The organism is Paractinoplanes ferrugineus (assembly GCF_016862195.1).
Taxonomy (GTDB): Bacteria; Actinomycetota; Actinomycetes; order Mycobacteriales; family Micromonosporaceae; genus Actinoplanes; species Actinoplanes ferrugineus.
In genome coordinates this window covers 113,129-228,471 of sequence record NZ_BOMM01000050.1, presented here as the reverse complement: position 1 = coordinate 228,471, position 115,343 = coordinate 113,129, and the positions used below count along the sequence as shown (strand labels likewise).

At 69.8% G+C, this 115,343-nt stretch carries 94 protein-coding genes and 3 pseudogenes (2 of these 97 running past the window's edge); 52 read left to right on the top strand and 45 right to left on the bottom strand.

Annotated elements, in window-relative coordinates:
- Together Afe05nite_RS44670 and Afe05nite_RS28210 are read left to right on the top strand one after the other, a co-directional pair.
- A protein-coding gene (locus Afe05nite_RS44670; protein ID WP_203820250.1) for an RHS repeat domain-containing protein crosses the window boundary here: on the top strand, nucleotides 1–3,298 show its 3' portion. 2,987 nt of this gene lie to the left of the window's left edge; only the last 3,298 of its 6,285 coding nucleotides appear in the window; its start codon lies off the left edge, out of view; the stop codon is at nucleotides 3,296–3,298.
- On the top strand, nucleotides 3,298–3,705 hold the full coding sequence (locus tag Afe05nite_RS28210) for a hypothetical protein (RefSeq protein WP_203820249.1): 408 nt from the start codon (nucleotides 3,298–3,300) through the stop codon (nucleotides 3,703–3,705). The genes Afe05nite_RS44670 and Afe05nite_RS28210 overlap by 1 nt, the downstream gene beginning before the upstream one ends.
- A gap of 221 nt (nucleotides 3,706–3,926) precedes the next feature.
- Here Afe05nite_RS28210 and Afe05nite_RS44855 read toward each other — a convergent pair.
- Together Afe05nite_RS44855 and Afe05nite_RS28200 are read right to left on the bottom strand one after the other, a co-directional pair.
- Nucleotides 3,927–4,812, bottom strand: a pseudogene (locus Afe05nite_RS44855) (transposase); the annotation flags it as partial.
- Nucleotides 4,813–4,857: 45 nt separating this feature from the next.
- A pseudogene (locus Afe05nite_RS28200) lies at nucleotides 4,858–5,681 on the bottom strand (IS5 family transposase).
- A 379-nt stretch (nucleotides 5,682–6,060) separates the two neighbouring features.
- On the opposite strand from Afe05nite_RS28200, the gene Afe05nite_RS28195 reads away from it, so the two are divergent.
- From Afe05nite_RS28195 to Afe05nite_RS28185, 3 genes and pseudogenes are all read left to right on the top strand, one after another.
- Nucleotides 6,061–6,489, top strand: coding sequence for a hypothetical protein (locus Afe05nite_RS28195; protein ID WP_203820248.1), 429 nt, complete (start codon nucleotides 6,061–6,063; stop codon nucleotides 6,487–6,489).
- A gap of 134 nt (nucleotides 6,490–6,623) precedes the next feature.
- The gene (locus Afe05nite_RS28190; protein ID WP_239118241.1) at nucleotides 6,624–6,992 is read left to right on the top strand and encodes a hypothetical protein; all 369 of its coding nucleotides are present in this window, start codon (nucleotides 6,624–6,626) and stop codon (nucleotides 6,990–6,992) included.
- Nucleotides 6,985–10,553, top strand: a pseudogene (locus Afe05nite_RS28185) (AAA domain-containing protein). The gene Afe05nite_RS28190 and the pseudogene Afe05nite_RS28185 overlap by 8 nt, the downstream one beginning before the upstream one ends.
- Before the next feature lie 525 nt (nucleotides 10,554–11,078).
- Here Afe05nite_RS28185 and Afe05nite_RS45150 read toward each other — a convergent pair.
- The 4 genes from Afe05nite_RS45150 to Afe05nite_RS28165 all read right to left on the bottom strand — a co-directional run bounded on the left by Afe05nite_RS45150 (nucleotide 11,079) and on the right by Afe05nite_RS28165 (nucleotide 13,986).
- A complete protein-coding gene (locus tag Afe05nite_RS45150) occupies nucleotides 11,079–11,495 on the bottom strand; it encodes a hypothetical protein (RefSeq protein WP_203820246.1) in 417 nt (138 codons plus the stop codon).
- Nucleotides 11,438–12,796 (bottom strand): sensor histidine kinase, encoded by a 1,359-nt coding sequence (locus tag Afe05nite_RS28175; RefSeq protein ID WP_203820245.1) that lies wholly within the window; start codon nucleotides 12,794–12,796, stop codon nucleotides 11,438–11,440. The genes Afe05nite_RS45150 and Afe05nite_RS28175 overlap by 58 nt, the downstream gene beginning before the upstream one ends.
- 10 nt (nucleotides 12,797–12,806) lie before the next feature.
- The gene (locus tag Afe05nite_RS28170; protein ID WP_203820244.1) at nucleotides 12,807–13,460 is read right to left on the bottom strand and encodes a response regulator transcription factor; all 654 of its coding nucleotides are present in this window, start codon (nucleotides 13,458–13,460) and stop codon (nucleotides 12,807–12,809) included.
- Between the two features lie 85 nt (nucleotides 13,461–13,545).
- The gene (locus tag Afe05nite_RS28165) at nucleotides 13,546–13,986 is read right to left on the bottom strand and encodes a cytochrome P450 (protein ID WP_203820243.1); all 441 of its coding nucleotides are present in this window, start codon (nucleotides 13,984–13,986) and stop codon (nucleotides 13,546–13,548) included.
- Between the two features lie 419 nt (nucleotides 13,987–14,405).
- Between Afe05nite_RS28165 and Afe05nite_RS28160 the strand changes: the two genes are divergently transcribed.
- From Afe05nite_RS28160 to Afe05nite_RS28135, 6 genes are all read left to right on the top strand, one after another.
- On the top strand, nucleotides 14,406–15,008 hold the full coding sequence (locus Afe05nite_RS28160) for a hypothetical protein (protein WP_203820242.1): 603 nt from the start codon (nucleotides 14,406–14,408) through the stop codon (nucleotides 15,006–15,008).
- A gap of 194 nt (nucleotides 15,009–15,202) precedes the next feature.
- Complete coding sequence (locus Afe05nite_RS28155) at nucleotides 15,203–16,342, top strand: peptidoglycan-binding protein (protein WP_203820241.1); 1,140 nt, start codon at nucleotides 15,203–15,205, stop codon at nucleotides 16,340–16,342.
- Nucleotides 16,339–17,154: an ABC transporter ATP-binding protein gene (locus Afe05nite_RS28150; RefSeq protein ID WP_203820240.1), complete on the top strand. Its 816-nt coding sequence runs from the start codon at nucleotides 16,339–16,341 to the stop codon at nucleotides 17,152–17,154. The genes Afe05nite_RS28155 and Afe05nite_RS28150 overlap by 4 nt, the downstream gene beginning before the upstream one ends.
- Nucleotides 17,148–18,353, top strand: a complete 1,206-nt coding sequence (locus Afe05nite_RS28145; RefSeq protein WP_438869014.1) for an ABC transporter permease — start codon at nucleotides 17,148–17,150, stop codon at nucleotides 18,351–18,353. Before Afe05nite_RS28150 ends, Afe05nite_RS28145 begins: the two co-directional genes overlap by 7 nt.
- 710 nt (nucleotides 18,354–19,063) lie before the next feature.
- Nucleotides 19,064–19,690, top strand: coding sequence for a hypothetical protein (locus tag Afe05nite_RS28140; protein WP_203820239.1), 627 nt, complete (start codon nucleotides 19,064–19,066; stop codon nucleotides 19,688–19,690).
- 423 nt (nucleotides 19,691–20,113) lie between these two features.
- Entirely contained in the window at nucleotides 20,114–20,929 is an 816-nt protein-coding gene (locus tag Afe05nite_RS28135; protein ID WP_203820238.1) for a hypothetical protein, read from the top strand.
- Here the strand turns inward: Afe05nite_RS28135 and Afe05nite_RS28130 are convergent.
- The 7 genes from Afe05nite_RS28130 to Afe05nite_RS28100 all read right to left on the bottom strand — a co-directional run bounded on the left by Afe05nite_RS28130 (nucleotide 20,849) and on the right by Afe05nite_RS28100 (nucleotide 28,909).
- On the bottom strand, nucleotides 20,849–22,486 hold the full coding sequence (locus Afe05nite_RS28130) for an ABC transporter permease (protein WP_203820237.1): 1,638 nt from the start codon (nucleotides 22,484–22,486) through the stop codon (nucleotides 20,849–20,851). The two genes, Afe05nite_RS28135 and Afe05nite_RS28130, sit on opposite strands and share 81 nt — an antisense overlap.
- Nucleotides 22,483–23,376 carry an ABC transporter ATP-binding protein gene (locus Afe05nite_RS28125; protein ID WP_203820236.1) on the bottom strand — a complete coding sequence of 298 codons (894 nt, stop codon included), beginning with the start codon at nucleotides 23,374–23,376 and terminating at the stop codon, nucleotides 22,483–22,485. The genes Afe05nite_RS28130 and Afe05nite_RS28125 overlap by 4 nt, the downstream gene beginning before the upstream one ends.
- Before the next feature lie 113 nt (nucleotides 23,377–23,489).
- Nucleotides 23,490–24,800, bottom strand: a complete 1,311-nt coding sequence (gene nhaA / locus Afe05nite_RS28120; RefSeq protein WP_203820235.1) for a Na+/H+ antiporter NhaA — start codon at nucleotides 24,798–24,800, stop codon at nucleotides 23,490–23,492.
- Nucleotides 24,801–24,923: 123 nt separating this feature from the next.
- Nucleotides 24,924–26,204 (bottom strand): glycosyltransferase, encoded by a 1,281-nt coding sequence (locus Afe05nite_RS28115; protein ID WP_203820234.1) that lies wholly within the window; start codon nucleotides 26,202–26,204, stop codon nucleotides 24,924–24,926.
- A gap of 361 nt (nucleotides 26,205–26,565) precedes the next feature.
- Nucleotides 26,566–27,228 (bottom strand): DUF998 domain-containing protein, encoded by a 663-nt coding sequence (locus tag Afe05nite_RS28110; protein ID WP_203820233.1) that lies wholly within the window; start codon nucleotides 27,226–27,228, stop codon nucleotides 26,566–26,568.
- A gap of 250 nt (nucleotides 27,229–27,478) precedes the next feature.
- Nucleotides 27,479–28,297: a polysaccharide deacetylase family protein gene (locus Afe05nite_RS28105; RefSeq protein ID WP_239118239.1), complete on the bottom strand. Its 819-nt coding sequence runs from the start codon at nucleotides 28,295–28,297 to the stop codon at nucleotides 27,479–27,481.
- 231 nt (nucleotides 28,298–28,528) lie between these two features.
- Nucleotides 28,529–28,909: a winged helix-turn-helix transcriptional regulator gene (locus Afe05nite_RS28100; RefSeq protein ID WP_438868996.1), complete on the bottom strand. Its 381-nt coding sequence runs from the start codon at nucleotides 28,907–28,909 to the stop codon at nucleotides 28,529–28,531.
- 145 nt (nucleotides 28,910–29,054) lie between these two features.
- On the opposite strand from Afe05nite_RS28100, the gene Afe05nite_RS28095 reads away from it, so the two are divergent.
- The 6 genes from Afe05nite_RS28095 (at nucleotide 29,055) to Afe05nite_RS28070 (ending at nucleotide 33,341) form a co-directional block, all read left to right on the top strand.
- On the top strand, nucleotides 29,055–29,909 hold the full coding sequence (locus Afe05nite_RS28095) for an SDR family oxidoreductase (RefSeq protein WP_203820231.1): 855 nt from the start codon (nucleotides 29,055–29,057) through the stop codon (nucleotides 29,907–29,909).
- A 249-nt stretch (nucleotides 29,910–30,158) separates the two neighbouring features.
- Complete coding sequence (locus Afe05nite_RS28090; RefSeq protein WP_203820230.1) at nucleotides 30,159–30,749, top strand: DinB family protein; 591 nt, start codon at nucleotides 30,159–30,161, stop codon at nucleotides 30,747–30,749.
- Nucleotides 30,750–30,854: 105 nt separating this feature from the next.
- Nucleotides 30,855–31,520 (top strand): ATP-binding protein, encoded by a 666-nt coding sequence (locus Afe05nite_RS44665; RefSeq protein ID WP_275407516.1) that lies wholly within the window; start codon nucleotides 30,855–30,857, stop codon nucleotides 31,518–31,520.
- Between the two features lie 102 nt (nucleotides 31,521–31,622).
- Nucleotides 31,623–31,757, top strand: coding sequence for a DUF302 domain-containing protein (locus Afe05nite_RS44660; protein ID WP_275407515.1), 135 nt, complete (start codon nucleotides 31,623–31,625; stop codon nucleotides 31,755–31,757).
- A 141-nt stretch (nucleotides 31,758–31,898) separates the two neighbouring features.
- Complete coding sequence (locus Afe05nite_RS44980; protein ID WP_203820280.1) at nucleotides 31,899–31,982, top strand: hypothetical protein; 84 nt, start codon at nucleotides 31,899–31,901, stop codon at nucleotides 31,980–31,982.
- A 264-nt stretch (nucleotides 31,983–32,246) separates the two neighbouring features.
- The gene (locus tag Afe05nite_RS28070) at nucleotides 32,247–33,341 is read left to right on the top strand and encodes an AAA family ATPase (RefSeq protein WP_203820228.1); all 1,095 of its coding nucleotides are present in this window, start codon (nucleotides 32,247–32,249) and stop codon (nucleotides 33,339–33,341) included.
- 64 nt (nucleotides 33,342–33,405) lie between these two features.
- Here the strand turns inward: Afe05nite_RS28070 and Afe05nite_RS28065 are convergent, their stop codons facing one another.
- The 8 genes from Afe05nite_RS28065 to Afe05nite_RS28030 form a co-directional block, all read right to left on the bottom strand.
- The gene (locus tag Afe05nite_RS28065; protein WP_203820227.1) at nucleotides 33,406–36,957 is read right to left on the bottom strand and encodes a glycoside hydrolase family 32 protein; all 3,552 of its coding nucleotides are present in this window, start codon (nucleotides 36,955–36,957) and stop codon (nucleotides 33,406–33,408) included.
- Nucleotides 36,958–37,015: 58 nt separating this feature from the next.
- Nucleotides 37,016–38,554, bottom strand: coding sequence for a glycoside hydrolase family 32 protein (locus Afe05nite_RS28060; RefSeq protein WP_203820226.1), 1,539 nt, complete (start codon nucleotides 38,552–38,554; stop codon nucleotides 37,016–37,018).
- Nucleotides 38,551–39,570: an ATP-binding cassette domain-containing protein gene (locus Afe05nite_RS28055; RefSeq protein WP_203820225.1), complete on the bottom strand. Its 1,020-nt coding sequence runs from the start codon at nucleotides 39,568–39,570 to the stop codon at nucleotides 38,551–38,553. Before Afe05nite_RS28055 ends, Afe05nite_RS28060 begins: the two co-directional genes overlap by 4 nt.
- Complete coding sequence (locus Afe05nite_RS28050) at nucleotides 39,567–40,520, bottom strand: ABC transporter ATP-binding protein (protein WP_203820224.1); 954 nt, start codon at nucleotides 40,518–40,520, stop codon at nucleotides 39,567–39,569. The genes Afe05nite_RS28055 and Afe05nite_RS28050 overlap by 4 nt, the downstream gene beginning before the upstream one ends.
- A gap of 5 nt (nucleotides 40,521–40,525) precedes the next feature.
- Nucleotides 40,526–41,449: an ABC transporter permease gene (locus Afe05nite_RS28045; protein WP_203820223.1), complete on the bottom strand. Its 924-nt coding sequence runs from the start codon at nucleotides 41,447–41,449 to the stop codon at nucleotides 40,526–40,528.
- 13 nt (nucleotides 41,450–41,462) lie between these two features.
- The gene (locus Afe05nite_RS28040; RefSeq protein ID WP_203820222.1) at nucleotides 41,463–42,440 is read right to left on the bottom strand and encodes an ABC transporter permease; all 978 of its coding nucleotides are present in this window, start codon (nucleotides 42,438–42,440) and stop codon (nucleotides 41,463–41,465) included.
- A 94-nt stretch (nucleotides 42,441–42,534) separates the two neighbouring features.
- Complete coding sequence (locus Afe05nite_RS28035) at nucleotides 42,535–44,172, bottom strand: ABC transporter substrate-binding protein (RefSeq protein WP_203820221.1); 1,638 nt, start codon at nucleotides 44,170–44,172, stop codon at nucleotides 42,535–42,537.
- A gap of 122 nt (nucleotides 44,173–44,294) precedes the next feature.
- Nucleotides 44,295–45,311, bottom strand: a complete 1,017-nt coding sequence (locus Afe05nite_RS28030; protein ID WP_203820220.1) for a LacI family DNA-binding transcriptional regulator — start codon at nucleotides 45,309–45,311, stop codon at nucleotides 44,295–44,297.
- A gap of 243 nt (nucleotides 45,312–45,554) precedes the next feature.
- On the opposite strand from Afe05nite_RS28030, the gene Afe05nite_RS28025 reads away from it, so the two are divergent.
- The 3 genes from Afe05nite_RS28025 to Afe05nite_RS28015 all read left to right on the top strand — a co-directional run bounded on the left by Afe05nite_RS28025 (nucleotide 45,555) and on the right by Afe05nite_RS28015 (nucleotide 49,855).
- Complete coding sequence (locus Afe05nite_RS28025; protein ID WP_203820219.1) at nucleotides 45,555–46,547, top strand: carbohydrate kinase family protein; 993 nt, start codon at nucleotides 45,555–45,557, stop codon at nucleotides 46,545–46,547.
- Between the two features lie 114 nt (nucleotides 46,548–46,661).
- Nucleotides 46,662–47,657, top strand: coding sequence for a LacI family DNA-binding transcriptional regulator (locus Afe05nite_RS28020; RefSeq protein ID WP_239118238.1), 996 nt, complete (start codon nucleotides 46,662–46,664; stop codon nucleotides 47,655–47,657).
- A 518-nt stretch (nucleotides 47,658–48,175) separates the two neighbouring features.
- Nucleotides 48,176–49,855 carry a glycoside hydrolase family 32 protein gene (locus Afe05nite_RS28015; RefSeq protein WP_203820217.1) on the top strand — a complete coding sequence of 560 codons (1,680 nt, stop codon included), beginning with the start codon at nucleotides 48,176–48,178 and terminating at the stop codon, nucleotides 49,853–49,855.
- 337 nt (nucleotides 49,856–50,192) lie between these two features.
- On the opposite strand, the gene Afe05nite_RS28010 is transcribed toward Afe05nite_RS28015, so the two are convergent.
- Nucleotides 50,193–50,336, bottom strand: coding sequence for a hypothetical protein (locus tag Afe05nite_RS28010; protein ID WP_203820216.1), 144 nt, complete (start codon nucleotides 50,334–50,336; stop codon nucleotides 50,193–50,195).
- A 368-nt stretch (nucleotides 50,337–50,704) separates the two neighbouring features.
- On the opposite strand from Afe05nite_RS28010, the gene Afe05nite_RS28005 reads away from it, so the two are divergent.
- Both Afe05nite_RS28005 and Afe05nite_RS28000 read left to right on the top strand, forming a co-directional pair.
- A complete protein-coding gene (locus Afe05nite_RS28005; protein WP_203820215.1) occupies nucleotides 50,705–51,985 on the top strand; it encodes an alpha/beta hydrolase in 1,281 nt (426 codons plus the stop codon).
- 60 nt (nucleotides 51,986–52,045) lie between these two features.
- Complete coding sequence (locus Afe05nite_RS28000; protein ID WP_203820214.1) at nucleotides 52,046–52,948, top strand: hypothetical protein; 903 nt, start codon at nucleotides 52,046–52,048, stop codon at nucleotides 52,946–52,948.
- A 73-nt stretch (nucleotides 52,949–53,021) separates the two neighbouring features.
- Here the strand turns inward: Afe05nite_RS28000 and Afe05nite_RS27995 are convergent, their stop codons facing one another.
- The 3 genes from Afe05nite_RS27995 to Afe05nite_RS27985 all read right to left on the bottom strand — a co-directional run bounded on the left by Afe05nite_RS27995 (nucleotide 53,022) and on the right by Afe05nite_RS27985 (nucleotide 57,644).
- Nucleotides 53,022–54,032, bottom strand: a complete 1,011-nt coding sequence (locus Afe05nite_RS27995; RefSeq protein WP_203820213.1) for an NADP-dependent oxidoreductase — start codon at nucleotides 54,030–54,032, stop codon at nucleotides 53,022–53,024.
- A gap of 227 nt (nucleotides 54,033–54,259) precedes the next feature.
- Nucleotides 54,260–56,314, bottom strand: a complete 2,055-nt coding sequence (locus Afe05nite_RS27990) for a M4 family metallopeptidase (protein ID WP_203820212.1) — start codon at nucleotides 56,312–56,314, stop codon at nucleotides 54,260–54,262.
- A 601-nt stretch (nucleotides 56,315–56,915) separates the two neighbouring features.
- Entirely contained in the window at nucleotides 56,916–57,644 is a 729-nt protein-coding gene (locus Afe05nite_RS27985; RefSeq protein ID WP_203820211.1) for a rhomboid-like protein, read from the bottom strand.
- A gap of 362 nt (nucleotides 57,645–58,006) precedes the next feature.
- On the opposite strand from Afe05nite_RS27985, the gene Afe05nite_RS27980 reads away from it, so the two are divergent.
- Nucleotides 58,007–59,932, top strand: coding sequence for an NACHT domain-containing protein (locus Afe05nite_RS27980; RefSeq protein ID WP_203820210.1), 1,926 nt, complete (start codon nucleotides 58,007–58,009; stop codon nucleotides 59,930–59,932).
- Between the two features lie 407 nt (nucleotides 59,933–60,339).
- Here the strand turns inward: Afe05nite_RS27980 and Afe05nite_RS27975 are convergent, their stop codons facing one another.
- Nucleotides 60,340–61,149: an IclR family transcriptional regulator gene (locus Afe05nite_RS27975; RefSeq protein WP_203820209.1), complete on the bottom strand. Its 810-nt coding sequence runs from the start codon at nucleotides 61,147–61,149 to the stop codon at nucleotides 60,340–60,342.
- 179 nt (nucleotides 61,150–61,328) lie between these two features.
- Here Afe05nite_RS27975 and Afe05nite_RS27970 point away from each other — a divergent pair, with 179 nt between their 5' ends.
- The 7 genes from Afe05nite_RS27970 to Afe05nite_RS27940 all read left to right on the top strand — a co-directional run bounded on the left by Afe05nite_RS27970 (nucleotide 61,329) and on the right by Afe05nite_RS27940 (nucleotide 70,156).
- Nucleotides 61,329–61,916, top strand: a complete 588-nt coding sequence (locus Afe05nite_RS27970) for a TetR/AcrR family transcriptional regulator (RefSeq protein WP_203820208.1) — start codon at nucleotides 61,329–61,331, stop codon at nucleotides 61,914–61,916.
- Between the two features lie 82 nt (nucleotides 61,917–61,998).
- Nucleotides 61,999–63,885, top strand: a complete 1,887-nt coding sequence (locus tag Afe05nite_RS27965) for a primary-amine oxidase (RefSeq protein WP_203820207.1) — start codon at nucleotides 61,999–62,001, stop codon at nucleotides 63,883–63,885.
- On the top strand, nucleotides 63,876–64,271 hold the full coding sequence (locus Afe05nite_RS27960; protein WP_203820206.1) for a hypothetical protein: 396 nt from the start codon (nucleotides 63,876–63,878) through the stop codon (nucleotides 64,269–64,271). The genes Afe05nite_RS27965 and Afe05nite_RS27960 overlap by 10 nt, the downstream gene beginning before the upstream one ends.
- Nucleotides 64,268–65,722: an aldehyde dehydrogenase family protein gene (locus Afe05nite_RS27955; RefSeq protein WP_203820205.1), complete on the top strand. Its 1,455-nt coding sequence runs from the start codon at nucleotides 64,268–64,270 to the stop codon at nucleotides 65,720–65,722. Before Afe05nite_RS27960 ends, Afe05nite_RS27955 begins: the two co-directional genes overlap by 4 nt.
- Nucleotides 65,722–67,218, top strand: a complete 1,497-nt coding sequence (locus Afe05nite_RS27950; RefSeq protein ID WP_203820204.1) for a class I adenylate-forming enzyme family protein — start codon at nucleotides 65,722–65,724, stop codon at nucleotides 67,216–67,218. Before Afe05nite_RS27955 ends, Afe05nite_RS27950 begins: the two co-directional genes overlap by 1 nt.
- Nucleotides 67,200–69,389: a CaiB/BaiF CoA-transferase family protein gene (locus Afe05nite_RS27945; RefSeq protein WP_203820203.1), complete on the top strand. Its 2,190-nt coding sequence runs from the start codon at nucleotides 67,200–67,202 to the stop codon at nucleotides 69,387–69,389. The genes Afe05nite_RS27950 and Afe05nite_RS27945 overlap by 19 nt, the downstream gene beginning before the upstream one ends.
- Nucleotides 69,390–69,394: 5 nt before the next feature.
- On the top strand, nucleotides 69,395–70,156 hold the full coding sequence (locus Afe05nite_RS27940; protein ID WP_239118250.1) for an enoyl-CoA hydratase/isomerase family protein: 762 nt from the start codon (nucleotides 69,395–69,397) through the stop codon (nucleotides 70,154–70,156).
- On the opposite strand, the gene Afe05nite_RS27935 is transcribed toward Afe05nite_RS27940, so the two are convergent.
- Together Afe05nite_RS27935 and Afe05nite_RS27930 are read right to left on the bottom strand one after the other, a co-directional pair.
- Complete coding sequence (locus Afe05nite_RS27935; protein ID WP_203820201.1) at nucleotides 70,143–70,478, bottom strand: ferredoxin family protein; 336 nt, start codon at nucleotides 70,476–70,478, stop codon at nucleotides 70,143–70,145. The two genes, Afe05nite_RS27940 and Afe05nite_RS27935, sit on opposite strands and share 14 nt — an antisense overlap.
- Before the next feature lie 12 nt (nucleotides 70,479–70,490).
- Entirely contained in the window at nucleotides 70,491–71,456 is a 966-nt protein-coding gene (locus Afe05nite_RS27930; protein ID WP_239118237.1) for an NAD(P)/FAD-dependent oxidoreductase, read from the bottom strand.
- Nucleotides 71,457–71,634: 178 nt separating this feature from the next.
- On the opposite strand from Afe05nite_RS27930, the gene Afe05nite_RS27925 reads away from it, so the two are divergent.
- The 7 genes from Afe05nite_RS27925 (at nucleotide 71,635) to Afe05nite_RS27895 (ending at nucleotide 78,695) form a co-directional block, all read left to right on the top strand.
- Nucleotides 71,635–72,858, top strand: a complete 1,224-nt coding sequence (locus tag Afe05nite_RS27925; protein WP_203820200.1) for a Rieske 2Fe-2S domain-containing protein — start codon at nucleotides 71,635–71,637, stop codon at nucleotides 72,856–72,858.
- Nucleotides 72,858–73,790: a DODA-type extradiol aromatic ring-opening family dioxygenase gene (locus Afe05nite_RS27920; RefSeq protein WP_203820199.1), complete on the top strand. Its 933-nt coding sequence runs from the start codon at nucleotides 72,858–72,860 to the stop codon at nucleotides 73,788–73,790. Before Afe05nite_RS27925 ends, Afe05nite_RS27920 begins: the two co-directional genes overlap by 1 nt.
- On the top strand, nucleotides 73,787–75,064 hold the full coding sequence (locus Afe05nite_RS27915) for a M20 family metallopeptidase (protein WP_203820198.1): 1,278 nt from the start codon (nucleotides 73,787–73,789) through the stop codon (nucleotides 75,062–75,064). Before Afe05nite_RS27920 ends, Afe05nite_RS27915 begins: the two co-directional genes overlap by 4 nt.
- Complete coding sequence (locus Afe05nite_RS27910) at nucleotides 75,061–75,921, top strand: alpha/beta fold hydrolase (RefSeq protein ID WP_203820197.1); 861 nt, start codon at nucleotides 75,061–75,063, stop codon at nucleotides 75,919–75,921. The genes Afe05nite_RS27915 and Afe05nite_RS27910 overlap by 4 nt, the downstream gene beginning before the upstream one ends.
- A 108-nt stretch (nucleotides 75,922–76,029) precedes the next feature.
- Nucleotides 76,030–76,881, top strand: a complete 852-nt coding sequence (locus Afe05nite_RS27905) for an alpha/beta fold hydrolase (RefSeq protein WP_203820196.1) — start codon at nucleotides 76,030–76,032, stop codon at nucleotides 76,879–76,881.
- Nucleotides 76,881–77,819: a quinone oxidoreductase family protein gene (locus Afe05nite_RS27900; RefSeq protein ID WP_203820195.1), complete on the top strand. Its 939-nt coding sequence runs from the start codon at nucleotides 76,881–76,883 to the stop codon at nucleotides 77,817–77,819. The genes Afe05nite_RS27905 and Afe05nite_RS27900 overlap by 1 nt, the downstream gene beginning before the upstream one ends.
- Before the next feature lie 69 nt (nucleotides 77,820–77,888).
- Nucleotides 77,889–78,695, top strand: a complete 807-nt coding sequence (locus Afe05nite_RS27895) for an IclR family transcriptional regulator (protein WP_203820194.1) — start codon at nucleotides 77,889–77,891, stop codon at nucleotides 78,693–78,695.
- Here Afe05nite_RS27895 and Afe05nite_RS27890 read toward each other — a convergent pair.
- Together Afe05nite_RS27890 and Afe05nite_RS27885 are read right to left on the bottom strand one after the other, a co-directional pair.
- Nucleotides 78,676–80,586: a GMC family oxidoreductase N-terminal domain-containing protein gene (locus Afe05nite_RS27890; RefSeq protein ID WP_203820193.1), complete on the bottom strand. Its 1,911-nt coding sequence runs from the start codon at nucleotides 80,584–80,586 to the stop codon at nucleotides 78,676–78,678. The two genes, Afe05nite_RS27895 and Afe05nite_RS27890, sit on opposite strands and share 20 nt — an antisense overlap.
- Nucleotides 80,583–81,395, bottom strand: coding sequence for an alpha/beta fold hydrolase (locus Afe05nite_RS27885; RefSeq protein WP_203820192.1), 813 nt, complete (start codon nucleotides 81,393–81,395; stop codon nucleotides 80,583–80,585). The genes Afe05nite_RS27890 and Afe05nite_RS27885 overlap by 4 nt, the downstream gene beginning before the upstream one ends.
- Nucleotides 81,396–81,607: 212 nt before the next feature.
- Here Afe05nite_RS27885 and Afe05nite_RS27880 point away from each other — a divergent pair, with 212 nt between their 5' ends.
- The 4 genes from Afe05nite_RS27880 (at nucleotide 81,608) to Afe05nite_RS27865 (ending at nucleotide 87,209) form a co-directional block, all read left to right on the top strand.
- Nucleotides 81,608–83,134 carry a sugar ABC transporter ATP-binding protein gene (locus Afe05nite_RS27880; RefSeq protein ID WP_203820191.1) on the top strand — a complete coding sequence of 509 codons (1,527 nt, stop codon included), beginning with the start codon at nucleotides 81,608–81,610 and terminating at the stop codon, nucleotides 83,132–83,134.
- Nucleotides 83,131–84,204 carry an ABC transporter permease gene (locus Afe05nite_RS27875; RefSeq protein WP_203820190.1) on the top strand — a complete coding sequence of 358 codons (1,074 nt, stop codon included), beginning with the start codon at nucleotides 83,131–83,133 and terminating at the stop codon, nucleotides 84,202–84,204. Before Afe05nite_RS27880 ends, Afe05nite_RS27875 begins: the two co-directional genes overlap by 4 nt.
- The gene (locus Afe05nite_RS27870; protein ID WP_203820189.1) at nucleotides 84,197–86,113 is read left to right on the top strand and encodes a GMC family oxidoreductase; all 1,917 of its coding nucleotides are present in this window, start codon (nucleotides 84,197–84,199) and stop codon (nucleotides 86,111–86,113) included. Before Afe05nite_RS27875 ends, Afe05nite_RS27870 begins: the two co-directional genes overlap by 8 nt.
- A 67-nt stretch (nucleotides 86,114–86,180) precedes the next feature.
- A complete protein-coding gene (locus Afe05nite_RS27865) occupies nucleotides 86,181–87,209 on the top strand; it encodes a sugar ABC transporter substrate-binding protein (protein ID WP_203820188.1) in 1,029 nt (342 codons plus the stop codon).
- Nucleotides 87,210–87,259: 50 nt separating this feature from the next.
- On the opposite strand, the gene Afe05nite_RS27860 is transcribed toward Afe05nite_RS27865, so the two are convergent.
- On the bottom strand, nucleotides 87,260–88,747 hold the full coding sequence (locus Afe05nite_RS27860) for an aldehyde dehydrogenase family protein (protein ID WP_203820187.1): 1,488 nt from the start codon (nucleotides 88,745–88,747) through the stop codon (nucleotides 87,260–87,262).
- Nucleotides 88,748–88,922: 175 nt separating this feature from the next.
- On the opposite strand from Afe05nite_RS27860, the gene Afe05nite_RS27855 reads away from it, so the two are divergent.
- Nucleotides 88,923–89,738, top strand: coding sequence for an IclR family transcriptional regulator (locus tag Afe05nite_RS27855; protein ID WP_203820186.1), 816 nt, complete (start codon nucleotides 88,923–88,925; stop codon nucleotides 89,736–89,738).
- Here the strand turns inward: Afe05nite_RS27855 and Afe05nite_RS27850 are convergent.
- On the bottom strand, nucleotides 89,719–91,887 hold the full coding sequence (locus Afe05nite_RS27850) for a N,N-dimethylformamidase beta subunit family domain-containing protein (RefSeq protein WP_203820185.1): 2,169 nt from the start codon (nucleotides 91,885–91,887) through the stop codon (nucleotides 89,719–89,721). The genes Afe05nite_RS27855 and Afe05nite_RS27850 overlap by 20 nt on opposite strands.
- Before the next feature lie 121 nt (nucleotides 91,888–92,008).
- Here Afe05nite_RS27850 and Afe05nite_RS27845 point away from each other — a divergent pair, with 121 nt between their 5' ends.
- From Afe05nite_RS27845 to Afe05nite_RS27805, 9 genes are all read left to right on the top strand, one after another.
- The gene (locus tag Afe05nite_RS27845; protein WP_203820184.1) at nucleotides 92,009–92,797 is read left to right on the top strand and encodes a 2-keto-4-pentenoate hydratase; all 789 of its coding nucleotides are present in this window, start codon (nucleotides 92,009–92,011) and stop codon (nucleotides 92,795–92,797) included.
- On the top strand, nucleotides 92,794–93,717 hold the full coding sequence (locus tag Afe05nite_RS27840) for an acetaldehyde dehydrogenase (acetylating) (protein WP_203820183.1): 924 nt from the start codon (nucleotides 92,794–92,796) through the stop codon (nucleotides 93,715–93,717). The genes Afe05nite_RS27845 and Afe05nite_RS27840 overlap by 4 nt, the downstream gene beginning before the upstream one ends.
- The gene (gene dmpG, locus Afe05nite_RS27835; protein WP_203820182.1) at nucleotides 93,714–94,739 is read left to right on the top strand and encodes a 4-hydroxy-2-oxovalerate aldolase; all 1,026 of its coding nucleotides are present in this window, start codon (nucleotides 93,714–93,716) and stop codon (nucleotides 94,737–94,739) included. Before Afe05nite_RS27840 ends, dmpG begins: the two co-directional genes overlap by 4 nt.
- A gap of 60 nt (nucleotides 94,740–94,799) precedes the next feature.
- Nucleotides 94,800–96,284 carry an APC family permease gene (locus Afe05nite_RS27830; protein ID WP_203820181.1) on the top strand — a complete coding sequence of 495 codons (1,485 nt, stop codon included), beginning with the start codon at nucleotides 94,800–94,802 and terminating at the stop codon, nucleotides 96,282–96,284.
- Between the two features lie 34 nt (nucleotides 96,285–96,318).
- Entirely contained in the window at nucleotides 96,319–96,708 is a 390-nt protein-coding gene (locus tag Afe05nite_RS27825) for a hypothetical protein (protein ID WP_203820180.1), read from the top strand.
- A gap of 154 nt (nucleotides 96,709–96,862) precedes the next feature.
- Nucleotides 96,863–97,312, top strand: coding sequence for a hypothetical protein (locus Afe05nite_RS27820; RefSeq protein WP_203820179.1), 450 nt, complete (start codon nucleotides 96,863–96,865; stop codon nucleotides 97,310–97,312).
- 191 nt (nucleotides 97,313–97,503) lie between these two features.
- Complete coding sequence (locus tag Afe05nite_RS27815; protein WP_203820178.1) at nucleotides 97,504–98,718, top strand: hypothetical protein; 1,215 nt, start codon at nucleotides 97,504–97,506, stop codon at nucleotides 98,716–98,718.
- A 14-nt stretch (nucleotides 98,719–98,732) separates the two neighbouring features.
- Nucleotides 98,733–100,844, top strand: coding sequence for a tetratricopeptide repeat protein (locus Afe05nite_RS27810; RefSeq protein ID WP_203820177.1), 2,112 nt, complete (start codon nucleotides 98,733–98,735; stop codon nucleotides 100,842–100,844).
- Nucleotides 100,845–100,848: 4 nt separating this feature from the next.
- The gene (locus tag Afe05nite_RS27805; RefSeq protein WP_203820176.1) at nucleotides 100,849–101,394 is read left to right on the top strand and encodes a flavin reductase family protein; all 546 of its coding nucleotides are present in this window, start codon (nucleotides 100,849–100,851) and stop codon (nucleotides 101,392–101,394) included.
- Nucleotides 101,395–101,398: 4 nt separating this feature from the next.
- On the opposite strand, the gene Afe05nite_RS27800 is transcribed toward Afe05nite_RS27805, so the two are convergent.
- From Afe05nite_RS27800 to Afe05nite_RS27740, 12 genes are all read right to left on the bottom strand, one after another.
- Nucleotides 101,399–102,226: an AfsR/SARP family transcriptional regulator gene (locus Afe05nite_RS27800; protein WP_203820175.1), complete on the bottom strand. Its 828-nt coding sequence runs from the start codon at nucleotides 102,224–102,226 to the stop codon at nucleotides 101,399–101,401.
- A 365-nt stretch (nucleotides 102,227–102,591) separates the two neighbouring features.
- Nucleotides 102,592–103,695 carry an alpha/beta fold hydrolase gene (locus tag Afe05nite_RS27795; protein WP_203820174.1) on the bottom strand — a complete coding sequence of 368 codons (1,104 nt, stop codon included), beginning with the start codon at nucleotides 103,693–103,695 and terminating at the stop codon, nucleotides 102,592–102,594.
- Nucleotides 103,692–104,045 carry a hypothetical protein gene (locus Afe05nite_RS27790; RefSeq protein ID WP_203820173.1) on the bottom strand — a complete coding sequence of 118 codons (354 nt, stop codon included), beginning with the start codon at nucleotides 104,043–104,045 and terminating at the stop codon, nucleotides 103,692–103,694. The genes Afe05nite_RS27795 and Afe05nite_RS27790 overlap by 4 nt, the downstream gene beginning before the upstream one ends.
- A gap of 96 nt (nucleotides 104,046–104,141) precedes the next feature.
- A complete protein-coding gene (locus Afe05nite_RS27785) occupies nucleotides 104,142–104,600 on the bottom strand; it encodes a TetR/AcrR family transcriptional regulator (RefSeq protein WP_203820172.1) in 459 nt (152 codons plus the stop codon).
- Between the two features lie 74 nt (nucleotides 104,601–104,674).
- On the bottom strand, nucleotides 104,675–106,213 hold the full coding sequence (locus Afe05nite_RS27780) for a multicopper oxidase family protein (RefSeq protein ID WP_203820171.1): 1,539 nt from the start codon (nucleotides 106,211–106,213) through the stop codon (nucleotides 104,675–104,677).
- Nucleotides 106,214–106,440: 227 nt separating this feature from the next.
- Nucleotides 106,441–106,875, bottom strand: coding sequence for a nitroreductase family deazaflavin-dependent oxidoreductase (locus Afe05nite_RS27775; protein WP_203820170.1), 435 nt, complete (start codon nucleotides 106,873–106,875; stop codon nucleotides 106,441–106,443).
- Entirely contained in the window at nucleotides 106,875–107,462 is a 588-nt protein-coding gene (locus tag Afe05nite_RS27770) for a PadR family transcriptional regulator (protein WP_203820169.1), read from the bottom strand. Before Afe05nite_RS27770 ends, Afe05nite_RS27775 begins: the two co-directional genes overlap by 1 nt.
- A gap of 100 nt (nucleotides 107,463–107,562) precedes the next feature.
- Nucleotides 107,563–109,455, bottom strand: a complete 1,893-nt coding sequence (locus tag Afe05nite_RS27765) for an AfsR/SARP family transcriptional regulator (protein WP_203820168.1) — start codon at nucleotides 109,453–109,455, stop codon at nucleotides 107,563–107,565.
- A gap of 464 nt (nucleotides 109,456–109,919) precedes the next feature.
- Complete coding sequence (locus Afe05nite_RS27760) at nucleotides 109,920–110,780, bottom strand: LLM class flavin-dependent oxidoreductase (RefSeq protein WP_203820167.1); 861 nt, start codon at nucleotides 110,778–110,780, stop codon at nucleotides 109,920–109,922.
- Between the two features lie 12 nt (nucleotides 110,781–110,792).
- Nucleotides 110,793–112,715 carry an NAD(P)-binding domain-containing protein gene (locus Afe05nite_RS44060; RefSeq protein WP_239118236.1) on the bottom strand — a complete coding sequence of 641 codons (1,923 nt, stop codon included), beginning with the start codon at nucleotides 112,713–112,715 and terminating at the stop codon, nucleotides 110,793–110,795.
- A 5-nt stretch (nucleotides 112,716–112,720) separates the two neighbouring features.
- Nucleotides 112,721–113,101, bottom strand: a complete 381-nt coding sequence (locus Afe05nite_RS27745) for a SchA/CurD-like domain-containing protein (protein ID WP_203820166.1) — start codon at nucleotides 113,099–113,101, stop codon at nucleotides 112,721–112,723.
- Nucleotides 113,101–113,832, bottom strand: a complete 732-nt coding sequence (locus Afe05nite_RS27740) for an SDR family NAD(P)-dependent oxidoreductase (RefSeq protein ID WP_203820165.1) — start codon at nucleotides 113,830–113,832, stop codon at nucleotides 113,101–113,103. Before Afe05nite_RS27740 ends, Afe05nite_RS27745 begins: the two co-directional genes overlap by 1 nt.
- Before the next feature lie 192 nt (nucleotides 113,833–114,024).
- Between Afe05nite_RS27740 and Afe05nite_RS27735 the strand changes: the two genes are divergently transcribed.
- On the top strand, nucleotides 114,025–115,221 hold the full coding sequence (locus Afe05nite_RS27735) for a cytochrome P450 (protein ID WP_203820164.1): 1,197 nt from the start codon (nucleotides 114,025–114,027) through the stop codon (nucleotides 115,219–115,221).
- 32 nt (nucleotides 115,222–115,253) lie between these two features.
- Here Afe05nite_RS27735 and Afe05nite_RS27730 read toward each other — a convergent pair whose 3' ends face one another.
- Nucleotides 115,254–115,343, bottom strand: partial view of an antibiotic biosynthesis monooxygenase family protein gene (locus Afe05nite_RS27730; protein ID WP_203820163.1) — the 3' end only. The gene runs 219 nt beyond the window's last position; only the last 90 of its 309 coding nucleotides appear in the window; its start codon lies beyond the right edge, outside the window; the stop codon is at nucleotides 115,254–115,256.

The following is a 115,343-nucleotide window of genomic DNA, read 5'->3' as shown; positions in this document are numbered from 1 at the left end:
CACCACGACCACCCAGTACAGCCCGGCCACCGGCGCCGCGCCCACCTCGGTGACCGTCACCGACCCGCTGAACCACGCGACCACGACCACCTACGACGCCCTGCGCGGGCTGGCGAAATCCACGACCGACCCGGCCGGATACGTCACCACCAGCCAGTACGACGCGCTCGGTCGGGTCGTCGCAGTGTTCAAGCCGGGCCGCTCCACGAGCAGCACACCCAACCTCAAATACACCTACTCGGTCTCCAACACCGGGCCGTCATTGGTCAGCACGTACACGCTCAACCACGACGCATCCGGCTACTGGCAGACCGAGACGCTGTACGACTCGCTGCTGCGCGTCCGCGAGACCCAGGCCCAGACCTCCGGGACCGGGCGCGTGCAGACCGACGTCTTCTACAACACGACTGGGCTCAAGTCCGGGGAGACCGCCGCCTACTACAACGGCGCCGCGATCAGCGCGGCCATCGAACCGGCCCAGGCCGGCGACATCGACGCCGAAACCGCCTACACGTACGACGGGGCCGGTCGCAAAACCGCGGACATCGCCTACCACCGCGGCGACGAGACCTGGCGCACCACCTACACGTACGGTGGCAACTTCGTCACCGTCGTCCCGCCGGCCGGCTCCACCCCGTCGACAGCCGTGTCCGACGCCCGCAACAACACCGTCCTACTACGCCAGTACCACGCCGGCGTCACACCCGACTACCTGCACGCGGCGAGCGGCACCTACGACGACACCCGCTACGGCTACACCGCCGACGGCAAACCATCGGCCGAGACCGACGCCGCCGGTAATTCGTGGGGATGGAAGTACGACCTGCTCGGCAACCAGATCGAGCTGGACGACCCGGACACCGGCAACTCCACCACGACGTACGACAACAACGGCGCGGTCGCCACGGTGACCAACGCCGAAGGCAAGCAGGTCACCTACGCGTATGACGACGGCGGCCGCAAGACCGGGCTGTACGACACCACCGGGGGACAGGCGCCGGCCGCGGGCAACGCCCTGGCCACCTGGACGTACGACACGGTCAAGAAAGGCATGCTGACGGCGACCACGTCGTACTCGGCCGGTGACACCTACACCGACACGGTGCTGGCCTACAACCTGTACGGCTTCGTCACCGCCCACCGGATGACCCTGACCGGCACCGACGCCGGTGTCCTGCCGGCGGCCGGCTACACGGTCTCACCCGGCTACGAGTCCAACGGACTGCCGGACGGACAGAACGACGCCGCGATCGCGGGCCTGCCTCAAGAGACGACCGGGTACGACTACGACGCCACCGACCAGCCGACCGCGCTGACCGGCAAGTCCGCGTACGTCACCGCGGTCGGCTACACCGGGCTCGGGCAGGTTGCCCAGTACACCTTCGGGGCGGGCGCGGTCGCCGGCTACGAGAACTTCACGTACGACGAGCAGACCGGGACTCCGGCAACCACGATCGTGAAGGGGTTCGGCCAGTCCGGCGACATCGACAACGTCGCGTACACCTTCGGCTCCGCGACGGTCTCGAAGGGCTCGGGCCTGCTCACCAAGATCGTCGATAAGCGGTCGGCCGCCACCGTCACCGATACCCAGTGCTTCGGCTACGACTACGCTCAGCGGCTGCAGCAGGCCTGGACGGGGACCGACAACTGCGCGGCCGCCCCGACTGCCGCCACTGTGGGTGGATCGGTCGCGCCGTACTGGCAGTCCTGGACCTACAACGCCGACGGCGGCCGGGACACCGCGACCGACCACGGCATCGCCGGCGCCGCCGACACCACCACCAGCTACCACTATCCGGCCGCCGGCAGCGCCACCGACCAGCCGCACACCCTGAGCGGCATGACGTCGACCGGGCCGAACGGCGCGACCTTCACCTACGACAAGTCCGGCAACACCACCGCGATCACCGGTGGCGCGAGCGGCGACGAGAAACTGACCTGGACCTCGACCGGCAAGGTGGCCACCGCCACCACCGCCCGGGGCACCACGACCTTCGGGTACGCCGCCGACGGCAGCCAGCTCATCCAGCGCGATCCGGCCACCACCACGCTCTACCTCGGTGACCAGCAGATCGTCATGAACAAAAACACCAAAGCGCTGACCGGTACGCGCTACTACACGGTCAACGGCACAGTCGTCGCGGCCCGGGCCGGAGCCACGGCGGTCAGCTACCTCATCGCCGACCGCCAGGGCACCGCCGACCTGACGATCGCGGCCGCCAACGGCGCGGTCACCCGCCGGCAGTACCTGCCCTTCGGCGAGATCCGCGGCGCGGCCGCCGGCGCGTGGCCCGGCAACAAGGACTACGTCGGCGGCGCCGATGACGCGAACACCGGAATGGAAACCCTCGGCGCTCGCCAGTACGACCCGGCGATCGGCCGGTTCCTGTCGGCCGACCCGGTGTTCGAGGGCAACGACCCCGCGCAGATGGGCGGATACGCATACGCCGGAAACAACCCGGTGGTGCACTCCGACCCGAGCGGCCTGCGGATCGACGCCGATGGCAAGGCGTCCGACGTGGCGGCGGTCGGCGACATCGACTTCGCCCGCAAGCGCTCCGCCCAAGCCGCCGGCTCCGGCAACGGCGGCGCAACGCACAAGCCGCACGTGGTCGCCCTGACGCCACATGTGCTGATCCGCGACGACGACCCGTACTACCCGAAGATGTACACCGCCCTTCATGGCAGCCAGATCGGCGACAAGCCCCTGGTCAAGCTCAAAAATGAGGAACAGATCTGGCGCTGGGCGTGCTCGTCGAAGGGCGCCTGCCCGAAGGCGTTCAACGATCTCCTGGGCGGCGGCAACGGAAGCTTCCTGTTCCCGACGAACTACCACAGGGCAACGCACGTCAACGGCCGGGTCATGGGCATCATGATCGGCTCCGGCACCCGCAAGGACGGCTTCGTCCGGCGGCTCAACGACCCCGACTCGATGCGTGGCGCGACCGAGGAAGAAGTCGACGCGCTGGCCCGGTCATCGGGCTTGAAATCGGCGCCGATGAAGCCGACCTCGGCAACGGGCGGCCGTGGCACCCGCTACTTCGATCCCGCGGACGATACGGTCCAGGTCATGTTCGAAGCGGGCGACCCGGCCCAGGCCGACCCCGTACACCAGGGCCCGTATTTGAAATACCAAGTGAAGGGGGCCGGCAAGGCCGGTGCGGTGCGGGTGCCACTGGACGGCAACCCGAACCCGGGCGAGGGTTTCACCGGCGCTGCGCCCAAGCCCATCGCCGAGTGGGGCAACGAGTCGTTGATCGAGGTCATCGAGGAAGCAGTGGAAGAGGGCGGCGAGTAATGAACGTTCCGGACTTCGCGCAGGGCCTGGACGCCCCAGGCTGGGAGAAGCTGCTGTTCAACGGCGCCGACGCCCAATTCACCATCGAGGCCCCGGCCCGCCTGATCGCACGGCACGGCTACTGGCTCCAGGTCCCCGAGTTCATGGAGTTCGTCGAGTTCTACCCGCCGGACGCCGCCGGCATCCGCTTCCCGGAGGCGGCGGCAGCGCTGGACGCCGGCCGCTTGCCGACGCGCGACCAGGAGGACGAGAACGTGCTGCGCTTCGCGGCCGGCCTAGCCGGCGAATACCGGTTTTTGCTGACCTACGCGGCCGAGAACAACAGCGCCGAGGCCATCGCTCTGATGGCCGAGGCACTGATGTACAGGGACGGTTTCACCACTTCCACCGCGACGCCCCGCCCCTGAGCCCGCGCATCACGAACCTGTTGGAGAGGCCGGCCGCCACCGCCCGCAACACCCCGACGTTTCGTCTCGGCGATGGGCCCGTTCGTCATTGTCGGGATGCCCCTGGGCCCGAGGAGCAGGCCGGGACGGGACCCCGTCAGCGTGATGATTCCAGGTTCGGCCACGCCGAGCGGCCCGCCTGCCTAGTGCGTTGACTACGAACGTTCACCGGGTCTGATTCGTCAGGCGGCTTTGGTCCGGGGTCGGCCCCAACGTTGCTGACGTTCGCTGCGTATGCGGGCTCGTTCGCGGCGTTGGGCGGCCAGGACGTCGGGGTGGCGGGCGTTGGCGTTGCGCCAGCGCAGGTATTTCTGCAGCTTGCGGGCCAGGACGGTGTGGTTCGGGTGGTTCGAGTTCGCCATGGTGAACATGCGTAGCGGCCCGAACTGCGCATCGATCGGGTTGGCCCAGGACGCGCTGGTCGGTGTCAGGCACAGCTCGACTTTGTTGTGGGCGGCCCAGGCCCGGATCATCGGTGTCTTGTTCGCCGACAGGTCGTCCATGACGACGTAGATCGGCGCGCCGTCCGGCCGCGTCTTGCGGATCGATTCAGCGCGGACAGGGTGTGATCAGCGCCTTTGCGCGCCCGGTTGCCCCCCCCAGAGCTGGTCGTCGCCGAGGCTGTAACAGCCGTGGAAGTAACGGATGCCGTGCGTGCGATGGTAGGTCGCCGGCAGCCGGTCCGGATGCGACTGCACGGCCCAGCCACGGCCGTGGTGCGGGCGGATCGACAGCGGCCCGAACTGGTCAAACTCGAAACACCGGCTCAGGAACTTACTGGTCACCTCCTCGATCCGGTCGAGCTTCGTCTCGAACTCCGGGTTCTTCGACTCCTTCCACGTCCGGGTCCGCTGCCAGCCGACCTCGTTCCGGCGCAGCATCTGGCGAAGCCGTTCCCGGCCGATCACGACCGTGCGGGAGGCGTCGGTGGCGAGGTAGTCGGCGAGTTTGCGCAGGCTCCAGCAGGTGAAAGGCCGCCCGAGCGTGCCCGGGCGGACCGTGGCCGTCGCGACGATGAACGCTTCATCGTCGTCACTGATCCGGCGGGGGACGGCCTCCCGCCCACTTAGAGGGCATCTGATCCCTACTTGCCCGTTTAGAGACGAGATGCAGTCATAGCCCCTGCCAGGTTCGGGTGGATTCGCCGGTCAGTCTGAGCATGATTGTGTTAGCCATCGCCCAATGGACCATCGCGGCCGATCGCTGCGGCAGCGCCTCGTAGTCGCGGGCCAGGCGCCGGTGCTGCATCAGCCACCCGAACGTCCGCTCGACCACCCACCGGCGCGGGAGGACGTGAAATCCCTTCTCCGCACGGCGTGGCACCCTCTCGACGTCGATGCCGAGTCCCGCGCCGTGACGCAACACGGTGTTCTGGTAGCCGCCGGCGACCCAGACCTTGCTCACCGTCGGATGCTCGGTCGCCAGTGTGTTGAGTAGGCCCTTGCCGGCGGCAGAATCGGACACCGACGCCGCCGTCACTACGACCGCCAGCAGCAGTCCGAGAGTGTCGGTGGCGATATGCCGTTTCCGTCCTTTGATCTTCTTAGCTGCGCCGATGCCCTGCTCGGATTCCTTTACATTGCAAGACGTTTGACACTTTGGGCATCCAGCACCGCGGCGCTCGGCTGCGCATCGCGGCCGAGGGCCTCACGTACCCGCGACCGCAGAAGATCGTGGATGCGCGCGGTGGTGCCGTCCTTCTCCCACTTGGCGTAGTAGTCATAGACCGTCTTCGCCGGAGGGAAGTCGTGCGGCAGGTACTCCCACGCCATACCGGTCCGCGCCACATACAAGATTGCATTGACGATCTCCCGGAGATCGTGGACTGGCGGGCGGATCCCCAGACCCCCTCGCGCCTGGCGCCACTGCACCAGAACCGGCTCGATCAACGCCCACCGGGCATCCGAGAGATCAGTTCGATATGGAAGTCGCTCCATTCCCATGCCTGACCAACGAACGATCACGGCCGATGACCTGCGAAACGTGAACTATCCCCTTAGAGGATCAGATGCCCTCTAAGCGGACATAGCGGTTCTCGGTCGTGACCTGCATGTCCGTTAGTTTGCTTTTGCGCTTCCCGCACTTGACCGCTTTGCAGATGCAATACAGGACGACTGCCGCCAGGGCATGTCGATAGATCCGCTCGTGCGAAGGGGTCCCGGGGCCATGCCTTGCCGTGAGTGGTCCATTCTGATGGCTTCGGTCTACGGTGAGTCTCGACATTGGACTCGGCTGTCGTCTGTTTCGGCGACGTCCTTGGAGGAAGAGTGCTTAACGCTCGATCCGCGTCAGTACTCCTGCGGGGGTAACGACGCAGTGCTTCTCACCTACGTCGATGAGTCCTTTACTGACGACTGGTACACGATGGCGGCTCTTTTGCTCGACGGGCCGGCCGCGGCGGCCCTGACCGCGCAGCTTGATCAAGTTGCGGCGGACGCTGCCCGCGCCTATGGCCTGCCCGCGGGTCCCGAAGTCGAATTGCATGGGCATGAGATCTTCCACGCAGCGAAATCATGGAAGGGCGTGCCACCTCGGGCGCGGATCGGCGTCTTCGACGACGTGGTGGAGGCGGTGGCGGCGCAGCCGGTTCGTATTATCGCCCGCGGCATGGACGTGATCGGCCAGAAAGCTCGCTACGCAGTCCCTGAAGCTCCGCACTCCGAGGTGTTGAAGCACCTGGATAGCCACGGTGTAACGGCACTCTTGGATACGTCACGTCACGTCGTCCATTGTGTCAACGAGTAAGGCACGTCTTCCGAAGACGTACGCGACCCCCAGCAACAAGAACGCAGATATCCGACAGTCGCACCGATCGATGATGAGCTCTTTGTAACTTCGATTGACAGACGACGGAGGAGAGCTGCATGCAGCAGGCCCGCATGGTGGTCGGCGTCGGGTCACTGCCGGACGACGACGACTTCATTCTCGACCAGGTGACCGAGGAACTGGCGGACGACCTTCGCGAGGTCGGTGAGGTGGAGCGGATCCCTCAAGCCGGTCGTGGGGCGGGTGACAAAGGTGTCGCCGAACTGGTTGCCGGGGCCGTTGCCGTCCTGGCGACCGCGGATCCCGGATATCTGCAGGCTCTTGCCGACGTCATCGTGGGGTTTCTGCAGCGCAACACCGGGCGGCGCGCCCATCTGCGGGTGGGTGACATCGAGTTCACGATCGACCGGCCCTCGCGCAAGGAGACAGCGGAATTGATCAAGGCCGTTCAGACCGCTATCGAGCGGCACGGCGATGGCTAGGCATGCGCTGTTGCTCGGCACGGTCACCTGCCATCTCGACCCCGAGTTGGCGCCGCTGCCGTCGGTGCGTCAGGACGTGTTGCAGCTGAAGGCAGTGCTTGACGACGCTGGGGAGTTCGACACCGTCCGGCCTGAATTCGATCTGCCCTTGAGTCACATGGTGCAAATTCTCGAGGAGTTCTACGGCAGTCGGCGGAAAGACGACACCGCGCTGCTCTACTACTCAGGCCACGGTGTGCTGCACCAAGATGGGCAGTCCCTTTTCTGGCGACGGCCGACACCGTTTCCGGGCGGCTCCATGCGACCGCGCTGGATACCGATGGAACGCTGCGGCATCTGCTCAGCAGCACTGCCGCCTCGAAAAAGGTGATTTTGCTCGACTGCTGCTTTTCCGGCGCCTTCACCGCACGCCATCGTTTCCAAGGCGGCGTCCGGCAGGAGCCGCGCCGAGGGAAACGAGAACGCGGGACTTTCTATCTGACCTCCAGCACCCATATGAAGGCCTCCAAGGCCGAGGATCCGGAGCGTCCGTCACTCTTCACACAGGTACTGCTCGACGGACTGCGCGGTGCGGCGGCCAGCACCTCCGAGGATGGCTGGATCACGACCAGCGAGCTGTCGCGCTATGCGTTCACCGAGATGGCGCGACTTCGGCAGCACACGCCCGTGGAGTCCAGCGAGGGAGTGACCGAGCCGATCAGGCTCGTCGCGGCGCCCGGATCGGAGGCAGCCGTCCGTCAGGGGCCGGCGGTCGTAACCACTCCTGCTGACGACGCGCCCTTCGACGCGGACCAGTGGCGCAGATTGATCAGCTACTACACGTCTTGCATGCAACGGTCGACCGCTCTGCAAGCCTTCGTCGACCCGAAGGACACGCGGCGGTACGTGGCCGTGCCGCCCGGTCCGGAGGTTGTCTATTCCGGCGAGGGCCCGGTGTCGCTGTCGGGTTCGGCCGCCGCCCTCGCCGACCGAGCACGCGATGAAGGCCGAGGATTGCTGTACGGCTATCCCGTCGTCCCTCTCCGTCCCGGCCGAGGCAAGCCGGTCCACCTGGGTCCGCTGCTTATCTGCGACGTGAACGTCAGCCCGGACCACGTGCTGCATGCTTCTTTCCCGCCCCGCCCGAGCCCAGCATTGATCGATCTCCTCCAGCTGTCGGAGGTCGAAGCAGATGAGCTCGTCCAGCGGGTCGAGCAAGTCTTCGTGCCGGGACAACCGGCGTCTCTCGCCGCTGTTGTCAGCCTGCTCATGGCCACCTTCGATCTGGAGCCCCTGGCCGACCTCGAGCCGGCGGCGTTGGTCGGCCGGATACTTCCCGCGCCGATCGATCGGGTGCAGAACGCGGGCATGTTGTACAGCGTCGACGTAGCTGACGCCCCGGAGCGTCAGCTCATTGAAGACGTACAAGCCATGGTCAAGAACCCCGGTGCGATAGCTGCCACGGCCCTCGGCAGGCTTGCGGCCATGCCGGCGGAGGCGGAGGAAGACCCCCCGCCCGTGTTGACCGTCGCGATGAGCCCGGTGAACGAAGCGCAGGAGGAGGTCATCCGGTCGGCGATGTCGCGGCCGATGACGGTGGCACAGGGACCTCCTGGCACCGGCAAGAGTCAGTTGGTCACCGCGCTCCTCACCACGGCGACGGCCTCAGGTCAAAGCGTTCTCATCGGCTCGACCAGCAATCAGGCAGTGAACTCCGTCGTGGAGCGCGTCGCCGAGCTGATCGGTCCAGGTCTAGTGCTGCGTACAGGAAACAAGGAGCACCGTCAGCAGGAACCGGAGCACCTCGCCGTCATCCTCCGGGCGTACCCACAGGATCTTCGCCGCGTGGTGCCTGACGACCGTACGCCGCAATCGGAGCTGCGATTGGTTGCAAACGAGGCGGAAGGGCTGCGGCGCGCCTTGAACGATCACCGTCTGCTGGAGCGGGATCTGGCCGACTTGGCGATTGCGCGTCAGCCGGAGACGGCAGACGTGGTACCCCTGCCTGAAGAGAACGCTGCACTCGAGCAGCTGGTGCAGTTGACCGACCGCGCGTTGGCCAGCCGGTGGTTCGGATGGTGGTACCGGTGGCGCCTGCGGGCATTCGGCATCACGGACCGGAAAGACGTCGAATTGCTCTCCGAACGGGCAGTCTTCGAGTTGCGCTGGCGTGAACGACACAAATCCCTCAGCACGTTGCCAGAGGTGCAGAAATCCTGGCGGCGCTTGAACGACTTGGTCGCCGTCGAACGCCCTAACCTCAGCCTGGACCTGCTCAAGGCACAAATCGCGCGACGGGTGGCTGCGCAGGCGCGGCTGCTCCAAGATCGCGCCGACGAAATGGCGAAACCCAATCCGCGTAGCTGGGCCGGCTTCCCGCAGCTCCTGTCGGCCCTGCCGGGCTGGGCGGTGACCGCATTGTCCGCGCGCTCGCTGCAACCGCGTGCCGGTATGTACGACCTCGTGATCATCGACGAAGCAGCGCAGTGCACTGTTCCGGCAATCCTGCCCATGCTTTATCGGGCCAAGCGCGCACTGATCATCGGTGACCCGCGGCAGTTGCCTCCGGTTGTCGACCTCAACGATCAGGATGATGCGGTGGAGCAAGCCAAAGCTGGATTGGGTGCAGGCTGGCTGGGGGACCGGCGACTAATCTTCGGACGGCATTCGGCGTACGACGCTTTCGCCGCCGCGGTAGGCACCACCTATCTTCTCGATGAGCATTACAGGTGCCATCCCGAAATCGTCGACGTTCCGAACCGGGAGGTGTACCAAGGGCGTTTGACAGTGCTGACCGACCCGGCAAGGCTCGCCGTGCAGGCTGATCCGGCGGTGCGGTGGCATCACGTGACCGGCAGATTCGACTACGGCCCGAGAGGCTCTGGCCGTAACGACCTGGAGATTGCCGAAGTCATAGCGGAGGTGCGACGTTTGCGCAGCGTCTACCCAGATGCGTCGATCGGTGTAGTCACACCATTGACCGCACAACAGCGGAATTTGGCTGCCGCTCTGCGTAGAGCAGGCCTCGAGGAGAATCTGCTGTGCGCGACGATCCACAAGTTCCAAGGCAGTGAGCGGGACATCATGGTCATCTCTCCCGTCGGTGCGCACGGAATCCACGAGCGCACCAAGGGCTGGCTCGTACACCAAACGAACCTCTGGAACGTCGCGATCACCCGCGCGAGATCGGAACTGGTCGTGGTCGGTGACCGCTCGTGGTGGTCCGCACAAAGGGGATTGCTGACCGCGCTGGCAAACCACGACGGCCTCACAGCGGTGGCTGCTGACGCCGATCCCGAAGCAGCCGATCGGCTTCATGCTGCATTAAGGACTGCTGGATTGTCCGTACGGCGAGATGTCGCTGTTTCCGGACGGGTCGTGGACCTAATGGTGAGCGGACAAAACGGCGGGATCGCCGTAGTCGTCGACGATCCCCTCGGCGACCCGGATGGGCGCAAGTTGCGCAAGGTTCTCGCGCTCATCGACATCCTGGGCGCGCATACACAAGTGGCGCGGATCCCAGCGTGGCGCTGCTACGCGGAACCGGAAGCCGTTGCCGGCGAGCTCGCGCTGATGATCTGAATTTTTACCCAAGGGCTAGAGACGCGGCTGGCGAGGATTTTAAAGTCGGAACAGTCTATCGCTGACGAGGCGCCACGGGTTCATTTCGCTAAGCTGCCTTCGTGCTGTGCATGCCGATTGGCGAAGACCGTTCAACGCATCTCCGATATCGCCGCCCATCGGCACTATGGCGCGATATCAAAAGAATTTCGAGAGTACAACGAGAAGCAAACAACACGTGCCGCACTTGATCGGTCGTGGCCACGCGCGTGGTCACAAACTTGATCAACTTCTGCTGGATGTGTGAAATCGGACGGCACGTCGGTGCCGTTACGTCCGCTCTCGTGTACATTTAGAAACAGGCTGACAGTGCTTAACCAAATTGTAATGCGACCTGGGGGTCAAGGGGTCGCAGGTTCAAATCCTGTCAGCCCGACCAGCAATCCGAAGCCGTTGGCGAGGACGAAAGTCCTGGTCAGCGGCTTTTTGATGGACGAACGTCGCTTTCCAAGATCGCTTTAGTGGATCTTGTGGGCACGGACCGGCCTACCGTGGATGAGGGCAGCTCAACTCGGTACCACGGGGGTGCTCAGTGACCATCGGCTCGTACCAGACTCCGACCAAGACACTGTGGTACTTCGTCATCGACCTGCCGCCCGGCGACGACGGGAAACGGCGCCAGCACAAACGGCGAGGATTTCCCGACCAGAAGGCGGCGGAGAAGCCGAAGGCGACGCGCGTAAGGCGTTCGGTGAGGCCGCGATCGGCGCGGACGGCAGCATTGCGGCCAAACTTTCCGGCTGGCTGTCGGAACGCGAACTCGACATCGAAGAAGATGAACAGACCAAAACGGTCGAGCACTGCGTCGACGCCGTGACGTAAGAGATGAGCGAGCCGTTCTGGTGTCATGACCTCGATGTCGGCGGGTTCGTCGGTGTCGACCGCGTCGAACAGCGTCCACACGGTGGGGAAATTGGGCTGTTCGGCACCGGTTTCCTTCGGCAGGACCCGCACTGGGCCCGACATCGCCCGCCGGCTGGCAGGGCGACCGTGATCCTGAGGCCGCCGCGGGGCCGGGGAACGGCGACCAGGTCGGCGTCGTGCGCATCGGCGATGGCCCGCACGATGGACAGTCCCAGGCCGAGCCCTTCGCCGCGGCCGACGCGGTCGGCGCCGCCCCGCTCGAACGGCTCGAAGAGCTGCTCGACCCGGGATCCCGGGATCGGGCGGCCGGTGTTGGACACGGTCAGGACGGCCTGGTCGTCTCGGCCGTGGGTGCTGATCTCGACGTGGCCGCCTTCGACGTTGTGTCGCAGGGCATTGTCCACCAGGTTGCCGATCATGCCTTCGGTGAGACGCACGTCGCCGCTGGCCCAGGCCGGGCCGTACGAGGCCTGGACCTCAAGGCCCCGCCGTTTCGCCTCGTCAGCGCGGCTGAGCACGACCTCCTCGGTCAGCCGGGCCAGATCGAACGGTGTGCGTGCACCGAGGCCGGCCTGTCCTCGCGCGAGCCTGAGCAGGGCCATGAGAAGCTGCTCCTGCTCCAGTCCGGCGGCGAGGACTCGCTCGTGCGCCGCGCGCAGCGACTCCACGGTGGCGTCGGGATCGGAGAGCGCGACCTGGGCGACGGTCCGCTGACGGGTGAGCGGGGTACGTAGCTCGTGCGAGACGTTGGCGATGAACCGGCGCTGGGCGACGAAGGAATCCTCGAGCCGCGCGAGCAGTCCGTCGAAGGTGTCCCCGAGGTCTTTCAGTTCGTCGTGGGGGCCGTCGAGTGCGAGCCGCTCGTGCAGGTTGCTGGCCGAGATGGTGCGGGCCGCGCCGGTGACCTGCTGGAGGCGGCTGAGCTGACGGCCGGCCATCAGCCAGCCGGCGCCAAGAGCGATCACCGTCGTGATCCCCAGCGCGATCAGCGACTGCACCAGCAGCGCGTCCAGCTGATCGGTGCGCTGGGCGCGGGACAGCTCCTGGGCGCGTCGGGCGAACTCGGCCGCCTGAGCGGAGGTGCCATCCTCGCTGTGGGTGGCGCTGTCGGCCTGATCCTGCGAGCTGAACTGCGGTGAGCCATTGGAATCGGGCTTGGTGGGACTGACCACCAGGGCGTTCGTCTCGCCGTTGGGCCCGCGGCTGGTGTAGGCGTCGGGGGTGAACTGGCTGGCCAGGATGTAGGTGATGGCGACGAGCATGGTGCCACAGACCAGGAAGAGCGCGCCGTAGAGCACAGTGAGGCGGAAGCGGACGGTGCGGTGTCCGAGGAATCGCATCGTGTCCCCTTCAGATCCGGTAGCCGGACTTGGCGACGGTTCTGATCACTGGCGGATCGCCCAGCTTTGCCCGCAGCCGACTGATGGTGATCTTGACGGCCGTGGTGAACGGATCGGCGTTCTCGTCCCAGACCCGTTCCAGCAGTTCCTCTGCCGACACCGTGCGGCCCTTCGCGGCGAGCAGCAGCTCAAGCACGCCGAACTCCTTCGGCGCCAGATCGAGCAGGCGCTGACCACGCTGCGCGGTGCGCCGGGCCACGTTCACCTCGATGTCGTCATGTCGCAGCACCGGCGGAGCCAGCGGGTGCGCGCGGCGGGCAAGCGCGCCGATCCGGGCAACGAGGACCGGGAAATCGAACGGCTTGGACAGGTAGTCGTCCGCGCCGATGCCGAGGCCGTCTATGAGGTCGTCGGTGGTGGAGGCGGCGGTGAGCATGAGCACCCGGCTGCGGCTCTCCGCCGCGATCAGCCTGGCGCACACCTCATCGCCGTGCATCCCCGGCAAATCGCGGTCGAGAACGATCACGTCGTAGTCGTTGACCAGCGCGCGGTCCAGGCCGGAGGCTCCATCGAAGGCGACGTCGACGGCCATGGTGGCCCGACGCAGGCCGACGGCGACCGTCTGCGCCAGTTCCTCGTCGTCGTCGATCACCAGAACCCGCACTGTTCCTCCTGAGGTGAGACGGCCCTGCCGCGGGCACAGTTGGACATGCCTACATGGTGCCTCCGCGGCTGGTTTCGTCCCGGTCTCATCGTTTGAGCGCTACCGGCAAACTGCTCATGCCGGACAGGAAGTTGGAGTAGATCGGCTTCCCGGCCGCGGTCAGGTTGATCCCACGGACCCGGTCACGCAGGCCTTCCAGCATTGAGTTGATCTCTACCCGGCCCAGGGAGGCGCCGAGACAGAAGTGGCGCCCGTACCCGAGGGGCAGGTGTTTGTTCGGTGTGCGGGCCAGGTCGAAACGATCCGGTTCGGCGAACACCGTCTCGTCGAAGTTGGGTGAGCTGAACCACGGCGTCACCAGGTCACCCTCGTCGAGCAGCCGACCGATCAGCTCCCGGACGCGGTCGACCACGCCGGCGAGCGCGCGGGGCGCGAACGCCTGCAAGAGCAGCCGTCGCAGGTCGGTGTAGCGCGGTCCGTCGGTGACGGCGAGCATGCGCCCGGCGCCGGGTCGCCACCCGATCACCCGGAAGCCGGGTCCGGAATCAGACGCCGGCTGCCGATGGACGGGTTCGTCGGCGCGAAGCCCGACGCCGGATACCGAGCATGTCATGGTCGGTATAAGTCTTCGGATCAATGAGGCTCGGGACCATTTATTTATCGCACTCAACTCCTCGATAAGGCGGTGGCAAAGTACCCGGCGCGTCCAGGTGTTATCAAGGCGGTGCGGATTGCCGGTTGGACAATGCCGGCTCCCTGGCGTGTCCAACTGAAGATTGGCCGCGAATTCCCGCGAGGTATTTGGATATGGGCCGTGATCCGCGTCACCGGTCCGTTCAACGACGGTCGGCGGCGGGCGCACCCGACGGTGATACCTCACCGAAACCCCGCATCGCGTAGATGTATCGCTACCAGGTGCGTAACGACAAAATAGGGAGCCCCACGATGGAAGCGAAAACCTGCCGGTTGCGACCGGCGGCCGTCCTCCTGGCCACCTGCCTCGCGGTGACCGCCCTGCTGGCCGGCGGCTGTGGTTCGTCCGACGACGACGCGCCCCCGGGCGTCGCCCAGGTCACCACCGGCGCTTCGCAGCCCGCCGGCGGCGCCGAGATTCCGAGCGGTGGTGGTGGCGCCGAGCTCAGCCAGCGGCAGATCTACGACGGCCTGCTCAAGTACTCCAAATGCATGCGCGAGCACGGGGTGAGCAGTTTCCCCGACCCGGTGATCGGAAAGGGCCTTCAGGTCAACGGCAACGAGGTCGGGCAGGGTACCGCCGCCTACAAGTCCGCGGACGACGTCTGCAAGTCGCTCATGCCCGGCGGCGCCGGCGCGGATGACGCCCCGGCCGACCGGACGGCGGCGCTGAAGTATTCCAAGTGCATGCGTGACCAGGGCGTGACGAAATTTCCGGACCCGGCCGCCAATGGCTCGGTCGACCTCGACATCGACAAGATCGGCATGGCGCCGGACAATCCGGTCTTCCAGGCCGCTCTGAAGGCCTGTCAGCAGTACCTGGGCAGCACCAACACCAATGGTAACGGCGGCTGATCCAACCCCTGCCGGCATACCGGCGACGCCGCGTCCCAGAAGGTCAAATTCTTTTCCGAGAAGCGGTGCCGCCGCCTTTCCGGCCCGGAGTCGGCTTTACGAAGCCGCTCATGAGACCGTACCGAAACCGCGGACCCGATAGAAAAAACAAACGTCGAAAAAGTCCGAGGTGAATGAGTGAAGGGCTCCGAATCATGAATGCCGCTCCTACTTTGCCGCAAGAACAGCTCGATGGTGAGGCGATCTCCGCGGTCCTGGACCGCCGGCGCCGCCGCCGCATCGTCATCGGTGTGGTCGCGGTGATGGCAGTCGCGGCCGGCGGAGCTGTGGTGGTCACCTACGACCGCAACTCCGGCCAGACGGACCCCATCGTCACGGTCCCGACCGGGACGGTCGAGGTCACCGAGGGCACCCTCGTCGCCCGTACCTCGGTAAGCGGGACGCTGGGCTATGCGGGCAGCTACACCGCGGTGAACCAGGCCTCCGGCTCGTACACCTACCTGCCTCCGGTCGGCCGGACCGTCAGCCAGGGCGACGTGCTCTACCGGGTCGACGAGAAGCCGGTCGTGTTCTTCATGGGCACGGTGCCGATGTACCGCGATCTCGACCGGGACCTGAAGGGCCGCGACGTCCAACAGCTCAACGCGGCGCTGGTCGCCGCGGGCTACGACGCCGACGGTCGTCTCGAGGCGGGCTCGAGCCGCTACACCTGGGCCACCGCCTCCGCCGTACGCGATTTGCAGAAGCATCTACACGTCGAGCGGACCGGCCGGGTGTCGAAGAGCGACGTGGTGTTCGCCGGCACGAGCAAGCTGCGGGTCGCCAGCCTCGCGGGCCAGGTCGGTGGATCGGCCGCGACGGGCTCGGCCGTGCTCACCGGCAGCTCGACCGACCGGCACGTGACCGTCGGGGTCGACGCCTCCCTGCAGAGCAGGCTCAAGGCGGGCGAGAAGGTGACACTTACGCTGCCGACCGGCAAGACCGTCGACGGCGCGGTGTCCTCGGTGGGGACGGTCGTCACGAAGACGAGCAGCGGCGGCTCCCAGATCACCGTCATCATCAAGCCCTCGAAGACCTCCGACACCGGTCGCCTCGACCAGGCGCCGGTCGGCGTCTCGATCATCACCGAGAGCGTGGACAACGTCCTGATGGTCCCGGTGAACGCGCTGCTGGCCCTGCTCGGTGGTGGCTACGGCATCGAGGTGGTCGAGCCGAGCGGTGTGCGCAAGCTGGCACCGGTCGAGCTCGGTCTCTTCGACGACACGGCCGGCACCGTGCAGATCACCGGCAACGCCGTCGCGGCCGGTCAGAAAGTCGTGGTGCCGACGACATGATCGACCACACCGAACACCGGACGGCCGTGACGGACGGCGCCCGCCCGGACACCGGCCGGGGGAGCGGGGAGGGGGCCGAGCCGGTCCTGCAACTCGAATCGGTCAGCAAGCTGTACCCGGGCGACTCCCCGGTGGCGGCGCTGCGCGGCGTCAGTTTCACGATCAACCGAGGTGAGCTGGTCGCAATCGTGGGGCCGTCCGGCTCCGGCAAGTCCACTCTGCTCAACGTCATCGGCACCCTCGACCGTCCGACCAGTGGCATCGTCCGCATCACCGGCGAGGACGTCGCCGAGATGAGCGACCGCAACCTCTCCCGGCTGCGGGCCACCACAATCGGTTTCGTCTTCCAGCAGTTCTCCCTGGCCGAGCACACCACAGCTCTGGAGAACGTCGCCGACGGGCTGCTCTATGCCGGGGTCCCGCGCGCGCTGCGCCGCCGCGCGGCCGCCGAAGCGCTGCGACGGGTGGGCCTGGCCGACCGTGCCGGGCACATCCCCGCCAAGCTCTCCGGTGGCGAGCGCCAGCGGGTGGCCATCGCCCGTGCGTTGGTCGGGCGCCCGGCGATCGTGCTGGCCGACGAACCGACCGGCAATCTCGACAGCAGGAACAGCGCGGCCATCTTCGCGCTGATCAGGGACCTCAACGCCGAGGGCGCCACGATCCTGGTCATCACCCACGATCGCGAGCTGGCAGCCCGGCTTCCCCGGCGCATCGAGGTGCTGGACGGCCGGGTCGTATCCGACGTCAGCCAGGCCCCCGACGCGAGCGGCTCGACCACCTGGTCTCCACTCAGTGAAAGGGCGCAATCGTGACCACTACCCTCGCCCCCGGGCGGCTGCGGCCCTCCGACCTGGCGCGGATTTCCAGCGTCGGCCTGCGTACCCGCCGGTTGCGGGCGGCGCTGTCGGCGCTCGGGATCGCGATCGGCGTGGCGTCCATCGTGGCGGTGCTCGGTCTCTCGGCCTCCTCCCAGGCCGGACTGCTGGCCCAGATCGACAAGCTCGGTACGAACATGCTGACCGTCACCACCGGCAAGGACATCTCCGGCGCCGAGGTCGCCCTTCCCAAGACAGCACCCTCGATGATCAGCCGGATCGGTCCGGTGGAGGAGGTGGAGAGCACCGGCGAGGTGACCACGGCCGACGCCTACCGCAGTCCGCTCATCCCGGACGTGAACACCAACGCCCTCACCGTCCAGGCGACCAGTCTGAAACTGCCCCAGACACTGCGTACCGAAGTCGTGAAGGGCAAGTTCCTCGATCAGGCCACGGCTCAGGAGCCGACCGTCGTGCTTGGCTGGATCGCGGCGCAGCGCCTCGGCATGAACCGCGTCTACACCGGGCAGCGGATCTGGGTCACCGACCAGTGGTTCTACGTCGTGGGCATCCTCGGCCCGGCGACGTTGGCGCCCGAGATCGACGACTCCGTCCTGATCGGGTACCCGGCCGCCGAGAAGTACCTCGGCTTCGCCGGGCATCCCTCGACGATCTACGTCCGGTCGGCCACCGATCAGGTGCAGGACGTGCACTCGGTGCTCGCCGCCACGGCCAATCCGCAGAACCCGAGCCAGGTCACCGTCGGAAATCCGTCCGACGCCCTGGTCGTACGGGCCGCGGCCCAGTCCGCGCTCAACGGGCTGTTCCTCGGGCTGGGGGCGGTGGCGTTGCTCGTCGGTGGCGTCGGCGTGGCGAACACCATGGTCATCTCCGTGCTCGAACGCCGGGGCGAGATCGGGTTGCGCCGGGCGCTCGGTGCGACCCGGGGCCACATCCGCATCCAGTTCTTGATGGAGGCGATTCTTCTGGCGGTGCTGGGCGGCGCGGCGGGGGTCGGTTGCGGCGCGCTGGCCACCGTTGTCTACGCGCTCAGCAAGAACTGGGCGGTGGTCATCCCGCCTGAGGCCTGGATCGGCGGGGTGCTTGCGGCGGTGGCCATCGGTGTCATCGCGGGCCTGATCCCGGCGCTGCGGGCGGCCCGGATGCCGCCCACCGAGGCTCTGCGAACTGTCTGAAACCGGGCGCCGCCCGATCGGTGAACCGACCGGGATCTGCGAACCGTCCGAGAACCGAGGGAGAGGCCGTGCCGATCGAGCGGATCAACGGCATCAGCCTGTACCGTGCCAATGCCCTGGGCATGGCTGTGAGCTGGCGTTTTGACGATCGTTTCAGGATGCCCGGTGGTACTCGTTGAGCACGCCGCCGAGGCCTTTCGGCGTCGTACCGGGGCGTCCATCGCAATGACGACCCGAGAGCACCGACCAGCCTGATCATCATCAAGTAGACCAGTCGAACCAGCATACTGATGATCTCGACGTGAAACGGGAAATCCCAGCTCACCGGATGTGCGACGACTTCTGGCGCGGTACAGGCCGGCGCTCTCGTCCCTCGGCCGTCTGCCATGGAACCGGCATCCACCGCGAGCTCCGCCCGGATCCTCGCCATGAAACAAACGGGCGTGCTTCTCGACATAGTGTTTCGCAGGTGAGAAGGCTGGTCCGGATCTTGAGCCAGCCTTCTGCGCGTTCCTGGGGGCCACAAGAGTCAAGCAGCGCCCGCGGTGGCTCGCCTTGACCGCTGGTCAAGCCACGTGCGTTGGTCGGTTGCTGAAGGCGCCGCGCAAGCGCGGTCGTAGAACCGCTCGGTACCGACCGGCATCGGACCTTCGGGCCGGCCAAGTCGGATATCACTCGGCATGATGTTCGGAAACTGCGATCATCCAGCGATGGAGATCTGGTCCCATGACGGCAAGTTGTACGAGGTCTCCTCGGGATACAGACTGCCCGACGATGCCTGGCAGTACGAGCTGATGGGTCTTACGGGACCTCCCGGCACCGGCCCCTACCTCTCTATCTCAATTCCAGACGCGACACCCATCGGTCCCTTCACGCCGAGGCGGGCAGAGCACGTCGTCATTCATTCAGGCGGCGGCACTCTGCCATGGCCGATCCTGGAGAAGCTGATGCGCGTGCTCGACTCCAGTGGTGACCTGGTCGACGAGGCACGTGACCTGTCGGCCGAGGCCATGACACTTCCGCTGACACTCAATGCCTGGACCTATGGAACCCATCAGTTCGAGGTCAATCACTTCCACCACGATGATTCGTGGTGCTACGAACTGTATGAAGTGGAAGCGGGCGTGGCCGAGAACTACATCGCCGTCCGCATCCCTGACGCGTCCCCGGACAGCCGCCCCTTCATCCCGCTGCCCAGCGACCACGTGACGCTGACCATGCATGGCCAATGGACACTTCCGTGGCCGGTGTTCCGGCGTTTCCTCGACGTCATCCGTGCCGCCGGCGACATCGTCGAATCCGTCAGCGACAACCCCGCGCGTGTGGATCAACCTTGACGATCGCTGCGGTGATCACGCGACGCCGTGCGTCCGGCAACAGCTCTCGAACCGCTTCGCGGTCGAGATAGTCGTCAAGGTTCGAGCCGCGCAAGCCGCCGCTGACGAGCCCGCGGCAGACCGAATCCGATCTGACCCGTGTAATAGGATCAAGCGCCGTATGCAGAGAGGATTGCGGGAAGGATTTGACGGAATTCATCGGCGAGCCGCACGTCTCCGTACACGCCGGTGACTGGGGCTACGAAGAACGCGAAGCTATCACCGGCGAAAAGACTGAAATCCGTAAGGAATTTACGGCAAAAAGGGCTCAACTGAGTTTGATGTCACGAGCTTCGGCTAATGGTGATGCAGAAGGATTAAGTAGATCGCGAATCAGCTCAGGACGAGGCGCACGGGGCGCCGGAGGTCGGGGTTCCCTTACTGATGCAACTCTTGCAACTGCAACTCGCGGTGATCGAAAAGCTCAAAAACCTTCCTTACGAAACCTACCGCAAAGTGATGTATGCGTTGATGGCCCGCTGTCGTGGCATCTACGACAAGCAGCTGTCGCCGGAAATGCGTAGCCTCCTGACAGCCACCGCAACGGCCGTACGCAACGATGACAAGGAGACGGGCCCGCTCTACCGTCAGCTGCAGAACACGATTTCAAACGACACACCGGGCATCGACGGTGGAGCTCTCAACCTTCTTCAGCTTGCCTGGCTACTGACCGGCGAGACCGCGGGCGAATACCCACAGTATGAGGCCGCAGAGATGGCAGAAGCACCGATCTCGAACCACCTCGACGTGCACGCGTTCAACAACTTGGACTCCGCAGACTGGCCCGGCCATCACGGCTCTGATCTTCTCCAAGTCCTCCAGGACATTGTTGCGCTCAACGAGGACCAACTGCGGCGACTGGCTAGAAGTTCTTTCGACGAGGCGGGCCGCATAATTTTCGATCAACCTCGGCAATGCCAGGAATGGCCCGGCCGGCCTGGTTCGGGCTGGTGTTCTTTCTCGCTGTGGCAACCGGTACTGCGAACGCGGCAGCACCGCCTCCAGGCGAGGGGTCCGCCGGTCGACGAGGCGGTCGGGCTTTGGCGGCGCTCGGGGTATCGCCGTAGGTGCGGCGTCGTCAGCGTCTACGGCCCCGGTACACCGACGAACGTGCTGCAGCTAGGACAGCAGATCGCGGCGGTGATAGGCGCCGATGCCGAGCCCGGTCAGGAGCGCGGCGAGCGCCAGCATGACGGCTGAATCCGTCAGGCTGGCCTCAGTGAGTGGTACGGGCGCCAGGTGAGCGAACGGTGAGATGTCGTGAAGCCAGTCCGGTGCTGCGATGCTCTCGGCGATGACCAGCAGCAGGAACCCGCCGACGGTAGGAAGCCCACCGAGAAGCCCGGTCCAGCGCGGCGCCCAGCCGATCGCGAACGCCGCCGCGCCGAGGCTGAGCAGCACCATCGGCAACACGTTCCACGTACCGCGCAGGGCATCGGTCACGGCCAGCTCACCACCGATGGCGGTGACGCCGAGCCAGGTCGCCAGGCCCGCGCCGGTGACCAGGACCGCCGCGGCAGCGGCGGTGACGGCGATCTCGGCGCCGATCAGTCGGAGCCGGGTGATCGGCTGACTCGCCAGCAAGGTGAGCCGCCGGTCGGACTCGGCCGCCACGAACGCGGTCATCCGGACGGTGACGAAGCCTCCGACGGGTATGGCGAGGATCGCGAACAGCGTCGCGGCGAACCCGGCGATGCTGCCCAATCCTTGGAAGCCGGCCTGTGACGCCTTGCCGGCCATGGCCGGGTTGTCGCGCAGGAAGTCGGTGACCGACACAGCGGTCAGGCCGATCAGCAGGTAGTAGGCACCGATCCCGAGCATCCACCCGGTCAGCGGCCGCAGCACCCGGCCCACCGCGAACGTCGTCACACCCGCCAGCAGCAGGGTTCGTGGACGCCGCCCGGCCGCTGCGGGCAGAAGTCCGTCGCGAACGTCGCGACGGCGGGCGATAGCCAGGGCCAGCACCGTGAGGAGCGCGGTCGCGGCGGCCAGCACCAGCAGCGGGGAGACACGGTTGTGGACGTAGGGCCCGGTGAGCGACAGCAGCCCGAACGGCGACAGCCAGTGCAGCCAGCCCAGTGCGGTGACCCCGTCACCGATCATGCGGGCCAGCAGACCGGCACCCAGCACCGCCACCGCCGTCCCGGTCGCGGGCGAGCGGGCCGGAAAGACTTGGGCTGTCAGCGCGGCCACCGCGGCAAAGAACATCCCGAGCAGCCCGGTCCCGGTGCCGTGCAGCACCGCGCCGGCCGGTGCGGTGCCCGACAACAGCAGAACGGCCGTGATGGCGGCCGCGGTGGCGGCCACAACCGCCATCACGGCGATCAGATGCCGCAGCAGCACGGCCGGGGCGGGTACACGGCCGGACAGCAGCAGGTCCCAGCGGCCGGCGTCCTCCTCACCGCGGGTGATCCGGGTGGTCGCCAGGATCGCCCAGGCGCCCAGCAGGACCGCGATGACAGTGCCGACCCGCCACACGGTGAAGCCGCCGGCGGTGTCCAGACCGATCGGGGCACCGAACAGCGTCCGGATCGCCGGGTTGCCGGCCAGAGCCTGCAGACTTCCGGCCGCCGCTGGGTCGGCCATCACCTGTGCGTAGGTAGCGACGACCAGCGCGGTCATCCCTGCTGCCAGTCCAACGACGATGAGTGCACCGCGCCGGATCTGGCGCACGGCCAGCCACGTGACGGCCCGGCCCGGCGACGGCTGCGATGCCACCCGGGAGCCCGCAGGGGTGGCGAGGGTGCCGAGGCTCATCGGGCCGTCTCCGTCCCGTAGTAGTCCAGGAAGATTTCCTCCAGGCTGGGTTCGCGCATGCTCAGGCCGGTGACCTCCGCGGCGGCAAGCGCCTGCAATACGGGGCCTGGATCGCCGGCCAAGGTGAACCGTAGGCGGTGTTCGCCGGCCGGCTCGATCGCCTCGACCCCGGGGATCACGTTCAGATCAGGTGCGGTGCCGGTGTAGCTGATCGTCACTTCGGCCCGGTGCAGGCCGCGCAGTTCGCTGATCGTGGAGACGTCGACGAGCCGGCCGGCGCGCAGGATGGCGACCCGGCCGCAGACGGCTTCCACCTCGGCGAGTTGGTGGGAACTCAGGAAGATGGTCTGCCCGCGGTCGCGGGCCTGGCGGACCGCGGTGCGGAATTCGCGTTCCATCAGCGGGTCCAGGCCGCTGGTCGGCTCGTCGAGCACCAGCAGCGGGGCGCGGGTGGCGAACGCGGCGATCAAGGCGATCTTCTGCCGGTTGCCCGTGGAGTAGGTGCGTGCCGGTTTCGACGGATCGAGGGCGAAGCGTTCGACGAGCTCGTCGCGGTAGGCCACGTCGGTGCCCGGACCGGTGCGGGCCTGCAGGTGCAGGATTTCGGCGCCGGTCAGTTGCGGCCACAGCGCCACGTCGGCCGGTACGTAGGCGAGGTGGCGGTGGGCGCGGGCCACATCGGCGGCGTCGACGCCGAACACCTCGGCCCGCCCGGCAGTCGGGCGGGCCAGGCCGAGCAGCAGGCGGATGGTAGTGGATTTACCGGCGCCGTTGGGGCCGAGGAACCCGAACACCTCACCCTGGACGACGTCCAGGTTCAGGGTGTCGAGGGCGGTCAGGCGACCGTACCGTTTCGTGAGGTCGACAGCGCGCAGCGCGGGATCGGTCATCGCGGGAAGCCTTCCGGGTCGGGCGTGGATCTATGACCGCCGACCAGACTTCCCGGCACACCTGTCGCTCACCGTACGCCTGTCCCGCACCGGTCGGGAAGACCCGCCGTCGGTCAGGGCCGCACGGGGTCGTCGTCCCAGACGTCGGGGATGCCGTCGGCGTCGGCGTCGACCGCCTCGGCCGCGCACAGTTGCCGGTAGTGCCGGTTGCGGGCCCGGAGTACCACCGTGGCCAGCAGGGCCGAGATCAGCGATCCGGCCAGGATGCCGATCCGGGCGTGCTCGTCCTTGGCGCTGCCGACGCCGAACGCGAGTTCGCCGATCAGCAGCGACACGGTGAACCCGATCCCCGCCAGCAGCGCCACACCGAGCACGTCCCACCAGCTCACCCCATCGCCGAGGGCGGCACGGGTAAACCGTTGCACGAGCCAGGTCGAGCCGAGCACGCCGACGCATTTACCGACCACCAGACCCAGCACGATGCCGATGGTGACCGGATCGCGCAGCGTCTCGCCGAGCCCACCGGCGCCAGCGACCGACACCCCGGCCGCGAAGAACGCGAAGACCGGCACCGCGAACCCTGCCGACACCGGACGCCACCGGTGTTCGAAGTGCTCGGCCAGGCCGGGACCCTCGCCAGGGCTGCGACGGATCACCGGGACCATGAAGCCGAGCAACACTCCGGCGACAGTGGCGTGCACCCCGGAGGCATGCACCAGCGTCCAGACGGCCGCGGCCAGGGGCAGCAGCAGCCACCAGGAGCGGACCCGCCGCTGCACCAGCACCGCAAACAGCCCTAGCGGCACCAGGGCGGCGGCCAGCGGCAGCAGGCTCAACGAGCTGGTATAGAACACCGCGATGATCAGGATGGCGAGCAGGTCGTCGACCACCGCGAGGGTGAGCAGGAAGGTCCGCAGGGCGGCCGGCAGGTGTGTGGAGATGACCGCCAGCACGGCGAGGGCGAACGCGATGTCGGTGGCGGTCGGCACCGCCCACCCGCGCAACGACCCACCGGCGATGCCGGTGTTGACTGCCATGTAGATCAACGCAGGTACGGCCATGCCACCCACCGCGGCAGCAACCGGCAGCACCGCACGCCGCGGATCCCGCAGGTCCCCGGCGACGAACTCGCGTTTCAGCTCAAGTCCGGCGACGAAGAAGAAGATCGCCAGCAGCCCGTCGGCCGCCCACTGCGCCAGCGTCAGATCGAGATGTAGCGCGTGCGGGCCGACCGTGAGCACGATCAGGTCCTGGTATCGCGCTGACCACGGCGAGTTCGCCCAGACCAGGGCCAGGATCGCGGCGCCGAGCAGCAGCGCGCCCCCGACGGTCTCGGTTCGCAGGATGTCGCCGATGCGGCTGACCTCCGGCCAGCTGCCGCGGCCGAACAGGTGACGGGGCTGATGAGGTGGTGTGGCTGTCACGAAACTCCCTGCGGAAAACGGGCACGGCAAAAGATCGCCGACCAGACTTCCCGGCACACCTGCCAGTGAACCTACCGCGCCGCAGCACCGGGGGCAGCGATTCACCTCACCCTGCACCCCGGTTTATCGGTCTCCGTCGATCTGCTGCTCCAGCAGGTCGACCGCCGTCGCGACACCGTTCTCCGCCCGCACCCGCTCCCCGAGCCGACGGGCCGCATCGGAGATCACCGGATCGCTGACCGCCTGCCGGATCGCCGCCGCCAACGCCGACACGGTCAGCTCGCGCTGCGCGACGGCGGCCGGCGCGACACCGAGCTGCTGCATCCGGGCACCCCAGAACGGCTGATCACCAACGAACGGGCATACCACCTGCGGTACTCCCGCCCGGACCGCTGCCGCAGTGGTGCCTGCCCCACCGTGATGAACCACCGCCGCCACCCGAGGGAACACCGTCTCGTGGGCGACCTCGCCGGACACGAACACATCTGGCAACGACGGGACCTCCTGCAGTCCGCCCCAGCCGGTGGCAAGCACACCCCGTACACCCGCCACCCGCAATGCCTCGACGACCACCCGCGTCGTGGCCACCGGATCCGTGCCGGCCATACTCCCGAACCCCACGAACACCGGTGGCTCGGAGCCGCCGGTCCACACCGCCTCATCCAGGCCAGCACCATTGCCGGCATCCGGGCGGTCCGCGAACCAATAGCCGGTCACGGTCGCCGACGACGGCCAGTCAGCGGGACGAGGCACCACCGCAGAGCTCACCGCATGCAGCACCGGTGCGACTCCGCCGTCCGAGCGGCGTAGCGGATCATGCCGGCCACGCCGCCGCGGCAGATCCAGTCCGGCACGCCACCGGTCCACCGTGCGGCCGAACATCATTGCCGGCGCCCGCATACCCGCATAGGTCATCCGGTTCATCGACGCCGGCAGCCACGACGGGAACTGCTGGCCCGGCCACGGGAACTGCCTGGTCGGCACATACATCGGCATCGGCAGAGCCAGCACCGCCGGGACATCCAACTTCTCTGCGACATGCTGCCCGGCCAGCACCTGCCCGTTGTGCACGATCACGTCAGCGCCCCGACCAGGCCCTGTCGAAGCCAATCGCCAACAGTCGTCGAGCACCCGCGTGAACATCGCAGGCATCTGGCGCATCAGCGCCAGCTTCGCGCCCATCCCACCAGACGCCACATCGCCGACCGCGGAGCCACCGTCCAGCACCCGCAACGGGCCGTCATCCACTTCCGCGAACACCACGCCCTGACCCGCGACCAGCTCCGCGAACCGCTTCGGCGCCCCTAACACCGCCGCATGACCGCGCCTCTGCAGCTCCTGCGTCAACGCCACGAACGGCTGCACATCACCGCGGGTACCCAGCGTGAGAATAAGGACCTTCATCGCAAGCCTCCACCAGCCGACACGTCGTCACCGTGCCGACCAGGCTTCCCGGCTCACCGTCGACGAGCGTACTGCCAGCCATCACCTCCGGTACAGGCCCACACCGGAGGCCGGCGTCCGCGTCGCCGACGAAGCCTCTGGACCTGGGTTACCTGAGGCCGCCATTGCCGGTTCCCGGTGTACTGCGGTCGGCCCCCATTTGGTCGGGCCGGGTCGGCACTAGCTTGCGGGACGCCTCAGCCGCGCAACTGCCCGAGTCCAGTTGACGGCTTCGAGATCGCGCGAGTCTCGATCACCGTCCGCGGATCCGCGGCGAAGGCCGGCCGTCACAATGTCAGACGCTGCCCCGCCGAGCACGCCTTCAGCCGTTGCTGCCTGCGGTGATCGACGGTGCTTTCTGGCCGGCGCGGCCTGGGGGCAGCCGAGCGCACCAGAGGGCGAGGGCAGCCAGCCACGTTGACTGGGTCAGATCGAGTGCGCGTTGGGGTAGTCCGCCGCCCTGGCCGGCGAGGCTCAGCCCACCGACGGTGATCGTCAGTGCCGCTGTCAGCGCGAACCACGCCCGGCTGCCGCGGGCGGCGAATGCCTGATCCGGTAGGGCGCCGAAGGCTCGTGCGCTGAACAAAATGCTCAGTGGGAGGGCTATGTCGGCGAGCACGCTGGAGGCGCTTTCCGCCAGATCCTGCCAGCCGGCATGCCCGGTGATGCCGCCCGCCGTGCAACCCGGCTCGATCGATGGGGCGCAGGTCATCGGCTGTACAGCGCTCAGCGTGGTGGTGACACCGAATATCGCGAGCGCGGCAAGGGCCTGCTGCCAGCGCGACATCCGCGGCAGCAGGCGCCACAGTTGCACGGTGAGCAGCAGGCAGCAGATGCCCGAGCAGGCGCCGAAGGCATTGACGAGAGTGTGATGAGGTCTGGTCAACGCGCCGAGTTCGCTGATGTAGGAACCGGCCACCGGCAGATCCCGGCCGACGAGCGGCCCGAGATAACACCAGTTGCTGTAGAGAGCCGCGGTGACCACACCGAGCACAATGAGTGCGCGGTTCCGGACGGCCGTGCGGGCGGGGAGGCGGGACACCGACGTCGAATACCTCTTTGGTACGCATTCACTACAGCCGTCTGTTACAACGTAGGCCGCTTTACCGCCCGGTGCTTGCGAACCCATAGCGTTCGCCGGCCGGAGCAGTCGACCCGGCGCGGTGGGGGAGAGGGCTGCCTCGGTCGGGCGTCCGGGCGGATGCTCCTATGGTTGTCAAGCGGCCAGGTCAAGATCAGTGCAGTCCGCCGGCTGGCATGGCGGCGAGGCCGTAGCGGGTGCGCAGCCAGGGCAGTAGCTGCCGATACGTGTTCAGGGTCTGCGGCTTACCGAGGTCGTGGCTGAGGATGATCGAGCCGGGGCGGGTGTCGCGGCGTACGCGTGCGCTCATGTGCCGCACCATCGCCGGGCCGGTGCCGTAGCGGTCGATCAGGTAGCACTGGTCGTCGACGCTCCAGCCCAGCGAGGTCAGGTCGAGGCGGGCGGCCAGGCCGGTCAGTCGGGGTGTGAAGTTGCCGTAGGGCGCCCGAAAGTAGTGGATCGGCGCTCCGGGCGCTGCCTTGCGGATCTCGGCGTTCGTCCGCTGCAGGTCATGCAGGATCTGCGCGTCGGTGCGCTGGTACAGGTGCTCAGCATGACTCCAGCTGTGGTTGCACAGCGTGTGCCCTTCGGCGGCGATACGCGCTGTCAGCCGCGGGTAGCTATGCACCCGGCTGCCGACCAGGCAGAACGTCGCGGTCACGTGGTTGGCCTTCAACATGTCGAGCAGGCGGGGCGTGATCGCCGGGTCCGGGCCGTCGTCGAAGGTCAAGGCGACCGCGGCTGATCCGGTGGTTCGGCGGCTCGCGGTGAGGCCAGGCGTGACCGGCTGAGGCAGTGTGAGCGACGGTGACGGACTCGACGAGGTCGGGCTCACCGGCGAAACCGGTGATGACGTCGCGGCGGCCGGCGCCGTGGTGGGACCATCATGTGCTGAACCGGGGCCGCTTTCGCAGGAGGCCAGCGTCAGCAGGGCCGCGGCCCACATCATCGCCCGGATGAAGTCTCGGCGCACGACCACGTCATTCGGCTTTCTTATGTCACGTGTGGTGGTTCGCCGGCCCGGCCGGGCCCGGTGGAGGTGATGCACCGCGAGCAACAACACCGGCGCGAAAGCCAACAGCAGCACAGCTACGGCTTCCTCCGTACGGCAGTCATCACCATGCGCACGGACTTCCCGGCGCATCCGGATCTCAGCCCGATCGTAGAGTCCTCCGGCAAGGAGAGCCGGTCCGTCCCGCGCCCGCTACTTTCCGGGGCGTTCGTCGTACTTCTTGCGGGCGTCGACAACTTCCTCGATGTGCTGCGTCGACCACTCGGTGAGCGCCTTCAGGGGACCGCGCAGGGTCTGGCCGAGCGGCGTCAGCTCGTACTCCACCCGGATCGGCGCCTCCGGATACACCGTCCGCAGGATCAGCCCGTCGCGTTCGAGCGTGCGCAGCGTCTGGGTGAGCATCTTCTCGCTGATCCCCCCGAGCTGCTGCCGCAGCTGCGTGAACCGACGTGCCCCGTGCCTGCCGAGCTCGCCCATCACCAGGACAGCCCATTTGCTGCCGATCTGGTCGAGCACGTCACGCGACGGGCAGCCCCGCGTGTACGGGTCCCACGATGATGTGGGCTCGCTCACTTCCCGGACCGTCGCCACAAACCTCACCTGGATCCTTTCGCCCGGGTGGGCACCTTACCCGAAAGTTCGCCCTTACCAAAGGAGAGTGACCAGTTCATCGTGGGTTCACGTCGCGGAAGGCCTGCGGCCGAAAGGTGTAACCGCCATGTCGATCGTTGTCACTGCAGCCTCCGGAAATCTGGGCCGGCTCACCGTCGAAGCGCTGCTCACCCGTGGGATGCCGGCCTCCGAGATCGTCGCGACCAGCCGGGACATCAGCAGGATCAAGGACTTCGCCGACCGCGGTGTCGAGGTCCGTCGGGCCGACTTCGCGGAGTCCGGCAGCCTCCCCGCAGCCTTCGAGGGCGTGGACAAGCTTTTGCTGATCTCCACCACGACCCCGAGCGAGCGCGTCGCCAACCACCGCCGCGCCATCGACGCCGCGGTGGTGGCGGGCGCGTCGCTGGTCGCGTTCACCAGCATGCTGCACGCGGACACGTCCACCACAAGTCTCTCTCCCACCCACCGGGCCACGGAGGAGTACTTGCGCGAGCGCCTCCCCAGCGTGATGCTGCGCAACGGCTGGTACCTGGAGAACTACACCGACCAGCTCCCTCAGATACTGCTGGGCGGAGCGCTCTTCGGGGCTGTCGGCCAGGGCAGGATCAGCGCTGCGACCCGAGCTGACTACGCCGACGCCGCCGCGGTCGTGCTGACCACCGAAGGTCACGACGGCAAGGCGTACGAGCTGGGCGGCGATGAGGCAGTCACCCTGACGCAGCTGGCCGCGGCAATCTCGGCCGCGACCGGCAAGCGGATCGGCTACACCGATCTGCCGGCCGACGAGTTCGCTCAGGTGCTGGTCGACGCGGGCGTGCCCGCCGAACTGGCGCAGGTCCTCGCGGACGCCGACCGCGCTATGAGCCACGGCGAAATGTTCACCGACTCCGGCGACCTGCGGCGCCTGATCGGACGGCCGCCGACGACCCCGGCGGAAGCGATCGCCGCCGCCCTCCGCTGACCGGGCGGCGCTGCGCAAGGCGGTCCAGGGCGCACGGACCCGCCCTGGTCGCACGCTATCCCGGAAATCTATGCCCGTTGATCGAAGATCGATCACTCTTCACGGGACAGAACCGGGTCCGGACACCGGATGAACACCAGTTTCGGCACCGCGAGATCCGCGCTGGATTTCATGTTCACAAGTTCGACACCACAGATTGGTGAGGTTCGGGGCGGATCATCGTGGTGCCGCGTGGCAAGCTCGTGTCCCGTGATCGATGACTTCGCGAAGGACTACCTGCACCGCCAGCTCAAGGTGACTCGTGAGGCACTGGTGTGGAAGCTCGACGGCCTGTCCGAGTACGACATCCGACGTCCCCTGACGGTGACCGGGACCAACCTTCTCGGGCTGGTCAAACACATGGCGACCTGGGAGGCCAGGTACCTCGGTGAGATCTTCGCCCGCCCGTTCCCGGAGCCGCTACCGCGCTGGCAGGACGCGGACGGCAGCGATCTGTGGGTAGCACCGGATGAGACGCGCGAGCAGGTTATCGGTTTCTACCGACGCGCTTGGGACCATGCAGACGCGACGATCGAAGAGCTCCCCATCGACGCCTTGGGCCACGTGCCGTGGTGGCCGAGCCCCGAGGTGAAGCTGTTCAACATGATGGTCCACGTCTTGCAGGACACCACCCGGCATGCCGGCCACGCCGACATCCTGCGTGAGCAGCTCGACGGACGGACCGGGGTGATGGCTGAGTACGAGGAGCCGATCGACACGGCGGCCCGCGCGACACACTGGGCGACGATCGAGCGGGCCGCCCAGACAGCCGTCGGCGGCACGGACCCATCCGGTTCTTGAGCGCTCTCTCGTTCGCCCGGGATCTTGAGTCGGACGTGCTCTGACATGGCGTTTGTCCCTCAGTTTCGACACCGCGAGAGGTGGACGCTCGATCGGCTGGATTCGATGTCCGAAGCAGCGATGGCCGGCCACCGCGTCCGCTACGTCCTGGCCACCAAACTCGTCAACGAGCTTGTCGAAGCCGCCGACGAGAAGATGCTCGCTAAAACAATCGCCGACCAACTCGGCTACATGGAACTTGATCGGCGCGGCGCTGAACTGCTCTTCCAGGTTCTCCCCGAGCGGGAAGAGAAGGCCTCCGTCGCCATCGCTTCCAACGAAGCCCTCTCCGGCTGGACCAAGACCTTCACCCGACCCGCGGCTCTGCGCCGCGATCGTCGACCGGCTCACCTTCGGCGGCAACATGATAGAGGCCGGAACCGACTCCTACCGACTCGCCCAGACGCGCGCACGCACCGATCAGTCCGCCCACGCACGGGTCTGAGCCCGCCTGCACCGCTCAATGTCGCCGGCGACGTATTCATGGATTCAGGCGAACCCCAGGAAGATCTGCTGCCAACGATCCTCGGAATCTGCGAGGAGTTCTTCGCCAGCACCAGCCCAGCCGTCCGCCACGAGCTCGACACTCTCATGCGCGCCCGCGACATCACCGGAGGCCCCGGCTGGCTGATCGACATGCTCGCCCTCACGCGCAGCCGCATGGAACACGCAGTCGACCGCAGCCAACCTCAAGCAGCCGACGAAAGTACGGTCAAAACTCGCGGAGATTGATCATCGGGTGAACTGATCAATGGAAGCAAAACTCACGAGCCGCTGGTTTCACAACTCGCGAGCGGAGCCACGCCATGAACGCGGCGGTGAAGGAGGGGTCCGATGTCCGACGCGTTGATCACCGCCGCAGGGCGGCACGACGTGGCGACGACCGTGGAACTACTGACCGCTGCGATACGGCGACGGGCACTGACCCTGTTCGCGACGATCGATCATATTGCGGGGCTAACCGGATGAGCACGCGCCTGGGCTTGCCCTTCTCGAGCTACCGCACGGCTGCGCGCCAACGGATGACAACGCGGATGGCCCGAGGTGTATGGCGTCCTGGCGGGCCCGGCACCAGCGAGGTGACGTGCTGGATGTCCACCAGGTTGGACCGTGAAGGTCGGCGACCGGATCGAGGCAGTCGAGCCGCTGGTGGAAATCTCGACCGACAAGGTCGACACCGCGTCATCGCCCTGAGCGGGCAACAGGACACCCGCCTCGATCTCGGGTCGCCGGGCCGGACGCCCTGACCTCGGCACGCGCCTGCGCCGGCCGACTCGACCTCCGTCACCGGGTGCGGTGTTTCGCCACCGAAGGCCACGCGCGATCTGCGGCACGAGAGTAAGTTGATCTTCAGGGCAATCGTCTGCGCTCGGCACTGTCATCGCAGCTCGTCTGGGCCGTTCCCACCCATGTGAGAAATGCGTTGTGGGCGGACGCGGCGTGCGTGATGCTTCGACCGTGCGTGATCTTCTCCCGGTGCTGTGGTTATGCGGCCCTTCGGGTGTCGGTAAGTCGACCGTTGCCTGGGAGCTGTTCACAGGGCTGCCCGGATCGGGTCACGTCGACATCGACCAGTTGGGTATGTGCTTCCCAGAGATCCCGTCCGACCCGGGCCGGACCGTGCTCGAGGCGCGCATCCTGGGCGACGCGGTCGCGAATTTCGCGGCGGCGGGCGCCAACTGCCTCATCGTTTCGGGATACATCGACTCTCGGCGAGGCATCCACACCGAGCATCTGAGGCAGGCCGAGCTGACGGTGTTGCGAATGCGTTGCGACCAACCGGAACTGCGACGGCGTCTGGAAGTCCGCGCCCGCCCCGGTGAACAGGTGGACCTCGCGCTGCGTGAGGCGGAGGTTCTCGACCACAGCGGGCTTACCTATTCGGTCCTGGACACCACCGGTCGTACCGCCGCGGAGGTGCTCGAAGCCGTTCGTGACCGGTGGCCATCCCCTCCGGCGCGGCAGCCTCGAGGCTGGCCACATCCACCGCGGACGCCCGGCGAAGTCCTCTGGCTGTGCGGCGCGACGGCGGTCGGCAAGTCGACGATCGGGTGGGAGGTGGCCGAACGGTCGCGGCGGGCCGGACACCCCACCGGCTTCGTTGACCTGCAGCAGATCGGGTTCCTCAACGCAGCCGATGCGCGGGACACCGGTAGCCATCGACTCAAGGCCGCGAACCTCGCCGCGGCTTGGGCCGCCTTCCACCAGCAGGGAGCGCGGCGGCTCGTAGTGGTCGGCCCGGTCGAACATTCGGGTCAGATTCGTCTTTACACCGAGGCGCTGTCTGCCGCTACCGTGATGCTTTACCGGCTGCATGCCGGCCGAGACCAGTTGGCCGAGCGGATCCGGTGCCGAGGGCTGGGCGGTGGCCCGCCCATCGCCGGTGACGAGCTACGCGGCCAACCCGCTGCTGTGTTGGTGCAGGCGCATGAGGCTGCGGCCGTACAAGCAGCCGCGCTGGAACACGCCTCCATCGGCGATGTGCGAATCGGCACCGACGGCCGTTCAGTCGTGGACGTTGTCAACGAGATCACCAGACGGGTTGGCTGGTGAGCCAGGTCCTTGCCGAAGAGACGAGCTCGGTGCACCGCGGGCCGTAAGGCGGTGCCGGCCGTGCCTACCGGGTTGTGAGGTACGTGTCCTGGTAAGCGGCCCGGCCGCCGAAGACGTTGAGGCCGACGTGGCCGTTGGTGTACGTCGTGTCGGTCACGTCGATGATCCGGGCGCCGTCGACCCATACCTGGATGCGGTCGCCCCGGGTGAGGATCCGGACCGGGTACGTCGTGCCGCGGCGGACCAGGGTCGGGACGCGGGCGAGGGCCTTGGCGTCGTCGAAGGAGCCGTCTGCCTTGACAACGAGACGGATGACGCGCAGGTCCGGGTCGATGTTGAGGCAGTAGGCGGCGGAGCCGTCGGCCGTGGCGCGCCAGAGGAGTGAGAGGGCACCGCCGGTTTCCGGGTCGGGGCCGCCCAGGCGTACCAGGGTGGTGAGGTCCATGTCGCCTGCCGTGCGGGCCGCGATGGCGTTGGAGTCCTTGTCGAAGGTCCCGCAACGGCCCGCGCTGTCGGTGGACCAGTGTCCGGCGGGGACGATCATCAGCTCGCCGAGGTTCGAGCGGAACCGGCCGCCGGCCGGGGCGGCCGGCGGTGCCTTCACCCGGTGAGCCAGTCGGGTGGTGCTGGCGAGCCGGTGCACCTTGAGCGACTCGATGTGGGCGCTGCCGCCCTTGGTGTAGAAGGCCATCCCGGCGGCGTGCGGGTCGGGGAAGATCAGGCTTGTCACGGCGGCCCGGCCGTCCGCTGCGAAGGCCTCGACCGATGACGAGTCGACGTACAGGCGCAGGGTCACCCGGCCGCCTTCAGCGGTCATCGGTGCGGTCGTGCGGCCGGCGAAGTACTCGGTGAAGTCGCTGCGGCCCGCCGCCGATCGGTCCACGAACAGCTGGTTCGCCGTGGCGTCGTATCCGATCGTGGTGTGCTGGGTGTCGTCGGCCCGGATTCGGAAGCCGACCTCGGTGGCGGTGCCGAGGGTGATCTCGGCCTCGATCTCGTAGGCGGTGCCGGTGAGGCCTGCGAGCGGGTTCGCGGAGGTGGGGCGGACGGTGAGGTTCTTACGGGTCGTCGTCGAAGCGCGCAGGGCGGCGAGTTCGGCGACGGGGCGCTGCGCCAGGCGTACGCCGGCGGCGGTGTCGGTGAGTGTCAGTTCGCGGGGGATGCTCAGCTGGCCTTTCCAGGCGCCGGTGGGGGCGCTGAACGGGTAGTCCCAGTTGCTCATCCAGCCGAGCCAGACACGGCGGCGGTCGGGCAGGCCGTCGAAGGACATGGCGGCGTAGTAGTCGCGGCCGGAGTCGACGCGCAGGGTGGTGCCGGCGCTCTGGTCGGGGGCGAAGCTGGTGCCGTTCCAGTCGCCGGTGAAGTACTGGGCGGCCGAGCCGTCGGTGGCGCGCACGGCGCCGGTACTGAGGGTGAGGACCCACTTCACCGTGTCGTTGTGGCCGTTGACCGGCAGTGCGAAGAAGTCGGGACATTCCCAGACGCCCGCGGTGGCCCAGTCGCCGTAGCCGAAGGAACTGGTCTGGGTCCAGGTGAGCAGGTCGGTGGAGGTGAAGAAGCGGACGTGGTCGCCGCCGGAGACCACCATCAGCCACTGGTGGTGGGTTTCGTCGCGGATCACCTTGGGGTCGCGGAAGGTCCAGCCGGCGTCGGGACCGCCGGGGTTCGGCACGACCGGCGCCGGGCTGCTGGACAACTGCCACGAGCGGCCGTTGTCCTTGCTGTACGCGATCCGCACGCTGGCGTTTCCGCCCGGCTTGTCGGGGTGGTAGCTCGTGTAGTACGCGATCAGTCCGGAGCCGCCGTCGAACAGACCGGAGGCGTCGTCGGCGTCGACGACCGCACAGCCTGTCCAGCAGTGGCCGTAGGCGTTCCAGGGCAGGGCGATCGGCAATGCTTGCCAGTGCACGAGGTCGGTGCTGACCGCGTGTGCCCAGCGTCCCTGGTCCTGGTGGAACAGGTGGTATTCGCCGTCGTAGCGGACCAGGCCGCAGGGGTCGCTGGTGGAGCCGGTGAGCTGGGAGTAGTGGTACGCGGGGCGGTAGGGCTCGGTGAAGTAGTCGGCGGTGCCGTGGACTTCGACGTTCTGGAAGTACGACGTCCCCCCTCCGGCCACCACGGCGACGGCGGCTCCGGCGGTTCGCGACACGCGGGCGGTAAGCGTCAGGACGCCGTCGACGTACACCTGCATGCTCGTGCCGGTCACCCGGGCTTCGACGCGGTAGGAGCCGCCGGGCGCGATGGGCCGGACGGGACCGGTGGCGGAGGCGAGGTGGGCGCCGGTGGAGCCGTCCAACAGGATGACGGCGTTGCGGCCGGCGTCCAGGCGGGCTTCGTAGCCGCCGGCGCCGTTGGCGGCGGCGCGCACGATGAGACCGGCGCAGGACGAGGCGCCGGCGGGTGTGAGGTCGGCTCTCGCCACGAGGTCGCTGCCGGCGAAGGGGGCCGTGCGAAGGCCGTTCTCGCCGCGGATGCCTCGCACGTCAGGGGTCCAGTTGCCGGTGCGGGTCGTCCAGCCCTGGACACCGGTGACGAGGTCGGTGATGGTGATGTTCTCGAACGACACCGGGCCGGCTGATGCCATGACCGCGAATCGGCCTGTTTGGTGAGCAGGGTCCTGGGCCGTGATGACGGGACTGTAGCCGTCGGGGGTCAGGAAGTTGGTCTGCCAGTGCACGCGCAGTTCGCCTTGGGTGGCTTCGACGCGCAGACGGTAGACCGTGTCGGCCTTGATGGCGGTCGGGTACGTGCCGAGGGTGCGGTTCCCGTCGATCCGGTACAGCCGCAGCCTGCCCTGGCTCGCGTCGACCTCGACGCCGTAACCGCGCGTGGCCCGGGCATCGGTGCGCAGGAGTAGCGCGGCGACCGCGGCATCGTCGTGCAGGAGCAGATCGGCCTGCAGCGTGGTGTCGTACGCCCGAGTGGTGCTCACGGCGCGGGCGCTGTCCGCCGGGAACGGGTCGGCGCGCCAGCCGAGCGGTGTGGCCGTCCAGGTGCCGCCGCTGGTGGCCCAACCGGTGAGGTTGGTGGTGATCGCGGCGAGGCGCGGTGGGCCGAAGGTGACCGTGTCGCCTTGGGCGAGCAGGCCTACAGATCCGCTGTCGCGGCTGTGGTCCTCGGTGCGCAGCAACTGTTCGCCGTCGAGGTACACGGTCAGCTCCGGTCCGTCCACGGCCACTTCGAGGTCGTAGGGTCTTCCGGTTCGCGTTCGCGGTAGTGGTGCGGCAGCGATGGTGTCGCCGCTCGCCAGGTCGTGGAGCCGGAGACGGGCACGGCCGAACTCGAGCGCGGCAACGTATCCGGCCGACCCGTCCGGGGCGGCGCGGAAGACCAAGGCACCCACATCGGAAGCGGATCGAGCAGTGATGCGGGCTCCGTAGGTGCCGTTGGCCGCGAGTTGCTGCTCGGACAGGGCGAGAGCCTGCCCCCGCCGGCCGGCGGTCGCCTTCTGGCCGCCGTCGACGGTGCGGGTCCAGGCTCCGGTGAGGGGGAGCGGGTCGGGTATCGGGGTGGGAGTTGGCCGGGCGGCCTGTGCGGGGGACCGCAGGCCGCCGAAGGGCAGCAGGGTGGCGGCGGTGCTTCCGGCGAGCAGGAGGGTACGACGGGACACGCTCATGGGCGCTCCTGAGGGAAGTGGGCTGTGGCCGACGGGCCGGAGCCGGGGTGTCAGACGGTTACGGCCACAGCGGCCGGGGTCCTGCGGTGAACGCCGACGCCATCTGCCAGGCGTCGAAACGGTCCAGGGCGACGTCGCCGTCGGCGCCGACGCCGACGCCGACGGCCTGGTCGGGGCGGGTGGGATAGACGCGGGCGGAGAGGGGATGCCCGTTGGCGAAGATCTCCAGTGCGGAGTGGTCGACGAGGACGCGGAGCTCGACCCGGCCGTCGGGACCCATCGGCAGTGCGCCGTACCGGGGTTCGGTGTCGACCGTCGGGTCGAGGCTGCTGGTCTCGCGGTGCAGGCGCAGGGTGCCGCCTGCTCCGTCGTGCGTCCGGTTCACTTCGACGACGGTGCGCTCCGCGCCGTCGGGTGTCTCGCGCAGGACGAGGCGGGCGGTCGCTGCGGGGGCCAGGCGCAGGCTGATCTCGAGGTCCAGCTGGTCTCCGCGTACGTCGTACAGCCGGGTGTACGACGCGTTCAGCCGGCGCGCCGGCACGGCGACGTGGTCGCGCCGCAGCCGGGTCAGCTCCGGGGCCGGGGCCTGGTGCAGTCCGCCGTCCGAGCCGAGCGTGACGATCCGCGGCAGGGACATCACCCCGCACCAGCCGGCCCGCGCGTTCGCGTCGTCGGTCCGGCCCTCCTGCAGCCAGCCGAACATGATGCGGCGGCCGTGCTCGTCGCGGGTGGACTGGGGGGCGTAGAAGTAGCGTCCGCCGTAGTCGAGGCGGTGCACGGCGGTGGGGGTGAAGGCATCACCCTGATAGCGGCCGGTCCAGTAGAGAGAATGGTGGGTGGTGCCCTCGTCCCAGGCGGAGAAGACGAGGACGTCGGTGGCGTCCGCATTCCCGCTCTCGCTGTCGCCGAGGCGGAAGAGGTCGACGCATTCCCAGGTCGTGCCGGTCCAGTCGGGTTCGCCCGGGTTCTGTGCGGCGGTGCCGGTCAGCAGCGGGCCGACGTACCGCCAGGTGCGCAGGTCATCGGATTCGTACAGGAACGCGGTTCCGCCGACACCGCGGATGCCCGAGCCGATGAGCTGGCGCCACACCGCGCCCTCCCGCCACACGCAGTGGTCTCGGAAGGCGGTGACGTCGACGCCCTCGGGCGCAGCGGCGATGACCGGGTTGGCCTCGTCCTTGGTCCAGGACCGCAGGTCTGCCGATCCTCTGGCGACGCAGGGCAGCTCGTGGCCGGCGTGCCGGCCCGAGTAGACGATCGTGGGTACCCCACCGTCGTCGACGAGGACACCTGACCAGCAGCCGTCGCGGTCGGGGCCGTCGAGGCCGGGGGCGAGGGCGATCGGTTCGTCGGTCCAGCGGACGAGGTCGGTGCTCGTGGCGTGCCCCCAGTGGATGTTTCCGTGGGCGGGGGCGAAGGGGTTGTACTGGTAGAAGAGGTGATAGACGCCCCGCCAGTGGGTCAGCCCGTTGGGGTCGTTGAGCCAGCCGCCGGGCGCGGTGAAGTGGAAGCGGGGGCGGTGCGGGTCGCGGTGGGCGCGCTCGGCCAGGCCCTCGGCAACGGAGGTGCCGGGAGTGAGGGTGAGGTCGTGGGTCATGCTGCGGTGGTCTCAGCCTTCTTGAGGTCGTCGGTGGCCTTGAGCAACCGATTGGCGATGCCGGTGGCCGGTGCGCGCAGGTGGCAGCGCACCCAGTGGGGGTGTCCCTGGTCCTCGCCGACGATGTGGCGGACGGGCTCGGTGCGGCTGCACGTGCCGTCGCTGCCGTACGGGCACGCCGTGGGGTTGAGGATCGCGTCGCGTAGCCGGGCTCGTTCGATCGGGTCGTAGCCACTGGAACGGCGGGGGTCGGGGACGGCGGACAGCAGCAGGCGGGTGTAGGGGTGTGCGGGGGCGTCCATGACGGCCAGCGCGTCGCCGCCCTCGACGATCTCACCGGCGAACATGACCATCGTGGTATCCGCGAGGTAGCGCGCGGAGCCCAGATCATGGGTGATGTAGAGCATGGCGATGTCCCGGTCGGTGCGCAGGCGCCGCATCAGGTTGAGGACGCCGACGCGCACGGAGACGTCCAGCATCGAGGTCGGCTCGTCGGCGAGGATCAGTTTGGGCTCCACGGCGAGGGCGCGGGCGATCGCCACGCGCTGACGCTGGCCGCCGGAGAGTTCGTGCGGATAGGAGTGCAGCATGTCCTCGGTCAGGCCGACCGACGTCAACAGCTCGCGGAGCGCCTCAGGCGCGGCTGAGCGGCCGTGCAGGACCAGCGCCCGGGTGAGGAAATGCTCGATGCGGTGGACGGGGTTGAGCGAGCCGAAGGGGTCTTGGAACACCATCTGGACGGTGCGGCGGTAGGCCCGTGACGCCCCGCGCCGCTCGGTGCGCAGGACGTCCTTGCCGTTGAGCAGCACCTGCCCGGCGGTGGGCGCTTCGAGGCGGGCGAGGCAGCGGGCGATGGTCGATTTGCCGCTGCCGGACTCGCCGACCAGGGCGGTGATCAGCCCGGCCGGCAGGTCGAAGGACACGTCGTTGACGGCCCGGACACGGCGCCGGGAGAAGACGGTGCCGACCTGGAAGTCCTTGGTCAGGCCACGTACGGACAGCAGCGGTGCGGTCATCGGAGGTCTCCTTCGGTGCTGCGGGCCACCCAGCGGCCGGGCGCGACCTCGCGCAGGTCGGGGATGTTCATGGAGCAATCCGATCGATCCGGGGGACAACGGATGTGGAAGCCGCAACTGTCGGTGGTGCGGGGGGCGTCGAACAGGCCGGTGAGTTCGCGGCGCGGGCCGGTCAACGGCGGGAAGGCGTTCATCAGCGCCTCGCTGTACGGATGCAGCGGCTTGGCGAACAGGTCGTCGGCCGCGGCGAGCTCGACGATCCGTCCGCCGTACATCACGCCTATGCGCTGGGACAGCTCGACCATCAGGGACATGTCGTGGGTGATGAACAGGATGGAGAAGCCCAGCTCCCGCTGCAGGTCGCGGATCTGCGCCATGATCTCCTGCTGCACGACCACGTCGAGCGCGGTGGTCGGCTCGTCCATGATGAGCAGCCGGGGGTGCAGGGCGACGGCCATGGCGATGACCACGCGCTGGCGCATACCGCCGGAGAGCTGATGCGGGTACGCCTTCAGCCGTTCAGGATCGATGCCCACCAACTCCAGCAGCTCGCCCGCCCGGTCCCGCGCGGCCCGCCGCGACAGCTTCTCGTGCGTGGTGAAGATGTCGCCGATCTGCTCGCCGATGGTCAGGACGGGGTTGAGCGAGTTCATCGCCGACTGGAAGACCATGGCGATCTGCCGCCAGCGGAACGCCCGCAGCTCGCCGCCGGCCAGGGCGAGTACATCGCGGCCCTGGAAACGGATGTCGCCCGCGGTGATCTGCGCCGGGGGCTTGAGCAGCCGCATCACCGCGTTGGCAATGGTCGACTTGCCGCACCCCGACTCGCCGGCCAGCCCGAAGATCTCCCCCGGGCCGATCGCGAACGACACCCGGTCCGCGCCGACGACCGTACGGCCGTCGCTACGGTATTCGACCCGCAGGTTACGCACCTCGAGTACCGGATCCATGAGAATCAGCCCTTCCTCTGCGCGGAGCGGAGCCTCGGATTGGTGATTTCGTCGACCGCGTAGTTGACCAGCGCCAGCGCGAAGGCGACGAGCGCGATGCACAGTCCGGAGGGGACGAAGATCCACCAGGCGCCGGTCATCAACGCGCCGTCGCTGCTGGCCCAGTACAGATTGGTGCCCCAGCTGACGACGCTCGTGTCGCCGAGACCGAGGAATTCCAGCGCCGCCTGCGAGGTGATGCCGAAGACCACGCACCCCAGCAGCGTGGTCATCACCACCGAGGCCATGTTGGGGAGGATTTCCCGGAACATGATCCCCAGGGGGCGCTCGCCGGTGACCGCGGCGGCGGCCACGAAGTCCTTGCCGCGGATCGATCTGGCCTGCGCTCGCAGCACCCGCGCCGAACCGGCCCAGCCGGTGATCACCAGCACCAGGACCACCGTGGCGGTCCCCGGGGGCAGGAACGCCGCGAGGATGACCAGCAGCGGCAGGCCGGGCAGCAGCAGGAAGATGTTGGTGACCAGCGTCAGCGCGTCGTCCATCAGACGCCCGAAGTAGGCGGCCGCGAGACCCACGAACAGGGCGACGCCGGTCGCGACGATCCCGACGGTGAACCCGACGAGCATCGAGGAACGCGCGCCCCACAGGGTGAGCGCGAGGACGTCCTGGCCTTTGGTGGTCGACCCCAGCCAGTGCGCACCCGAGGGACCCTGGCTACCGCTGGAATTGATCAGGGACGGGTCGCCGGGGGCGAGTACCGGCGCCAGCAGCGCCAGCAGCGCGAAGACGGCGAGCAGGCACAGCCCCGACAACGCCTTGCGGCTGCTCAGAAGTTGGCGCGCCAGCCCGTGTCGCCGCGTCTGCCCCCGTACGCCCGGGGCCGGAGCGGCCACGGTTGAAGTCGTGCCCGTGGTGTCTACTGCGGTCATCTCTAGACGCTCCTTAGCGGACGCGAACGCGCGGGTCGAGACGGACGTAGACGATGTCGATCAGGAAGTTCGCCAGGAGCACGGCCGCCGTGATGGTGAGGAAGATGCCCTGCATCAGCGGGTAGTCGAGGCGCTGCACGGCGGCGAGCAGTTGGAAGCCGATGCCGGGGTAGGCGAACACGACCTCGGTCAGCAGAGCGCCGCCGACCACAAAGCCCAGGCCCATGCCGATGTTGGTGACCGATGGCAGCAGCGCGTTACGCGCCGCGTAGCGGAACATGATCCGCGAAGGGCTGAGGCCCTTCGCCTCGGCCATGGTGATGTAGTCCTCGGCCGCTGTGGCGATCATGCTGTTGCGCATACCGAGCATCCAGCTGCCGACGGTGACGGCGACGATGGTGAGCGCGGGGAGCACCAGATGGGTGCCGGCGTTGGCCAGGAACTCGGCGTTGAGGCCGGGAGTCAGCCCCGCGTCGTACGCGTGCCGCAACGGGAACCAGCCCAAGCTCACACCGAACAGGTACAGCGCACCCATCGCCAGCCAGAAGTACGGAAACGAGCCGACGAAGATGAGCAACGGTGGGAAGGCGGAGTCGAGCAGCCCCCCACGCCGCGAGGCGGCGACGATGCCCAGGAGATTGCCGAGGAGAGCCGCGATGATCAGGGCGGTGGTGCCGAGCAGCAGCGTCCAGCCGATCTGGGCCCCGATCACCTCGGTGACCGGGGTCGGGAAGCGGGAGATGGAGATGCCGAGGTCGCCGGTGAAGACGCTCTTGACGTAGGTGACGTACTGCTCCCACAGGGGACGGTCGTCGAGGCCGAACAATTTGCTCATCTGAGCGATCTGTTCGGGCTGCATCGCGCCCTGCGACTGCGCGAACATCCGGGAGACCGGGTCGCCCGGCATGAAGCGCGGAAGCAAGAAATTCAGGGTGATGGAGGCCCAGAAGGCAACCAGGTAGAACCCTAGATTGCGCAGGATGAGACGCACGGCTCGTGCTCCCTGTCGACGAGGGTGAATGGAATGCGGTACGCAGGGGCGGCCGGCCGGGAAGGTGGCCGGCCGCCGGCCGCGCGAACCTGCCTCAGCCCTTGACGGGCGTCAGCGACGTGAGCACCAGGACGGTGCTGGTGTTGCGGTTGCCGAGAGTGGCGTACGGGTTGTCCTGTGACGGCCAGCCGGTGAATCGGGCGTCGGTGTACGCGCCGAACTCAGGCCCGGTGAACAGGGGCACCACGGGGGCGTCGGCGTCGTACAGCTTCTGCAGACCGTTGATCTGCTCGCGCTGCTTCTGCTCGTCGGTGGCGGCGGCGAAGGCGTCGATGAGTTCGTCGGCCTTCGGGTCGCCGAAGCGGTGGTAGTTCTCGCCGGCCTTCTCGCCGACGGGCTTGAGCAGCGCCTTCGACATCACGCCGCGGAAGTACTCGTACGGGGTGGCGCCGTTGTTGCTCCACACGATGCCGGTGTCGAAGGTGCCCTGCTCGTAGGAGCTCACCACGGCCGCCCAGTCGGGCGTCTTGACGGTGGCGGTGATGCCGACCTTGGCGAGATCCTGCTTGATGATGTTGGCGGCCGAGATCCAGTCGGAGGAGGCGGAGCCGACGGAGATGTCTAGCCGGAAGTCCTTGCCGTCCTTCAGCTTCCGCTTGCCGCCACTGTCCCGGTAGCCGGCCGCGTCGAGGGCCGCGGCCGCCGCGGCCGGGTCGAGCTTCGTCCAGGTGCAGGCCGCCGCGAGCTGCGGATCGCGCCACTTGTCGTACGTGTGAGCCAGGCCGGTGCAGTCCGCGGGCTGGGCGTAGCCGTTCATCGCGACCTTGGCGATCTGGTCGCGGTCGACGGCCAGGCTGAGCGCCTTGCGCACGGCCGGGTCGTCGAAGGGCGCCTTCGTGGTGTTCAGCTGCCAGTTGATCATGGCGCCGGCGGGCGGGAACCAGTAGTGGTTGTGCTTCTTGTCCTTGGCGACGAAGGTCTTCTCGATGTCGGGGATGAACGACTGCGTCCAGTCCACTTCACCGTTGGTGAAGGCGAGGTTGGCGCTGTCGTTGCCGGAGAAGGCGAGCAGCCGGATACCGGCGATCTTCTGCTTTTCGGGCTGCCAGTAGTTGGGGTTCTTGCGCAGCTCGTACGCCTGTGTCTGGAACTTCTCCACCTTGGTGTACGGGCCGGTGCCGACCGGGTCCGCGTTGGTGAACTTCGCCGGGTCGTCGATGGTGGACCAGACGTGTTTCGGCATGATCGGTTGGTTGCTGATCTCGAAGAAGCCGGGTGAGAAGGGCTTGGTCAACGAGAACGTCACGGTGTGGGGGTCCCCGGCGGTGACTGTCCCGAGGTAGTCAAGGCCGCCGAGCACCTTCTTGCGGAGCTCGAAGGTGTAGACGACGTCGTCGGCGGTGAAGGCCTGACCGTCCGACCACTTGACGCCGTCGCGCAGCGTGAAGGTGAGCGATTTGCCGTCCTTGGCCTGTTCCCACTTGGTCGCCAGCCACGGCGTGTCCTTGGCGTCGGCCATGCTGTGCACCACCAGCGGCTCGTAGACGGCCTCCTTCGTCATGGGGGCGGCCTGCGGGGACAACGGGTTGAAGTTGCGCGTGAACGTCGCCAGGTCCTCGCGGGGGATGGTGAGCAGCTGGTCGCCGGAGGTGTCTCCGGCGCCGGAAGCCCCCGAGCCACCGGTACAGGCGGACAGGAGCAGGGCTGCTGCTGCAGCGGTCGCGGCGAGCACCGTCAGAACGGGTCGCGGCCGTCGTGAAGGTATGCGGGAGGGTGCCATAATGGGAACTCTCTTTCCTCTCTTCAAAAGGCAGACGAAGGCGGAACGGGAATCCTCGGCGGGCTGATTCGCAGTCAGACCGACGAGCGTTCGAGCAGCGGGCAGTCGATCGTCACCCGGTGGGTGTCGAGCGGCTGACCCGCTGCCAGAGCGGCGAGCATGTCGATGCCCTTGGTGCCCATGGTTTCGAAGGGCAGGGCGAGCGTCGTCAGCTTCGGCCGCAGGTAGGCGGCGATGAGCTCCTGGTTGTCGAAGCCCACCACCGCCACGTCGTGCGGGATGCGCAGCCCGCGTTCCTTGATCGCGTCATAGGCGCCCATCGCCATCCGGTCGTTGGCGCAGAACAACGCGGTGGGCCGGGCGGCGGCCGGGCGGTCCAGCAGTTCGCCGGCGGCTGTGTAAGCGCCGTCGGCGGTCGCCCAGCCCGAGACGACGAGAGAGGGGTCCGGGGTGATCCCGGCCTCGCTCAGGGCGCGCTCGTAGCCCGCACGCCTGCCGACGGCGGCCGGGATGGTCGGGTCAAGGTTGATGAAGCCGACCCGGGTGTGACCGGCGTCCAAGAGCCGGCGCGTCGCCCGGAATCCGCCGGAGGCCTCGTCGGGCAGGACGCACGGCAGCTCTCCCTGCGCGTCATAGCAGTTGACGAGGACGGTCGGCACCTCACGCGCGGCGGCGGGCAGCGTGACCGCCCGGTGCCAGGTCGTGGCGTACAGGAGCCCTTCCACCCGGTGCTCCAGCATCTGCTTCAGGGCGGCGGCTTCCTGAGCCGGATCGCCATTGCTCGCGGCGATCAGCAGAAACCGCCCGTCACTCCAGGCTCGGCTTTGCGCCCCCGTGATCACCTCCGCCGCGAACGGGCCGGTCACGATCTCGGTGATCAGGCCGAACCACCCGCTGCGTTTCGCGGCCAGCGCCCGAGCCCCGGCGTTGGGCCGGTAGCCGAGCTCGTCGATCGCGCCCAGGACCCGCCGGCGAGTCTCCTCGGGGATGCCGGGCCGGTCGTTGAGGACGAAGGAGATCGTGGTCCGCGAGACACCCGCGCGGCGGGCCACGTCGCTCATGGTCACGCGACGGGTCTCGTTCGTGGGCACTCTCGGTTCCCTTCGGTCGGGCGAAGCCGTGACAACACCTCAGGTTTCGCGCTTTAATAACGCGCGTTAGTGGAGTGTTGCAGGGAAGTTACGTCTGTCCCGAGCGGCATGTCAATAGCTACGTCGGGACGGCTTCCGGCCACCGGTCCGACGCTCTTCGCCGGCCAGGACGCTGCACCATCCGCACCGGCCGAGCCCACGCAGGCCCAACCCGCGCCCTTTCGAGAGAGGCAGATTGCCACCATGACCCGATCCCAGCCCGGCAGCACCGTCGCCGTCCTCGGCGAATGCGTCGCCGACGCCTTCGTCGACCCGCGCCGATCCGGTCCCGGCACCCTCGCGCTGCGCGTTCTGCCTGGTGGTGGTCCCGCCAACACCGCCGTTGCGCTCGCCCGGCTCGGCACCGCGACCCGCTTCCTCGGCCGGTTCTCCCACGACGCCTTCGGCGGCCTCTTCCGTGCCCACCTCAGCGACTCCGGCGTCGACCTGACCGGCAGCGTGACCGCCGCCGATCCCAGCAGCCTCGCCGTCGCCGACCTCGACGAGACCGGCCAGGCCACCTACACCTTCTACGGTGACAGCGCCGCCGACTGGCAATGGACCGCCCCCGAACTCGCCGGCACCCGCCTGGACGACACCACTTGCCTGCACACCGGATCCCTGGCCCTGATCCGCCGGCCCGGCGGCGGCCGGATCGAGGACCACCTCGCCCGGGTCCGTGAGCACGTCACTGTGTCCATCGACCCCAATGTCCGTCCCCGGTTCGTGGCACCCTCCGCCTATCGCGAACGACTCCCACACTGGTGCGCCCTCGCCGACATCCTGCGCCTCAGCGAGGACGACCTCACGCTGCTCGCCCCCGACACCAGTGCCGAGAAGGCCTGCGACACCTGGCACGCCGCCGGTGCCCGCCTGATCGTCATCACCCTGGGCGAACGCGGTGCCCTCGCCTCCCTCGACGGCCGCCGCGTCACGGTCCCCGCCCCGGCCACCGACGTCGTCGACACCGTCGGCGCCGGCGACTCCTTCACCGCCGGGCTGCTGCACCGCCTCAACGCCCTCGGGCACCTCGGCGGCCGACTCGACGGGCTGACCTTCGAGGACGTCAGCGACGCCTGCACCTACGCCGCCCAGGTCGCCGCCCTGACCTGCTCGGTTCCCGGCGCGAACCCACCGCACGCGCGGGACGTCGCCCGAGTACGACCGGCGGGCGGGACAAATGTTTCGGTTGTGTAACGGCGTTTTACCTCCGTTGACAAACCGTTTTACCAAACGCAAAGTGAGGTCCATCCCACTGGTAAAAGGGTTCGGCGGGGGCAGATGACACAGCCGAGGGTAAAAATCCGCACGGTGGCCGAGGCTGCCGGTGTTTCCGTCACGACCGTTTCCCTGGTGCTCAACAACGTACCGAGCGCGCGGGTCAGCGCGGAGACCCGGGAGCGGATCCATCAGGCCGCACGCCGCCTCGGCTACGTACCCAACGAGGTCGCCCGGCAGCTGCGGTCGCAGCGCACCAAGGCGCTGGGGCTGCTGGGTGACGAGGTGACGACGACCCCGTTCGCCGGGCGGATGGTGCTGGGTGCGCAGGAAGCCGCGAGCAAACACGGCTGGCTGCTGATGCTGCTCAACAGCGGGCTGGATCCGGAGCTGGAGCGTAAGGAGATCGCCGCCCTCATCCGCGGGCGGGTCGACGGTCTGCTCTACACGACCATGTACCACCGGGTCGTCCGGGTGCCGGACCAGTTGCGAACGATGCCGACGGTCCTGCTGGACGCCGAGGACGAGACCACCGACGTGCCGTCCGTGGTGCCGGACGAGCAGGACGGCGCCTACCTGGCGACCAAGGAACTGCTCAATCACGGGCATCGCCGCATCGGTTTCATCAATCACAGTGGCGACATCCCCGCCACGTGGGGCCGGCTGAACGGATACCGCCGCGGGCTGGCGGAGGCCGGCGTGCCGTTCGCCCCTGAACTGGTGGTGCCGGTGCCACCGGTAGCCCGCGAAGGATACGGCGCCACGCTGCGACTTCTGGGCGCCGAGCGGCGCCCGACCGCGTTGTTCTGCTTCAACGACCGAGTCGCCATGGGCGCCTACCAGGCCGCCGCGGCACTCGGGCTGCGAATCCCCGCCGACGTTTCCATCATCGGCTTCGACGACCAGCAGGAGATCAGCGAGGGACTACTCCCGGGGCTGACCACGGTCGCGCTGCCGCACTACGAGATGGGCGCGTGGGCGGTCGACGCGCTCATCGCCCGGATCCTCGATCCGCAGACACCGGTCGAACGCGTTCTGCTGCCGTGCCCGGTCGTCCGGCGCGGGTCGGTCGGGCCGCCGGCGTTCTGATCGCCTGAATCTCGCGGCTCCGCTTCCCTGACCGGCTGGTCGGCTGAGGAGAGAATTTAAGAGATCAAAGGAACCGGTCACGCCGGAACGCATCCTGCTGTGGAGATGGTCCTGGGAGGACCGATCCCAGACCGACGTACTGGCAGCCGGCTGGGCCGGTCTGCTGACCCTGCCTCGAGATGCGCCCGCGTGGCGCCGCCCGGCAACCGGCCACGTTCCCTGCGCCTCGACGACAACGACCTCACCCTCACCATCGACCCCGCCGCCGGGCACGCCGAGCGACACCGCGCGGTACTGCACGCCGAACGGGCCGGCCGTACGTCCACCGCACCCATCACCGACGGCGGTACCAGCGACGTGCGGCTGCTGTTGGACGGAAGTCTTCCTGCCCGGCGGATCCGTGTTCACCGAACGGCTCCATCCCGAGAGGAAACCCAGGCGAAGGTCACCGTCTGGCAAATGCGGGCTCACGGCCTCAGACAACGCCAGGAGCCCACGAGAACAGGAGGGCATCCCCTGTGCAAACGCCGCTTCCTGCCATCACCCGCACCGGCGCCTCCGTCCTGGGCGCCGTGGCACTACTGCTCGCGGCCGGCCTGCCACCCCAGCGCGTCGCCGCGACGCCCGTGGCGGCGACGACCTACCGCCCGCTCTACCACCACATCGTGCCGGACCGGTGGATGAACGACCCCCAACGACCGATCTACCTCGGTGGGCAGTTCCACTACTACTACCTCTACAACGACGACTACCCGGCCACCAGCCGCACCGCGTGGCGGCGCGCCACCAGCACCGACCTGGTCCGCTTCACCGAACGCGGAATCGCCGTCCCCAAGGACACGACCCCCAACGGAAGCATCTGGTCCGGCTCGCCAGTCGTCGACACGAGCAACACCGCCGGATTCGGCGCCGGCGCCGTGGTAGCCCTGGCCACCCAGGGGGACGCCGCGAACAACGGCGCGCAGGCCCAGTTCCTCTGGTACTCCACCGATGGTGGCGCCACCTTCCGCAGTTACAGCACCGCACCGGTGATCGCGAACCCCGGGCGGGTCGACTTCCGCGACCCGAAGATCATCTGGGACGCCGACCGGAACCGCTGGGTCACCGTACTCGCCGAAAACGACCAGCTCAGTTTCTACACATCCACCAACCTCAAGAACTGGCAGCGGGCCGGTCGATGGGGCATGTCCGGCATCGGCGCGCTCGAATGCCCCGACCTGTTCAAGATGACCGCCGACGACGGAACCGTGAAATGGGTCATCGCCGCGTCGGCCAACGGCAAATCCAGCGGCCAGCCGAACACGTACGCCTACTGGACCGGCAGTTTCACCGGGACCGGCTTCCAGCAGGACGCCCCGCAACAGTGGCTCGACTACGGCTGGGACTGGTACGGCGCAGTGACCTGGGAGAACCCCACCAACCCGGTGGGCAGCCGCTACGGCATCGGCTGGATGAACAACTGGGACTACCCGGCGAACACCCCCACCTGGACCAACGACGGCTTCAACGGCACCAACTCCATCGTGCGTGAGATCAAACTCAAGCGGCAGAGCACCGGCGGCTACAGCCTGGTCTCGCAGCCCGTGACCGGCCTGAGCGACATCGTCGCCGGCACCACCATCTTGGGCTCCGTGCAGGTCGACGGGACAGTCCCGCTCAGCTACACCGGCGAGGCATACGAGCTCACCACCGACGTCAGCTGGAGCCGGCTCAACAACGTCGGCATCCAGCTACGCAAATCTCCCGACGGGACCCGGCACGCCGACGCCGGCGTTTACGGCGACTACGCCTATCTCAACCGCGGCAACACGAACCAGCCGGACCCCACCAACCGCTACCTCGAAAGCCGGAGCCCGTTCGACTCCGCACAGAAGAAGGTCCGGCTCCGCATCCTGGTGGACCGCACCAGCATCGAATTATTCATCGACGACGGCAAGTACGTGCACTCCAGCGAGGTCTTCGGAACCTCGGGCGACAACGGCATCGCGCTCTACGCCGACGGCGGCGCCGCCACCTTCGCCGACCTCACCATTCGCAGCCTCGCCGACATCAATGCCCAACCTGTTCCGTCCGGAGCCGTGCTGAACAGCTTCGACAACACACCTACGGATCGATCCCGGACTCAATCGAAACAATCGTCGGCCCCCACCCGCCGGGTCGGATCCGTCGACAGCCAGGATGCCGTCTCGCCGAGATGATCGAGGTGGCGCGCCGGCTTTCATTCACCGACCATCGGGGAAACTGTGCCGATTCAGCCGGTACGGGCTGGCCGCCAGTGCGCAGAGGATGCTGCTTGCCCCCCCGCCGCCGCAGATCGGCGCTCTCCGTGGTGAGTGACGGCGAGTCCTCGACAGGGTCGAACCGGAGTGTCCCGGTGAACAACTCGACGCCTGGGTCGTACTCATGAATTGACGTACGTGTGCCACTCCACGTGGCCGAAGAGCGGTGCCCATCTCGCTGAACCGCATCCCGGAGTCTCGGGCCGGGACTCCGGTCCCAGCCCGAATCGGACGTGGAGGCGCCGTTCCTGGTTGTTCACCGGTTCCAGTGTTCGGCGATCCGCGTGGCCTGCTCGGCTCCCCATAGACGGCCGACTTCGTACGCCTCTGGCGCGAGCTTGCCGTCCAGGGCGTGCAGACCCCAGCCGCTCAGGTGGAGGTAGGCCGGATCGGGCTGCACGACCTCGACGTCGGCGCCCGACTCGTGGCTGATGTGTGGGTCCCGGACGGGCGGCCACCATGCGTGTCATGGATGAGACAAGGCAACTTCCGTCTGGACCTTCGCCGAGGCGGAGCTCCCGCCGCCGGCTCCTGGTGGCCGGTGTCGTAACGATGGCCGTGGCCGGCGTGGCAGCGACCGCGTCTGTCGGTTACGGCGCGGACCGGGCGAGTTCGCCGTCGGCGTCGGCGAGCGAGGACTCGCTGGCGGCGTACCGGAACCAACCGGTGACGTGGGGCGCATGCACGGACGGCGACCTTGCCGGGATTGCCGGCCTGCAGTGCGCCCGGATCACCGCTCCACTGGACTATCGTGCCCCGGCTGGGCCCGTGGTCTCCGTGGCACTGTCGCGGATCGCGGCAAGCCGGCCCGACCGGCGGCGGGGAGTGTTGCTGAGCAACCCCGGCGGCCCGGGCGGACCCGGCCTCGACTTGCCGGGGTTGCTGCGGGACGTCCTGCCGGCCGAGGTGCATGAGCAGTACGACCTGATCGGGATGGACCCGCGCGGTACCGGGGGAAGTTCTCCGCTGCGGTGCCGTCTCAGCGGCTATCAGTCGTCCTTCATCGACACCCTCGCCTACCCGTACGACCCGGCGACCTTCGAGGACATCGCGGCGCGCAGCCGCGATGTCGCGGACACCTGCGCCCGCAACATCGGCCCGCGCATGGCGCACTTCACAACCGTCAACACCGCCCGCGACATGGACCTGATCCGCGCCGTGCTGGGCGAGAAGAAACTCTCCTACGTCGGCGTGTCCTATGGGACGTACCTCGGGGGCGTCTACGCCACGCTCTTCCCCGAGCGGACCGACCGGATCGTGCTGGACAGCTCCCTCCCGCCGGACTGGGACGGCAGCTACCACCTGCTGTCCAAAGCTGTCCCGGCCGCCATGCGGCGGTGGGCCACCTGGGCCGCCGCCCACGACGATCGCTACCACCTCGCAAGCACACCGGCCGAGGTCACTCGGCGGCTCTTCGGCATGATCCGGAGCTTGGAACAGCGGCCGCTGGAGGGACTCGACCCCGGCGAAGTCCGATGGCAGCTGCGCAGCGCGATGTACGACCTGAAGAAGGGCGCCGAGTACGTGGTCAATCTGCGCGAGAACATGCGCACCTCGGAACCCGCGACAGGCGCCGGCCCCGACTTCCCCAGCGACCCGCCGACGGAGGGGGATGACGCTTTCCGATCGCTGAATATGGCCGTGACATGTGGCGAGGTCGGTCGTTTGTCGCCCGACGTCGAGCAGTACCGCCGCGAGGCGCAATCGGCGCGGAAGAAGGAGCCTCTGACCGGCGACCTCGTCACCAATGTCAATGCCTGTGCTTTCTGGACCCACCGGTCCGCCGAGCCCGCCGTCACGGTGCACAGTCCAGTCGGTGCGCTCATCGTGCAGAACGAGTGGGATCCGAACACCCCGTGGGAAGGCGCCCAGCGGATGCACCGCGCCCTGCCGGCTTCGCGCCTGCTCACCGTCCTCAACGGCCAAGGGCACGCCATCCTTTACGGGAAACCTGGCGCTTGTGTCGTCGACCGGATCGGCGCCTACCTGGGTTCCGGACGTTTGCCGGTGAAGGACGCGACCTGCAAGCTCCCGGTGCCGAGCCCGTAGGCCGGCGACGACGCCGACAACGGCGCCCCGGCCGCGGCGAGAGCGATTACAGTCGCATTCGTGAGCGCAGATCAAGGTCTTGTCCAGGTGTCCGATTCGTTCGGCGTACGCCGTACCCGAGCCGGATCGGTCGTCGCGGAAGACGGGACAAACTATCGGGTCAAGTGGGATGACACCGACGAGGAAGAGCTTGTCCCTCGCGGCGCCGGCGTTCACGTCGCGATGAGGGGTTCGCTGCGTTTCCTGGCCCTGTCCGACCCGCGGCTGTTCCACGCCGTCTTCGCCCAGGAGCCCCTCGCGGTGGTTCTCCATCTGCTGGCCGATTCGTCGGTCCCGCTGAAGGTGCGAGAGATCCGGGAGCGTCTGGCCGAGCTCGGTCTCCGGAACGAGACCTGGGCCCGGTACGGGCCCCGCGCGCTGGCGGTTCTGCCCAAGTGGCCGAATGTCGTCCGACGGCAGAAGGGCGACACTCTGGCGTACGCCTGGGTGGGGGACGACCTTCCCGAACTCCCGTCAGCGGCCGAGGTCGAACCGGAGCCGGCACCTGCGCCCGCGCCTGTGTCGAAGCCCGCTCCTTCGCCCGCCAAGCCGATCGCGGCGGCTGCGGCACCGGCCGAACCGGCGGTGCCGTCCGGCGAGCGCCTTCGGCGCCAGATGAGCGCCGCGCGGAGCCTCGGCGAGGTCGCCCGCCTGCTCACGCTCCCGAGAGAGTTCGTGGCTGAGTTGTCACCGGAGGTGGTCGCCTCCGCGCTCCGCCGGATCGCCGCTGAGGATCGGCTGGTCGCGGGTTGGCTCGACGCCCTGACCGTCGCCGGGCCGATCGGTGCGCTGACCGAGGAACTGGCGAGGGTCCGGGCGGCGAACGCCGCACTTCAGAGCCGGGTCGATGAGTTGGAGGAGTGGTGGACGGCCCTGGAGCAGAGCACCGATCCGGGCGCTGCGATCCGTCAGCCGGGTAGCTGACGAGCTTCCGGTACGCCGGCTCGGAAGTGCGCGGGTAGGGCGATCCGCATCGACGTGGTCGAGCCCGCGGCGGTCACCCCGCTCGCTCACCGAGGCGGACGAGCATCTTGCCGGTGTTCTCGCCGCGAAGCAGCCCGAGGAACGCCTCCGGGGCGTTCGCGAGCCCGTCCACCACGGTTTCGCGGGCGGAGAGCCGGCCGTCGCGCAGCCAGCCGCCGACCTCGGCGACGAAATCGCCCATCCGGTCGTTGTGGTTGGAGACGATGAAGCCGCGCAGGTTGAGTTCCTTGCCGATGGCCTGGGCGAGGTTGCGCGGGCCGGTGGGCGGCGCGGTGTCGTTGTACTGCGCGATGGCGCCGCAGAGGGCGACCCGGCCGTACTTCCGGAGTTCGCCGATCGCGGCTTCCAGGTGATCGCCGCCGACGTTGTCGAAATAGACGTCGATGCCGTCGGGGGCGGCGGCGCGCAGCTGGTCGCGGACCGGGGCGTCGCGATAGTTGAACGCCGCGTCGAAGCCGAGTTCCTCGGTCAGGTGGCGGGCCTTCTCGGGGGAGCCGGCGCTGCCGATGACCCGTTTCGCGCCGCGGAGCCGGGCGATCTGCCCGACGATGCTGCCTACGGCGCCGGCGGCGCCGGACACGAAGACGGTGTCTCCCGCGCGGAACTGGGCGATGTCCAACAGGCCGACGTACGCGGTGAGCCCGGTCATCCCGAGCACCCCGAGGTATGCCGAGAGCGTCGGGGCAGCGTCCGGGTCCACCACGGTGACCTGCCGGGCATCGACGGCCGCGTACTCCCGCCAGCCGTACCCGTGCACCACCACCGCACCGACCGGGATGCCGCCGGCGGGTGAGGCGACCACCTCGCCGATCGCGCCGCCGTCCAGCGGCGCGCCGACCTGGAAGGGTGGGATGTAGGACTTGGTGTCGTTCATCCGCCCGCGCATGTAGGGGTCGACGGACATGAACAGGTTACGGACCAGCACCTGGTCGTTGCCGGGCTCGGGGACCTCGCACTCGGCGACGTCGAAGTGCTCGAGGGTGGGCCAGCCGGTGGGTCGGGCGGCGAGGCGGATCTCTTTCACCTGATGCTCCTGTCGATGGTGGCGGCTCGACGTTACTCGGCAGTAGGTCGACGGGGCTGATGGCCCCGGTCACGCCGCGCCTTTCGACCGCGACCGGCGCGGGTCGGAGGATCTACGGCGCCGGCCGGCTGATCAGCGATACCCGGGTGATCGGTCGGGTGGCTGATCGGGAAAAGGCGAGGCCCGGGGCGGCGTGCACGCCGCCCCGGGCCCTTCTGCCCCGGTGCTCAGCCTCCGGTGGGCGTGTTCCAGCCGAGGACGGCGTTGCCGGCGCCGGCGAAGGACACGATGCGGTAGCGGTACGAGCCGGCGGTGCCGGTGTACGCGAGGTTCTCCCGCGCCGTCTCGCCGGTGGCCTTGGCCACGTTCGTCCACCGCCCGTTGACGAACTTGTCCAGGTAGAGGTCGAAGTCGGCCCCGGACGGGCCGGCCAGGCAGGCGGTGTGCCGGCCGGCCGTGGCGGTGAACGTGCTGGTGACCGCGGTCGCACCGGCGGCGACCGCGCCGCTGTCGTGCTGGGTGAAGCCGGCCTGGCAGTCACCCGTCGGCGAACCGGTCGGTGCGGTGGTCGGCGCGGCGGTGGTGGGGGCGGCGGTGGTGGGGGTGGTCGTCGGCCGGGTGGTCGGCGCTGTGGTGGGGGCGGTCGTCGGGCGAGTGGTCGGTGCCGTGGTCGGGCCGGTGCCGGTGCAGGCCGGCTCGCTGCCGCCGGCCGGGACGCTCACCGCGGTCCACGCCGCCTTGACGGTCGCGCACTCGGTGCCGTTGCCGAACAGCTGCGCCGCCGCGGCCACCGAGGCGGCCCGCGCCTTGGCGTGCGTCCAGCCGCTGGTCTTGCGGTTCAGCGTGGCCATGTAGATCTGGCCGGCCTTCTCGATGCCGATGCCGGTGACCGTACTGTTGTTGCAGGTCGGGCTGGTCGGCTGCCCGTCGGTCGGCCGCGAGCCCTCGGCCAGCAGGTAGAACCAGTGGTTCTGCGGGCCCGCCGCGGCGTGCACCTCGGTGTTCGGGATGGCGCTGGAGAAACAGTTCGGGTCGCCGACCTTCGACGGGTCGGCCATGTTGCGGATCGGCCCGTTGCCGGTCAGGTTCGCCAGCTCGCCCACGGTGTAGTCGGGCTTGTCCTTCGGGTCGTCGGCGAAGAACTCGGTCAGGGCACCGAAGATGTCACCGGTGGACTCGTTCATGCCGCCGGCCTCGTTGCCGGCACTCGACCCGCCCGGGGTGAACTGGTTGATCGCGTGACCGAACTCGTGTCCGAGCACGTCCATCGTGGTGAGCAGCCGCCTGTTGTCGGAGGAGTGGCCGATCTCGACCCGCGAGCCGTTCCAGAAGGCGTTGACGTCCTGCAGGCCCATCCGTACCGGGAAAGCCTTGCCATTGCCGTCTATGCCGTTGCGGCCGAGCCACTCGCGCAGCATGTCCCATTCCTTCGAGACCGTGTACATCGCGTCGACGCAGCCGGTGACCAGGTCGGTAGCGCTGCCGGTGCCCCAGGCGTCGGTGGTGCTGCTGAACGGCTGGCCGCTCTGCGGGCCGCAGGCCAGGCCGGGGCGGGTGGTGTCGCGCATGACGAACTGCCCGCCCGAATTCTGCGTGTTGATCGTGACGTCGCCGTAGTAGGCGCCGTGCCCGGTGGCGTCCACGACGTCGTCGCGGGTCAGCTCGTTCATTACCTTGCCGGTGGTCGCGTCCACGAAGACGTGCAGCACGCTCGGGACCAGCCTGCTCTCGACCCGCTTGCTGCCGGAGACCACCACCTCGTACGCCAGGACGCCGGCCTCCTGGGCGACGACCTTGAGGGTGCCGGGGTCCGCGGAGGTGACCTTGGCGAGCTGCTTGCGTGCCGTCCGGACCGCCGTCGTGGCCGGGATCTTCGCGGTGGTGCCGACCGACAGCGCCTGCTGCTGGGCGACGTAGTTGTCGAGCACGGCGCCCTTGGCGTCGGTGACGACGACCGCGTCGCCGCCCTCGACCGGCAGACCCTGATAGGTACGCGTGTAGGCCACGTACTGCAGTCCGTGCTGGCTGACCACCTGGCGCTTGACCAGCTTCTCGTGGCTGCCGGCGAAGAACCGCTTCGGGTCCTTGGCCACCAGCGCCGACGCCGAGGTGGCCGCCCGCGACTCGGCGACGGCGGTCGGGACCGGGTCGGCGGCGGAAGCGCTCTCGGGTGCCGCGGGGGCCGAGGAGGTCGCCGCGTTCCCCAGCGGCATGGTCAGGGCGATGGACCCCGCGATGGTGGCGGCGGCCACGCCGGTCACCACCGCAAACCTGTGCTTCAACAGTGCTCCTAGCGACAATGACTCGCGGCGCTGATTATCGGCTGTCACCCGATCGTCCGCCGTCGCGAAGTGAATGATTCGCTCGCCTTCCGAGCGGTGCCAGTCTTGGCTCTCGAAAAGAAAGAAGTCAATGTGCTTAAGCAACGCTTAATGCTTTCCGGCCCCCATCTCGACGGCCTTACGCTGGGCTTACGGCAACGTTTACCGAGATGAGACCGATTTTGACGAGCGGTGACCCGGCCGTCACGAATGATCGATGCCGCGATAGATCAAAGGTCCCGAACTGTCATCGGTCACCGTTATCTTTTCGATATCTGAGCTTCCGGCGCCCTTAAGGTGCGGCCTCGGATAATGCCGCACCCCGTTTTTGTCGCGGTGGTCGAAGTCGCGGCGCGCTCCGGCGCTGTCGGCGAGCCGGTCGGCGCCGAGAGTGGCGGCGGATCCGGGGACCGGCCGTCTGCGGCACCGCCGGGCGGCGCTGCACATCTTCCGGTCGCCGGGCCACCGGTACGGCGAGGCGTGCGCGTGGAACGGGCTCGGTGCGGCCGCCACCGGCCGGGGTGGCGCGCGGCCAGGGTGGCGACCTGCTGCCGCCGGCGCGTCAGGCGCTCTCTTGTGCCCCGCGCCCGAGTGCCGGCGCTCCTTGGCGCCATCGGGTGAGCATCCCGCCGAGCCCGGCCACCCGCGTGCCGTCGGCCGGACCCGGTTGTGCGCGTCGCTGGGGGAGTAGGGCCAGGATGACCGGACCCAGTGTCGCCGCGAGCACGTGACCCGTGGTGGTCACGCCCGGGGCGCTGACGAACGGGATCCCGACGGCCGCGCCGAGCACGGTCGACGCCGCGATCCGGGAACGGCCGGACAGGCGCCCGGCCGCGGCGGCCAGGACGGCGAACATGGCGTACGAGACGCCGACGTCCGAGCGGTTGGCGGCCGGATCGGTGAACAACTCGGCGCCGTACACGGTGAGAAGCGTCGCGCCGACGTGGCCGCCGAAGGCCACGGCGGCGGTGCGTGCCGTCCCGATTCCCCGTTCCAGAGCCACGAAGCCGACGCCCACCAGCAGCAACTCCGGCAACAGGCCGCTGGGCACGATGAAGGCGCTGGCCGTCAGGGCGGCGACCGGATGACTGGCGAGGTTCTCCACGTTTGTCGACGCCCAGGCCACCGCGTCGTCGAGAAGGCGCGGACCGCCCATCAGCCGCAGGGTGACGGCAACTCCGGGCAGCACGACGAGCATGGCGATGGCCAGCGGAGTGACGCGCGGGGAGGGCAGTATGCGGGCGAGACGGTCCCGGATGCGGTCGGCAGCGGGTGATGTCGCGGTAGCCATGTACCCAGTAGTTCCCCGCAACCTAGGAAATTCCTGCCAGCCACCTAAGTTTGCGGTGAGACTCGGAGCACGGGTGACTGATTCCGGCCCGGATGGTGCGAAATGCCGGAATCCGGCTCCCGGGGCGGTCCAGCAGCGCGTTCCGGTAGCTACAGCACGAACGTACGGACATGGCCGTCCGGGATACCGATGTAGCTGTTCGGCATCCGTTGTCGACAATGACGGGCGTGATCGTACGCCGCGGCAGGGTGTGGTGGTGGGTCGGCGCGTCGCTGTTCGCCGGGCTGGGGTTCATCGCGCTGGGCCGGTTCCTCGTGGGCCAGGGTCTGGAGGACGCGGACCGGTGGGCCAGTGTGCTCGGGGTGTTCCTGAACGTCCTGGCTCTGCTGCTGACCGTCTACACGCTTGTTGCCGACCGCCGTTCACCGCCGTCGGCGGACACACCCGCCGAGCTGGCGCGAGAGCTCGCGGATGCGGTCTGCCGCCAGTGGGCCGAGGAAGCGGAGTTTCGCGACCTCAACGATCCCTATCCCCTTCCGGTGACCTGGGAATTGGCCGACCACCGGCTCTTTCCCGACTGGACTGTGGTGGACCGCCTCGGGCGCGGCGAGGTCGGGCGAGCGCCCGGATCCCGCTCCGGAGCACAGACCTGGGCCAAATCGCCGGCCGAACTCGTCATACCAGGCCGTCCCCTGGTCGAGTCGTACCGCAAGATCCCCACCGGCCGGCTGGTGCTGCTCGGCGAGCCGGGATCGGGCAAGACCACACTGATGCTCGGCTTGGTACTCGACCTGATAGCGGATCGGCGCGACAACGACCCGGTTCCGGTCGTTGTGACGGCGTCCGGATGGCATCCCGCTGAGCAGAGCTTCGCAGACTGGATGCGCGAACGGCTTTACCGCGACTACCCGTTCCTGTCGATCAGAACAGTGGGCGGAGGCAGCCGGTTTGATGTTCTGCTGGACGCCGGCCTCCTGCTGCCGATCGTGGACGGCCTCGACGAACTCGGCGATGGTCTGCGGTCCAGCACGATCAAACTGCTCAACCAGTATCTGAAACGACCGCGGCGGCGGGTGGTGGTCACGTGCCGGACCGAGGAGTACCGCAAGGCGAGCCGACCGGGCAAACGGGAGATCACCCTGACCGGCTCAGTGGGGCTGACGATCGTGCCGTTGGCCGCTGACACCGTCACCGACTATCTGGAGAGCTCGGCCGAGGGACCGCAACGTGCGGCTATGTGGCTCCAGGTACGGGACGCCCTGCGGGCCGAAGCGGGCTCGACGGCCGCTGTTGCGCTTCGGACGCCCCTGATGGTGGGCATGGCACGGCAAATCTACAACCCCGGCGACGGTGACACGGGTGCGCAGCTTCCGGCGCCGTCCGAGCTCCTTGACAGCACCGCCTTTCCGGACGTGGCAAGTCTCCGGCAGCACCTCTTCGACCAGTACGTGCGCGCCGCCTACCGGCCGAGACCCCGATCGGGGCGATGGTTGCGGGTAGGTCCGGACGACGCGGAACGTTGGCTGATCCAGCTCGCGCGCTACCAGGAGACGACTATGGCCGGTTCCCCGGACATCGAATGGTGGCGTTTTGACCAAGCCGTTCCGCATCCAGTCCGGGCGTTCTTCGGCGCCTTCATCGGCGGCATCAACGTCGGTCTGATCGGTGACTCGCAACAGCCGGTCCAGGGCATCGCCTGGTCGACTCGGGCTTTCACCCGGCGGTTTCTCTACGTCGTGGGTTCCAGCCTGGTCGTCGGCCTGCTGTTTCCCATCGCACCGTACGGGGCCCTCGCGATGGGTATGGCGGTCGGCGTGGTGTCCGGCATCGTGGTCGGCACGCGCGGCGAGCCGATCGAGCTTCCGCGGGCGGCCAGCCCGCTCGAGGTCCTCGGCCGAGACCGGCGCCTCTTCTGGATATTCGGCCCGGGGCTTGGCTTCCTGGCCGCCGTGCTGTTCGGCGCATCCGGGGCACTGCTTGTCGACAACCGGGCTGGGATAATCCTGGTGGGCTTGGTAGCGGCCTTCTACGCGGCGGCCGCCGGGGGGATGGGAAAAGCCGCATGGGGCTGGTTCGTCCTAGCTCGCTGGTGGTGGTTCCTCCGCCGGCGGGCGCCGCTGCGAGCTGTGCGGTTCCTCCGGGATGCCCATCGCCGGGGCGTCCTGCGGCAGGTCGGCGCCGTATGGCAGTTCCGGCACATCGACCTGCAGCGCCGGCTCGCCCTCCGCGATCCAGGTCCGCAGACATCGGTCCCGGCGGTAGGCGCACACCAGGTCGACGCGACCTAGGTCACGAGTCCGTCGGCGACCTGGAAGCCAATCGGGCTCAGTCCGCCCCTGTCGCCGGACGCGACACGCATTTCCCGGATGCGCGTACGGTTCGCCGAATCGTCGTTGGCGTCACGACAAGGGGCTCCTACAACCGGGCCGGCGGCTTGACCACCGACTTCGGCACTTTCTTCATCGTCGTCCTGGACTTGCTGGCGATGGCTGAGGATCACCCACTTGTGGGTGCCCGGCGCCGAGGGAGAGTTTCCCGCCGATGTCGCGCGGACGGCGATCGAGGATTATCGGCGGTTCCTGGTCGCTCAGCCGGAAAGCCAGCCGACCAGGAGCGCGAGGCCGAGGCTGAGCGGCATGGCGATCAGCCTCGCACGTCGGTCCGGGCTCCGGGCCGGAGAACGCCGGACGACCGCTCAGCCGGCCAGGGTGGCCAGCGTCGACTCCTCCATGGTGCGGCTGACCAGGGCGGCTGCCGTCCAGAGTGCGCGGATCACCTGCTGGTCGTCGCGGCGGCCGATCGGCAGGGTGGCGGACACGGCGGCCACCACCTGGTGCGGGCCGCCGGACGTGATCGGGACGGCGTACGACTTGTAGCCCTCGAGGCATTCCTGCTGTTCGGTGGCCCAGCGCCGGTCCCGGACGGCCGCGATCTGGGCTCGTAGCCGGCCGGCGGTGGGGCCGCCGCCGGTGCGGTGCGGTGCGCCGTCGTGCTCGAGGGCCGACAGGATGCGCTCGGGGTCGTCGCTGTAGGCGATGAACAGCTTGCCCGACGCGGTGCACCACATCGGGATCCGGTTACCGACGGTCGCGTGGACGCGGGCGTCGCTGCGTCCGGCGAGGCGTTCCAGGTAGAGCGTGTCGAGGCCGTGCGGGACCGCCAGGTGCACGACGGCCCGGGTGGCGGAGTGCAGATCGGTCAGAACGGGCCGGGCGACATGTCGGAGATTGGCCGGTCCCGGCACGAGCTGCCCGAGTTCGTACATTCGCCAGCCCAGTTGATAACCGGCTTCCACTCGCTCGAGGAGATTGAGATTTACCAACTCCTGAGCCAGTCGATAGGCGGTTGCCTTGGGAATGCCGGCACGTCGGCTCAGGTCGGTCAGGCCGAGCGTGCTGCGCCCGCCGTCGAACGCGCCGAACAGGAGAAACGCCTTGCCCAGGACGGACGACGGGTGGCTGTCGCCGGCGGCGGCACCGGCCTGCTGTCCGATTATGTTCCGCACCGGGCCTCCTTGAATTGTCCAGCTGGACAATTCACATTGTTGAGGCGGACCGGGGCGCTGTCCAGAGCGAGATGTAAATTCTGGGAGTCTTCTGCCGCGGCCCGGGGTTCAGCGGTTGCGGACCGGTGAACGGACTGCGCCGGTGCCCGCGCCGGTCAGCCGGATGTGATGATGGCCGCGTGAGCACCCCGCCCCGCGCACCCGTCGGAACCGGCGACGACGTCAAGGCCGGCGTCCGCGACCGGTTGCTCGAGGCGGCGATCCACATCGCCGGGACCGAGGGCCACGACAGGGTGACCTACCGGTCGGTCGCCGCGCTGGCCGGCACGTCGCACAGCCTCGTCCGGTTCTATTTCGGCACCCGCGAGGCCATGCTGACCCAGGCGTTCGAGCGCGCGGCTCGCCGCGACGCGGCCGAGGCCCATCTGCTCAGCGACGACCTGCGGACGTTCGGCTCGACACTCGTCGAGACGATCATGGGGGCACCCGCCCGGCAACTGCTGCAGTACGAGTTCCTGCTGCGTACCGCCCGTGGCGACGGCCCGGTCGAGCCGGTGGCCGAGCTCTACGACCACTACATCGCCCAGGTCGGCGGGACACTGGCGAACGTCGGCATCGACGACCCGGACGACACCCTCGCGACGCTCGTGTTCGCCGCGCTCGACGGCTTGGTCCTGCAGCACCTGGTGTACGGGTCGGCGGCGCGCACCGAGCAGGCGCTGGCCAAGTTGCGCGTGATTCTCGAGGCGTCCCGAGCCGGTAAGTAGTGGCTCGCTGAGCGGACCGGAGCCGGGATCGGTGCCCGTACGGCGTGCTTCTCTGGGGGCCGCCCCGCGAAAGGACCACGCTATGCGCAACCCCCTGTTCGATGCTCTGACCGCGGACGAGATCCGCCGCGTCGCGGCGGTGATCCGGAGCGAACGGATCGGCGGCGAGCGTCCCGGCTTCAGCGCGGTCTTCACCGACGAACCGGACAAGTACGCGCTGCGCGCCGGCACCGCGGTCACCCGGCGTGGCCGGGCCATGATCCTCGACCGCGACACCGGCCGGACCTACGACGTCGTCGTGGACCTGGACTCCGACAAGATCGTTTCGTCGGCCGAGGTGACCGACGGCTCGGCGCCGGTGCTCGTCGAGGAGTTCGAGCTGGCGCCCGCGCTGATCAAGCGGGACCCGCGCTACGTCGAGGCGCTCGCCAAGCGCGGCATCACCGACCTCGACAAGGTGCAGATCGACCCGTGGGGCGTCGGCAACATGGCCGACGTGCCGGTGCGGGGTCGCCGGATGGCCGGCTCGGTGTCGTATTACCGCGAGTTCCCGGACGACAACGGCTACGCCCACCCGATCGAGGGCGTCATGGCCGTCGTCGACCTGGTGAGCCACGAGGTCGTCGCGGTGCACGACTTCGGCGTCCGCCCGATGAACCCCGATCTGTGCAACTACACCGCCGACGCCAACCAGCCGATGCGCGACGACATCGCGCCGCTGGAGATCACCCAGCCGCACGGCGTCGGTTTCCGGCTCGACGGTCCCGAGCTCACCTGGCAGAAGTGGCGCCTGCGGATCAGCATGCATCCGCTCGAAGGCCTCGTCCTGCACGCGGTCGAGTACCGGGACGGCGACCGGTACCGGTCGATCATGCACCGCGGCTCGCTCGCCGAGATGGTCGTGCCCTACGGCGATCCCTCGTCCGAGCACTTCTGGCGCAGCGCGTTCGACGTCGGCGAGTACGGGCTCGGCAAGCTGGCCAACTCGCTGCGGCTCGGCTGCGACTGCCTCGGCGAGATCGTCTACCTGGACGCCGTGCTGGCCGGCGAGGACGGCTCACCGGTGACCATCGAGAACGCGATCTGCATCCACGAGGAGGATGACGGGATCCTCTGGAAGCACACCGACTGGGTCACCGGCAAGGTCGACGTGCGCCGGTCCCGCCGGTTGGTCGTCAGCTTCATCGCCACCGTGGGCAACTACCACTACGGCTTCTTCTGGTACTTCTACCAGGACGCCTCCATTCAGATGGAGATCAAGCTCCTGGGCATCGTGCAGACCCGCGCGGTCGAGGACGGCGGGCCCGCCCCGCACGGCACCCCGATCGGGACGAACCTGATCGGCACCTACCACCAGCACCTGTTCTCGTTCCGGCTGGACATGGAGGTGGACGGCTGGGAGAACACCGTCGTCCAGAACGACGCGTACAGCGTGCCGGTCGGCCCGGAGAACCCGTACGGCAACGCCATCGGCGTGCGAAAGACCGTCATCGACCGGGAGAACGCCGGGGACTGGGTGACCAACACGCAGAGTTCGCGGAACTGGACGGTGGTCAACCGGGGCCGGACCAACCGGTGGGGCGTACCGGTCGGCTACAAATTCCTGCCCGGCTGGAGCTCCGCCACCATGCTCGCCCAGCCGCCGTCGCTGATCGCCCGGCGGGCCGGGTTCGGCACCCGCAACATGTGGGTGACGCCGTACCGCCCGGACGAGATGCGCTCGGCCGGCGACTACCCCAACCAGAGCCGGTCCGGCGACGGCCTGCCCCGCTGGACGGCCGCCGACCGGCCGGTCGCGGACACCGACGTCGTGCTGTGGCACACCCTCGGCGTCACGCACATCCCGCGCGCCGAGGACTGGCCGGTCATGCCGGTCGAGAAGGCCGGCTTCCAGCTGTTGCCGGTCAACTTCTTCGACCGCAACCCGGCGCTGGACGTACCGGCGGCCGAGGCCCGGCATTGTCACTGACGGCCCGGACCGGCGCCGTGGTGGCGGTCGCCTGCCTGAGCGTGCACGCCGCCCTGCTGATCGTCGCCGGCCCGGCCGCCGCCCCGATGTTGGCCCTCTCGATCGTCTGCGCGGTCTGCGCCCGCGGCCGTGCCTCGCGCCCGGAACACGCCGCGATGGTCGCCCTGAGCGGGCTGATGCTGGCGATGCACCTGGGCGGCCATCACCACGGCGGCGCGGCGCTGATGCGGGCCGGCCTGGCGCTGGCCGGCACGCAGGTCGTGCTCGGGGTGCTGAGCCTGCGGTCCGGTGGGCGGTCCGGACTCGTTGATTCGGGGCTTCGCCCGGTTCACGATCGGCATCTCGACGGCACGACGTACGTGCCTTTACCTGGGAGGACACCGTGACGCAGGCGGAGAGGCTTTTGATCGCGGGCGAATGGGTGCCCGCCGAGTCGGGGCGGACCAGCCGCACGTACGACCCGTCGAACGGAACGGAGCTGGCCGAGTTCGCCGAGGCCGGCCGCGCGGACGTGGACTCGGCGGTCGCCGCGGCGCGGGCCGCGTTCGAGGATCCGGCCTGGCGGGACCTGAGCCCCGACGCCCGGGGCCGGATGCTCTGGAAGGTCGCCGACCTGATCGAACGGGACGCGGCCGAGCTCGCCGAGCTGGAGACCCACGACCAGGGCCAGCCCATCGCGATGTCCACCGGCGTCAACGTGGTGCTGGCCGCCCAGGTGTTCCGCTACTACGCCGGGTGGGCCACGAAGATCGAGGGCAAGCTGTCAAGCGTTTCGGTGCCGGACACCCTGCACTACACGCGGCGTGAACCGCTCGGGGTGGTCGGGCTGATCACGCCGTGGAACTTCCCGTTCGCGATCGCCGCCTGGAAGCTCGCCCCGGCCCTCGCGACCGGGAACACCGTGGTCCTCAAGCCGGCCGAGCAGACCCCGCTGAGCACGCTGCGGCTGGGCCGGCTGTGCGTCGAGGCGGGCTTGCCGGCCGGTGTGGTGAACGTGCTGACCGGCGGCCCGGAGGTGGGCCGGGCGCTGGTCGCCCACCCGGACGTCGACAAGATCTCCTTCACCGGGTCGACCGAGGTCGGCCAGCAGATCGCCGCGGCGGCCGCGACCGACCTCAAGCGGGTCGGCCTCGAACTGGGCGGCAAGGCGCCGAGCATCATCACCCGCGACGCCGACATCGATGCCGCCGTCGTCGGGAACCTGCAGGGCGCGCTGTTCAACACCGGGCAGGCGTGCGGCGCGTACACCCGGTTCTACGTCGACGCCAAGCGGGCCGACGAGTTCACCGAGAAGATCGCGGCGGCGGCGCAGACCCTCAAGATCGGCCCGGGGATCGACCCGGACACCGTGCTCGGCCCGCTGGTGTCGCAGGAACAGCTCGACCGGGTGGCCGGCTACGTCGCCGGTGGTGTCGCGCAGGGCGCCCAGCTGGTCACCGGCGGCGACCGGGCGTCGGGCCGCGGCCTGGACAGCGGCTACTTCTTCAGCCCGACGGTCTTCGCGGGCGTCCGGGACGACATGACGATCGCCCGCGAGGAGATCTTCGGGCCGGTGCTGTCCATCCTCAGCTACGACGACGAGGACGAGGCGGTGGCCCGCGCCAACGACACCCGCTACGGCCTCGCCGCGGTCGTCTGGACGCACGACCTGACCGCGGCGCACCGGTTGGCCGCCCGGATCCACGCGGGCACGGTGTTCGTCAACCAGCTGCCGCTGATCGACCCGGGTGCGCCCTGGGGCGGATTCGGGATGTCCGGCTGGGGCCGGGAGATGGGGACGTTCGCGCTCGACGAGTTCACCGAGACCAAGGGCGTATGGGTCAACCTGGCCCGCTGATGATCGAGGTCACCGGTCGGCCGGAGACCCTGTTCGACGTGTTGAGCCGGCGGGCCGCCGCCGAGCCCGGCCGGGTGGTGGCGACGTTCGCCGGCGCCACCCGGGCCGATCTCACGCTGGGGGACTGGCTCGCGTCGGCGCAGCGGCTCGCCCGGCTGCTGGCGTCGGCGGAACTGGGCCTGCGCCGGGGCGATCCGGTGGTGACCTGCCTGCGGCCGGGGCCGGCGCTGGCGGTCGTCCTGGCCGGCGTGGCCCGGGCCGGCCTGGTCGAGATCCCGGTCGCGCCGGGCGGCACACCGGCGACGGCCGGCCGGGTCGCGATCGTCGGCACCGGCGCGCTGGCCGCCGACCCCGGCCTCGCGGGTCTCGCGCCGGTCGTGCGCACCGTCGACGACGGCGGCGGCCCCGGCGACCTCGACGACGTGCGCCCCGGTCCGCTCGGTCCGCCCCCGGCGCCGGGCGACCCGGCGCTGGTGCTGAGCACCTCCGGCACCACGGGCCGGCCCAAGGGCGTTCTGCTGCCGCACTTCGCCGGCGTCCGGCACGCCCGGCGGGTCACCGCCTCCATGCGGTACGGCCCGGACGACGTCCTCTACAACGCGTTCCCGTGGAACCACGTGAACGTCCGGCACACCGGCCTGCTCGCCGCGCTCGTCAGCGGGGCCCGCCTGCTCGCCGTGCCGCGGTTCTCCGCGTCGGCGTTCTGGGGGCTGTGCCGGGCGGAGCAGGTCACCGCGTTCAACTTCATGGGCGCGGTCGCGGCCATCCTGCTGCGCGCGCCGGCCCGGCCCGGGGACCGCGACCACCGGGTCACCCGCGCCTACGGCGGCCCGGCGCCGCGATGGCTGGCCGAGCAGTTCCGGGAACGCTTCGGCGTGCAACTCGTCGAGGCGTACGCGTGCACCGAACTCGGCGACGTCACCAGCAACCTGATCGACGACGTGGCCGAGGGCACGGCCGGCCGGCCGGTGCCGGAGTACGAGGTGCGGATCGACACCGACCGCCGGATCGCCGTGCGCGCCAGGCATCCGTACCTGAGCACGCTCGGCTATGCGGGCAGTGCCGAGCCACCACCGGAGTGGATCGTCACCGGTGACCTCGGGCGGTTCGACGAGGCGGGCCGGCTGGTCTACTGCGGGCGGCACACCGACGTGATCCGGCGTCGCGGCGAGAACATCTCGGCCTGGGAGGTCGAGTCGGTCGTGGCGGCCATGCCCGGCGTGCGCGAGGCCGCCGCGGTCGGCGTCGCCTCGGAGTTCACCGAGCAGGACCTGCTGGTCGTGGTGGCCGGCGCCGGCCCGCTGCGACCCGAGGACGTGCATGCCTGGTGCCGCGGCCGGCTGCCCCGGCACAGCTGGCCGCGCTTCGTGGCCCGGCTGGACGCCCTGCCGCGCAACGCCTCCGCCAAGGTCGACAAATCCGCCCTGCGCTCGGTGAGCGGCGAAGACCTCGAACATCTGCGACGAAGGGACCACCCGTGCGAGTCCTCGACCTGACCGACGAACTGGGCGCGGCCGCTGTCCGCGCTCTGGTGGGCCTGGGCGCCGAGGTCGTGCGCGTGCCGGCCGGCCCACCCGGCCCGCGGGCGGCCGAACTGCACTGGTACGCCGGCACCCGGGTGACCGCCGACGGCCCGGGAGTGCTGGACGCCCTGGCCGCCGCGGCCGACGTGGTGCTCGAGAGCGGCCCGCGCCTCGGCCTGCGCGGGCTCACGCCGGCCGGGAAGTCGCGCTGGCCGGGCCGGGCGCACGTGGTCGTGACACCGTTCGGGCTGACCGGGCCGCGCCGCGACTGGCTGGCCGGTGACCTCGTCGCCGCCTCCGCGGGCGGGATGACCTGGCTCGGTGGTCGCGCCGACGGGCCGCCCAAGCCGCCGCCGCGCGAGTCGGCGCTCCAGGTGGCCGGGGCCCACGCGGCGATCGCGGTCTATCTCGGTGTGCTGGCCGGCGAAGGCGGGCTGATCGACGTCTCGGCCCAGCAGGCGGTGGCCGCGACCCTGGAGACCGGGGCGATCTCCTGGATCCACGCGGGCGCCTACCCGCGCCGCAGCGGCGGGGTCTACGCGCATGTGGCACACCGCGTCTTCCGGGCCGCCGACGGGTACGCCGCCGGCGGCTACTCCGGCAGCAATCGCATGTGGACGGACCTACTGGCCTGGCTGGACGAGACCGGCGAGGCCGCGGACCTGACCGACGAGAAGTACGCGGACCCGGTGTTCCGCTGGGCGGCCCGCCCGCACGTCGACGAGGTGGTGGCCCGGTTCGCCGCCCGCCGGAGCGCGGCCTCGCTGGGCGAACAGGGCCGTCGCCGCGCGCTGCCCTGGGCCGAGGTCAGCCCAGCCGACCGACTGTCCGACAACCCGCAGCTGCGCGACCGTGACTTCTTCATCACCGTCGACGGGCTCACCGACGTGGGGTATCCGGTGACGCTGCCCGGCCGTACCCCGCCCCGGACGCTCGACGGCCCGCGGGCGGGCGGGACGTGGACGTCGCCACGCCGCCCGCGAGGTGCCCGCAAGCTCGCCGGTCTGCGCGTCCTGGACCTGACCTGGGTGCTCGCCGGGCCGTACGCGACGAGGCAGCTGGCCGACTACGGCGCCGACGTGATCAAGGTCGAGTCACGGCACCGCCAGGACCCCACCCGGTTCCAGCCGTCGATGCGGCTGCGGCCGGGCGCCGGCTTCGACGACGGCGGCTACTTCCTGAACTTCAACCGGGGCAAGCGCAGCATCGCGGTGAACATGCGCCGGCCCGGGGGACCGGAGCTGGTCCGCCGGCTCGCCGCCGAGTGCGACGTGATCATCGACAACTACAGCCCCGGCACCATGGCGAAGTGGGGCCTCGACCACGCCTCCCTGGGCCGGCCGGACCTGATCGCGGTGTCGATGTCCGGCGTCGGGCAGACCGGGCCGTGGCGCAACGCGGTCACCTTCGCCGACACGCTCGCCGCGATGTCCGGGCTCACCCACGAGACCGCCGACCCGGGCGGCGATCCGCAGGGGCTCACCTTCGGCCTCGGCGACATGGTGGCGGCGAACGCGGCCGTGCTCGCCGTCCTGGCCATGCTCGCCGAGGGCCGCGGCGGGTTCGTCGACCTGTCCCAGCTCGAGGCGATGGCCGCGGCGATGGGACCGGCCCTGCTCGAGCAACAGTTGGGCGCGCCGGCCACCGGCGCGACGCCGAGCCGTCCGCACCGGGTCGCGCACCGGGCGCCGCACGGCGTCTACCCGGCGCGGGGCGACGACCGGTGGGTGGCGATCGCGGTCGACGACGACGACCAGTGGCGTACGCTCGCCCGCCTCGCCGGGATCGGCGAAGCCGGCCTTTCGCTCGCCGAGCGCAAGGCGGACGAGGACCGCATCGACGAGACCCTCGCGGCCTGGACGCGGACCCTCGACGCCGCCGCGGCGGCGGAATTGCTGCAGGCCGCCGGTGTGCCGGCGGCGGTGGTCAGCACCGGTGCGGATCTCACCGACCGCGACCCGCAACTGGCCGCGCGCGGCTTCTATCCGGTGCTGCGCCACCCGGTCGCCGGGGAGGTTCGCCACGAGGGAAGCGTGCTGCCCGCCCGCGTCGACCGGTCGGCGCCGTTGCTCGGCGAACACACCGTCGCCGTTCTCGAGGAACTGCTCGGCGGCGCCGCCGTCGACCCGACCGTTCTGGAGTGACAAGCATGCTCGACGTGACCGTGGCCGACGGAGTCGGCACCGTGGTGATCAACCGGCCGCCCGCGAACGCGGTGAACCCGGAACTGATCGAGGAATTCCTGACCGTCCTGCCGGACCTCGCCGCCGACGCCGCGGTCCGGTGTGTCGTCATCACCGGCACCGGCCGGTTCTTCGTGGCCGGCGCCGACATCGCGGTGATGCGCGACCTGTCGATGCCGAATCACATCCGGATGCGCCGCTGGATCGAGGTGCAGCGCGCGCTGGAACTGGCCCCCAAGCCGGTGATCGCCGCGATCAACGGGCATGCGCTGGGCGGCGGGGCGGAACTTTCACTGGCCTGCGATCTGCGCATCGCGGCGGCCTCGGCGTCGGTGGGTTTCCCGGAGATGAGCCTCGGTCTGTTCCCGGGCGCGGGCGGCAGTCAGCGGCTGCCGCGCCTGCTCGGCGCGCACCGGGCCAAGCTGCTCATGATCGAGGGCCGCCGGCTGGGGGCCGCCGAGGCCCTGGAGATCGGCCTGGTGGACGAGGTGGTCCCCGACGCCGACTTCGCGGCGGCGGTGGCGGACCGCGCGGCTCGGTGGGCGCGGCTGCCGACCGCGACGGTCGGGCTGCTCAAGCGGTCGATCGTCGAGGGCGCGCCGCTGGGCATCGACGAGGCGATGCGTGTCGAATGGGCCGCCGTTCAACGCGTGCTGGCCACCGAGGACGCGGCCGAGGGGCTCCAGTCGTTCCTCGACAAGCGTCCCCCGACGTTCACAGGCCGCTGACGAACGGCGTGTCGACGCCGATCTCACCGACCTTGCCGGCGCCGCCGGGCGCGCCCACCGGCGCGTCCCGGCCGGGCAGGACGACCTGGAAGAAGTCGCGCGAGTCCGCGACGAACCGGGTCCGGGCCTCGTCACCGCGGGCCTGGCGATCGACGAAGATGGCCTCGACCGGGCATTCGACCTCGCAGGCGCCGCAGTCGATGCACTCGGCCGGGTTGATGTAGCTCTTGCGGTCGCCGACGTAGATGCAGTCGACCGGGCAGACGTCCATGCAGGCGCGGTCGTTGACGTCGACGCAGTCCTTGCCGATCACGTAAGCCATGACGGGGTCCTCTCAGGCGGCTTCGGTGGAGTGACCGGGAAACAGGGAGGCTTCCGGGTCGAGTTCGACGGCGGCGTTGTGCACGGCGGTGGCGACCTCACCGAAACCGACGGACATCAGCCGCACCTTGCCCGGGTACTCGGTGACGTCACCGGCCGCGTACACGGCCGGCAGGTTGGTGCGCATGCGCTGGTCGACGCGGATCGAGCGGCCGGCGAGATCCAGCCCCCAGCCGGCCATCGGGCCGAGGTCGGAGACGAAGCCGAGGGCGGCGATCACGCTGTCGGCGGGCAGCACCTCCGCGCCGAGGTGCACGTGCGACACCCAGTCCTGGCCGGCCAGCTTGGTGATCTCGGTGTTGGTCCGGAAGGCCACGCCGGACCGCTCGGCCTCGGCGATGCTCGCGGCGTGCGCCCGGAACCGGGCCCGCCGGTGCACCACGGTCACGCTGCGCGCCAGCGGCACGAGCGCGTTGGCCCAGTCGATGGCGCTGTCCCCGCCGCCGACCACGACCACGTGCCGGTCGGCGTGCACGCTCAGATCGGGTACGAAGTACGACAGGCCCCGCCCGAGGAATTCCGTACCGGCCGGCAGCGGCCGTGGGGTGAAGGTCCCGATCCCGGCGGTCAACACCACGGCGCCCGCGTCGACCAGGGTGCCGTCGGCGAGCAGTAGTTGCGGCCGGCCCGCCTCGTGCCCGAGCCCGATCGCCTGCCGTTCCAGCAGATACCGCGTGCCGAACGCGTCGGCCTGGGCGGTGAGCCCGTCGACGAGCTCGCGGCCGGTGACGCCGGGCAGGCCGGCGACGTCGCGCACCACCTTCTCCGGGTACAGGGCCGCGATCTGTCCGCCGACCTGGGGCAGCGCGTCGACAAGGACGGTGCGCAGGCCGCGGAAGCCGGCGCAGAACGCGCCGTACAGGCCGGTCGGACCGGCGCCGACGATGGCCACGTCGGTATGGATCGTGGTCGGTTGCATGGCCCGACCGTAGGTATCGCCTCGGGCGCCGCCGACCGGGCGGGACCGCTGAGCGGAACGTGGACCGCTCAGCGGAACGCGTTTCGGTGGGCGGACCCGCCGGCTGGGACCGGCGCCGGGCGGGTGATTCGCTCGCCTGACGTTACCGCGGCCCCGGCCGCGAGAGGAGGAGTGCTCGATGGTCGCAGAACCCACCGCTCGCCGCCGGTCGCGGCGCGGGCGGCTGCCAGGACGTCAGGACTGGTCGAGCTGGCCGCACTACCAGGCGGCGGCCGCCGGCTTCCGCGGCTACTGGTATCCCGTCGCGTTCTCGTCGCAGATCACCGGCAAGCCGACGGCGGTGACCCTGCTCGGCGAGCGGATCATGGTGATGCGCGACCGCGGCGTCGTCTATGCGCTCAAGGACCGGTGCCCGCACCGCGGGGTGCCGCTCAGTTACGGCAACCAGCAGTTCCCGGGCACCGTGAGCTGCGTTTATCACGGCTGGACGTTCGACCTCAAGACCGGCGACCTGGCCGCCGCGATCACCGACGGGCCGGCCTCGCCGATCTGCGGCAAGGTCACCCAGCCCACGTTCGAGACGGCCGAGCGGCTCGGCCTGGTCTGGTTGTTCGTCGGCGACGGCGAGGACGCCCCGCCGATCGACGACCAGCTCCCCGAGGAACTGGTCGGCAACCCCGCCGTGGTGGGGGTGCGCCGGCAGGCCCGGGAGGGCAACTGGCGGTTCGCCGCCGAGAACGGCTACGACGAGGGCCACGCGAAGTACCTGCACCGCACCGCGTTGTGGCGGCTGTTCAAAGCCATGCCGGTCTACAACGACACCCGGATCGTCCGACGCGGACGCTGGATCTACCGGGTGCAGGACAACCAGTACTGGGAAGCCGACTTCCCGGGCCTCGGCAAGTGGTCCGGGCGGGCCTGGTACAAGTTCAATCCGCCGGTGGCCGCGGCGGGCAACCGCAACATCGGCAACACCGGCGGCGCCGCCAAGGTCGACGAGGTGATCGCGGCGCAGGACTTCCCGGGGTTCGCCTCGATCTCGATGCCCGGCGTCCTGCGTATCGCCTACCCCAAGTTCATCCACTACGAGTTCTACGTGCCGGTGGACGCGGATCACCACCTCTACGTGGGCGTGATGGTCAACTTCGCCGAGGGCGTGTCGACACTGCCGTTCTACGCCAAGTACCTGGGCGCGATCCGGTGGCTGTTCCACGGCCAGTTCTCCGGTCAGGACAAGTGGATGGTCGAGGTCACCGACGCCCCGCCGGAACGGCTCTACCGGCCCGACGAGTCGTTGCTGCAGTGGCGCAAACTCGCCGAGGACGTCACCGAACAACGTGCCGAGCGGCTCAAGGAGTCGGGTGTGACACCCGACTCGGGCCGGCCGGAGGTAACCCGATAATGGCCCGCATCGTCCTCGGGGTCGGCGCCTCCCACTCGACGCTCATGAACACCCACTGGGACCAGGTGGCCGGCGTGGACCGGGCCGAGCGTTTCCGGGACGCGCTCGGCGAGGCCCGCGAAGCGATCGCCGCCGTACAGCCCGACGTCGCGGTGATCGTCGGCTCCAACCACTTCCGCGGCTTCTGGCTCGACCTGATCCCGGCCTTCACGCTCGGCGTGGACCAGGTCGTCGCGGCCGGTGACGGCGGCACCCCCAAGGGGCCGCAGCGCACCGACCCGCCGTTCGCCCAGGCCCTCGCCGAGGATCTGGTCGAGCACGGCACCGAGGTGGCCATCTCGGCCAAACTGCAGATCGATCACGGACAGTCGCACGCCGTGCAGTACCTGCTGCGCGACCTCGACGTGCCGATCGTGCCCCTGGTCATCAACGTGTTCGCCACCCCGCTGCCGCTGATGAGCCGCTGCGTCGAGCTGGGCGCCGGCATCGCCCGCGCGATCCGGGCGATCGAGGACGACCGGCGTGTCGTGGTCATCGCGTCCGGCGGCCTCTCGCACCAGCTGCCGTGGCCCAGCCGATGGCAGGACCCCGCCGGTGACGACGAGGAATTCCTGGTCGAGGCGTGGCGCGAGGGCCGCGGCGCCTGGGAGAAGTACGACAAGCGCCGCCGCGAGATCATCGTCGGCGCCCGGCCCACCCTCTTCCCGGAGTTCGACGAGGAGTTCCTGGCCCGCCTCGGCCGCGGCGAGCTGCGGCACTACGCCGACTGGAGCAGCGCGCGGATCGGGGCGGCGGCCGGCAACGGCGGTCAGGAGGTGCGCACCTGGATGACGATGGCGTCCGCGCTCGGCTTCGCGCCGGGCCGCGCCCTGGCCTACAGCCCGATGCCGGAATGGCTCACCGGAATGGGCGTCGCGGTGATCGAGCCGTGAGCGACCTGCTGGCCGAGGTGCTCAGCCGGATCACCCCCGATCGGTTGCGCACGGCCGCCGTCGCGATCACCTCGATCCCGAGCCCGACCGGTCAGGAAGCGCCGCTCGCCGGGTGGCTGGCCGGGCAGATGCGGTCGAGCGGCATCCCGGCCACGGCCCAGGCGATCGATGCCGACCAGGCCAACGCGGTCGGCCGGGTGCCGAGCCGCCGGACCGGGCGCGACCTCATGCTCTACGCGCCGATCGACACGCTGACCACCGGCGACGAAGACGAGGACGTGCCGTGGATCGGGCCGTCGCTGCGGCCGGACATGCGGGCGCGGGGCGTCGCGCACGGGGATCTGGTGCAGGGGCTGGGCGCCGGGAACCCCAAGGGCCACGCCGCCTGCGTGCTGGTCACCGGGCAGGCGTTCGCCGAAGCGGTCGCTGCCACCGGGGAGCGGCCCGCGGGCGATCTCGTGCTGGCGTTCGGCGCCGGTGGGATGCCGACGAATGCGATCGGCGCCGGCCGGGCCAACACCGGACACGGTGTCGGAGCCTCGTTCCTGCTCGAACGCGGCTTCTACACCGACCACGCGATCATCGCCAAGCCCGGTGACTTCGTGGCCCACGAGGAGGTCGGGCTCTGCTGGTTCGAGGTGACGGTCCACGGCATCCACACGTACGCGGGAAGCCGCCACCGCCTCCCGTACCGGAATCCGATCGTGACCGCGGCCGAGGTCACCACCCGCCTGGAGCGGTGGCTCGCCGGTTTCCCGGCCCGGCACCGCACCGCCACCGCCGCGCCGCAGGGTGTCATCGGCGCCGTCGCGGGCGGGTGGGAGCGGATGCCCGCGGTCACCCCGGCCGCCTGCCGGTTGCGCCTGGACATCCGCCTCGCGCCCGGCCAGCACCCGCTGGGGGTGCGCCGCGAGCTCGCGGCAATGCTCGACCGGATCGGCGCCGAGGTCGACGCGGAGATCGACTGCGAGCTGGTCAACCACATCCCCGCCACGGCCACCGACCCGGGCAGTTGGGTGATCACCGAGACGATCCGGGCGTGGGAGGCGGCGTCCGGACGGCCGCACGTCCCGGTCACCGACGGCAGCGGCGCCACCGACGCCAACATCCTGCGCGCCCGGGGCATCCCGACCGCCCGGGTCGGCATGCCCAAGGCCGCACTGCCCGGGATCGATTTCGCCCTCGGGATGAACACCGTCGAGGTGACCGAGATGCGCCGGCTCTGCGAGGTGCTGGCCCGGGTCGCGGTCGCCAACAGTGAGGAGCAACGATGAGCAACGCACCCGAGGGCAAGTACGCCGAGGGTTATCACTACCTCGACCTCGGATCGGGCCCGGACACCGTGTTCCTGCACGGCGGTGGTCCCGGCTGCACCGGTTGGAGCGACTTCGGCCCGGTCGCCGGTCTGTTCGCCGAGCAGCGCCGGGTGCTGATCCCGGACATCCTGCAGTACGGCCGCTCGGACAAGGTGCGCATCACCGGGCCGATGTGGGACTTCCACGCGGCGCGCACGATCGCCCTGCTGGACTCGCTCGGCGTCGAGCGGGCCGACTTCGTCTGCAACTCGTGGGGCGGCACGATCGCGCTCGATCTGGCCGCGAACTATCCGTCGCGGGTGCGGTCGCTGGTCGTCACCGGCAGCATGCCGGTCTTCTACGGCCCGCTCGCCCCGCTGCCGGAGAACGGCCGGCGTGGCCGCAACGCGCGCGACGCGTACTACGGCGGCGAGGGCCCGACCCGGGAGAAGATGCGGCAGCTGATCACGCGGCTGGAGTGGTACGACGGCGACCGGCTCCCGGCGGCAACCCTGGAGCTGCGCTACCGGCAGAGCCTCGACGAGGGCGAGCGCGAGCTGGCCGCGATGTCCGACTCGCCGCGCGGTGAGTGGCAGGACCTCACCGCCGAACTGGGCCGGATCCAGGCGCCGACGCTGTTCATCTGGGGCCGCGAGGACGCTTTCCTGACGCCCGACTACCCGATGATGCTCGCCCGGATGGTCCGGCACGGGAACCTGCACGTGATGGACCACGTGTCGCACCACTTGCAGGAGGAGCAGCCGGAGCGGTTCCACGCCATCGTCGCCGCCTTCCTGGCCGACGTGGCCCGCCGGGATGGAGACCCGAACAAATGAAGATCATTCTGTGGCTCACCGGAGCCGGCGTGCTGGTGCTTGTCGCTCGGCGCCTGGCCGGGCGCAGCAACACCCAAGTCCACCGGATCAACCAACCGTAGGAGTGCCATGTCCATCTGGACCGACCTGATGCCGATCCCGTTCTCGGTGTCCTATGTGGATGCCGGTGGCGTGCCGACCCGGGCGCTGCGTGCCGGCGCGGGCGAACCGGTGGTGTTCCTGCACGGCACCAGCGGCCACCTGGAGGCGTTCAGCCGGAACATCGTGCCGCACGCCGCGCACTACGCGGTGCACGCCATCGACATGCTCGGCCACGGCTACACCGGCAAGCCGCCGCACCCGTACGAGATCCCCGGCTACGTGAAGCACCTGCTCGACTACCTCGACGCGACGGGCGTCGACAGGGCGCACATCGTCGGCGAGTCGCTCGGCGGCTGGGTCGGCGCCCGGGCCGCGGTGGACCACCCCGACCGGGTGGCCAGCCTGCAACTGCTCTGCGCCGGCGGCACCGTCGCCAACCCCGAGGTGATGGCCCGGATCGACTCGAGCACCCGCCAGGCGGTGGCCGGCGACGACGTGGAACTGACCCGGAAGCGCCTGCGGTTGCTCATGGCCGACCCGGTGAACGCCACCGAGGAACTGGTCGACGTGCGGCACCGGATCTACCACGAGCCCGACTTCGTGGCCAACGTCGACAACCTGCTGTCGCTGCAGAAGATGGAGATCCGCGTACCCAATCTGCTCACCGCCGAGCAGATGAGCCGGATCACCCAGCCGACGCTTATCGTCTGGGGTCGCAAGAACCCGTTCGGCGACGTGCCGGAGGCGCAGGCCATGCACGCCGCCATCGCCGGCTCACGGCTGGAGCTCTTCGAGGAGACCGGGCACTGGCCGCAGCACGAGCAGGCGGCCCGCTACAACCCGCTGAGCCTGGACTTCCTGGCGAAGGTGGCCGGCTGATGCGCGCGGTGCGGATACACGCCTGGGGCGAGCCGCCGGTGCTCGACGAGATCGACGAGCCGGTCCGCGGCGACGGTGAGGTCCTCGTGGAGGTCCAGGCGGCTGCGCTGGCCCACCTGGACCTCACGGTGGCGTCCGGGGAGTTCGGAATGCGGCCGCCGCTGCCGTACACCGGCGGCGTCGAGGGCAGCGGGGTGGTCCTGGCGGCCGACGATCTGGCCCCCGGCACCCAGGTCATGCTGCGAGGTGGCGGCCTCGGCCTGATCCGCGGCGGCACCTGGCAGGAACGGGTCAGCGTGCCGCGCAAGGCGGTGACCGTGCTCGACCCGCCGCTGCCGGCCGACGTGGCCGCCACGTTCTTCGTGCCTACCACCACCGCGGCTGTCGTGCTCGGCGACGTGGCGAGACTGCAGCCGGGCGAGAGGCTGGCCGTGGCCGGCGCGAGCGGAGCCGTCGGCGCGGCCGTCTGCCAGCTCGCCCGGCTGGCCGGCGCCGAGGTCACCGGGCTGGTCGGCAGCCCGGAGCGGCTGGCCGGACTGCCCGCGGGCGTCCCCGGCGTGGTGCTCGGCGAGGCCCCGGCCGAGTGGGCCACGCAACGCCCCTTCGACGTCGTCGTCGACACGCTCGGCGGCGAGGATCTCATCGGGCGTACCCGGTGGGTGCGGGCCGGTGGCCGGGCCGTGGTGATCGGCTACGTAGCCGGCACCCGGAGCACCCTCGACCTGCCGAACTGGCTGCTCGCCGACGTGGCGCTGCTGCCGGTCAACATGATCCGGCACGAGCGGCGGGCGCGCGAGCTCGCCGCGGGCCTGATCGGGCGGCTCGCCTCCGGCGAGCTCTCGGTGGCGGTCGAGCCGGTGCCGGCGGAGGCGGCGGCCGACGCCCTCGACCGGCTCGACCGGGGCCAGGTGCGCGGCCGGCCGGTGCTGAAGTTCTGATCGGTGGACCCGGTCCGGTGGCCGGAACGTCGCGTTGATAACTCCGCCGCCACCGACGAGCCTCGGGTGATGGAGGCCATAGCGAAACCCGGTTGCCTGTTCACCGCCGATCCCCGCGAGCCGCACCCCACCCCGGACAGCAACAGCGTCCTGGGCAAGGTGCGGCTGATCCTCGAGGTCTTCGGCCTCGACGACGAGACGCTCAGCCTGTCCGAGCTGGCCCGGCGGACCGGGCTGGCCAAGGCCTCGGTGCACCGGCTGAGCCAGGAGCTGGTCCACTGGGGTCTGCTGGAACGCCGCAACGGCGAGTACCGCCTCGGCATGCGGTTGTTCGAGATCGGGCAGCGGGTGCCGCGCCAGCGGATCCTGCGCGATCTCGCCCGGCCGCTGATGATCGACCTGGTGCAGTCCACCAACGAGACCGTCCACCTGGCCGTGGTGGACGGTCTCGAGGTGCTCTATCTGGAGAAGGTCAGCGGCGGCAACCAGATCAGCCGCCCGTCACGGGTCGCCGGCCGGATGCCGCTGCACTGCACCGCCACCGGCAAGGCCCTGCTCGCCTTCGGCCGGCGCGCCCTGCTCGACGAGGTCATGGCCGCGCCGCTGGCCCGGGTCACGCCGCGCACGACGGTCGCGCCGGGCCTGCTCGCCCAGGAATTGCAACGCGCCCGCGAGCTGGGCTACGCGGCCGAGTTCGAGCAGGCCCGGATCGGCTACATGAGCGTGGCCATCCCGCTCGCCGGGGCGACCGGCGCCACCGTGGCGGCCCTGTCGGTGACCGCCCCGACCTCGCGGGCCAACGCCGACCGGTACGCCGGGCTGCTCAGCCTCGTCGGCCGCCGGATGACCAAGCTGCTCAGCGCCCAGGAGATCTGAAGTCCTCGACGATGTGCCCGGCCGTCTTGGCGGCGTACGCCTCGATCGAGACCATCGGGTTGACGCCCGGGGCGGTGGGCAGCGCGGACGCGTCGGCCACGTACACCCCGCGGACGTCGAGCAGCCGGCCACGGCCGTCGACCACCGTGCCGGTGGCGCAGGTGCCGGACTGATGCGCCGACAGCGTCAGCACGTCGGCCCCGTCCAGCTCGGCCAGCACGTCCAGGAACGCATCGAAGTCCTCGCCCGCGTGCCAGCGCGGGTCGCCGGGCAGGAACGTGAAGATCTCCGAGGCGCCCGCCGCGCGCAACAGCTTGGCCAGTTCGACGTGGCAGCGCCGCACGACCGCCAGGTCGACCTCGTCGTCGAGGTCCCAATGGATCAGCGGCATCCCGTCCGGGCCCAGCTCGACCCGGCCCGACCCGTGATCGCGGGCGAAGCCCCACACCCCCGAGACGTGGCGCAGCCGTAGCTGTTCGCGCTTGTGCGAGGCGCCGTCGTGCCATGGGGTCAGCGCGGTCCAGAAGCCGAGGCCCATCGGCGCCGCCTCGATCACGAAGCCGTGCTCGCCGGCCACCCGGTCGAATTCATGGCTGACGCTGGTGAGGATCTGCCCGGCCCAGCCGTTCACGTCCTCCTCGAAGACCCCGCTCATGAAGTACGACGGGTGCACGTGCAGATTGCGCCCGGCCGCCGGCCCGCCGAGGCCCGAGGCGAGCAGCAGCGCCGGGCTGGCCAGGGCACCGGCCGCCAGCACCACGATCGGGGCCCGGATCACCACGTCGGCGCCGCCGACGGTCGCGCGGACCCCGGTCGCCCGGCCGTCCGCGGAGAGGATCTCCCGGACGTCGCAGTCGGGCAGCAGGCGGGCGCCGGAGTCGCTGGCGTCCTGCAGGAAGGTCTTCATCGTCGACTGCTTGCAGCCGGTCAGGCAGCCGGCGTTGCACTCGCCGCAGTACCGGGCGTCGTCGTCGCGGGCGTTGCGGGCCAGGGTCTGCCAGGCCAGCCCGGCCACCTCGAAGCCGCGGATCAGCACCTGGTTGACGCGGTTGTGCACGGTGTTGGCCGGGGTCGCGTTGATCCGCCGCAGCACGTCGCCCAGGTGGTCGCCGAACTCGTCCAGGCCGGCCATGCCGCGCGCGCGCCACTCGTCGAGCACGTAGCCGGGGGTGGGCAGGCAGGCCATCGAGTTGACCGTGGTGCCGCCGCCGACGGTCGAGCCGGCCAGCAGACCGACCGAGGCGGTCGTCGACCACAGGAAGCCGCCGCCGAGGTAGAGGTTGGGGAACGACAGCGCCTCGAGCTGGGGGAGATCGGGCTCGTTGCGGTACGAGCCCTTCTCCAGCACGAGGACGCGCAGGCCGGCGGCACTGAGCCGGGCCGCGGCCACGCCACCACCGGCCCCGGAACCGATCACCACGGCGTCGGCGGTGAGATCGTCGCCGACCCCGACCGTGCGCAACGTCTTCGGGAACTCGCTCTCGGACGGGGGCGGCAGCAGCGGGCCGGGGAAGCCGATGGCCGGCCAGGTCGGGTTGGTGGCCTCGGCGTCCGGCACGGTGTAGAACATCGCCAGGACGGTGCTCTGCAGAATGATCGCGCCGGGATAGGTCTCCGGTGCGGTCAGCGCCGCCCGCCAGGCGGTGGTGCGCTCGTCCGGGCCGGCGCCGGCGAAGTCCGGGCCGAGCGCGGCGAAGGTCGCGGCAACAGCCGCCTGGACGTGCGGGGCCAGCGCGGGCAGCACGGCCGCCACGATCTGGTCGATGCCGGCGTCCGAGGCGCTGAGCCCGAGCAGGGTGGCGGTCTCGGGCGAGTCGCCGGCCGCGGCGGACACCCGGGGGAGCAGGGTGTCGCAGACGGCGCGGATCGTCGCCGACGCAAAGGTGATCATGCGGTTGTGCCCTCCAGGAACGCGGTCACCAGAGCGGCGACCTCAGTTGCCTTCTGCTCCATGAGCGGGATGGTGCCGCCCTCGACGATCGCGACCTCCACCCGCGCGGCGCCGGTGAGCCCGGCCTGGACGCGCTCGACGTCGGGCCGGGCGAACGGGTCCGCCGACGCCCCGATGATCAGGGTGGGCGCCTCGATCCTGCCGATCCGCTCCTCCATGACATAGCGGGCGCAGGCGAGATGCCCTTCGGCCGGATCGACGCCGGGGGCGAGGGCGTCGCGGATGAACCGGTCGAGCAGGTCGGGCCGCCCGGCCGGGTAGTACGGCCGGCGCAGCTCCCACAACGTGGTCAGGTGGCGGCCGTCCGCGGCGGTCTCGGCCTCGTCGACGCCGGGGCCGTTCGCGTGCGACTCGCGGAACTCCGGCCCGGTCCACGGCGGCGAGGAGAGGATCAGCGCGGGTACCCGGGCGGGGACGGCGGCGGCCATCTCGATCGCGACCGCGCCGCCGGTGTGGTGCCCGAGCACCACCGCCTGGTCGACCCCGAGCGCGTCGAGCAGCGCGTACGCCCCGGCGGCCATGGCCTCGACGGTCTGCGGCCTCGGCAGCGGCGCGCTGAGCCCGAAGCCGTACATGTCCATGGCGATCACCCGGCGGCCGGCCGCGAGCAGCGGCTGAACCTCGCGGAACTCGTCGTACGAGCGCGGGGTCTGATGCAGCAGCAGAACGGCCGGGCCGGCGCCGAGCTCGGCGTAATGCATCTGGCCGTACGGGGTGTCCGCGTAACCGCGGGTCGGCACTGGCGTCATCGGAGTCCTTCCGGGGTGCACGGATGTGACGTGGCTCCATTCACCCGCCCGCACCCCGTCGAGCCGCATCCGGTGGTCCGCTCACCGGACCGGTCCCGGGCGAAAGACCGAGGTCGGGGGCGAGTCCGTTCAGCGGAACAGCGGACTTAGCGCGGTAACCGGCCGGTGTCAGGGTGAGCGCCAATCCGGTCAGGTCCGAGGGGGTTACGCGGATGAACAATGGTGCGGCGCCTCTGGTCGAGGTTCGCGGGATCACCAAGCGATATCCGGGCGTTCTCGCCCTCGACGACGTCAGCCTGTCCGTCCGCGCCGGTGAGATCGTGGCGCTGACGGGCGAGAACGGCTCCGGGAAGTCCACCCTTTCGAAGATCATCGGCGGCGCCGAGCAGCCGGACGACGGTGTCCTGCTGATCGACGGCGAACCGACGGTGGTTGCCAATCCCGCGACCGCGCTGCGGCTGGGCATCGTGATGATCAGCCAGGAGCTGACCCTCGCCCCGCACCTGACGGTGGCGGAGAACGTCTTCATGGGCCGGCTGCCGCGGCGCGGCGGCCTGGTCGACTGGCCGGCGGTACGGTCCCGGGCCCGTACCGAGCTGGCGGCGCTCGGCGTCCACGTCGATCCCCGCGTCAAGGTCGGCGACCTGTCGGTGGAGCTGCAGCAGGAGGTCGAGATCGCCCGCGCCGTCTCCTCGAAGGCCCGGCTGCTCATCCTCGACGAGGCCACCAGCTCGTTGTCGGAGACCGCCACCGAGCGCCTGCTGGAGCTGGTGCGCGAGCAGGGCCGGCGTGGTGTCGCGGTGCTGATGATCTCGCATCGGATGCCGGAGCTGTATGCCACGGCCACCACGGCGGCGGTGCTGCGCGACGGCCGGATGGTCGGTGTCGTGCCGCTTCCGGAGACGCCGGAGCCGCGGCTGGTGCACATGATGGTCGGCCGCGAGCTCAACGACTACTACGGCGGCCGCCAGGTCACGCCGGGGCCGGTCGTGCTCGACGTACGCGATCTGGCCTCGGACGACGGCGCCCTCGCACCGACGTCCTTCCAGGTCCGCGGGGGCGAGATCGTCGGGGTGGCCGGTCTGGTCGGCTCGGGCAAGGCCCACCTCGGCATGGCGCTGGGCGGCGCCATCCCGGCCACCGGCGAGGTCCGCGTCAACGGGACTCGGGTGGTCCTCGGCGACCCGCGCCGGGCCCTGACCGCGGGCATCGGGCTGGTGCCCGACGACCGTAAGCGGGCGGCTCTGCTGCCCACCCGCAGCGTGGCGCACAACATGACACTGAGCTGGCTGCGCACGCTGTCCCGGTTCGGCGTGGTGCCCGGCCGCACCGAGCGGCGCCGGGTCCGCGAGGCGATCGCCGAGTACGGCGTCAAGACCTCCTCGCCGAACAAGCTGATCACCCAGCTGTCCGGGGGAAACCAGCAGAAGGCGGTGCTCGGCCGGATCTTCGCGCTCGGCTGCCCGGTCTATGTGCTCAGCGAGCCGACCCGGGGCGTGGACGTGGGCTCCAAGAGCCAGATCTACGGGCTGCTGCAGAAACTGACCGCGGGCGGCGCGGCCGTCGTGATCATCAGTTCCGAGCTGCCCGAGTTGATCGGGCTGGCCGACCGGGTGCTCGTCTGCTTCCGCGGCGCGGTGCGCGGCGAGTGCAGCGGGGAGCAGCTCACGGAACAGGTCCTGAACGCGATCGCGGTCAGCGGCCACATCCACACCGACGACTCCGGAGAGGCCGCATGAGCCAGGACACCACGACCCGTCCGGAGGCGCCGATCTCCGGCCCGGTGCCGGGCGGGGACTCGACGAACGCGCTGAGCCGGCTGGCCGCCCTCTGGCGGCTCTCCGGCAGCAGCACCGGGGTGCTTGCCGGTCTGCTGCTGCTCGGCGCCTACCTCGGCGCGACCCAGCCGATCTTCCTCACCTGGGGCAACATCACCAACGTCGTCGCCAGCAACAGCGTCGTGCTGGTGCTCGCCGTCGGCGCCACCTTCGTGATCATCTCGGGCGGGCTCGACCTGTCCACCGCCTCGGCGGCCGCGGTCACCGGCATGGCCTACGGACTCCTGCTGCAGCACGGGCAGAACGCGCTCGTGGCCGTGGCCGGGGCTCTGCTGGTCGGCCTGCTGCTCGGGGTGCTCAACGGCGTGCTGATCGCGTACGTCAAGGTGTCGTTCCTGGTCGTCACGCTCGGCACCCTGTCGGTCTTCGAGAGCGCGGCGCTGGTCATGAGTCAGGGCAAGACGCTCAACGTGTTCTCCCGGCCCGGCTTCGCACCGATCTACCGGATCACCAACGGCGACGTCGGCGGCATCCCGTACCTGATGATTTTCGATGTGGTCCTGGTCGTGGCGGCGGCCCTGGTGCTGCGCTACACCACGTTCGGCCGCGGGGTGTACGCGCTCGGCTCGAACCGGGAGGCGGCCCGCCTGAACGGCATCAACGTCGCCCGCACCACCCTCAGCGTCTTCGTCATCGCCGGTCTGGCCGCCGCGGTCGCCAGCCTGATCCAGGTCGGCCGGCTCACCGGCGCCAGCCCCGGCGTCGACTCGACGCTGCTGCTCACGGTGGTGGCGGCGGTGCTGATCGGCGGGACCGCCTACACCGGTGGTGACGGCGGGGTCGGCGGCACGGTTCTCGGTGTGCTGTTCCTCGGCGTGATCCAGAATGGGCTCACGCTCAGTGACGTCTCGACCTTCTGGCGGGGCACCGTCAACGGCACGGTGCTGATCGTCGCCGTGACCCTCGGGGTCGCCCGCCATCGGGGCTGGCTCACCATCAACCGCGGAAAGAAGGCGCAGAGCCGTGCGTGACGTCATCCGGGCCGTCTGCGACACGTTCGCACCCTCGCTGGCCCCGCCGGACGGGGTGGACGAGGCCACCGCCGCGTACTACCGGGACGGGGCGACGGCGCGCGGCATCGACGAGACGGTGGCCGGCGCGGTCGCCGGACTGGACGCGCTGACCCGCGGTGCGGTCGCCGAGCTGGTGACGCGACTCGGCGCCGGTTTCGCCGCGGCGAACCTCGCCGAGCGCACCGCCACGCTGCGGGCGGTGGCCGGCGAGTCGATGCGGCTGCGCCTGGCCGTGCGCCAGCTCAAGGCGATGACCCTGGCGACGTTCGTCGGCGCGGTCGACGAGCACGGCGCCAACCCGACCTGGCCCGCGCTCGGCTACCCCGGCCCGGCCACCCCGCCGCCGGCCCGGCCGAAGACGCTGCCGATCGAGACCCTGCCGGCCGGCGCGGCGCGGCTCACCGCCGACGTCGTGGTGATCGGCTCCGGTGCGGGCGGCGCGATCGTGGCGGCCCGAGCCGCCCAGGCCGGTCGGTCGGTGCTGATCCTCGAGGCGGCGCAGTACCGCAACGAGGCCGACTTCCGGCAGATCGACGCGCTCGGCGCGCGGATGTTCCTGCGCGGGGGCTCGATGTGGTCGTCGTCCGGGCAGATGGGCCTGCTGGCCGGGGCCACCCTCGGCGGCGGCACCGTGATCAACTCGATGGTGTGCCTGCGCACGCCGCGGCACATCCGCGAGTTGTGGACGGACGCCGGGCTCGACGGCCTGGACGGGCCGGACTTCGACAAGTACACCGACATGGTGTGGGACCGCATCGGCGTGAACACCGACGCGACCACCTACAACGCCAACACCCGGGCGATGATCACCGGTCTCGCCTCGCTCGGGTACCGGCACGAGCGGCTGCCCCGCAACGCCGCCCGGGACGACGACTCGTCGCTGTGCGGCTACTGCAACGCCGGCTGCCAGCAGGGCAGCAAGCTCTCGACGCTGCACACCTACCTGCGCGACGCGGCCGCCGGCGGTGCGCGGATCGTCACCGGCGCGCACGTCGACCGGGTCACCACCGCGAACGGCCGGGCCACCGGGGTCGAGGCGACCGTCAGCACACCGGACGGCCCGTGCGCGCTGACCGTCACCGCGGCCGACGTCGTGCTCGCGGCCGGCGGCATCGAGTCGCCGGCCGTGCTGCTGCGTTCCGGGATCGGCGGTCCCGCCGTCGGCAAGAACCTCACGCTGCACCCGGCGTGGATCGTCACCGGTGTCTACGAGGAGCCGGTGCAGGCCTGGCACGGCCAGATCCAGTCGGCCGTCAGCTTCGACCTGACGCGGGTCGTCGACGGCGGCGGGTTCCTGGTCGAGAGCCTGGCCCTCAACCCCGGCACCTGGGCCGGGCAGTCGCCCTTCGTCGACGGCCGCACCACCCGCGACCAGCTGCGGAAACTGCCCTACTACGCGACCTGGCACGGTGTCTCGCACGACCACGGCACCGGACAGGTCCACCTCGACGCGGACGGCCGCGCGGCGGTCCGGTGGGACCTCGACGACGCGGTCGATCACCAGATCGCGATCCGCGCGCACACCGAGCTGGCCCGGATGCACCGCGAGGCCGGCGCCACCGAGATCTTCACCTTCCACTGGAGCGATCGGCGCTGGCGGCGCGGCGAGGACTTCGACGCCTACCTGGACGGCCTGGCCGCCGCGCCCGCCGACGACTACACCGCGTTCTCCGCCCATCAGATGAGCTCCTGCCGGCTCGGCGCCGATCCGGCCACCTCGGTGGCCGACGGCTGGGGACGGCTGCACGACACGGCCGGGGTCTGGATCGGGGACGCGTCCGCGCTGCCGACCGCGCCCGGTGTCAACCCGATGATCACCGTCATGGCCCTGGCCGAGCGGACCGCCGCGGCCCTTCTCCGCGCCTGACCCGCCTTCCCGCCGGCGGCGCTCGATGCGCCGCGGGTGACTCCCGCACACCCTCCGGAGGTTCAAAATGTCCATTTCTCGGCGAAAACTAGCGTTGCTCTCCGTTCTCGGTGCCGGCACCCTGGTCGCCACGGCGGCCTGCGGCGGGGGCGACAAGGCCGCGGCCGACGGCAGCCCCGGCGGCGGTCTCAAGGTCTCCTACTCCACCCCGGTCGCCTCGCAGCCCAGCCAGCAACTGCTCACCAACGGCCTGAACGCGGCGGCCAAGGAACTCGGCTGGAGCGTCAACGTCGTCGACGCCAACCTCTCCGCCGACGCCCAGGTCTCCAACGTGCAGACCATGATCCAGCAGAAGGTCGCCGCGATCGGCCTGTGGGCGCTCGACTCGGGGGCCATGGAGGGCGCGTACGCCCAGGCCAAGAGCGCCGACATCCCGGTCATCGGGGTCAACTCCACGGGTCAGAACGTCTCCTCGACGGTGTGGTGGGCGTTCAACCTCTGCGACAGTGCCGACGCGCCGTTCAAGCAGGCCGCCCTGCAGATCGCCAAGATCCGGCCGGGTGGCAACGTGATCGTCCTCGGTGGCCCGCCGGTGCCGTCGATCCAGCAGAACGTCAAGTGCTTCAGCGACGCGGCCACCGCCGCCGGGCTCAAGGTGCTCAACCAGAGCGACAACACCAAGGACACCTCGGCGGCCGCGGCGGCGCTGACCGCCGACCTGTTCAGCAAGTACAAGGACGTCGACGCGGTCTGGGCGTACAACGACGCGACCGCGCTGGGCGCCTCCACCTCGGCCCAGCAGGCGGGCCTCAAGATCTCGGACGGCACCACGCCCGGCGTGATCATCCAGGGCGCGAACGGCGACTCCGACGCGATCGAGGCGATCAAGCAGGGCCGGCTCACCGGAACGTGGGACCCCGACGCGTACGCGACCGGCATGACCGTGCTCAAGGCGATGGACGACGCCAAGAAGGGTACGACCGGCAAGAACTACATCGTCACCGCGAAGTACTGGGACAAGAGCAACATCGGGAGCTACCAGGACCCCGGCACCCTCGGCTACACCCTGCAGACCCTGCCGGTGACCGTGAAGTGAGCCGCGGATGAGCAACGGCCCCGGTCAACGGTGACCGGGGCCGTTCTTCGTCAGCCCCACAGGGGGAAACGCGGCGCGCCCAGGTCGATGTTGACGGTCTTGGGCGCGCTGTACTCGAGCATCGTCTCCCAGGACAGCTCCCGGCCGAAGCCGCTGTCCTTGACGCCGCCCATCGGCGCGCCGGCGGGCAGGTCGAACCACTTGTTCACCCACACGATCCCGGCCCGCAGGTCGCCGGCGATCCGGTGGGCCCGGGCCAGATCGGTGGTCCACACCCCGGCGGCCAGGCCGTACCTGGTGCCGTTGGCCCGCTCGACGACCTCGTCGTAATCGGTGAACGACTCGGCCACCGTGACCGGTCCGAAGACCTCGCTGGTCACCACGTCGGCGGTGCCGGACGGGTCGTGCAGCAGGGTGGGCCGCAGGAAGAACCCGTTCCGGTTGACCGGGTCGAGCACGAGTTCCTCGTCGCCGGCCAGCACGCGTACGCCCTGCTCCCGGGCTCGTTGCAGGTGGCCGTTGACCCGGTCGAAGTGCGGGCGGGAGACCAGCGGGCCGACCTGGGTGGCCGGGTCCAGGGCGTCGCCGACCGTGATCGTGCTCGCCAGCGCCGCGAACCGGCCGAGGAACTCCTCGGCGATCGACGAGTGCAGCAACAGCCGGGACGACGCGATGCAGGCCTCGCCGTTGGCCAGGTAGATGCCGAGCGCGGCGTCGGCCACCGCCCGGTCGAGGTCGGCGTCCTTGGCCACGATCATCGCGCCCTTGCCGCCCAACTCCATGATCGTCGGGGTGAGCGCGCCGGCCGCGGTGGCCATCACCGCGCGGGCGGTCGGGCCGCCGCCGGTCAGCGTCACCTTGGCGACGTCGGGGTGACCCACCAGCGCCGCCCCGACGCCCGGCCCGAAACCGGTGACGACATTGACCACGCCCGGCGGCAGTAGATCGGCGATCAGCGCGACGAACTCCAGCACGCTTGCCGAGGCGAACTCGCTGGGCTTGAGCACCACGGTGTTGCCGCAGGCGAGCGCCGGAGCGAGTTTGTTGGCGGTGGTGATCAGCGGCGAGTTCCAGGGCAGGATCGCGGCGATCACGCCGAGCGGCTCCCGCACGGTGTAGACGAGACTGTGCGGGTCCTCCACCGGGATCTGGTCGCCGCGGTGGGCGCGGGTCAGCCCGGCGTAGTAGCGGTAGATGGCGGCGCTGGCCGGCAGGTCGGCGATCGCGACCTCGCGGACCGGCCGCCCGTTCTCGGTCGGCAGGAGCCGGGCGAAGAGCTCGGCGTTGGCCTCGATCCGGTCGGCGATCGCGGCGAGCAGCGCCTGCCGGGTGGCCGGCGTCGACCGCTGCCACGACGGCAGCGCCCGGCGGGCCGCGTCGACCGCCGCGTCGGCCTGGCCGGCCGTACCGTTGCCGATCGCCGCCCAGGCGCTGCCCAGGCTCGGGTCGACGGCCTCGAAGGAGTCGGGCGCGGCCACCCACTCACCGCCGATGAACATGCGGTAGTCCGCGTCCGGCCGGAACCTGTCCTTGAGCATGGCACTCCTCACGGTGTCGGGCCCTGAGCCTCGCCGCCGGGCGAGACCGGCGGCAAACGGCCCGGTCCGGTCACCGGATCAGGTCAGCTGAACGGACCGAACGGGCAGGGGTCCCAGGCCCGTCACCAGTGGTTATCGTAATGTTCAAGATCCGCTGCGGCGGGAGGGAACCGTCTTGTCCGAGCTTGCGTTCCAGATTCCACCCGGCGCCGAGATCGACGAGGAGGGGCTGCCCAAGTCGGTTCTCGGCAAGGCCCAGCTGCTGCTCGCGGCGTTCGGCGCGGGCGCGGGCCGGCTGCGGCTGACCGAGCTGAGCCGGCGTTCCGGGGTGCCCAAGGCGTCCGCGTACCGCCTGGCCCAGGAGCTGGTCCAGTGGGGGCTGCTCGAACGGGCCGGCAACGGTTACCAACTCGGGATGCGCGTCTTCGAGCTCGGTCAGCGGGTCCCGGTGGCGGCGATCCTGCGGCGCGTCTCCCGCCCGGCCCTGGTCGACCTGTACGCCGCCACCCGCGCCACCGTGCACCTGATCGTCCCGGACGGCGCCCACGTGCTGTTCCTGGAGAAGATCGCCGGCACCGCCAACGTGCTGACCCACTCCGAGGTCGGTGGCCGGCTCCCGGCGAGCTGTGCCGCCTCGGGCAAGCTGTTCCTCGCCACCCGGCCCGATGCCGGGGAGGTGCTCGGCGATCTGGCCCGGCGCGACCTGATGCGGCCGACGACCCGTAGCGTGCCCACCGTCGAGGCACTACGCGTGCAGTTGGACGACGTCCGCAAGCACGGCTACGCCGTCGAGATCGAGGAGATGCTGGCCGGTTACAGCTCGCTGGCAGTCCCGATCACCGATGCCTACGACGTCGTCTACGCCTGCGTGTCGATCACCATGCCGACCAGTCAACTCATCGTTCCCCGGCTGCTGCCCACGGTCCGGGCGACCGCCGAGTACATCTCGCGCGAGGTGGAGCAGCATTCCGCTACCCGGCGGTGCGCCTGAACGGCAGATCGTCGACGTCGAGGAACGCGCGGAGAACGTTGCCGGTGAGCCGGGCGACGTCGTTGTCGCCGCCGTCCACCAGCAACGACCCGCACCAGGCGATGCTGCCGGTGGAGAACACCGCGCCGCCGCGGGGCTTGGGCAGCAGCACCAGGTCGCACCGGACCTTGTCGCTGGTCGTGCCGTCGTAGTGGCCGTCCGGCAGCTGCACCTCGACCGGGTCGAGCCCGTACGCCCGGGAGAACCCGCTCGCCGTGGCCAGCACGATCGTGTCCGCCGGGGTGCCCAGCGCCCGGTCGGCCCGGTCGATCTCCACGCCGGCCGCGCCGTGGCCGTTGACCATCGACGGGAAGTCCCCGATCCGCGGGCCGGTGATGCCGTCGAAGGCGAACGCCACCCGCGGGTCGGCCGGGTCGGCGACCACGTCGTACGGCCGGTTGGCGTCGAAGCCCTGCGCCGCCATGCCCACGCCGACCAGCTTCTGCGGTGCCTTCCCGCGTAGCCGCCAGAGGCCGCCCAGCTCGCCGGTGGTGGCGTGGTGCCACTCGCCCGGCTCCGGCTGCCAGGCCCGGATCCCGGCGGTCCGGCGGATCTCGATGGTGTGCCCGCGCTCCGGGTCGACCGAGGTGACCCAGTAGAAACCGTTGCCGCCCAGGTACATCAGCCGGCCGCCGCCGTCGAGGTAGCTCTCGTACGCGGCGGCCATCGCCGTCGTCGGGTATTCCGGGTGGCTGCCGGTCAGCACGACCCGGTAGGGCGCCAACGCGGCGAGTCCCTCGTGGTGCACCTCCTCGTCGGTGATCACGTCGACCGCGAAGCCCTCGGCCTGCAGCCACGCGATCAGGTGGAGGTCGGCGCTGAACTGATGGGCCGAGGTCTCGCCCCCGGCCACCGCCGCCCATCGGTGTCCGGGCCGGACGTTGGGCAGCGGCTTCTGGGTGCTGGTGAAGCAGACCCCGGTCAGGTCGGTGTGCACGTCGTAGAGACTGCGCAACCCGCTGCCGACGAGGTAGGCGTCGTGCGGGTTGCCGCCGAACTCGGGTGGCTCGGCCACCCCGACGTCCCGCAGATAATCACGCGCTCCCGGGTCGGCCATCACGTGCTCGCAGCTGTAGGCCAGGTAACTGAACGTCGGCAGCACGACCAGCGCCTTCTGCCGGGGCCGGTCGCCCGGGGTGAGCACGAACGGCACGGTGTCCTCGGTGCCGTCGTCGGCGGTCACCCGGATGCCGTAGACGCCGCTGGGCAGGTCCGCGGGCAGTGGCAGCACGAGGTCGTCCGGCCAGCCGGCGTCGTCGAGGTCGTCGTCGTGGAAATGGATGGCCTGGTAGGCCTGCGGCGCGAGGCGCGGATCGACGTCGCCGGCTGCGCCCGCGATACCGAGGCAGGCGCGCAGCGGGAAATTCACGGCGACTCCGGCGAAGTCCGGGCCGACCCGGTTGGCGATCTGCCGCAGCCGGTCGGACGGACCGAAATCCCACTCCGCGAGGGTGGCGCCGGCGGCGGTCAGGACCGGGCGGTCGATCCGGCCGTTGAAGTGGTCCCGTGCCGTGCCGGCCGCCACGGTCGCGGCGAAGGTGACGGCGAGTGCGTCCGGTTCCGCTCCGTTCATTTCGACCTCGAGAACCAGGCTTTCGCCGTACGCCGAACGCAGTGCCAGATCCACCCGGCCGGCCGCCGGCGAGACGCCCAGGGTGAGCCGATACCAGCGGCCGGTCACCAGTTCGCCGGCCGGGGTGAATCCGCGCGGCGTGCGCAGGCCGCCGCGCCCGTGGTCGTCGAGCACGACCTCGGCCACCACCACGCCGGCCCGGGTCAGCGACACGACCGTCTGCGGATGCCCGGCGGCGACCAGCGTGGGCTGGATCGCCGCGGTCAGCTCCACCCGCCCGGCGCCGGCCGGCACCGGGCCCTCGGCGGTGCGCACGTAGGAACCGGTGGGCAGCGGCCGCTCCCGGCCGGCGAAGCGTTGTCCGTCCAGCGCCGAGCGCACCGGCCGGATGTCGAGGCCCGGGCCGAGCGGGTGGGCGTCGCCGTTGAACAGCCGGACCACCTGGGCCTCGAAGCTGGTCGCGGTGGTGCTGAACCGGCCGTGCACGCTCGCGCCGGGGCGGTAGCTGAGCCGATCGAGATAGCCGATGATGTTCATTTCCGCACCCTGGCAGGGCGGTGCGGGCGGTGCCGCCGGGATGGTCCGGTGACCGGACCACCCGGCTGGGGCGGCACCGCCGGGCGCGGGCACGATCGGGTTTCGGAGCCAGGGGAGTCCCATGAATTCAACAGCAGAGGCCGCCGCGTCGCGGTTGGCCGACGCCCGGCGCGCCGGCAAGCCGTGTGCGCCGGTGCGTGACCTGATCGACGCCCAGGACGTGGCGCTCGCCTATCGCGTGCAGCGTCTCGGCGTGGACCGGCGGACCGCCGCCGGGGAGCGGATCGCCGGCCGCAAGATCGGCCTGACCGCGCCGGTCGTGCAGCAGCAGCTCGGCGTCGACCAACCCGACTTCGGGGTCCTGTTCGACACCATGGACGTGTCGGCGCTCGCGGTCGTCCCGGTGGGCGGCCTGCTGCAGCCGAAGGTCGAGGCGGAGGTGGCGTTCCGGCTCGGGGCCGATCTGGGTGGTGACCTCTCGCCCGCGACGGTGCGCGCGGCGGTCGCGCACGCCGAGGCGGCCATCGAGATCGTGGACAGCCGGATCGCCGACTGGGACATCAGCATCGCGGACACCGTCGCCGACAACGCCTCCAGCGGGCTGTTCGTGCTGTCCGGGCGGCCGGTGCCGCTGTCGGCGTTCGAGCCGGCCGATGTGGTGATGCGGATGACCGTCGACGGCGCGCCCGCCTCGGCCGGGACCGGGCGGGACTGTCTCGGCGATCCGCTGGCGGCCCTCGCCTGGCTGGCGCGGACCGCCCGTGACCTGGGAGATCCCCTGCGCGCGGGCGAGATCGTGCTGTCCGGGGCGCTCGGCCGGATGGTCCCGGTCGGGCCGGGTTCACGGGTGCGTGCGGAGATCTCGTCGCTGGGATCGGTCGATGTCGTCTTCGGAGGAGATCTCGGATGAGGGTAGCGGTGATCGGCTCGGGGAACATCGGGACCGACCTGATGATCAAGGTCTTGCGGGGGAGCGGGAAGCTGGAGATGGCCGCCATGGTCGGCATCGACCCGGCCTCGGACGGGCTGGCCCGGGCCCGGCGGCTGGGCGTCGCCACCACCGCCGACGGGGTCGGCGGGCTGCTCGCGATGGCCGACTTCGCCGCCATCGACCTGGTCTTCGACGCCACCTCGGCGCGGGCCCACGTCGCGAACGACGCCGCCCTGGCGCCGTACGGCAAGCGGATGATCGATCTGACCCCGGCCGCGATCGGGCCGTACGTGGTGCCTGCCGTCAACCTCGACCAGCATCTGGGAGCCGGAACCGTCCGCAACATCAACATGGTCACGTGCGGCGGGCAGGCCACCATCCCGGTCGTCGCCGCCGTGTCCCGGGTCGTCCCGGTGCCGTACGCCGAGATCGTCGCCTCGATCGCCTCGAAGTCGGCCGGACCGGGCACCCGGGCCAACATCGACGAGTTCACCGAGACGACCGCGCGGGCGATCGAGCAGGTCGGCGGGGCCGGCCGCGGCAAGGCGCTGATCATCCTGAATCCGGCGGAGCCGCCGCTGATCATGCGGGACACCGTGCTGTGCCTGGTTGCGGCGACGTCCGCGGGGGTCCTGGACGCGATCGTCGAGTCGGTCGAGGAGATGGTCCGCGCGGTGGCCGGATATGTCCCTGGATATCGTCTCAAGCAGCGCGTGCAGATCACCCCGGTCCCGCCTGATCAGCCGGTGCACACCCTCTCCGGAGACGCCGCGGTCACCCATCAGGTGTCGGTGTTCCTGGAAGTCGAAGGGGCGGCCCACTATCTCCCGGCCTACGCCGGGAACCTCGACATCATGACCTCGGCCGCGATCGCCGCCGCCGAAAGGATGGCATCATGACCCGGCTCTTCATCCAGGACGTCACGCTGCGGGACGGGATGCACGCCGTACGCCATCGGATGGAGCTCGACTCCGTCGCGAAGATCGTCGGTGCGCTCGACGCGGCCGGCGTGGACGGCATCGAGGTCTCGCACGGAGACGGGCTGGCCGGCGGCAGCCTCAACTACGGGCCCGGGTCGCACACCGACTGGCAGTGGCTCGAGGTCGCGGCCGCGAACATCTCCCGGGCGCGGCTGACCACACTGCTGCTGCCGGGGATCGGCACCATCGCCGACCTGCGGCAGGCCTTTGCCCTGGGCGTGCGCTCGGTGCGGGTGGCCACCCACTGCACCGAGGCCGACGTGGCCGCCCAGCACATCGCCACCGCCCGCGAGCTCGGCATGGACGTCTCCGGCTTCCTGATGATGAGCCACCTGGCTCCGCCCGGGGTGCTGGCCGAGCAGGCGAGACTGATGGAGTCCTACGGCGCGCACTGCGTCTACGTCACCGACTCCGGCGGCCGGCTGCTGATGGACGACGTGCGCGACCGGATCCGGGCGTACCGCGACGTTCTCGACCCGGCCACCGAGATCGGCATCCACGCCCACGAGAACCTGTCGCTGTCCGTGGCCAACTCGATGATCGCCGTCCAGGAGGGGGTCACCCGGGTCGACGCGTCACTGGCCGGGCAGGGCGCCGGCGCCGGCAACTGCCCGATCGAGCCGTTCATCGCGGTCGCGAACCTGCGGGGCTGGGACCACGACTGCGACCTGTTCGCTCTGCAGGACGCCGCCGACGACCTGGTGCGCCCGCTGCAGGACCGCCCGGTCCGGGTCGACCGGGAAACCCTCACCCTCGGGTACGCCGGTGTCTACGGCTCGTTCCTGCGCCACGCCGAGACCGCCGCGCAACGGTACGGCGTGGACGTCCGGTCGCTGCTGATCGAAGTGGGCCGCCGCGGCCTCGTCGGCGGGCAGGAGGACCTGATCGTCGACATCGCCCTCGACCTGGTTGATTCCGGACCGGTGAGCGAACCGGCGTGACCTGGGCGCCCAGTGGGCTCTGTCAGGCTCCCCGGACATTCGAGAAGTTCGGAGATTCTCATGGCAACCACCGATAGCCCGGCACCCGAACCCGCGCTGACCCTCGAGCCGACGCCGGTCGGCCGGCCGGTCGCGGACAGCTTGGCCGGGGGCACGCTCGGCGCCGCCCATCTCGTCTTCATGGTGATGGCGGCGGTGGCTCCGGCCGCCGGGGCCGTCGCCCTCATCCCGTTGTCCATCGCGCTCGGGGTCGGCGTCGGCACGCCGGGCATCTTCGTCGTCGTGGCGCTCATCCTGCTGCTGTTCGCCGTCGGGTTCACCCGGATGGTTCCGTACGTCCGCAACGCCGGCGCCTTCTACGCCTTCATCACCAGGGGCCTCGGCGGGCTCGCCGGGCTGCCGGCCGCGTACGTCGCCCTCACCGCGTACCTGTGCGTCGGCACCGCCACCCTCGGCGCGCTCGGCTACTTCGCCAACGTCACCATCGATCGCTTCTTCGGCATCGACGTGCCTTGGTGGTTGTGCTGCGCGGTGGCGATGGTGATCGTCGGACTGCTCGGCTACCTCCGCATCACGGTGGCGGCCGGCGTGCTCGGCGCCGCCCTCCTCGCCGAGGCGCTGGCCGTGCTGGTGCTCGACGTCGGCATCCTCTTCCAGAAGGGTGCCGGAGCGTTCACTCTGCAGTCGTTCGCGCCGTCGCACGTGCTGGCCGGCTCGGTCGGGGTGGGCCTGATCTACGGCTTCTCCTGCTTCCAGGGATTCGAGGGGACGGCCATCTACGCCGAGGAGGCCCGCGACCCCGACCGCACGGTGCCACGGGCGACCTACGGGGCGGTGCTCCTCGTCGGACTCTTCTTCGTCCTCACCACCTGGGCCCTCATCGCCGGCGGCGGGGGCGAGGGGGCGCCGGCGGCGGCGCTCGCCGACCCGGGAAACTTCGCGTTCGGGCTCAGCGACACGTTCGTCGGCCACGCCTGGACCGACCTGCTGCAGGTGCTGATCGTCACCAGCAGCTTCGCCGGCGTCCTCGCCTTCCACAACGCCGCTTCCCGGTACCTGTACGCGCTGTCCCGGGACGGCTTCATGCCCCGGGTGCTGGCGCGCACCCACCCGCGGCACCGATCACCCACGGTGGCCGGTTACACCAGCTTCGCCGTGATGACCGGAATCATGGTCGGCTTCGCGGTTGCCGGACTCGACCCGCTGACCAACCTGTCGACGTCGCTGACCGGGGTGGGCGCGGTCGGCATCCTGGGTCTGATCACCGCCACCTCGCTGGCGGTGCTGATCTTCTTCCTGCGGCGGCGGCAGTACGGCTGGGGTTACACGGTGGCGCCCGCGCTCGCCACCCTGGGCGTCGGCGCCGCCACCGTGCTCGCCCTGTCCAACTACGAGGCGATCACCGGAACGACGTCGACGCTGATCAACTCGCTGCCCTGGCTGCATCTGGTCGTGATCGTGGCCGCCCTGGCGATCGGGCTCTGGGCCCGGTCGCGCCGGCCCGCGCGCTATGCCGCGATGGGCGCGACCCGCATCGCCGAGTGAGGATGGCCGCCCCGAGCCCCGGTAGGTTGGCGCGATGGACTATCTCCGCCAGTTCGAGGCCGTTCACCGGCGGCCCCAGTTGTCCGGTCTGGACGGTTCCTACGGACAGTTCTGCGCCTACCTCGAGGGCTTGAACGCGGGCAACGACGGCGGACTGCTCACCGGTTTCCGGGAGTGGCTGGTGACCCGTCTGGGCGACGGTGACAACCTGACGTGGCGGGCCCTGGTGATCCACCTGGCCCGCCCGGAGGGGCCGGCCGCCGGCCGTGCAGCGGTCGATTCCGCCGACCGTGACCCGGTGGTGGTGGCCAAGCTGTTCGAGCTGCTGGGCGAGTTCTTCACCCTCCGGTCCCGCCCGGCCGACCTGGTGCGGATCTACGACGAGTATTCGACCTGGACGAAGGCGAAGTCCGGGCACCGCTAGGTCACGAGTCCGGTGGTAACCCGGAAGCTGCTGGCCGATTCGCGACAATCCCCGTCACCCGCGGTCGCGCCGACGGCCGAGCCCACGCCCTCGCCCTGGCCACCAAGTACGGACTCACCCATGACCAGCGCCGCGCCCGGATCGGGGCCCAAGCATGAAACCGGCTCTGCTGAGGGCCTCCGGTGCCGGGGCCCGGCCGGCGCACGCCCTCGCCGACCGCGTCGCCGAGGAAGGCTCGGACATCGCCGGCCACCTCGTCGACGCCGTGACCGCCGCCGGGGTCACCGTCGTCTTCGTGACCCACCTGCACGAGCTCGCGCAACGCCGCTACGACCAGCGCGACCGCTTTCCCGGACTGTTCCGGCGGGCCGAACCTGACCGGTCCTTCCGCGTGCACGAGGCCGCGCCGGAGTCGACTGCGCACGGCACGGACCTCTGGTATCGCATGCGCCGATCCTCCTCGACCCCGGATACCGGCGGCGCCGCTTGCCGTCGCTCACGCGCTGGAATTGCTGGTCGGCGGCCCCTTGCGGCGGTTCTTGAGCGCCATTTTGGCTGGTCTATGGGAGCGGGCCAGCAAAATGGAGGAACACCGCACCACTAGCGAAAGAGGTCTCCCATGGAAAAGAGCCAGACCAAGCGGACCGGCATGAAGAAGGTCACCATCCGCAAGACCGGCCCGGTTCGTCTGACCGCTTCGGCCTGCAGCCACTACCCCGGCCAGGTCTAAGACGTGCGGCGGGTGCGGGCGTCTTCGGCGCCCGCACCCGTGCCACCGACGGAAGGGTGCCGTACATGACCGACGTCGAGCGGCCCTACGACCCGGATCAGGTTGTCAGGCTGCACTCCTTGACTTATCTGGAAGAAGACGGGGAGATCACGATCGGGCGTACGGAAATCGATTCCTATGCCGTTTTCCCGGCTGATGGCGCCGCGTTTGTCCAGCGTCTGCAGAATGGTGAGACCCCGCGCCAGGCCGCGCTCTGGTATTCCTCGGTCTACGACGAGGAGATCGACGCGGCCCATATCGTCGGTGCGCTGGAGGAGCTCGGTTTCCTGCGCACGGGCGGCGAGCCGGCGGAGGCCACCGGGCCGGTGCGCTGGCAGGGCCTCGGGCGGGCGCTGTTCTCGCCGGTCGCGTGGGTGCTCTACGGTGCTCTGCTCGGGTGGGCCGGCATTCTGATGGTCCGGTCGACGGATCTGGTGCCGACCTACCATGACCTGTTCTTCACCGAGTACTACACGATCGTCGTGGTGGGCCTGTTCGTCGGCGCGATGCCGCTGGCCCTGCTGCACGAGTCGTTCCACGCGCTGGCCGGGCGGCGTCTGGGGCTGCGGTCGCGCCTGCGGATCGGCCGACGGTTCTACTTCATCGTGCTGGAGACCTCGCTGGACGGGCTGGTTGCCGTGCCCCGGCGCAAGCGCTACCTGCCGATCCTGGCCGGCCTGGTCGCCGATGTGCTTGTCGTCGCCGTCCTCGTCATCGGTGCGGATCTGTCGCGGTTGCCGGACGGTTCCTTCTCCCGGCTCGGAATGGTCTGCCAGGCGTTCACCTTCGCCACCGTGCTGCGCATCGTGTGGCAGTTCTTCTTCTACCTGCGGACCGACATCTACATTCTGATCACCACCGTGCTCGGGTGCTCCGACCTGCACGGCACGGCCAAGCAGATGGTGACGGACCGGGTCCGCCGGGGGTTCGGGCGAGCGCCGGTGGCCGACCCGTCGCAGTGGCACCCGGTCGACCGGCAAGCGGCCCGCTGGTATTCGTGGCTCATCGTCGCCGGGTACTCGTTCAGCGGGGCCACCCTGCTGTTCGCCGCCATCCCGGCCAGCTATCACGTCTTCGCCGGCATCGTCGACCGGTTCGTCGGTGGCGCGACGACGGCCCAGACCGTCGACTCGGCGCTGTTCCTGGCCCTGAACGTGCCCCAATTCGCGTTCACGGTGTGGCTCGGGATCCGGGAGCGCCGGGAACGGGCAGCCGCCACCTTCAATCACGTCATCGCCTAGAGGGAGCGCCGGTCATGACCTCTCACCACTGGATCCGCGGCGGCAGCCGTGCCGACCGTACGGCGGAACTGGGCCGGCTCGGGCTGCCCGCGCCGCTCGCCACGGTCAGCGCCCATCGCCGGCTGCGCGGGCCGTACACGGCGGCCGGGACGCTGATCCGTCTCGTGGCCGCGGACGCCCTGCGGCGCGACCCCGAGCTTGGCCCCGACCATCACATCGCCCTGCTCACCTCCACCCCGGAGCTCGCCGGCCAGGTCCCGCCGATCAAGGTGGCGCTGGAGCTGACCGCGGCATCCGGGGCCCGCACCCGGTATCAGGCCCGGCTGCACAGTCTGCGGGTCTCGCACGGGCTGGTCGACTTCCTGCTCGCCTACCTGCGGGGGCTACCGGCCGAACCACGGGTGCTGGTGGTGGAGGACGTGAGCGAGGCTGACCCGACCGACCTGGAATTCCTCGCGGTGCTCGTCCGCCGGGTGCCCGCGGACCTGCTGACAGTGGTGGTGGGCAGCGGTCCCGCTCCGCTCGCCGACCCGCCCGGCCCGGTGAGTGTCTCCCTGCCCGCCGCGTTGCGGGCCCACACCACGGCCCACGATGCCGCCGGCGGCACGGCTCTTCCGCCGGTGACCGGCGACCTTGCCGACGCCTTTGTGGACAGTGACGGCACGACCGACGACCCGCGCGCCCTCGAGGCGTACGAGAAATTGGCGCAACCGGAACGCGCGGCCCGGCACGACCGGCGGATCGAGGTGTTGCGGGAGCTCGGTGAGCGCTCGCTCGAGTTCGGGGCCATCCCGTTCCACGCCGAGCACGGCAGCGACCCGGCCGGCGCGGGTACGGCCGCCCTGCGTGTGGCCCAGCTGAACAGCAAGAACCTCGGGCTCTACCACTCCGCGGTCGATTTCGGCCTGCGCGGGCGGCGCCTGGTGCCCGGCGGACCGGACGACAAGCTGTGGTGGCACTTCACCGGCGACGCCACGACGTCGTTGTCCGCGCTGGGCCGGGCCGAGGAGGTGGAGCTGATCTACGCGGAGCTCCGCATGGTCTCGACCGACTCGGAGATGCACATGCACGGGGCGTACGCGACGGCGATGCTCTATGCCCGGCACTTCGACGACAGCCGGCGCGACCCGCGGAAGGCGCGGGAGTGGCTGCACGTGGCGATCGCCATCTCCACGCTGCTGCCCGACCCGAAGGAACGAGCCTTCTACACCGTGTTCAACCGCAACGGGCTCGCGCTTGTGGAAACCCGTGAAGGGCGCCCGGATCGCGCGCTGGAGCTGCTGAACAGCGGCATGGCCACCCTCGATCGGGAGCTGGCGCCGGGGGAGCAGCTGCTGCACCGCACCGGGCTGCGCTACAACCGGGCTCAGGTCTTCATCATGACCGGCCGGCTGACCGAGGCGCTGGCCGACCTGGACACGGTGATCGAGGTGGATCCGAACTTCCACGACCACTACTTCAACCGCGGCAACGTGCTGCACCGGCTGGGCCGGCGGGCCGAGGCGGTGGAGGATTACGGGCGGGCCCTGGCGCTGTCACCGCCGTACCCGGAGGTGTTCTACAACCGCGGTGACGCCCGCGCCGAGCTGGGCGATCTCGCGGGGGCGGTCGAGGACTTCAGCCGGGTGATCGAGCTCGACCCGGACAACGCCGATGCCTGGCTGAACCGCGCCGCCATGCGTCATGAGCTCGGCGACGACGACGGTGCCTGGGCCGACGTCACCGCCGGGCTCGCGGTGCGGCCGGACGGCGCCCACCTGCATGGTCTGCGAGGCCGGTTGCTGGCCGGACGCGGCGACACGGACGCCGCGTGGGCCAGCCTCACCGCCGCGGTGGAGCACGATCCCGGCCTGGCCTCGGCCTGGGCCACCCGCGGCATGCTGGCCTTCGACAACGGCGATCTGGACCGGGCCGTCGCCGATCTGGACCGGTCGGTGAGCCTGCTCGACAACCCGGAGATCCGCTTCAACCGGGGCGTCGCCCTGCAGGAGGCCGGCCGCTACGAGGAGGCGGGGCGCGACTTCGCGGCGGTTCTCGACGCGACCGGCGACGAGGACGCGCGGGCGCGGCTCGACGAGTGCCGGCGGGCCGCCTCGACCGCGTTCGACGACGCCGCGGTCAGCTGAACCCGTGGACATCTCCGACTGGCCGCCTCTCGGGGTCACCGCCTTCACCGAGGCGATGGCCGGGCACGCGGCGAGCGTCGCGGTGATCACCACTCGTACCCCGGACGGGAAAGCCTGCGGACTGTTGGTGTCGACGCTGTGCTCCTACAGCGTCGACCCGCCCTCGGTGTTGTTCGCGGTCGGCCGCAGCGCCCGGTCCTATCCGGCGCTGACCGGCTGCGCCGCCTTCGGCGTGCACCTGCTCGACCGGGGGCACCGCGAGCTCGCGGACATCTTCGCCGGGCGGGTGGACGACAAGTTCGCCGCGGTGGCCTGGCGCTGGCACGGCCCGGTCCCGCGGCTGGACGGAGTGCCGCAGTTCCTCACCTGCCGGACCCGGCGGGTCGTGCCGGACGGCGATCACGCCGTCATGATCGGTGGCGTCGTGGCCCTGGAGACGGACGATGACACCGGCCCGGTACGCGACGACCCGCTGATCTATTACCGCCGGCGGCTCGGCTCGTGGGAGACGGTGTTCGGTGACAGTCGCTCCGGCGCGCTCACCGATTGACGCGTCACCGGTCGGCCGCGAGGTGGTTCGGGCAGCCACACTCCGGCCCGGCCGGCACCGCGTCGAGCCAGCGCTCGAAGTCGGCCGCCGAGTCGCTCCCGAGCATCGCCTGCTGTGCCGAGCGCAGCAGGTGGCCGGGTTCCAGTCCGGCTTCGTCGGCCATCGCCCGGTAGGTGCGGGCGTAGACCTTGAGCGCGTCCGCCCGCCGCCCGGTCATCGCGAGACCGACCATGAGCTGGTGCTGCAACTTCTCGTTCAGCGGATGGCTGGCGCACAGCTCCTCCAACTCGCCGAGCACCTGCGGGCCGCGGCCGTGCCGGAGATCGAGCCAGAGCCGTTCCTGCAGGACCGCCAGGCGGTCGGAGTCCAGCCGGTCGGCGGAGTTGAGCAGGCCGCTGTGCCCGCGCAGGTCGGCCAGCGCCGGCCCGCGCCACCACGCCAGGGCATCCTGATACGAATCCCGGGCGGCCTCGCAGCGGCCGGCGGCATGGTGCCCGCGCGCCTGCTGGACGGACTCGTCGAAGTCGTCGATGTCGATCTCGCCCGGGCCGACGTTCAGGATGTAACCCGCCGAGCGGGTGACGAGAACGGGATGTCGCTGAGCGTCGACCGCCCGTCCCGGCGTCCGCGGCAGCAGGGTCCGCCGTATCGCGGACACATATGACTGCAACGCCGCGGGCGCGGATTTCGGCGGACGGTACGACCAAAGATCATTGATTATCGATTTGGTGGAATAATATTCATTGCGATGCATCAAAAGCAGGCCCAGTAGTATCCGCTGCATCGGCGCGGTGGGGGTGCACAACACACCGTCGCGGGCGATCTCGAGCATACCGAGGACAGAAAACCGCAACGCCGGAATGATTCCTCCCGATTTTCTCCCGCCCAGTTCAACGTACGCCCGGCGGCCGTTACGTGTGGTTATTTATTGATCACTATATGTTATCAACTCGATCCTGGCATAGCAATGCGTTAAGTAGTTTTACGTATTGTCACGCGTTATTTTTTATAATGAGTTAACAATTCTTATACATGATGTCGGTCAATGCGCTGTCCGCTTCCGGCGAACCGCCTCGGGAATGAGCAGCAAGAAACTACGTCATGTCGTTGACGGCGGCGGTGACCAGGTTTTCGAAATGACACAACGACCCACGCCGGTGCCGGTCGCCGGTCCGATCCGGTCAGCCCGCCACCGCGTCACTCGTCCGGGCCCCGTCTCCCGCGGCCGGCGTGCAGAGTGAGCCGGCGCAGTGCGGCGTGCAGGGCGGGGGCGAGTGCTGCCGGGTCGGCGGGGTCGCTCAGGTCGTGCGCCACGCCGGCCAACACGACCCGGCCGGGGCCGGTGGTCGGCACCTGCCGCAGCGCTGCCGCCAGTGCGTCGGTCGTCGGGCACGGGACCTGGGGGTCGTTGGTGCCGCAGGTGAGTAGCGCCCGCGTCCGGGCCGGCAGACGACCGGCGACGGTGGCCGGGTCGAGGGCATCGATGGTTTCCACATAGCGCCGGTTGGAGCCGCCGAGGCTCCGGAACAGATCGGCGAGTGCGATGGGCATGTCGTCGGTATCGATCGGCTGACCGGCCCGGAGGTCGGCGACGGCGCGGGTGATGGCGAGATCGATGCTCGGCCGCTCCTGCTCGCTCAGCTGGCCCGCGGTGACGGCGGCGGCAAGTTGCTCATGCAACTGCCGGGCCAGAACGTCGAGGAGTCGTTGCGCCAGAGGTTGCAACAGCCCGACTCCGGCTGCCCGAGGCTGAGCCGAGACCGCGACCTGCAGTGCCGTCAAGGCGCCTTCACTGTGCCCGATCAGGTTCACCTTTCGCCGGTCGACCTCAGGCCGGCCGGCTAGCAGCCGGTAAGCGGTGTCGGCCTGGCGGACGAAGGCGGGGTAGTCGATCGTCTCGGGCTTTCCGGCGAAGGCACCGAGACCGGTGCGGCCCGTGCCGTACTTGTCGAAGCGCATGCTGACGACTCCGTCGTGCCCCAGCGCATCGGCGAGCTCGGCCAGAGTGTGCGGGGTCAGCGTCGGTGGCTGGTCCCCGTTGCGGTCGGTGGGACCGCTGCCGGGCAGCAACAACGCGGCGGGCATCCGCTGCCGCGGACGATGGGCGGGTACGTGCAACGTGCCGAAGGTGCGAGTGCCGTCCACGACGAAGCTGATCTCGTGGTCCGCGGCCGGCACCCACCGAGCGGCACTGGCGGAGGGGGCCGCGGCAATGACAGTTCCGGTCACGACGGTCAGGATCGTGATGTGCCGGGCGATCCGCCGGCCGGTGCCCCGCGGCCTGCTCGCCGGCGAGGTCATCGCTTGATCTCCCGCTCGATCAGGGCGACCGTGGCGGCCGGGTCGGCGACCTCCACGACGAGGCGGGCGTAACGTTCGTCGGCGAGCTCGATGACAACGGCTCGGGCGCCGTCGCGGATGTTCCAGAAAACACGTTCACCTTCCTGGTGGAAGGTGCCCGCGGTGATCACGCCGGGCAGGCTGGTGCCGGGGGCCCGCAAGCCTTTGGGTTCGGCGGCGATGCCCGGGTCGACGGTGGCGCCGCGGACGTTCACCAGCGGGATCACCAGGCGGCTCTTGAGCGACCACAGTTTCTCCCATCCTTCGATCTCCACGACGAGGTCGTCACCGGCGATGCTGATCTGGGCCATTCGACTAGCCTTTCTGCGGCCTGCGGACTCGGCCGCGGGCAGGGTGGGGTACGGGTGCGAGTCGCACCCGGCCGGGGCCGGTCATCGGGTGACCGGTTACGAAGGGTCGCCGGTCGGTCCGGCGGCGCGGGCGAGCAGCCGTTCGCCCAGCAGCGTGCTCAACGCGGTCGGGCTGGTGCCGTTCACCCGGGCGGCCCGGTGCAGGGCCTGTCCCAAGGTCTGCCAGGCGGTGGTCACCAGGGCCGCCACATCGGTGTCGACCGGGGCGCGCTCGACTCCGGCCAGCAGCAGCAGATCGAGCACGGAGTCGTCGGTGGCCGCCACGCCGGCCGCGAGTTGCTCGGCCAGCCGGGGAAGGCGATGTTCGAGGTGCCAGCGGAGCGCGGCGATGTAGAGCCCTCGTTTGCTGCCGAAGACCTTGTAGAGACTGTTGCGGTGCACCCCCAGGTGCTGAACGAGATCGTCCACGGACACCCCGTCGTAGACCCGGCCGGCGAACAACTGCGCGGCCGCAGCCGTCACGGCCTGTTCGTCGAAACCTCTGGGGCGTCCCATGCCGAGCACGTTACTGATTTAGGAACGACCAGTCAAGAACGATCGTTCCTCAATCAGGATCTCCGTGCCGGGCTTCAGCCGGGGTGGTCCTGATGGTGGCTCCCGCCGGCTCCCGTCCGGTCGGCCGGCGCCCGGGACTTCGGCCCGTCGCCCGGCTCCACCACGATGAACTGGCCCATCATGCCCTGGTCCTCATGGCGCAGGAGGTGGCAGTGGAACATGTAGGGCGTCTCCGGATCGGCGTAGTCGGCGAATCGCATGATCACCGTGTAGCCCTGTTGCGGTGGTAGCCGGATGGTGTCCTTCCAGCCGCTCAGGTGGGGTGGCAGCGGGCCGCCGTCGGTGCGGCTGAGGACCTGGAACTGCACGTCGTGGATGTGGAAGCTGTGCGGGGTGCCATGCCCGTTGCGTACCGTCCAGACCTCGGTGGTGCCCTTGGTGACCACGGCGTCGTTGCGCCCGTGCTCCATCAGGCGGTCGTTGATCTGCCGGCCGGTGAACGTCATGGTTCTGGTCTGCGCCGCCTCGGCCGGGTCCAGCCGGGGCGTGTCGACGAGTTTCGCCGGCACCGCCGGGCCGGGCTTCAGCGATGCGGCCGCGCGCAGCTGCAGGACATCGAACTTGTCGCGGCCACCCTGGAAGCGGCGGACCCCGAAGTCGCCCTCGGGAGCCGGCGGGACGCTGCGCAGGACCACCTGCTCGCCGGGGCGCATGGCGACCAGCACCTCCGCCCGTTCGGCCGGCGAGAGCGGCAGCCGATCGACCTGGTGGGGCCGGTCCAGCAGGCCGCCGTCGGTGCCGATCAGCGTGAACGGGCGCCCGTCGGAGAAGGCGAAGTTGTAGCTGCGAGCCGTCGACGCGTTGAGGACGCGGAGCCGGACCAGATCGGTAGTGACCGGCAGGTAGGGCTTCGGCGTTCCGTTGACCAGCAGGGAGTCGCCGAGGATGCCGATGTCACTGCCCAGCGGGCTCGCCTCGGCGAGCTGCCCGTCGTCGGTGAAGGCCTTGTCCTGCACCACGACCGGGACGTCGTCGACGCCGTACTCGTGGGGGAGCGCGGCGACGTCGGTGGCGGGATCGTCGACCAGGAAGAGGCCGGCCAGGCCGCGGTAGACCTGCTTCTCGGTCCGCTCGTGCGGATGCGGGTGGTACCAGAGGGTCGAGGCGGGCTGGTCGATCCTCCACTCCGGACTGAAGGTCGAGCCGGGGCGGATCGGCTGGTGCGGGCCACCGTCCATCCGGGCCGGCAGATGCATGCCGTGCCAGTGCACCGTGGTGTCCTCGCCGAGGCCGTTGGTGATGTTCACGCGTACCTGTTCCCCACGCCGGGCCCGAAGTGTCGGTCCTAGGTGCGTGCCGTTGTAACCCCATGTGGCGGTCTGCCCGCCGTGGCCGAGGTCGCTCCGGCCGCTCTGGGCCCGCAGCTCGAACACTCGCCGGCCGGCCGCGTCCACTTCGGAGCGAGCAAGCGGCGGGACGGCGAGGGCGCGATCGAACGCCACCCGGCCGACCGTGTCGATCGGGGGCCGGGTGAGCACCCAGGCGACCACGCCGGCGCCGAGAACGCACAGCACCAGCACTGCTGTCAGACCACGGAAGAACCACTTACGCACGAGACCGCCTCCGGCGACCGACTACGGGATTGCGTCCAGCCTGCCGGGCCGCAAGGACGCTCGACCAGGTACGCGCGGGGGAGCGGGGGAAACATCGGGGCTTACCCCGAAGGGGGTAGGGGAAGACCTGAATCCGTTACCCAGAAGGTGTTCCGGGCACGCCGGAGGCCGGCGCCGCCGGGGGGACCGAGGGCGCCGGCCGGTCGGGGGGACCGAGAGCGTGCGGGTCAGTGGCTCTCGATGCGGAACACCGCCACGTGCGGGGCGGCCGCCGCAAAACCGTCCGGTGTGGAGTCGCGGACCACGCCGGTCTTGACGAACATCTGCACGCCGTGCGGCACCTCCTTGGGGAAGGCCCGCAGGACCGGCTCGCGGTCGGACTCGGGGATCTCGACCAGCCGTACGTGTTGCTTCGTCTTGCCGCGGGACAGCACCGCCTCGCCGGAGGCTCGGGCGTTCTTGACCCAGTCGCCCTTGGCATAGCCACCGATGATGTAGCGGCTTCCGTCGACGGTCAGCGGCGAGACCGGCGTGGTGCGGGGTTCACCGGACTTGCGACCGCGGACGGTGAGCAGGTGCATCGTCCCGATCGGCAGGCCCCGGCGTTGCAGCCAGATGATGACCTTGTTGGCGATCTTGAGAGACTTCGGCGGGAAGGACATCAAGCCTCCTGATGCGGTGGTGGGATGGCGATCCAGGGCATGTCGCCCGTCTCGATGGCTCCGGTCACTTCCCGGAGCCAGGTGATCTCGGCCTGCCGGAGAAGCTGGCTGTACTCCGTTTCCAGCAGCACCAGGCGCGGCACTCCGGTCTTCCGCGCCTCCTGGAGAGCGGCGTCGGTCTCCTCGAACAACCGCGTCAGCGTGCTGCGCCGTTCGTGCAGGAGTCCCACCGCCTCGTCCCGATCCAGGTTGAGCAGGTGTGCCAGCCCGGCCGCGAAGGCCGGGTACTCCTGGGCGACCGTCGCGAGGTGCTCGCGGACGATGGTGGTGAGCGTCTCCACGCCCGCCGGGGTGATCGTGTAGATGGTCCGCTCCGGCCGGGACCCGGTGCGGACCCGGCCGGCCACGGTGGCGAGCCCGGCCCGGACCAGCCGGTCGATGGCGTCGTACAGCGAGCCGCCGCGGAGCTTGACGACCGCCTCGATGTTGCGTTCCCGCAGGAGATGCTGCATCTCGTACGGGTGACGGTCGCCCTCCCGGAGCAGTGCCAGCACAGCCATGGTCAGCGAGCTGTTCAACGCCCGCACGATGCGTCCGTCATCACTCGGCTCCTCCCGAATTCGAATAACCGAGTTCGACTATAGCCAAGGCCGGACGGATCCCTTGCGGGGCGGGGCACAAAAAACGCTAAGCGGTCAGCTGCGCCCGCTGGCCCATCCGGGCGTCCTGCCAGCGGGCGGCGAGCTGGGGTTTGGCCGGTGGCCTCCGATTGTCGACGGGGGTCTCCAGGAGACGGTCGGCCACCTCGCCGGCGTACAACCGGAGCAACTCGTGCATCGCGTACAGCGGGCGTGCGCAGCCGGAGATCACCGTGGCCAGGTTGCGGTCGACCAGGCTCAACATCGACAACTCGGCGTCCTCGACGTCCATCCCGGTGCAGGCCGCCACCTCGGCGGGCGTCACCGTCGCGCTGTCGAGCCGGCCGAACGCGGCGAGCACCAGCCACTGCTCCATGCTCAGATCCTGGCAATGCGTCTCGATGCGCCGGCGCAGGTTCTCGTCCCCGAAGGACAGGTGGTCGAGCCGGAGACCGCCGGCGGTCAGCTGGCCCAGGCGCGCGGCCGTGGACCAGTTCCGGGCGGTGATCGAGGCGCCGACGCTGCGTAGCACGGCGGGCACCCCGGCGCAGAGCCGGATCAGCGCGGCCGACTCCTCGCGGTGCGCGGTGAACCGCTGCTCCCCGATGATGCTCGACAGCAGTTGCGCGCCCGCGCGGGCATCCAGCGGCGGCAGGTCGACGGTGCACGCGCCGGCCAGCGAGTGCAGCCGTTCCGTGCTGGTCACGATTACCGCGCACCGGGCGTACCCGGGGAGCAGCGGGGCCACCTGCCGGGCCGAGACCGCGTCGTCCAGCAGCAGCAACATCGATCGCCCGCTGCTCCACGTCCGGAAGATCTTCTGCAGGTCCTCCAGTTCGTCCGGCAGCTCCGACGCCGGCACGCCCGCCGTGCGCAGGAGCTTGGTCAGCACGGTGGCACTGTCGATCGGGGTGCCGTCCGGCCCGCGCAGTTGGTGGTAGAGGTGTCCGTCCGGGTACGCGTTGGCGAGCCGGTGCGCCAGCCGGGTGGCGAAGGCCGTCTTGCCGATCCCCGCCATCCCGGTGACCACCAGGACGGGCATCGCGGTCTGGTGCGGTGCGTCGGCCAGCCACTGCTCAGCCTGCTCGAGCAGGTCCTCGCGGCCGACGAAGTCGCCGACGTCCGCCGGCAACTGCGCCGGGCTGCCCAGGGCCCGGATGGCGGCGCTGGCCCCGGCGGCGGCCACCGGGGCGTCCTCGTCAAGTGACGGGTCGGCGGAGAGCAGGGCCTGATAGGTCCGTCCCACCATGGGCGAGGGGTCCAGGCCGAGGTCGTCGCAGAGCACCTGGCGCAGCCGGCTGTAGACCTCCAGCGCCTCGGTGCGCCGTCCTGCGCGGTAGAGCGTGATCATCAGTCGGGTGTGGAAGCTCTCGTGGAGCGGGTTCTCCGCGGTGAGGGTCTTGAGCTCGCTGATGAGTTCGTTGTGGCGACCCAGACGCAATTTCGTGTCGCAGGAGAGTTCGACGGCCCGGAGCCGGTTCTCCTCCAGCCGGGTCAGGTGCGCGCTCAGCGACTCGCCGGCGACGATGTCGCTCAGCGCCCGGCCGCGCCACAGTCCGAACGCCCGCTCCAGCCGCTCTGCGGCAACCTCCGGGTTGTCGGCTTCCAGGGCGGTCGCGGCCTCGGCCACGAGTCGTTCGAAGACGTGCAGATCGAGGCTTTCCCGTGGGATGGAGAGCACGTAGCCGTACGGCTTGGTGTGCAACGTCTCGGACCGGCCGTCGCGCCCGTCGCTGTTCAGCACCTTGCGCAGCTTGTAGATGTAGGTCTGCAACGTCGAGAGCGCACTGCGCGGTGCCCGCTCACCCCAGAGCTCGTCGATGAGCTCGTTGGCGTGCACCGGCTGGTTGTTGCGCAGGAGCAGCAGGGACAGAACCTGGCGCACCTTCGGCGCGGTGGGCGTGAGGTCGACGGTGCGATCGATGACCTCGAGAGGCCCCAAGACTCGGAATAGCATGTATCCCCCGTACCGATAGACGGTCGTCAGCGAGGAGTCTAAGCAGATTGACTGGCCGGCCGCCAGGGCCAGGAATGGCGCCGATGCTTTCTTGGTGCCCATTACTTACCGTAGTGAAATGCATTAGGTAGCGTGCTTTCTGCAAGCACGCGGACACGCTGAGTGGTTTAGCGCCGGTAATGTCGGGATAAAATGCGCAGGTGGCAGGGGGTGTCTGGCGAGGTTTGGAGTCTTCGACCAAAAGTGCGCCATCTGCATACGCTATAGCGATCCTCGAGCGATATTCGAGCGATAGGGACTTTAAATCGATCAAGGCCAATTCTAAGAAATATTACCGGCCTGTTAATTATTGGCGTTTCGGTAACCGCCAGGAGAATTATTTCCATTTGTTGAAAATTGGAGGAGCCGACCGGTGGCGGGTGGCTGCCCGTCCCGGCCGGCTCCTGCGGTCAGCCCAGCGCCTCAGCCAGTAGATCGAGTTGCTCGACCCCGGCCGAGCAGGGGAACAGCAACAGCTCGTCACACCCGGCGGCGGAGTACTCCGCGACGGTGGCGCGGACGGCCGCGGCGCCGGTCAGCGCCTTGCCCGCGATCCGCTCCGCGGCCGTCGGCCCCAGGAAGGCGTAATACCGTCCCAGGTAGTCCCGGGCCGCCTGCTCGGCGTCCGGTCCCAGCGCGAAGTAGCCCAGCGCCGCCAGCCGAGGCCGGCCGTCGCGTCCGTGCGCCTGCCAGACCGTCAGCAGTCGCTCCACCAGTTGCCGGTACGCCGAGGCGGAGCTGCCCCCGGCGATCCAGCCGGTGCCGTGCCGGGCGGCCCGGCGCATCGCCGCGTCCGTGTGCCCGCCGACCAGCAGGGGCGGCCGGACGAGCGGGCGCGGGCCGATCGGCTCGGCGAAGCCGCGCAGCTCGCCGGACCAGATCTTCTCCCAGTCGGCCAGCGTCCGGTCCAGCGCGGCTCCCCGGCCCGCGTACGGCACCGCGGAGGCCGCGAAGTCGTCCTCTCGGCCGCCCGCCGACACGCCGACCGTCAGCCGCCCGCCGGAGATGCCGTCGACGGTCGCGATCTGCTTTGCCAACAGCGCGGCGTTGGCCCGGTAGGGCGCGATGAGGATCGTCGCGCCCAGCTTGATCTCCGTGGTCACGGCGGCGACCGCGCCCAGGGTGACCAGGGACTCGTAGTTGCCGTACACGAGCCGGTCCAGTACGGCGAGGGTGGAGAAGCGGTGCTGTTCCGCGCGTACTGCCCAGTCCAGCAACTGCCGCCCCGCCACCCCCGGTACGGACGCGGGAATCCCGACCCCGACGTGCATGCCGGCGCCAGGTCAGCGCTTGTGGCCGACGACGAGGGTGTCGTACTCGCCGAGCGCGGACACCGAGGTCTCCACGAAACCGGCAGTGGTCATCCACTCCTGACACTCGGCCGCGGTGTACTCCGCACCACCCTTGGTGGTGAGCAGCATGTCCAGGCTGATGATCAGGTTCACCGGGTCGGTCGGCTCCTCGTCCACCATGCGGTCGTAGACCAGCAGCGTCCCGCCGCTGGGCAGCGCGGCGTACGCCTTGCTGATCAGCATCTGCCGCTCCTCGGGCGACCAGTCGTGCAGGACGTGCCCAATGTTGATCGTGTCGGCCGCGGGCAGGTCGTCGGTGAAGAAGTTCCCGGGCACGAACTCGACCCGGTCGCTGAGCCCGAGCTTGCCGACGTGCTCGATGAACAGCGGCTGCATCTGCGGCAGGTCGAACACCCGGCCCCGCAGCCGGGGGTGCGCCTTGACCACGCCGGACACCAGGTTGCCCCGGGCGCCGCCGACGTCCATCAGGGTGCCGGTGCCGGAGAAGTCGAACGCGTCCGCCAGCTCGGGGGCGAGCAGCCCGTTGAGCGCGTCCATCATGCCGACGAACCGGCGCAGCCGGTCCGGGTTCTCGATCATCTCCATGTAGTCGGCCTCGGCCTGCGGCTCGCCGGTCTTGAGGCCCTCGGTCAGCCGGCCCCAGGCCGGGTACAGCATGTGGTCGGCCCGCTCCAGGAAGCCACCGACGTAGCTCGGCGTGCCGTGCACCAGCCAGCGGGCGGCCGAGGCGGTGTTGGCGTACCCGCCGTCCGCCCGGCGCAGCAGCCCCAGCACCACGAGGCTGTCGAAGAAGTGCCGGGCGCCCCGCCGGTGCAGGCCCAGTTCGGTCCGCAGATCCTCCTCGCTGCGCGGCCCGTCCTGCAGCTTCGCGAACAGTCGCAGCTCCAGGGCGGTGAGGACGACCTTGGCCCGGCAGAACGCGGTGCCGAGTTCGATCAGTTCGGCCGGCGTGGCCGCATCGGTGATGGTCGGAACGGTCATGACGCTGGTACCTCCGGAATTCGGGCTCGCCGGGTCGGCGCTGCGGGATGGGGTCTCGACGATGACTGCGGCGTCGTCGTCGCCATGGCCGGCCGCGACGACGTCCGCGAAGCGCTCGGCGGAGCGACCGGCGACCGGCATGGTGACGCCGGCCTGTGCGGCGTGCTCCACCGCCAGGCGCAGGTCCTTGAGCATGAGACTGCTGCGGAACGCCGGTGGGGAGTACTGGCGCCGGCGCATGAGATCGGCCCGGAAGGCCAGGACGGGCGAGCTGAACCCGCTGCCGGCCACCGCGGCCAGTACGTCGTCGCGATCCAGGCCGGCCGCCTCGGCGTACTGCACGACCTCGGCCAGGCCGCTGACCTGCACGCCCAGCAGGACGTTGAGGGTCAGCTTGAGCACGGCGGCGTTGCCGGTGGCGCCGAGGTGCCGCACCTCGGTGCCGATGGCGTCGAGGACCGGCCGGACGGCGGCGGCGTCGGCCGGGTCGCCGGCCACCAGGACCCGTAGCCGTCCCCCGCGGGCCATGTCGGGGTTGCCGACCACGCAGGCCTCGACCCGCCGCAGGCCCGCTTCCCGGAGCCGGTTCTCGGTCCGGCGGGAGAAGGCGGGCGAGACGGTGGAGGTGTCGACCACTGTCGCGCCCGCGCCGAGTGCCGGGACGACCTCGTCGAAGAGGACCGTCTCCACCGCGGCCTCGTCGCTGAGGCTGAGCAGCACCACGTCGGCGTCGGTGACCGCCTCGCGGACGGAGGCCGCCACGGTGGCTCCGGCCTCGGCGAGCGGCACCGCCTTGGCTCCGGTCCGGTTGTGCACGGTCAGCGGGAAGCCGGCGGCGAGCACGGCATGGGCCATGCCGCCACCCATCCCGCCGAGGCCGATCACGGCCACCCGCTGCGGTGTGCCGGGCACCGCGGTCAGCTCCGGGCCGGGTGCGTGTCGACGGACAACTGCGAGATGCATCGCATGGTGGCGTTGCTGAAGTAGCGGTCGAAGCCCTCCGCGGTCGTGGTGTCGCGCTTCTCGGCCAGGTACGGCGCGAGCTTGGCCTCGAGCGAGTGGACGCCCTGCTGCCCGCCCATGTGCCGGGAGACATCGGCGAGCTCACCCTCGTAGTGGATGACTCGGACCATGATCTCGTCCTGGATGAACACGGCGGTGCCGAGCAGACGCCCGGACTCCTCGCCGTCCGCGCCGCGCAGGGTGGGTGTGCTCACCCGCCGGAAGTTGGCGAAGATGTCGGCGATCTCATCCTCGTGACCGGGCTTGACCCGGTAGGTGATCGCGGCGTACGGCATCACATTCCTCCATCTACGGTGAGGGTGGCTCCGGTGACGAATCGGGACAGGTCGCTGGCGAGGAAGAGCACCGCGCCGGTGACGTCGGCCGGCTCGGCGAGCCGGCCGAGGGCGGTCATCGCCTTGAGGCGCTCGCGCACCGGCGGCGGCGGGCCGTCCCCGGTGTCGATGACCCCCGGGTCGATCAGGTTGACCCGGATCCCCCGTCGTCCGGCCTCCTTGGCCAACGTGCGGGTCAGGCCGATCAACGCCGACTTGGAAGCGGTGTAGTGGGCGCTCTCGGGCCGGCCGCGCAACGCCACCGACGCGCCCACGTTGACCACGGCCGCGCCCTCGGCGAGTAGGCCGAACACCGCGCGGGTGACCAGGAAGGACCCGGTGAGGTTGAGGTCGACGACCCGGCGCCACTCGTCGCGGTCCAACTCGGCGATCGCCGAGCTGCCGTCGACGCCGGCGTTGTTCACGAGGACGTCGAGACCGCCCAGCAGCCGGCCGCACGCGTCGGCCAGCCGTTGTACCGCCTCCTCGTCGGTGATGTCGGCCTGCACCGGCTCGACCCGGCCGGGCAGGCCGGCCGCCGCGCTCACCAGGTCGTCGGCAGCGGCCTTGTTCCGGTGGTAGGCGGCGACGACGTCGGCGCCCGCCCCGGCGAAGGCCAGTACGGTGGCCCGTCCCACCCCTCCGGTGGCGCCGGTGACCAGCACCCGCCGGCCCTTGAATTCGAGTTCCAATGTGGTCCTCCCTGACGAGCGGCCGGCACGGCGTGCCGTACCGGCCGGAAGCGGCACTCGGAAGCCTGCTTGCCGGGCCTCGCAAAGGTCTGGAGAGTCGGTGGATCCGGCGCCGCCACGCTTGACCGGGGCTCGAGGTGCTTCTGCCAGGTTGGCCTCATCAACCGACGTCCCATCTGGAGGCTGCCCGTCATGACCACCGCCGAGGTGCTTTCCTTTCCGTTTCGCAGCGGCGATCCGCTGCAGCCGCCGGCGGAGTACGCCCGGCTGCGGGCCGAGGGTCCGCTGACCCGCGTCACACTCCCCACCGGTGATCCCGCCTGGCTGGTCACCCGGCATGCCGAGGTACGCGCGGTCCTGAGCGACGCGCGGTTCAGCCGGGAGGCGATCACCGCGCCGGGCGCACCGCGCCTGTTGCCGATCGCCCAGGGGTCGAAGTCCATCTTCGTGATGGATCCGCCCGAGCACACCCGGCTGCGACGGCTGGTCTCCCGGGCGTTCAGCACCCGCCGGATCGCCGCGCTGCGACCCCGGGTGCAGCAGCTCACCGACGACCTGCTGGACGCGATGGCCGGCGGACCGCAGCCGGCCGACCTGATGACCGGCCTGGCCCAGCCGCTGCCCATCACGGTCATCTGCGAGATGCTCGGCGTGCCCTATGCCGACGTCGCCCAGTTCCGGGCCTGGACCGACATCATGCTGAGCTTCGACGCCAACCGCCGCGACGAGGTGCTGGCCGCCCGCAACCATCTCAACGACTACCTCACCGAGCTGATCGAGCAGAAGCGGCGCAATCCCACCGAAGACCTGCTCATGGTGCTGATCGGCGCCCGCGAGGAGGGGGACGGGCTGAGTCAGGAGGAACTGCTGGCCTTCGGCTACACGTTGCTGGGCGCCGGCTACCACGCGACGACCAGTGGCATCGCGCACTCGGTGCTGATGTTGCTACGGGCGCCGGCGCAGTGGGAACGGCTGCGGGCCGACCGCTCCCTGGTGCCGTCGGCGGTGGAGGAGCTGCTGCGGCTCTCCCAGGCCGGTGGCGGCCTCGGCGCCCTGCGCATCGCCCTGGCGGACGTCGAGGTCGGCGGGGTCCTGGTCCGGGCCGGCGAGGCGATCCTGCCGAGCATCAACGCGGCCAACCGGGACCCGGAGGCCTTCGCGGAGCCCGACGTGCTCGACGTGTCCCGCAAGCCGAACCTGCACGTGGCCTTCGGGTACGGCATCCACCACTGCCTCGGTGCGCAGCTGGGCCGGATGGAACTGGAGATCGCGCTCGGCGGGCTGCTCGACCGGATGCCGAAACTGGCGCTCGCCGGTTCCGAGTCCGAGCTGCACTGGAGCGCGGGGGTCGCGTTCAGCCGTCCGGCGGAGCTGCCGGTCACCTGGTGACCGGCAACCCCGCCGGAGGTCGGTCGCCGCGGTCAGTAGGCCGCGGCGACCTCGTACAGTCCGAACGGCGCGCCGCGGCTGCTGTCCTGGTACTGCCGCAGCGGCGCGGTGGTGCCCTTGTG

What these genes read in the sequence shown, in the direction of transcription:
- Afe05nite_RS27985 (WP_203820211.1), bottom strand. Translation starts at nt 57,644, where the DNA reads ATGGCTACCGCGACATCACCCGCTGCCGACCGCATCCGGGACCGTCTC.
- Afe05nite_RS27800 (WP_203820175.1), bottom strand. Translation starts at nt 102,226, where the DNA reads ATGCTCGAGATCGCCCGCGACGGTGTGTTGTGCACCCCCACCGCGCCG.
- Afe05nite_RS27745 (WP_203820166.1), bottom strand. Translation starts at nt 113,101, where the DNA reads ATGCCGTACGCCGCGATCACCTACCGGGTCAAGCCCGGTCACGAGGAT.
- Afe05nite_RS27820 (WP_203820179.1), top strand. Translation starts at nt 96,863, where the DNA reads ATGAAACCGGCTCTGCTGAGGGCCTCCGGTGCCGGGGCCCGGCCGGCG.
- Afe05nite_RS27965 (WP_203820207.1), top strand. Translation starts at nt 61,999, where the DNA reads ATGCGCAACCCCCTGTTCGATGCTCTGACCGCGGACGAGATCCGCCGC.
- Afe05nite_RS27850 (WP_203820185.1), bottom strand. Translation starts at nt 91,887, where the DNA reads ATGAACATCATCGGCTATCTCGATCGGCTCAGCTACCGCCCCGGCGCG.
- Afe05nite_RS27900 (WP_203820195.1), top strand. Translation starts at nt 76,881, where the DNA reads ATGCGCGCGGTGCGGATACACGCCTGGGGCGAGCCGCCGGTGCTCGAC.
- Afe05nite_RS27775 (WP_203820170.1), bottom strand. Translation starts at nt 106,875, where the DNA reads ATGTCCTTCCCGCCGAAGTCTCTCAAGATCGCCAACAAGGTCATCATC.
- Afe05nite_RS28125 (WP_203820236.1), bottom strand. Translation starts at nt 23,376, where the DNA reads ATGACCGATCCCGCGCTGCGCGCTGTCGACCTCACGAAACGGTACGGT.
- Afe05nite_RS27890 (WP_203820193.1), bottom strand. Translation starts at nt 80,586, where the DNA reads ATGATCACCTTTGCGTCGGCGACGATCCGCGCCGTCTGCGACACCCTG.
- Afe05nite_RS27895 (WP_203820194.1), top strand. Translation starts at nt 77,889, where the DNA reads ATGGAGGCCATAGCGAAACCCGGTTGCCTGTTCACCGCCGATCCCCGC.
- Afe05nite_RS28140 (WP_203820239.1), top strand. Translation starts at nt 19,064, where the DNA reads ATGGAGATCTGGTCCCATGACGGCAAGTTGTACGAGGTCTCCTCGGGA.
- Afe05nite_RS27845 (WP_203820184.1), top strand. Translation starts at nt 92,009, where the DNA reads ATGAATTCAACAGCAGAGGCCGCCGCGTCGCGGTTGGCCGACGCCCGG.
- Afe05nite_RS28160 (WP_203820242.1), top strand. Translation starts at nt 14,406, where the DNA reads ATGGAAGCGAAAACCTGCCGGTTGCGACCGGCGGCCGTCCTCCTGGCC.
- Afe05nite_RS27925 (WP_203820200.1), top strand. Translation starts at nt 71,635, where the DNA reads ATGGTCGCAGAACCCACCGCTCGCCGCCGGTCGCGGCGCGGGCGGCTG.
- Afe05nite_RS27880 (WP_203820191.1), top strand. Translation starts at nt 81,608, where the DNA reads ATGAACAATGGTGCGGCGCCTCTGGTCGAGGTTCGCGGGATCACCAAG.
- Afe05nite_RS28210 (WP_203820249.1), top strand. Translation starts at nt 3,298, where the DNA reads ATGAACGTTCCGGACTTCGCGCAGGGCCTGGACGCCCCAGGCTGGGAG.
- Afe05nite_RS27790 (WP_203820173.1), bottom strand. Translation starts at nt 104,045, where the DNA reads ATGGCCCAGATCAGCATCGCCGGTGACGACCTCGTCGTGGAGATCGAA.
- Afe05nite_RS27815 (WP_203820178.1), top strand. Translation starts at nt 97,504, where the DNA reads ATGACCGACGTCGAGCGGCCCTACGACCCGGATCAGGTTGTCAGGCTG.
- Afe05nite_RS27735 (WP_203820164.1), top strand. Translation starts at nt 114,025, where the DNA reads ATGACCACCGCCGAGGTGCTTTCCTTTCCGTTTCGCAGCGGCGATCCG.
- Afe05nite_RS27940 (WP_239118250.1), top strand. Translation starts at nt 69,395, where the DNA reads ATGCTCGACGTGACCGTGGCCGACGGAGTCGGCACCGTGGTGATCAAC.
- Afe05nite_RS27825 (WP_203820180.1), top strand. Translation starts at nt 96,319, where the DNA reads ATGGACTATCTCCGCCAGTTCGAGGCCGTTCACCGGCGGCCCCAGTTG.
- Afe05nite_RS28045 (WP_203820223.1), bottom strand. Translation starts at nt 41,449, where the DNA reads ATGACCGCAGTAGACACCACGGGCACGACTTCAACCGTGGCCGCTCCG.
- Afe05nite_RS28155 (WP_203820241.1), top strand. Translation starts at nt 15,203, where the DNA reads ATGAATGCCGCTCCTACTTTGCCGCAAGAACAGCTCGATGGTGAGGCG.
- Afe05nite_RS27930 (WP_239118237.1), bottom strand. Translation starts at nt 71,456, where the DNA reads ATGCAACCGACCACGATCCATACCGACGTGGCCATCGTCGGCGCCGGT.
- Afe05nite_RS27875 (WP_203820190.1), top strand. Translation starts at nt 83,131, where the DNA reads ATGAGCCAGGACACCACGACCCGTCCGGAGGCGCCGATCTCCGGCCCG.
- Afe05nite_RS27840 (WP_203820183.1), top strand. Translation starts at nt 92,794, where the DNA reads ATGAGGGTAGCGGTGATCGGCTCGGGGAACATCGGGACCGACCTGATG.
- Afe05nite_RS28135 (WP_203820238.1), top strand. Translation starts at nt 20,114, where the DNA reads ATGCAACTCTTGCAACTGCAACTCGCGGTGATCGAAAAGCTCAAAAAC.
- Afe05nite_RS28025 (WP_203820219.1), top strand. Translation starts at nt 45,555, where the DNA reads ATGACCCGATCCCAGCCCGGCAGCACCGTCGCCGTCCTCGGCGAATGC.
- Afe05nite_RS27785 (WP_203820172.1), bottom strand. Translation starts at nt 104,600, where the DNA reads ATGGGACGCCCCAGAGGTTTCGACGAACAGGCCGTGACGGCTGCGGCC.
- Afe05nite_RS28130 (WP_203820237.1), bottom strand. Translation starts at nt 22,486, where the DNA reads ATGAGCCTCGGCACCCTCGCCACCCCTGCGGGCTCCCGGGTGGCATCG.
- dmpG (WP_203820182.1), top strand. Translation starts at nt 93,714, where the DNA reads ATGACCCGGCTCTTCATCCAGGACGTCACGCTGCGGGACGGGATGCAC.
- Afe05nite_RS27830 (WP_203820181.1), top strand. Translation starts at nt 94,800, where the DNA reads ATGGCAACCACCGATAGCCCGGCACCCGAACCCGCGCTGACCCTCGAG.
- Afe05nite_RS44665 (WP_275407516.1), top strand. Translation starts at nt 30,855, where the DNA reads ATGTCCGAAGCAGCGATGGCCGGCCACCGCGTCCGCTACGTCCTGGCC.
- Afe05nite_RS28095 (WP_203820231.1), top strand. Translation starts at nt 29,055, where the DNA reads ATGTCGATCGTTGTCACTGCAGCCTCCGGAAATCTGGGCCGGCTCACC.
- Afe05nite_RS27795 (WP_203820174.1), bottom strand. Translation starts at nt 103,695, where the DNA reads ATGACCTCGCCGGCGAGCAGGCCGCGGGGCACCGGCCGGCGGATCGCC.
- Afe05nite_RS27885 (WP_203820192.1), bottom strand. Translation starts at nt 81,395, where the DNA reads ATGACGCCAGTGCCGACCCGCGGTTACGCGGACACCCCGTACGGCCAG.
- Afe05nite_RS27935 (WP_203820201.1), bottom strand. Translation starts at nt 70,478, where the DNA reads ATGGCTTACGTGATCGGCAAGGACTGCGTCGACGTCAACGACCGCGCC.
- Afe05nite_RS28050 (WP_203820224.1), bottom strand. Translation starts at nt 40,520, where the DNA reads ATGGATCCGGTACTCGAGGTGCGTAACCTGCGGGTCGAATACCGTAGC.
- Afe05nite_RS28190 (WP_239118241.1), top strand. Translation starts at nt 6,624, where the DNA reads ATGGTGGTCGGCGTCGGGTCACTGCCGGACGACGACGACTTCATTCTC.
- Afe05nite_RS27760 (WP_203820167.1), bottom strand. Translation starts at nt 110,780, where the DNA reads ATGCACGTCGGGGTCGGGATTCCCGCGTCCGTACCGGGGGTGGCGGGG.
- Afe05nite_RS27810 (WP_203820177.1), top strand. Translation starts at nt 98,733, where the DNA reads ATGACCTCTCACCACTGGATCCGCGGCGGCAGCCGTGCCGACCGTACG.
- Afe05nite_RS27950 (WP_203820204.1), top strand. Translation starts at nt 65,722, where the DNA reads ATGATCGAGGTCACCGGTCGGCCGGAGACCCTGTTCGACGTGTTGAGC.
- Afe05nite_RS27865 (WP_203820188.1), top strand. Translation starts at nt 86,181, where the DNA reads ATGTCCATTTCTCGGCGAAAACTAGCGTTGCTCTCCGTTCTCGGTGCC.
- Afe05nite_RS28175 (WP_203820245.1), bottom strand. Translation starts at nt 12,796, where the DNA reads ATGCGATTCCTCGGACACCGCACCGTCCGCTTCCGCCTCACTGTGCTC.
- Afe05nite_RS28055 (WP_203820225.1), bottom strand. Translation starts at nt 39,570, where the DNA reads ATGACCGCACCGCTGCTGTCCGTACGTGGCCTGACCAAGGACTTCCAG.
- Afe05nite_RS28065 (WP_203820227.1), bottom strand. Translation starts at nt 36,957, where the DNA reads ATGAGCGTGTCCCGTCGTACCCTCCTGCTCGCCGGAAGCACCGCCGCC.
- Afe05nite_RS28115 (WP_203820234.1), bottom strand. Translation starts at nt 26,204, where the DNA reads ATGAAGGTCCTTATTCTCACGCTGGGTACCCGCGGTGATGTGCAGCCG.
- Afe05nite_RS27920 (WP_203820199.1), top strand. Translation starts at nt 72,858, where the DNA reads ATGGCCCGCATCGTCCTCGGGGTCGGCGCCTCCCACTCGACGCTCATG.
- Afe05nite_RS28150 (WP_203820240.1), top strand. Translation starts at nt 16,339, where the DNA reads ATGATCGACCACACCGAACACCGGACGGCCGTGACGGACGGCGCCCGC.
- Afe05nite_RS27860 (WP_203820187.1), bottom strand. Translation starts at nt 88,747, where the DNA reads ATGCTCAAGGACAGGTTCCGGCCGGACGCGGACTACCGCATGTTCATC.
- Afe05nite_RS44660 (WP_275407515.1), top strand. Translation starts at nt 31,623, where the DNA reads ATGTCCGACGCGTTGATCACCGCCGCAGGGCGGCACGACGTGGCGACG.
- Afe05nite_RS28060 (WP_203820226.1), bottom strand. Translation starts at nt 38,554, where the DNA reads ATGACCCACGACCTCACCCTCACTCCCGGCACCTCCGTTGCCGAGGGC.
- Afe05nite_RS27910 (WP_203820197.1), top strand. Translation starts at nt 75,061, where the DNA reads ATGAGCAACGCACCCGAGGGCAAGTACGCCGAGGGTTATCACTACCTC.
- Afe05nite_RS27905 (WP_203820196.1), top strand. Translation starts at nt 76,030, where the DNA reads ATGTCCATCTGGACCGACCTGATGCCGATCCCGTTCTCGGTGTCCTAT.